We start from the raw sequence: 99,224 nt of genomic DNA, 5'->3' as shown, positions 1-99,224 counted from the left end.
GGGCGCCCCCCCCCGGGGCGGGGGTGTGGGGGGGGGGGGGGGCCCGCCGGCCGCCGCCCGGGCCCGCCCCCCCGACAGCGGAACAGCTGTCGTCGGACCACAGGGCGCCGACGACATGTCGATGACCCGCGAGTTGGAACGCGGCAGTGATGCGGAGCGCTTCGTCAGCCAGTCAGGCGGCGCCACCACCTCCCGAAGGCCGACGGGTCCGAGGCCGGGCCCGATTCCGGCAACGCCCGCCAGGCCCAAGCGCCCCCGCAGGCCCCCGGACCAGCAGGCTGCGTGACTGCTTCGCCCAGTGGGCTGAAGCTGTCACGCAACAGCCGGGACGGAGAGCGCACTGCAGCCGATGCCCCGTGGGCGCTGGAATGGCGCCCGCAACGGGGCGGGCCGAGGGCCGGGGGACGGCCGCGTCATACGGTCTGGAGCACTTCGCAGGCACAGTGCCGGAATTCCAGGCCGAGTTCGTGGTCCACGGCCGCGCTCGAACGAGTGGCCGCTTCGGTGACCTTCTCCCACGAGCCGTACTTGAGGTACAGCTGATCCGCCGTCGGGCCGAGCGGATTGCCGTACTTCTTCCAGTTGCGTGCCTCCAGTTCCGCCACCTGCTCCGGGGTCATGCCGGCGCGGACGACGTCCTTGGCATCGTTGCGCATCTGAACCAGCGTTCGGGCGATGTCCTCCTCCGAGCGCTGTTCGGCGCGCATGGTGCACTCTCTGCGCTCCATGTCCTCAAGGAGATGGTGGTAGCTCATCCGCTGATCACGGGCGGTCTCGCGCTCCCGCGGAGTCTCGGCCCGGATCAGGCACACCACCGGCTCCGGACTGGTGCAGGGGCCGTGGTCCGGAGCCGCCTGAGAGACAGGGGCAACGATGACCGAACCGCAGACAGCCGACGACCGGCAAGGTAGCGCCGCATGCTCGGCAGCAGAGGCGGACTGAAGCGGAAGAACAGCGAACTGGGCAACCAGCAGCGCGGGAACCACGCGCCCGGCCAGCCGGCACAGACTGGAAAGAGACATACGCCCATCGTTGGGGCACGCCACAGCCGGAACGGAACACGGCACGGCCGGGCTACCCCTTACGCGGGACCAACACCACCCCACAGAGTGAAACCGGACCGACACCCCGACCCGACCTGTTTGTCAGCGGTGGCAACGAGCCCTCAGCCCGGCCTGCGGGACGACCAGGCTCCGGCCCGGCTGTGCACGGTTCTCCGGCGGCCGATGTGCCTCGGTGCTCTCGGTCAACGGCAACCGGACGTGGACCGCCGCGCTCAGCCGGCCCTCGGGCGCGCACGCGGTGAGTTCGGCCGAGTCCTTAATGGCGCGTCCGGGCACTCTTTCAGCCACCCCGCACATTCTCCCCGCCGGGAACCTCGTCGGCGTTACGTGAGCGGCTACTGATCGCCGCGCAGGTACCGAGTAATCATGGCCACCAGTTCGTCCTCAAAAGCTTCGACGGGAATGGTCTGCGGATCGGCCATGATCTTGTGCGTGTTCATCTCCACTGTGGTCACGATCAGTTCGGCCGCGGTGCTGAGGTCGCGCACGCGGACATCCGGGTGCCGGGCGAGGAGATCTCGCACCTGGCCGACGCGATTGCGCCCGTGCCGGTCGATCGCGTCGAGCAGTTCCCTTGAGAGCGACGCCTCCTCCATCATGATCCGCAGCAGCTGCGGATCATCACGATGGTTGTCGATCGCATCCCGGACCAGCGCCCGCACTGTCACTTCGAGGCTTCCCGGGGTCAGCTCGAGCTGGTCGGCCTGTTCCCACGTGCCACGGTCGATGTGCCGCACCAGCAGCTCGGCCAGGATGGCGTCCTTGTTCGGGAAGTACTGGTAGAGCGAGCCGATGGAGATGCGGGCGCGTTCGGCGATTCGGTTGGTCGTGCCTGCGGCGTAGCCGTACTCGGCGAAAACATGAGCAGCGGCCGCGAGAATGCGCTCGCGGGTGAGCTCGGCCCGCACCTGGCGAGGCTTGCGACGTGGCTGAACGCGGCGATCGGCCGACGGCATCCGGAGGTCCTCCTCGAACGGTGAAAAGCGAGTAGCCAAAGACCTGAGCTATTGCTCACAATAGTGCCATGAACTGCGAAAACAAGGCCACACCCACGGTGGGCGGCAGCCCATGATGCCCAAGGTGCAACTACCCGGATCCCGAACGATGATCACGCTGGAGGTGCGCCGTCGTGAGTTCGTCACCCCGGGCTTCGCGAGCGTCACCCTCGGCGGCCCGGCCCTGCGGGACTTCACCGCCGTCGGCAACGACCAAGCGGTTCGCCTCTTCATCCCGCGCGAGGGACAGGGCGCGTTGCGGATGCCGACCGTCTCCAACGAAGCATGGATCGCCCAGCTGATGCTGGTGCCCAAGTCGGCCCGCCCCTGGGTCCGCAACCTGACGATCCGACGCGCGCGGCCCGTCGACGACGAGATCGACATCGAGTTCGCTCTGCACGCCGGCGCACCCATGTCGGACTGGGTGCACCGGACCGAGGTTGGTGACCCGGCCGGGATCTTCGACATCGGCACCACGTACCGGCTACCGGAGCACGCTCAGGAGCAGTTGCTGGTCGGCGACGAGTCCGCGCTGCCCGCCATCCTGTCGATCCTCGACACGACGCCGCCCACGCTGGCCACACACGTCTATGTGGAGGTCGCATCCGCGGCCGACATCCGGCCCGTCGAGACGCTCGCCGGTAGCCGCATCCACTGGTTGAGCCGCGACGGCCAGGACCTGAGGCCCGGCGCCATGGCGCTGGACGCCGTGCGCCGCGCACCGCTGCCGCCCGGCCGCTTCTACACGTGGGTCGCCGGCGAGTCCCGACTGGCCACGGCAGTGAGGCGGCATCTGGTCAACGACCGCGAGGTACCCAAGCGGGACATCTCGTTCGCCGGCTACTGGCGTCTGGGCCGTTCATCACCCGGCTGAAAGGAACTCTTGTGCGCCAGGCAAACCAATGGAGCACCGCTCACAGGCTGACGACGGCGGACGAGGTCGAGACGGTCGTCGGCCGGCCGATACCCATGATCATGCTCAAGACGGTCAACGCCCTCGACGAGGGCTGCCGGACCATCCTTGCCCAGTGCCCGATCGCGGCCTTCGGTTACCGGGACGCATACGGCACCAGCAGGACGACCTTCATCGGCGGCACACCGGGCTTCGCACGCGTGCACTCACCCACCAGGATCTCGTTCCCTCTGCCCGGCCCCGGCAAGCCTCACGGGCCGGTGTCGCTCTTCTTCCTCCTGCCGGGTGTCGGGGAAATCCTTCGGGTCAACGGTTCGGTGGCCGCACAGAGCCGCGCCGGAACCGCCATCGACGTCGAGGAGGCGTACGTGCACTGCGCCCAGGCCGTCCTCCGCTCCCTCCTGTGGCAGCCGCCCACTCCGCCCGGACCTTCAGCCGACTTCCCGGGCGACGGGCCGCTGTCCGGGCCCGGCATCGCCCAGTTCCTGGACGCGGCACGATTCCTCGCACTGTCCACGAGGGACACCTGCGGCGGGAGCGACACGAGCCCGCGAGGAGACCGGCAGGCGGTGGCCCGAATCCTGGACAGCCGCACACTCGTCATCCCGGACCGGAAAGGCAACAAACGCGCCGACACGCTCCACAACCTGCTGCAGGACGACGCGCTCTCCATCGCCGCCCTGGCCCCCGGGTGCAGCGGTGTGCTGCACGTCCGTGGCCGCGGAGCGATCACCGACGATCCCGCGTTGCTGGAGACCATGGCGCTACGCGGAAGGCCACCGCACCTGGCGCTGCTCATCGACGTCGAACACGCCGAGGTGACCGGCAACGACGCTGTGGAACACTCACGGCTGTGGACCGCCGCCGCGCACCTCGACCGCAGCACCACGCCGGACCTCATGGCCATCGCGGGAGAACACCTCGCCTCCACACCCTCCGGCACCGCAGGTACCCCACCTGCTCTCCTGCTGAAGGCCGTTGGGGCGATCCCGGGGATGAACCGGCTGCTGCGGCTGGTCATGAACAGTGCCTACCGCTCCGGGCTGCGGAAGGAGGGCTACGAGGACACCGAGCCCGATGCGAGCAGCTGACGTCGGGCCCTTCACTGCTGTCCCCCGCCGTGTCCGTGTATTCAACCAAGAGGGAGAACCGTATGGAGCCGGCAGAACTCCGCCGGGCAGTTGAGGCAGGCCGGGAGACCGTTTCGGAGCTGAGCCTTCGGGTCGACGATGTGATCGTCATTCACAACTCGGACCGCGTCGCGCTGCGCCTGGTCCCCTGCGACGTTCTGGCTCGGGTCGCACCCTCGGGGCATCGGGCTGAATCCGAGTTCGAGGTAGAGGTTGCCCGGTGTCTCGCCGAAGTCGGCGCTCCGGTGGCAGAGCTCGAGCCCCGAGTCGAGCCCCGAGTCCACGTGCGTGATGCCTTCGCCATCTCGCTGTGGACCTACTACGAACCCGTGGGACCGGAGATCGCGCCGGCCGACTACGCAGATGTGTTCCTGCGGCACCATGCCGCCCTGCGCCAGATCGATCTGGATGCACCGCATTTCACGGATCGAGTCGCCTCGGCCCTGAGAGAGGTGAACGACCGGGAGCACTCCCCCGAGCTGCCCGACTCCGACCGGGGACTGCTCAGCGACACACTCAGTGGACTGAGCGCCGCGGTCAGCCTCGAGAGGGCCGGCGACCAGCTGTTGCACGGCGAGCCGCATCCGGGCAACCTCCTGAACACGTGGCGAGGGCCGCTCTTCGTGGACCTCGCCACGTGCTGCCGTGGACCGGTCGAATTCGACCTCGCCCATGCGCCCGAAGAAGTGGCAAAGCACTATCCGGGGGCTGACCACGACCTGATTCACCGGTGCCGCGCCCTGAACTGGGCGATGTTCTCGGCCTGGCGCTGGCGCCGAGACGACCAGATGCCTGACCGGGGCCACTGGAGAGTGGAGGGGCTCAACCGGGTGCGTGCTGCACTCGATCGCATCGGACCTGGCTGAATTCGGAGCCCTTCGTCATCGGGGGCGTGTCCACCCGGCCCCGCCCCACCGTCCGCAGCGACCGCAGCGACCTCTTGATGATCAATTCCAGGGGATGTCTGCGGAGGGTGCGGGGTGGGCGGCGGCCGAAGCCACCGCGAGACGGTCAGGCGGCGGGGCTGCCGGCCCTGGTCGTCGGGGCGGCAGCGGGCGGTCAGGCGTCGGGGTCGACTTCGGGGTGCGTGAACCGCACGGGCCTGCCCAGCGACCGGGCGTAGGCGATTTCGGCTCGGGTGCTGTCGCCGATGTAGTCGCCGACTACGAGCACCTCATCAGCGAGCCGGATCTTCGCCCGGTGCAGATCGTCGAGTCGAACCTTCAGCGCCTCGGCCGCGACAGGATCGGACCAGAGTTCGTGCGGCGACTTCATGTCACAGCCCGGTTTGACGACAATCCTTCCGGCTTCGGTCTCCCGCAGATCGGCCTCGTTCATCTCGGTCATGAAGCGGGTGGAGCCGCAGATCACGACGATACGTGGGAGGCTCAACAGCTTCTTCGCGTCGGCGAGCCTCTCCTCGGGGGTGAGTCGTCGCGGGTATGACACCGGTTCCTCCTGATGGTGTGGCCCAAGGGGTGTCTGCGGAGACGAGAACAAGGGTGCCCAAGATCGTTTTGTGACGAACGGCGTGGCCACCCTCGCGACAACACTCTGTGCGACGACCGACGACATGCTGAAGGAGTCTCCCGAGCCGGCGCCGTGGCACCCGCCGGCGACATTTCGCGGCTCGCCTGTTCGCGTGCAGGGAGAATCTCCGTTACTGGGCTCTTTCCGCAACGACGACGTAAAGCGTGACTGTGGCGAGGAACGGCCCACTGGCCAGGTGTTGCAGCCACTCCTGCGCCGCCTGGGCAGGCAGGTAGCCGGCGGCCACGGCACGCTCGGTATTGCGCTGGAGTCCGAGAACCTGGTCGGCGGCCCGTACATCGCGGAAGACCGATGTCATCGGGGTGATCGTCGGCACTTCGAATCCCGCCTCCTGTGCGAGCCGGGGCAGTTGTCGTCCGATGACTCCGTTGCGGACGACCCTGTCCGTGATGTGCCGGGTGTAGCCGCGTGAAACTTCCAGGTCGCGGTGGTCGATGGCCAGTGAGTCCCAGTCGGGTTCGGCCATGACGAGCCTTCCCCCTGGACGCAGCACACGTCGGCACTCCGCCAGCGCGCCCGCGGGATCAGCGACGTGCTGGAGGACGCGGTCCCCCCACGCACGGTCGACGCTGTCGTCCTCCAGGGGAAGCGCGTGGACATCGCCGAGCCGTACATCGACCGCCGGGCGCTCCGCCGTGCGGCGGCGAGCCTGATCGACCATGTCCTGGCTGATATCGACGCCGATCACCGACCCGGTCCGTGTGACGGCGTCCGCCAGGGGGTCGAAGTCCGTGCCGGGCCCGCAGCCGAGGTCGAGCACCGTCTCGCCGGGACGGGCATCGAGTGCGTCGAGCATGACGCGCTTGGCGGTTCGGGCCACCTCGGTCATGGAGAGGCGGTCCAGGTAGACGATCTTGTCGGGGACCGCCGCTTCGAAGAGGTGGTCGGTCACCCGGACCATCGACTGCGCTTCCCGTTCGAGGGCCGTGCGCCCTTCGGCCGTGAGGCGCACCGGCTGCCGGCGCCCTGTCCCTTCGACGGCCTCCACGAGGCGCTTCGCCTTGAGGCGCGCCACCGCGCCGTAGAGGCTGCCGGGTCCGAGGCGTTGACCTGTCAGCTTCTCGATGGCCGTGTTGATCGCATATCCGTGCAGTGGTCCTTCGGCCAACGCGCACAGAACAAGGGTCTGGGCGTCGTTGGTGCCCGTGGTCATCTGCCGCTCCTCCTGTGGTCCTCACGCAATAATACGCGTTGCGTAGTACACGGCGCGTACCATGACCCTTCTTTCCGTCCACCGCCCCTGGAAGGTCGCACGATGCGAGTCACCGATCCCCTCTACGGCTTGTACGTCCGCCGGTTGCGCCGGCACGTCGCGTCAGGGCCCTTGCCCGAGCACATCGGTCTGGTCATGGACGGCAATCGGCGCTGGGCCCGTCAGATGGGCATGTCCAACCCGAGCCTGGGGCACAGGTACGGGGCCGAGCACGTGGAAGATGTACTTGCCTGGTGCGAGGCACTCGCCATCGAGCACGCCACGGTGTTCGTCTGCTCGACAGAGAACCTGAAGCGCCGCGGAGACGCCGAAGTCGCCTTCCTCATGGACGTGATCGAGAAGGTGGTGGCCGTCCATCTCGCACGCCCCGACGGCCGGTGGCGAGTGCGCGTCGCGGGGACGCTCGACGCGCTGCCCGACCGTACGGCCCACGCGCTCAAGGAGGCTGTGGAGGCGACCGGTGACCGCACGGGGCCGTTGCTGACGTTGGCTGTCGGGTACGGCGGCAGGCAGGAAGTCGTCGATGCCGTGCGCGATTGGATTCATGAACAGGCGGCGGCCGGGGCCGGCATCGAGGAGCTCGCAGAGCGCCTCACGACGGACGGCCTCGCCGGGCACCTGTACACGGCGGGCCAGCCCGACCCGGACCTGGTCATCCGGACCAGCGGTGAGCAGCGTCTGTCGAACTTCCTTCTCTGGCAGAGTGCCTACTCGGAGTTGTACTTCTGCGAGGCGTACTGGCCGGCGTTCCGTGAGGTCGACTTCCTGCGCGCGCTGCGCAGCTACGCGGTGCGGCAACGTCGTTACGGAGCCTGACGGTGGAAACCACCACCACGGCCACGAGCAGCCGAGCGGACGGGCGGGCTACCGCCGAACCCCTCGGCCTCAGTGCATGTTGCCCTGACCGTCCTGGTGGCCGTCTTCGTGCCGGGCCGTCTTCGCATCCTGCCGAAGTGTGCGCCGGTACTGGCCGGGCGTCTGTCCGACCAGCGCGGTGAAGGCGTCGATGAAGGCACTCGGATTCGCCCATCCGCAGGCGGTCGCCGTGTTGATCACCGAGACCCCGCCTGCGAGCAGCAGTAGTGCGTGGTGAACGCGGAGCTGTGTGCGCCATTGCGGGAAGCTCATTCCGGTCTCCTGCCGGAAGAGCCTGCTGAGTGTGCGCTCGCTGGCGCCGACCTGATGCCCGAGCGCGCTGAGCGTGAGAGGACTTGCCATCCCCTCCTCCACCAGGGCGACAACGGCGCGGAGCCGGTCGTCGTGGGGTTCGGGCAGATGGAGGGGCTGTTCGGGCGCGGTGGTGATGTCGTCGATGATGACGCGGCGCAGCCGTGCGCGCACGCCTGCGGAACGGGACTCGGGGCCGGTCAAGGCCAAGGCGGCCTCGCGCGCGAGCGGCGTCATGACGAGTACCGCGGGATGCGTCGGCAGCAGTACGGCCTGGCTCGGCGCCATGAAGACGATGCGCATGTCCGTCTGGCCGTGGGCGCGGTGCTGATGCTCGAAGCCCGCGGGAATCCATACGACCCGATTCGACGGCGCGATCCATGACCCCACCGACGTCACGAGCGAGAGCACGCCGGTAGCCGGGTACACCAGATGTCCACGAGCGTGCTTGTGCTCGGGAGTGCGCTCGTCGTGTCCGAGCAGAAGGACGTGCTCGCGGAGCACGCTTTCCAGCTGCATCGTCGCGTGGCGGGTTTTGGGCATCTTTCGTCAGGTTATCAGTTGTCCGCCTCCGCTGCCCTCGGATGAACTGTGGTCGCAGCCGGCCGCCACTTGTCCGGCGACGGCTTCGCTCCATGCCAAGGACCGCCCCGGCCGATCGGGGATCGAAAGGACAGCCGACGTGACCCATCTCCTGCAAGAACCGACGCCGCGCACACGGCCCCGCAGAAGTGCCCGCGGAAGGCTCGGCATCACCGTGCTGGCGGTCGGCCTCCTCACGGCTGCGTTCAACCTGCGGATCGGGGTCGCGTCGGTCGGCCCCGTGCTCGCGGACATCCAGGCGGACCTCGGTCTCCCGGAAGTCGTCGTCAGCCTCCTCACCACCATTCCTGTCGTCGCATTCGGCACGTTCGCGTTCGTCACCCCAGCACTGAGCCGCCGCCTGGGCCTGCACCGGCTTCTCGGAGCGACGATGATCGCGCTCGCCGCCGGCATCGCCCTGCGTCTCCAGCCGAGCCTCGGCAGCCTCTTCATCGGCACTGTGATCATCGGTGCGTCGATCGCGGTTGCCAACGTCGTCATGCCGGCCGCGATCAAGCGGGACTTCTCCCACCGTGTCGGCCTGATGATGGGGCTGTACTCGACCGCGCTGTCGGCCGGCGCCGCCCTCGCCTCGGGCGCCACGATTCCGTTGCTCTCATTGACCGGTGGCGGCTGGCGACCCACTCTGGCGCTGTGGGCGATTCCCGCGCTCATCGCCTTCCTCGTGCTCGTCCCGCAGTTGCGGCGCGCCCCCGTCCGCGATCGTGGTGTCGCCGATGCCTCGTCCGGTACCGGCGAGCCCTCCGTCCGTGCTCTCACCCGCGATCCGGTCGCCATCGCCGTGACCGCGCTCATGGGTCTCCAGAGCATGAGCTACTACTCGACCCTGACCTGGGTCCCCACCCTGTTCCAGGACGCGGGTATGGACGCGCATTCGGCCGGCTGGATGCTGTCGTACTCGGCCTTTCCCGCCATCGCCGCCTCGCTCGTGGCGCCCACCATCGCCAAGCGGACGCGTCCCACGTGGCTTCCCGTCGCAGTCGCTGTCGTATTGACCGGCGCGGGCTTCGTCGGTCTGGCCGCGGCCCCCACGTCGGCGGCGTATGTGTGGATGACCATGCTCGGGCTCGGCCAAGGCGCTTCCCTCAGTCTGTCGCTCACCTACATCGTCCAGCGTTCGCCCGACGCCAGGCACACCGGCCATGTCTCCATGATGGCCCAAGGATTCGGCTACCTCCTGGCCGGTCTCGGCCCCATCGGTCTCGGCGCACTCCATACCGCAACGCAGAGCTGGAGCATCCCGCTGATGGCGCTCATCGGCCTGCTCGTCCTGCAGATGTGGGCCGGCGCGCTCGCGAGCCGTGAGCGCCATGTCCTTGATCGACACGGCTGAGTACGGCAGCCGGCTCCGGTACCCACGACGCGCTGCACGTTCCCCCTAGTGGGTCACCAGAAGGCGCACCGGGCTCCGCGAAGTCGCCCCCACACGCCACTCGACGGAGTCCGGCACCTGCGCCAGGCGGAGCCCCGGGAAGCCGGCCGCCAGGCGGTGCAGCGCCAGTTGGAGTTCCAGCCGGGCCAGCCAGGCACCCAGGCAGTAGTGCGGTCCCGCGCCGAAGGACAGAGTGGGGGCCTCCAGGGGCGCGAAGAGGTCGTCCGCCGTGCTTGCCGGGAAGACGTCGGGGTCGCGGTTGGCCATCCCGCAGTCGGCCAGGACCACCGCACCGGGCGGGATGAGCACACCTCCCACCTCGACCGCCTCGTACGCGCGACGCGTGGTCCCGCGGTCGTCGCCCAGCGGGATCCGGTGGAGCAGACGGTCCGCCGCGACACCGGCCGCCTCCTCCCCCATCGCGAGACGCGGCCAGAACTCCCGACCCTCCGTAAGCAGGTAGAGGAGCGCGTTGCCGAGCATGGTCATTGTGCTGTCGTGTCCCCCGACCACCAGCCCGCAGACAAGGCTGACCAGTTGGGCCTCGGGGATGCCGCCCTCCTCGTCGGCGGCCCGGACCACGCCGCTCACGAGGTCGTCTCCCGGCTCGCGCCGCCGGGCGGCCAGGAGTTCGGCGCCGAAGGCTGAGAAGTCGGCCATCGCCGCACCCACCTCCTCGCCGTCGCGGGAGCCGTCGGTGAAGGCGTGCTCGCTCCAGTGCCGCATCCGCTCACGCGCGGATGCGTCGAGTCCCATCAGCCGGCTGATCACCGCCACCGGCAGGGGAAGCGTGAACTCCGCGACGATGTCCACCGGCTGCTCCCCCTGGGACACCGAGTCCAGCCGCTGCTCCACGATCGACGCGATCCAGGGCCGCCAACGGGCAACGGCTCTCGGCGTGAACGCACGGCGCATGGTGCGGCGCAGCCGCAGATGACCGGGGCCGTCCTGGTTGAACATAAGGTCCGGATCGTTGACGAGCCCCGGCGCCCGGGAAAGAGGTGGCCCGTCCGCCGCGTACAGCTCGGCTCGGCCGAACCGGCTGTCGCTGAGCACCTGCCTCACATCGGGATACCGGCTGACCAGCCAGGCCGGAGACCCGTCGGTGAGCTCGGTCGGCCGGGGCAGGCCCGGGGTGCCGAACTCCATGCGGTGGAGTGGGGCCAACAGCGGCTCCGGACCGGGGATGTTGCTGGCGCTGGCTGCGGCGGACACGGTGCCTCCTGGCTGTGCGTACACGTACGGCGGAGCCGGGCTGGGGGTGGAGGATGGAAGGGCGGGCAGGGGGCCGGCGCCGTTGGGCAGGCCCGCGCCGGTGTCCACGGCGGTGCACCGGTCCGCGTCGGCCCTCTCGACAGCGCTCACAGTTCGACCAGCACCTTGCCCAGGTTGGCGGCCCGGTCGTGGTAGAGGCTCCCGTAGGCCGTGGGGATGCTGTCGAAGCCCTGGTGCAGGGTGTGGTCGCAGACCACCTCGCCCCGCCGGATCCTGCCGCCCAACTCGGTGTGGAGGGCCTGCCAGTTCTCGTCGGTGAACCACTCCAGGGAGAAGATCCCGCGCACCGTGGCACGGGGGAACATGATGTACGGCAGCAGCCGCGGACCTGTGGCGTCCTGCCCGACCTGGGTCGCCCACTGCCAGCACACCGCCACCTGGCTGCCGACGTTCAGCAGCGAGAAGACCACGTCGGTCACGGCGCCGCCGAGGTTGTCGAAGTACCGGTCGACCCCGTCGGGCGCCGCCCGGGCGAGGGCGTCGCGCACGGAATCGGCGCTGTCGCCCTGCCGGTAGACGACGACCGCGTCGAAGCCCAGCCGCGCCAGGTACTGCGCCTTGCGCGGGCTGGATGTCGTCCCCACCACACGGGCGCCGGCGAGCCGGGCCAGTTGGCCCACCAGCGTGCCGACCGCGCCGGAGGCGCCGCTGACCACCAGGGTGTCCCCCGGCCCCGCGGCCAGGAACGTGGACAGGGTGCCCCAGGCGGTCATGCCAGGCCCGCCCATCGCGCTGAGCGCGGTCGGCAGCGGCAGTGCGTCGTCGTACCAGGACGGGTCCAGGCGACGGAAGGCGGGGAACACCATCGGGAAGGTTCCCGTCTGCCACAGCGACTGCTCGCCGGCGCTGACCAGATGGGACCGCCAGCCGCCGAATCCCTGCACCAGGTCACCCGGCCGGTGTGCGGCCCGCGGACCCGCCTCCAGCACTTCCATGATCGAGTCGGCGCCCATGTGGCGGCCCAGCGGGGTGTCCAGTGCGATTCCCTGGAGGTAGGGGTCGACCGACACGTACAGGGTCTTGAGCAGCATCTCGTCGGGCGCGAGGTCCACGTCGATGTCGTGGACGGTCTTCTCGTAGATCCGCTCGACGTCGGGAGTGCCCCCGATGTGCTCGCGGACGACCCACTCCTTGATCTTCACTTCTGCTCCTGTTCGACGCCGGCGGGGCCAAGGGGTGCGGCGGCGGAGTCGTGGGGCTGCGGCCCGACCGCGATGACGCGGTGGGTGGGCGGCGGTCCGGACTCGTCGACGCCGGCGGTGAACGTTCTGCCGTCGTCCCGGCAGACGAACTGCATGACGTGCCGGCCCGCCGCGGCGGCCCGGATCAGGCCGCCCGTCGTCGCCCAGACACCGGACAGGTAGAAGTTCTCCAGGCCCGGCAGGCCGGGACCGTGCTTCTTGACGAGCTCCTCGAGAGTCTCGCCGCTCTCCACGAACGGCTGCCATCCCAGTACCGTCCCGTCGTGGTTGCCGGTGTAGCGGACCTGGGTGAGCGGGCTGGACACGTCACGCACCACGATGGCGTCCTCGATGCCCGGATAGCGTTCCTCCAGGAACTGCACGAGTGCCGTGCGAGCCCGTCGTTTGGCCGTGTAGTAGCCGCGGCCGTGCCGCACCGGAAGGGTGTGGAGCTCCTGGCCGCCGCGCGTGCGGGTGACCTGTTCCGGGCCGTCGTCGAGGGCACGCCAGGGGGCGATGTCGCAGAAGTACGTGGCGTAGACGACCGTCGTCCCGCGCGGTGAGAGCTCCGGGTAGTGGCGGTTGCGGAACTGGACGTTGATGCTCGGGTGGCGGATCCCGGTCAGTTCGGCCGCCTGTCTCCCCGTCAGCAGGTAGGTCGTGCACGGGTCACCCTCGGGAAAGGGCCGTTCGAGCCCCAGGAAGAGGGTGAAGTAGCCGGGGAACACCATGCCCGGTTCGTTGATGGTGCTGGTGTAGAGCCGCCGGTAGGCCTCGTTCAGGTAGCGGCCCCGCAGGAGTTTCAGCATCGTGGTGGGCCCGTCGCAGGCGGACACGATGATGTCCGCGTGCAGTTCCCGCCCGTCGCTCAGTCGCACGCCGACTGCCCGGTCGTCCTCGACGAGGATCTCCTCGACCTTGGTGTTGTACGTGACCCGGCCGCCGAGTCTGCGGTAGCGGCGCTCGATCGACTCGGCGAGGCCCAGTGATCCGCCTTCGGGCACACCGGCGGACAGATTGGCGTGCGAAGCGAGCTGGAAGTGCGTCGGCAGGACGGGGAAGGCCGGATGTTTCTCGTACAGGACGAAGTTGAAGGCCTCTCGCAGCAGGGGGTCCTTGAACCTCGCCGAGTAGTCCGACATCAGTACGGAGATCGACTTGCGGACCGCGTTGAAGTACGGGACGAAGGACGCCAGCATCCGCCACCGCTCCAGCCGCCCCATCAGCCCGACGGGTTTGAGGAAGGGGTAGACGTCCAGCGCCTTGCGGAAGGAACGCAACTGCCGGCAGAACTCCCTGATCTGTTTCGCGTCGGCGGGCGAGAGCTCGGTGAGATGGTCCTGCAGCCGGTCGGGGTCGGAGTAGAAGTAGACCGCTCTGCCGTCCCGTCCGCGCACGATGTTGAACACGTCGAAGTGACGGACCTCCTTGCCCTGCAGCGCGCCGAGCTCCAGCCAGATCTGATGCATCTCGTTGCCAGGGCCGCTGCCGAGCAGCCAGCTCACGCAGGCGTCCAGGGTGAAGTCGCCGCGCTCCCACGCGGTACAGCAGCCCCCGGGGATCTCGTGCATCTCCAGCACCTGGGACCGGTAGCCGTTCATCTGCGCGTAGCAGCCCGTGGACAGGCCACCGAGCCCGGCACCAATGATGATCATGGTCTTTCTGTCGCTCGGCCGCTGTGCCATGAGGCTGTCCTTCCGCTTCCTCACGCGCCGGTTCCCTCTCCGGAGGACCACCGGTCGAGCTGCGGCAGCCGGCCCAGCTTCCCCGGGTGCCAGGGACCGATTCCGGTGCTCTCCCACGCCCTGAACGCAAGACCCAGCTCCTCGCACAGGTACTGGACGGCGAAACGCCCCGTCGACGCTGCACGGATGAGTCCTCCCATGCCGACCCACTGGCCGGCCATGGAGAACCCGCTCAGCCCGGGCAGCCGCATCCGGCCCTTGCCGACCAGGGCGGACGCCACGTCATCGGCGTCGGAGAACGCCTTCCACGCCAGGATCGAACCGTTGTGGTTGCCCGTGTAGCGCCGCGTCGTGGCCGGTGAGGCCACCTCCACCAGTTCGATCCGCCCGGCCGCGCCCGGCCAGCGGCCCTCCAGGAACCGGCGCACGAAGGCGGCCACCCTGCGCTTCTGTGCCCAGTACGCCTTGCGGTCCCTGTCGCGCAGCTCCTTCCAGTAGGTGTAGTCGCTGAAGTAGGTGCAGTGGACCACCGACTTCCCCGGCGGGGCGAAACCGTCCGAGTAGCGTGAGCGCAGCTGGACCACGAGGCTGCTCTGCAGCGCACCGGGCAGGGCGGCCGCTTCCTGGGGCGGGAGCAGATACGTGGTGCTGTGGGCGTCCTCGGCGGGCAGCGGACCGCGGATGCCCACGAACGCGGAGACCACCGCGGGGAACAGGGTGCCGGGGCGTTCCAGCAGCTCGGTGTAGAGCCGGTCGATCCTGGGACCGGTGTAACGGCCCCCGAGGAGCCCGTAGACCGTGGTGTGTCCGTCGCAGGCCGACACGGTGTGCTCGGCGTAGTACCGGCGGCCGTTGCGGAGCTCGATCCCGATCGCCCGCCCGTTGTCCACCAGTACCTTCTCGGCCCGCGCCCGGTAGGTCACCTCTCCGCCGAGCCCGGTGTACCGCTCCTCCATCGACCGGGCCAGGCCCAGTGATCCGCCCTGCGGGAAGCCGGCGTTGCCGTGATGGGCGCTGGCCATGTTGAACAGGTACGGGAGCAGCGGGAAGCCCTCCGGGTCCTGGAAGAAGATGTTCCGGAACGCTCTGCGCAGCAACGGGTCCTCGAACCGGTCCGCGAACCGGTGCATCGGGGTGGCCGCTGTGCGCCAGAACAGCCGGAACGCCGGCAGGACGGTGCGCAGGGTCGCCGCTCTCTCCCGTACGGTCCGCAGCCCGGGTGCGGTCAGGAACGGGTACAGCTCGATCTCCGTGAACCGGCGCAGGTCACGGCAGAAGGAACGGATCAGCCGTGCGTCGGCGGGCGAGACGCGCAGCAGGTGTTCCTGGAGGCGGGCGGGTTCGTTCCAGAAGGTCACCGACCGGCCGGCCTCGTCGACGACCTTGTTGAAGAGGTCGAAGTTCCTGACCGTCTTGCCGTCCAGTGCCCCCAGTTCACGCCAGACCTGGTGGGCGTCGTTGCCCGGTGCGGTGCCGATCAGCCACTCGATGCAGTAGTCGAAGAGGTAGCCCTCACGCGACCAGGCGGTGCAGCAGCCGCCGGGCAGCACGTGTTTCTCGAAGATGCGGGTCCGCATTCCGCTCATCTGCGCGTAGCAGCCGGTGGACAGGCCCGCCACACCCGCGCCGATGACGATGACACGGGGTGCGCTGCCGGGCTCCCGGTGCCGGGAGCCCCAGTCGGCCTCATCCCGCATGGTCGGCCTCTCCCGTGAGAAGGGCCCGCACCAGCGCCGCGTTGCGAGGGAGGTGTTTGGGATCGAGCATGTCGGCATGTGTCCCCGAGCCGCGCAGAACGTGTGTCTCTCCGGTGGAACTGCCGTGCCAGGCACCTGGGGCGCCGGCCACGTACAGGCCCGCCTTCTCCTGGTCGGTCACCACACCGACCGAGGCCGCCACGCTCCCGGTGTTGGGGGTTCTGCCGCAGAAACTCAGGTACTCCGCTGCGTGTTCGAGCACGGTCGCTGCGACGATCTCCGACCCCGTATGCCGGTAGAGATGGCGGCCGAGCTCCTCCTCGAACACCCTGATCCCCTCTTCGTCCGGCTCGTAGGCATCCATGATCCGGCGGGAGTCCAGCACCACGACGTGGGAGACCTCACGCCCGCGTGACTCGAGTTCCTTGGCCACCTCGAACGCGAGATTGCCGCCCAGTGAGTACCCCAGCAGACGGCACGGTCCCTGTTCCCCGAACGACTCCACCAGGTCCGCGTAGCGCGCCACCTTGTCCTCACCGGGCAGGTAGTTGAACGCCACGATCGGGTACTGGGGCAGTTGCGCCGCGAACCCGCGGTACACGAGTGCGTGACCGCCGGCCGGCGGGAAACAGAAGACCGGCCGGCCCGGGCCCGGGTTGAACGTCAGGTGGGCAAGCTCCTCGGACGGGGTGCTGTTCACGAGGTCCTCCACCGCCACGGCCATGCCGTGCAACGTCGTGGCCCGGTACAGCCGGCTGACGGGGACGCCGATGCCGAATTCCGTGCGCAGGTGATGAAGCAGCTCGATCAGCTTGATCGAACTCCCGCCGCACGCGAAGAAGTCGTCCCCCAGACCGGCCCGCTCCACTCCGAGCAGCGCCTCCCAGTGCCGGGCCATGCTCAGTTCGTAGAGCGTCACCGGTGCTTCGTAGGACTGCTCCCGGTCGCCGCCGGCCGGCGTCGGGAGCCCACTCATATCGACCTTTCCGTGCGCGGTCAGCGGCAGCCGGGGCAGTTCGACGATGTGGGAGGGCACCATGAAGGCCGGGACCGCTCCCGCGAGGTGGCGTCGCAGGGCCCGCCGGTCCAGTGTCTGCCCCGGTTCCATCACGCAGTACGCGCACAGGGCCGCCTCACCGCCCGCGTCGGGGCGGACGGCCACCACTGCCCGGGCCAGTCCCGGCCGGCCCGCCAGATGTGACTCGATCTCAGCGGTCTCGATGCGGTGACCGCGGAGCTTGACCTGGTGATCGCTGCGTCCCAGGAGATGCATCCGGCCGTGTGTGTCCCAGCGCGCCACATCACCCGTGCGGTACAGGCGCACCGGTGCGGCGCCCGGCGCGCGGCTCAGGACCCTGGTCACGAAGCGCTGCGCGGTCTGTTCCGGGTCCCCCGCGTACCCGATCGCGACACCGGCGCCGCCGATCCACAGATCGCCGGGTACACCGGGCGGAACCGGCTCGCCGTGCTCGTCCAGGATGTGCAGCGTGCTGTTCGCCAGCGGGCGGCCGATCGGCACCATCAGCCCCGGCTCGAGACCGTCCGGGGGTCCCTCGAACAGGGCGCTGTCGATGGTGGCCTCGGTGACGCCGTAGGAGTTGACCACCCTGGTGCCGGCCCCGCACAGTCCGCGCAGCCGGTCGTACTCGGCGACCTTCCACGCGTCCGAGCCGACCACCAGCAGGCGCATGAAGTCGAGCCGTTCGCCTTCGCGCTCGCAGTGGTCCATCAGGCCCCGTACGACGGCGGGGACGAACTCCGCGCAGTCCACCCGCTCCGTCCGCATGGTGCGGTACAGCCGGGCCGTGTCGAAGATCAGGTCGCGGTCGGCCAGGACGAGGCGGCCGCCCGAGCACAGGGCCCGCACCCAGTCGCCGGTGAACACGTCGAACGAGGGCTCAGCCATCTGCAGATGGACACGCGCCCCGTCCGCCAGCCGGTACTCCTGGAGCCATGCCCCGTACGCGGAGGCCAGGCTGCGGTGGCTGACCCGGACAGCCTTGGGGCGGCCGGTGGAGCCGGAGGTGTTGATGACATAGGCGGCCGAGTCCGGGTCTGCCGATTCCTGCGGGGCAGGCCCTTCAGTCTCCGTCGCCCGCAGCCCGGCCAGGGTCACCACGGTGGCCGGCAGTTCCTGGGCCCAGCCGGCCCGGCAGTCGTCGACGACGACGAGGGCGGCTTCCGCCGTACGCAGGACATGGGCGACCCGAGCGGCGGGCTGGTCGGGATGGACGGGCAGATAGGCGCCGCCCGCCCTCAGGACCGCGAGGAGGGTGATGATCAGCTCCGGCGACTTGTCCAGGCACAGCCCCACCACCGCCCCCGGCACCACCCCGAGTTCCCGCAGCCGCCGCGCCCTCGCGTTCGCCCTGCGCTCCAGCTCCCCGTACGTCAGTTGCGCCGTGCCACCCCGGAGGGACGGCACGGACACCGCGACGCTCTCCGGGTGTGCGGCGGCGATGTCACCGATGAGCTGATGGACCGGCCGGACCTCGTCCCTCCGGTCCCCGGCCACGGCCGGCAGCAGGGAGGCGCCGCTCCATTCGGTGACCAGTTGCTCCCGCTCCCGCGCCCCGAGCATCTCCAGCCTCGCAGTGGACAGTTCCGCGGGCGCCCGGGTCATGCTGTCGAGCAGCTGCACATAGTGGGCGGCCATGCGGCGCACGGTCCGGGCCAGGAAGAGATCGGTGTTGTACTTGAGGACGCAGTGGAAGCGTCCCTCGGCCTCGTCCTCGTACACCGAGAGCGTGATGTCGAACTGCCCTTCCTCCTCGGGTAGCTCGATGTACTCCAGCCGGTAGCCGTACTGCTCGGTGGCCACCTTGTGGGTGAGCAGGATGAACATGGCCTGGAATACCGCCGAGCGGCTGGGGTCGTGCTGCAGTCCCAGCTCCTCGACCAGCAGGACGAACGGGTACTCCTGGTTGTCCAGCCCGTTCAGGACCGTCCTGCGGACCTGTGCCAGCAGCTCCGCGACCGTGGGGCCGGCGGACAGGTCCGCGTGCAGGGGCAGCGGGTTGACGAAGTAGCCGTAGACCGAGGCGAACTCCTGCTGCGTGCGGCCCGTCACCGGACTGCCGACGATGACGTGGTCCTGGCCCGAATAGCGGTGCAGCAGCACGTAGTAGGCACTCAGCAGGACCATGAACGGCGTCACGCCGTGTTCCAGTGCGAGCGCGTGGACCCGGGCGCTGAGTGCGGTGTCCAGCACGAAGAACTCCGACGCACCGTTGTGCGTCTGCACCGCGGGGCGCGGCCGGTCCACCGGCAGGTCCAGGAGCGGCACCTCGGCGGGCAGATGGGAGCGCCAGTACTCAAGCATTTTCCCGGCCTCACGGCCCGCCAGGAACCGGTTCTGCTCGTTGAGGAAGTCCAGGTACCGGGCACCCACCGCCGGCAGCGACGGCTCCCGCCCGTGCTTCAGAGCCTCGTACACGGCGAGGAGCTCCTCGATGAACGTGAACGTCGACACCGCGTCCGAGACGATGTGGTGGACGGCCTTCATGATGATCCAGCGGCTCGGCCCGCGCTTGAACAGCCGGAACCGCACAAGCCGGTCGAGTTCCAGGTCGTACGGTTTGCGGTACTCGCGGATGATCGCCTGCTCGATGTGCTCCCATTCCTGCCCCTGCACATCGAACAGTCCCAGGTCGGGCTCCGTCTCCGGTGACGTGTGCTGCATGGGCACGCCGTCCACCAGCGAGAAATTGGCGCGCAGCGCCGGGTGCCGCGCGACCACTCTGCGCACCGCCTCGAACATCAGCTCCGGTTCGAGTTCGGCACGCACCTCCACCGCCCCGCCGATGTTGTACGCGTATCCACCGGGATTGAGCTGCTTGAGGAACCAGAGCGCCTTCTGGTTCTGTGTGAGCGGATGGCTGAGCTCATCGGTGAACACCTCGACAGCGGATGCGTCGCTCTCCGCGGCGCCGCCCGCCGCCAGCCGTTCGACCAGACCCTCGTACAACCGGCCGGCCAGCTCACCGACCGGCGTGCCACTGAGGAGTGCGACCACCGGCAGGGCAACCCCGAGGTCGGTCTGTGTCCTGGCGCGCAGCTCCATCGCGAGCAACGAGTCGAGCCCCAGCCCGCTCAGTCCGGCTCCGGGGTCGATCTCGTGCGCCGCCGTACGAAGGACGGTCGCGGTCAGTGCGGTGAACCGGTCGGCCACCAGGGAGCGACGCTCCGCCTCCCCTGCGTCGCGGAAGGAGTCGAGGAAGTCGTCGGCCTCGTCCACCTCATGTTTCTGAGCAGCCGCGGCCAGCTCGGTCACCATTGGCGGCGGGGTGTCGTACCAGGCCAGGAACGTCGGCCAGTCGACGACCGTGGCGACGAGCAGTTGCGCCCGGTCCTGCCCGATGACGCGTTCCAGGACGCTCATCCCGGCCTCCGGGGACAGCGAACTCATGCCCCGGCTGCGAAGGTAGTGGTCGGCCAGGCCCAATTCCTCGATCATTCCTGTCGCCCAGGGGCCCCAGTCCAGACTCAGCGCAGGCAGGCCCTGCGCCCGCCTGCGGTGAGCCAGAGCGTCCAGAAATGCGTTTCCCGCCGCGTAGTTGGTCTGGCCCGCCGTCGTCAACAGCGAGGCGATCGAGGCGAACAGCACGAAGTGCTCGAGCGGCTCGTCCCGGAGGTGCCGGTCCAGCAGGTACGCGCCCACGGTCTTCGGATCGAGCACCGAGTCGAACGTGGAACGGTCCATAGCGGCGACGAGCCTGTCCCGCACCTGGCCGGCCAGATGGAACACACCACGTACCGGCGGTGCGCCGCTCTGCCGGTACGCGTCCAGCCAGTCAGTCAGCGCGTTCTCGTCCGTCACGTCGACCTGCGCCAGGACCGTCTGTGCCCCGGCCGCCTCCAGCTCCCTGAGCAGGGCGACGGCCTTGCCCTGTGGCGTTGCGGGATCGGTCGTACGCCACTGCCCGCGCTCCGGTACAGGCGTGCGGCCCATCAGGATGATGCGGCGGGCACCACGCTTCACCAACGTCCGGCACAGCACCCGGCCGAGCGCCCCGAACGCACCGGTGACGAGATAGCTTCCGTCTGCCCGCATGCGAGGCGGCAACGGCTTCGTCAGCCCCTCGGCGGGCCGGAGACGGCTTGTCGCACGGCGCTCCCCGCGCAGCCCGATCTCTTCCTCGTCGTCACTGAGGAACTCCCGCAGCAGGGCCTCCGCGTCCGCACGGGCTCCGGGCGGGCCGGGCTCGCGTCCTGGGTCGAGGTCGACCAGTTTGCCGCGGTGGCCCACCAGTTCCTGGTGTCGCAGGACCCGGGTGACACCCCAGGCAGGCGCCCCGAGGGGTTCGCTTCCTTCCCCCGGTGACACCGGCTGCGCGCCACGGGTGACCACATGTAATCGCCCGCCGCCCGGCTGGGCGAGGAGAATCCTGGCGAGGGCGACGAGAGAGTACGCTCCGCTCTCCGCAGCCCGTGCCAGGTCCGCCCGCTCGCTGGCAGCGATACCGGGCAGGTCCAGGTTCCACAGATGCACGACCGTCCCGCGGAACGCGTCACCGTCGCGGTCCAGCCCGGCAAAGCGCTCTTCAAGCCGGGCGGCGCAGTCCCGCGTGGCGGGTAACTCCCCGCCGGCTGCCGCCCGGTCGCCGTTGTCGCCCGCGCGAAGCAGGCGGCAGCGGTCGCCACGCGCGGTGACCAGCTCCGCGAATGCGTCGCCGACTCCCCCGTTGTCCGCCAGGACCAGCCAGTCCTGTCCCCCCGCCGTGCCTTCCTCTGCGTCCTGCGGCCATGGGCAGTCGATCCAGACCGGCTCGGCGAGCCAGGAGTCGACGGTGGTCCGGGAGACGCCTCCGGCGGCGCGTTCCACGTCCGCGGCACGAAATCCGCGCATCCGGCCGAGCGCCGTTCCGTCCTCGGCGTACAGCGCGAGGTCTCCGACCAGCTCGTCCCCGTTGTGGCGGGACACTGTGCCGTGCACCCAGAGGGGTTGGTCGCCGACGGGGGAAAGGCTCATCTCGTCGAGCGACAGGGGCAACCGGATGCCGGTGCCCGGTGACGCCTTGTCCCGGGCCAGGATCTGCGGGGTCAGCAAGGTCTGGAAACAGGCGTCCAGCAGTACCGGGTGGATGTGGTGGTCTGCCGCGCCGGCCCCGATCTCCGCAGGCGGACGGATCCGTGCAAGGACCTCATCGGTGCCGATCCATACCTCCTCGATGGCCTGGAAGGCAGGACCGTACCGGTAGCCGAGCCCGGCCAGTGCGGCGTAGCACTCCTGGCTGCCGAGCCGGCGCCGGCTGCGTTCCCTGATCGGGCCGGAGTCGAGCGCCGGTCCGGCCGAGCGGCGCTGCACAGCGTGGACCGCGCCGCTCGCATGCACCGTCCGCTCCGCCTCCGTGCCTGCCCCTGCGGTTGCGATGACAAAGCTCCCGTCCTCCAAGGACACGGACAGGTGGACCGTGCGGACATCGTCCTCGGCGAGGAAGAGCGCCTTGCGCAGCTCGATGCCGGACAGTGCGACGTCCGTGCCCCCGGTCAGTTCCCGTACGGCCTGTGCCGCCATTTCCAGGTAGCCGGCCGCGGGAAACACCACGGAGTCCTGAATGCGGTGATCGGCGAGGTAGGGCAGCCTCTCGGTGTCGAGCCGCGCCTCCCACGCCGGTTCCGGGTGATCGGTGCGGCGGCCGAGCAGGGGGTGGTCGAGCAGGCCTAGACGGATCTGTGCGACGGCGCTCGGCTCCGTCCAGTGACGGTCCCGACGCCAGGGGTAGGCCGGCAGCGGGACCGTCTCGCCGGCAGGCTGGAGTACGTCCCACGCGATGGCGGCTCCGAGGGTGTGCAGGTTCGCCAGGGAGACGGCGAAGCGCTCGGTCTCGTCCTCCTGGCGGCGCACCGATGGCACCGAGACGGCAGTGTGCCCCTTGGCATCCAGGCATTCGCGGATCGCGTGCCCGAGGACCGGGTGGGGGCCGATCTCCAGGAACAGCCGGTGGCCGTCGTCTGCGAGCCGGTCCACGGCGGCCTGGAAACGCACCCGGTGGCGCACGTTCCTCCACCAGTAGTCCGCGTCCAGGACGACGTTCTCGGCTACACCCTCCTGGCCCGTGAGGTGCAACGGCACCCTCGCCGGACGCGGCTCGATGTCCGCCAGCGCGGTGAGCAGCTCATCCTTGATGTGCTCCATCGCGGGGCTGTGGTAGGGCACTTCCACCGCAAGGAATCTGGTGAAGACCTGTTCGGACCGCAGCTCGTCGGCCAGTGCGGTCAGCGCCGACCGGTCCCCGGCCAGGGTGACCGAGGTGGGGCTGTTGACGGCTGCCACGGATACCTGGTCCCGGTAGGGCGCTACCCGGTGGTCCGCATCGTCCTCGGGCAGGCCGACTGCGAGCATGGTGCCCGTTCCGGACAGGGTGTGCTGGAGACGGCTGCGGTGGACGGCGATCCCGACGGCATCCTCAAGCGAGTAGACGCCCGCCTCGTAGAAGGCGGCGATCTCTCCGGTGCTGTGCCCCACCACCGCGCCGGGGCGGACACCGTACGACCGCCACAGGGCCGCCAGACCGATCTGGACGGCGAAGTTGGCCGGCTGTGCGAGCCAGGTCTCCGCCATCCGCGACCGGTCCTCGTCGGCGGCCATCTCGTCCATGAGGGACCAGCCCGTGATCTTCCGGATCTCCCGGTCGCACGCGGTGACCGCGTCGCGGAACACGGGTTCGCTCTCCAGCAGCCCCCGCCCCATGCCCCACCACTGCGGTCCCATCCCGGTGAACACCCAGACCGGCCGGCGGTCCGGTGCGTCCAGCTGCCGCCCCTGAACCACTCGGGGATGGGGTTCACCCCGCAGATATGTCCCCAGTGCCTCATCCAGGGACTCCGGGGACGAGTAGACGACGGAGAGCCTCGATTCGAGGTGCTGGCGCCGGTGGGCGAGTGTGTGGCCGAGGTCGGCCAGAGCCACTCCGGAGCCGTGCTCTGCGGTCAGTTCGCGGCCGATTCCTTCCGCCAGCCGCGGGAGGGCGTCCGGATGACGGGAGGTCAGCGGAAGGATGCTCCAGCTCCGCTCCTTCGGCCGGGGCGGTGCCGGGCGCGCCGGAGGCTCCTCCAGGACGACATGGGCGTTGGTGCCGCCGAAACCGAAGGCGTTCACCCCCGCCCGCGCGGGCCCCTCGTGCTCGGGCCAGTCCGTCACCCGGGTGGGGATCTCGTACGGCGATGAGCTCTGATCGATGGCCGGGTTGACCGTGTCGAGGTTGATGTGGGGCGGGATCCGGCGGTGCTTGAGAGCCAGGGCGGTCTTGATGAGCCCCACTACGCCGGCAGCCGACTCCGTGTGGCCGATGTTCGCCTTCACCGAGCCGACATAGCAGCGGGCACCCGGGGCCCGCCCGATGGTGAGGGCACGGGACAGGGCGTTGGCCTCGATCGGGTCGCCCACGGGCGTCGAAGTGCCGTGCGCCTCCACGTACTGCAGATCCCCGGGGGTGATACCGGCCTCGGCGCAGACCCGCCGCACGAGTGAGACCTGTGCGTCGGCGCTGGGGACCGTCACCCCGTTGGTCCGCCCGTCCTGGTTGACCCCGCTGCCGAGGATCACCGCATGGATCGGGTCGCCGTCCCGTACGGCGTCCTCCAGTCGCTTGAGTGCGACCAGGGCGACGCCCTCGGCGCGTACATAGCCGTCGGCCGAGGCGTCGAATGTGCGGGAACGGCCCTCGGGCGACAGGAATCCGCCCTTCGTCTCCGCGACGGTGTACTGGGGTGCCATGTGCAGCAGCACCCCGCCGGCCAGCGCCAGGCCGCTCTCTCGCCTGTTCAGACTCTGGCATGCGAGGTGGACGGCCACCAGGGACGAGCTGCACGCGGTGTCGACCGACAGGCTGGGCCCACGGAAGTCGAAGGAGTGCGAGATCCTGTTCGACACCATCGTCATCATCGTGCCGGTCGCGGTGTGGGCGGCGAGCGTCCCGAAGCTCAGATCGGCGAACTGAAGGATCTTGTAGTCCAGCGTGAACGCCCCTACGTAGACGGCGGTGTCGCTGCCGGCGAGGTCGGCCGGCACCTGGCCACCGTCCTCCAGTGCCTCCCAGGCCACTTCCAGGAGCTTGCGCTGCTGCGGATCCATGTGATCGGCCTCGCGTCGGCTGATGCCGAAGAAGGCCGGTTCGAACTCGTCGAAACCGTCGATGTATCCGCCCCTGCCGCCCGCCAGCCGACCGGGCTTGTCACGGTGACGGCTCTTGAGGGTGGTGACGTCGTAGCGGTCCGCGGGCGTAGGGATGACGCAGTCCTTGCCGTCCAGCAGGTTCTGCCAGAAGGCCCGGTGGTCGGATGCGCCGCCGGGTAAGCGGCAGCCGATACCCACGATCGCCACTTTGCCCGTGGAAGCGTCGTTGATCGCGTCAGCCAAGTTCGCACACTCCTCAGGTGGTCGCGCTGCCGGGACGGCAGCGCCGAAATCCGTGGTGCAGGGCCAGGAACCCGGAGGTCAGATGCTTTTGCCGCCGCGCCGCTTCGTGCGGCGCCACGGATGGAGCAGGCTCCCGAGGATCTCGCCGGTTCCGGGGAACGAGCTGGGATCGCCGAGACCGACCGCGGCCGGCTCTCGGCCCGGCCGCCAGGTGAAGCTTCCGAAGAGGTGGTCCCAGCACGACAGGTCGGAGCCGTAGTGACCCGCCTCGGACAGATCCGTGCTGTGGTGCAGTCGGTGCTGTTCGGGGCTGGCCAGGACGTGGTTGAGCCGGCCGATGCGTACGTCGATGTTGGCGTGCACGAAGTAGCCCTGCGCGGCCACGAACAGCCCCGTGGCAAGCACCGACTCACGGGAGAAACCGGCCACCGCCAGGGTGAGTTGGACGGCACCCTGGGCGAGGACGATGTCCAGGACATGGTTGACACCGTTGTTCGCGACGTTGACCTTCTGCGGTACGTGGTGCACACCGTGCAACCGCCACAGCAGAGGGTTGGTGTGCCCGAGCCGGTGAACCAGGTAGCTGGCGAGCGAACCGCTCAGCAGGGCGGCCGGGATCTCGGCCCACAGAGGGAGCACCGGGTCGGTCGGTGCCAGCCGTCCGACCATGGCCGTCACCCCGACTTGTGCCAGCGCGCTGCCCGTCATGGTGAGGAGGAAGTAGACGCCGTACCAGCGCCATTCCGGCCCGCTGGGGTGCCAGTCGCGACGGTGCGGGATGAGTCCTTCCAGGGCGGCCAGGTAGAGCAGTGTGCCCACGAGGAAGAGTGGGCTGACGCGTCCGGGGTCCCAGTGCAGAATCAGCGAACCGGCAACCACGGATAGAGTGGCCGAAAGGAGCAGGGGGTAAGCCAAGGCGCGTAGAATTCTTCGGTACTGATACCTGGCCGATAATCGCCGCGAGGGGTGAATGTACCCGCCGGTGTGCCGTTCGTATTCGTACACCCGAAACACCTCCGTGGAATGGGTGACCGGCCGCGCCGCCTGCATCGCGGCAAGGGGGACCGGGGCTCACCGACCTCAAGGGGAAGCCGGAAAGCCCAGGGGCGTACGGAATTTGGACACGAAGCACCCACACACCCTTCAAGGTGGATGCGGGTACACGAGAATGGGCTGGTCCTGATGTGACGTGGCGAGCTCGCCTGCTACGTTCCGCACAAGCTCGATAGATGCATTTCCGCTTTCGGCGGATTCAATCCTCGACCGGCAACACGATAACTTTCCCCCGACCGTTGCAGCTGACCTCACCACCATTGAACCGGACGTCCGGGCGAGATGAAATAGAGGGAAGCCTCACTGTCGCCGGTGTGGGTTACTTAGTATTTTTTTCGCTTCATTCCCTCTTGGCGGTAAACCCTTCGAAACCGAACCTGTTCGCAGCGGGCGCGACTCCGGCCGGGCACCTTTGACGTGGCAGGGTGAGCCCCGTCGGGACCGTCCGTAACAGTCGATGCCCTTTCAGCGGACGATCGCTAAACTGCCGGCAGCCTTGAACCCGGTTTGGCCGAGGGGGACATGGGCGCGAGGGGCGGGGCGGCGATGCTTCGCCGACCGTGCGTGCCGTCAGTGGACGGCACGCCCTATGTGTGACCGGAGGCGGTTCGTCATGGTGTCCACGGAGCGCTTGCTGGCCTTTGCGGCCATGTCGTTCGCACTGATCGTGATCCCGGGCCCCAGTGTGCTGTTCGTGATCGGCCGGGCGCTTGCCCAGGGCCGTCGCGCCGCACTGACAACAGTCGTGGGGAACACGCTCGGCGCCTACATGCTGGTGGTGGCCGTCGCTCTGGGAGTCGGGGCCGTGGTGGAACGCTCCGCCCTCGTCTTCACCGCACTGAAGCTGTTGGGCGCCGCGTACCTCGTGTACCTCGGCGTGAAGGCTGTGCGGCAGCGCGCTTCGCTGCGCGCCGCGTTCGCCGGTGACGGCCCCGCCCACGGCGGTCTGCGCACGTTGTGGGAGGGGTTTGCAGTCGGCGTGGCCAATCCCAAGACCATCGTGTTCTTCGCTGCCGTACTGCCGCAGTTCGTCGACCAGCGGCAGGGGCACGTCACAGTGCAGATGCTGCTGCTCGGCCTTGTCTTCAATGTCATCGCGGTGGTTTCCGACAGCGTGTGGGGGCTGGTCGCGGCCACCACACGGAGTTGGTTCACCCGCTCTCCCAAGCGCCTCTCCCTGGTGGGCGGGGCCGGCGGACTCGCAATGATCGGTCTCGGCGTCACCGTCGCTGCCACCGGCCGCAAGGACTGAAGCACCCCTCACCGCGTCGGGGCGAAGACCTCCTGGTTGCCAATCCTAGGGCTCCTAGTTTACAACTAGAGGCCCTAGGGTCATTTTGGAGGACGCATGGCACGGGCCGGTCTGACAGTCGAGCGGGTGACGATCGCGGGCGCCGAGCTGGCGGACGAGGTGGGACTCGACCGGGTGACCATGTCTCAGGTGGCCCGTCGGCTCGGTGTGAAGGACGCGAGTCTCTACACGCACGTCCGTGGCCTTGAGGATCTGCGGGGGCGGATCGCGTTGCTGGCGGCGGACGAGAAGACGGTCCGGATCGCCGAGGCGACCGCCGGTCGCGCGGGCCGGGACGCGCTGGTCGCGTTCGCCAATGCCTGGCGGGAGTACGCCCAGGAGCATCCGGGGCGCTACATGGCGACGCAGACGCCGATGGAGATCGATCCCGAGCTGGTGGCGAAGGCGCCCGGGCCGCGGCGCGCGATCGAGTTGACCTACGGCATGCTGCGCGCCTACGGGCTGGCCGAGCCCGACCTGACCGACGCCGTCCGATTGTTGCGCAGCACGTTTCACGGCTTCGTTGCCCTGGAGGCGGCGGGTGGATTCGGGCACGAGCGTTCACCGCAACGCTCCTGGGGGCGCGCCCTCGAAGCCCTCCATACCCTCCTCGAGCACTGGCCCGCCTCCCGAGATGGAGCCCCAGCATGAGCGAACCGACCGTCGGCTGCCTTCGTGTGAACGGCGCGACCCTGCACTACGAGGTGCGCGGCCAGGGGCCGCTTCTGCTGTTGATCCCCGGAGGGACAGGGGGCGCGGCCTCCTTCGACGGCATCGCCGAGGATCTGGCCGAGGAATACACCGTCGCGACCTATGACCCGCGTGGCATGTCCCGGAGCCCGCTGGACGATCCGGAGGCCGAACAGCGAGTGGCGGAGCACGCCGACGACGCGTTCCGGATCCTGGAACTGCTCTCGCCCGGCGAGCCGGCCCGCGTATTCGGCGCCAGTTCGGGGGCGATCACCGCCGTGCATCTGCTCACCGCCCGTACCGGACGCATCACACGGGTCGTGGCGCACGAGCCGCCGATGGTGGAGGTCCTGCCGGACTCCCCCGAACACCGCGCGCTCATCGGGCGCGTGACCGCGACGTTCCGTGCGGAAGGGCTCATGCCCGCGATGGCGGTGTTCGCCGCAGGTCTGAAGAAGGACGGTGACACGGGCGAGCCGGAGGCCGGGGCCGATGCGGGACCGGGGGACGGGATCGACGCCGATGCGGGACCCGAGGCCGGGGCCGGCACCGAGGTCGAGGCCGGCATCGAGCTTCCGCCCCAGGCGGCGGCGCGAGCCCAGCAGACAATGGCCGATCTGCCGTACTTCGTCGGACGCATTGTGCCTGCCTTCATGTCCTACGTCCCGGACATCCGCCGGCTCGAGGCGCTCTCGGACCGTCTGGTGCTTGCCGTCGGCGAGGACTCACGCGGCGAACTGTCCTACCGTCCCGCTCCCTTCCTGGCCGAGCGTCTCGGCTCGGAACTCCTCCACTTCCCCGGCGGGCACACCGGCCTGACCACACACCCCGCCGAGTTCGGCGAACTCCTGCGAAAGGCCTTCAGCGCCTGAGCCAGGTGCGGCGGAGCGCTGTGGCCGGGCGGGCAGGTGCTACCCGGGGTGCGACCGCGCGGGCGAGAGGCCTCACCATAGGGGAGTGACCGCGACGAACCGCAGTGGGCCCGCCCCAGCTATCAGCCTTTCGAAAGTGCAAGAGCGTGCACCTGACCTGGTGAACCTGTACAAGGCGGCGGGAGACAGCCTCCGCAGGCAGGGACTGGAGGGGGTGAGGGCCGCGGTGTACCTGGTACTTGACCGTTCCGGGTCCATGCGGCCGTATTACCGGGACGGCACCATGCAGAACCTGGCCGAACAGGTGCTCTCGCTGTCGGCCCATCTCGATGACGACGGCATCGTGCCGGTGGTGTTCTTCTCCACGGACGTCGACGGCTCGACCGATCTGGCCCTCGGCCGGCACCGCACCCGTATCGAGAAGCTGCACCAGAATCTCGGCCACATGGGACGCACGAACTACCACTGGGCCATGGACGAGGTCATCGACCACTACGCGGCATCCGGCAGCCGCTCCCCCGCCCTGGTCGTGTTCCAGACCGACGGCGGCCCCACCAGCAGGTTCGCCGCTGAACGCTACCTGTGCAAGGCAGCCGCGCTGCCGTTGTTCTGGCAGTTCATAGGCTTCGGCGATCCCGACGACAACGAGTTCGCGTTCCTTCGCAAGCTGGACACTCTCGCTGTCCCGGACCGGCGGGTCGTGGACAACGCCGGCTTCTTCCACGCCGGCCGCTCGCCGCAGTCCACCACCGACCACCAGCTCTACGACCGGCTGCTGGGGGAATTCCCCGAGTGGCTGACCGCCGCCCGCACCGCCCGCATCGTGGAGTGACCGGCATCCGGCAGGGATCGCCGACCCGCGGGTATCCGCGATCGCTCCGCGGCCCCGGCCGGCACGCCGGCGAGCGCGCCGGCCGGGGCCGGTCGTGTACGGGTCGCGGACGCGGACTACTTTCTGGCGGACGCCCTACCGGCGCTGCCGTTGATGACGAACTGTGATCCTGGTTCGACCACGACATCGCCGTCGGCCGAACCGGTGACGGTCACATCGGTCAGGGTCGCGCTGCCCCGGGCGCCTCCCATGGCCAGGATTCCCGACCCGTTGACGGAGTTGTCGATACGGACGTTCGAGATCTTTGCCCCGGGCACGGATCCGCCGCCCGATTTGAACTGGATCCCGTCGTAGGTGGAGTCATGGATGTCGGTGTCCCGGATCGTGACGCCGGGGATGTCCTGACCGGACGCGAACAGCGTGATGGCACCGAACTCCTGGGCCTCGCCCCAGAACGCCCCGCCCGTGCGATACAGCTCGTTGTTGGCGATCAGTGTCTGTCCGGAGAAGGGCAGCGGGTCGTGGTCCGTCGCCAGCATGATGCCGGGGTAGTTCATCGTGTCGGAGATGATGTTGTTCTCGATCGTGTTGCCGTACCCCCCGTAGACCGCGATGCCGTTGGCCCGCCAGGGAAGCTGGATCGTGTTGTTGCGGAAATGGTTGTCGTGGCCGATGTCCACCGACGGGTTCTTCACGTACTTGCTCGACCACACGGCGAGCGAGTCGTCACCGGTGTTCCTGAAGGAGGAGTTGAACACCGTCGAGTTGCGGGTGCCGTTGGCGAAGTTGATGCCGTCCGCGTAGGTGTTGCGGATCCGCATTCCCGTGAACTCGACATCGTCGCCGGGTCCCCAGAGGTCCGGTATGTTGTCGTAGTCGCGGCCGACCCACACGCCCACGTTCGCGTGCTCCAGCCAGACGTTGGTGATCTTGGTGTCCTTGCCGAAGCGCCCGTTCAGGCCCACGCCGCCCTCGGCGTTGCCGTCACCTCCGCGGATGGTGCCGGAGCCGAAGATCGCGATGTCCGAGATCTTGGTGTTGTCGTCGATGTCGAAGCCGAAGTTGCCCTCGTGCGGGTGGTTGATCCCGCCGGCGTCCTGCGGCGGGGTGAGGGTGTACAGCTGGGAGTGCCACATACCCGCACCGCGGATCGTGACGTCGCTGATGCCGACCTGGTTGTACTGCCCGCGGTTCAGCGGGTCGTCGGTGAGGATCTTCTGCTCCTGCCGCCACTGCCCCGGCGGAATCCACACGCAGCCGATGTCACCGTTCTGATCGGCTGTCACGGCCCGCTGGATGGCGTCCGTGTCGTCGATCCCGTCGTTGGGGACAGCTCCGTAATTGGTGATCGAGGTGCAGCCGGCCGGCTGCGCCGCCGGCGGTGCCACCTGTTCCAGATCGACGAGGTCGATGATGTAGAAGGAAGCCGAATCGCCGGCGTCGCGCTGGAGACGGAACGTCGTACCGGCGGGGTAGGTCGCGCCGAGCAGGGCGTTGGACTCGTCGAACAGCCTGCGGGCGTCTCCTCCTGGACTGTTCGTCAGTCCCTCCGGGCTGTCCGTGTCGCCGTACAGCCAGCTGTGCTTGGAGGAGAGAGTCAGTTTGCGCTCGAAGGTGCCGTTGACGTACAGGCTGATCGTGGCCTGGGCCCCGCCGCCGCCCGAGGCGTCGGGGATGGAGTTGCGGACGACGATCGAGTTGGAGGGCACGGTCGAGGTGACCTCGACGTACTCGCCCGTCGAGTCGAGACGCACGGACTGGCGGCCCGAGGACTCGGTGGCGAAGTTGGTGTGCCCGAAGGTGCGCTTCTTGTCGGAGGTCAGCAAGGTGCCCTCGTAGTCGCCCTTCTCCGCCTCGTACTCGGTGTACGGGACAGCGGCTCCGCGGCCGACGACGATGGCACGCGAGAAGACGTTGTTGTTCTCGTTCGTCTCGGCGACGGTGTCGGTCGCGTCCGCGGTGGCCGTCAGATTGGCGCCACCGGTCTTCGCGGTCCAGCTCCCGCTGACGGGCACGGTGACGGTGCCACCGGCGGGGACCGCGCCGGTCGCTCCGTTCAGCGTGGTGCCCTCGACGAGGAGGCGGGTGACGGTCGAGGAACTCACCGCAGTGGTACCGCGATTGTGTACGGAAACGGTGAAGGTGACGGCGGAGCCCTCAGCCGGATTCGCCGGGCTGGAGGTGATTCCGAGCACCTCCAGGTCGGGGCCGGGGCTCTGCGCGACCACGAGCTCGGATGCCGCGGTGCGGCTGTTGTTACTGTTGTCCTGTTCGATGACCGTGTCGGCCGGATCGACGACCGCCGAGACGCTGTAGCTGCCCATCGGCCGCTTGCCGACGTCGACCTGCACGGTGGCCGAGGCGCCGGCGGCGAGACCGCTCACCGGTGCACTGCCTGAGACCACGCCCTCCAGGCTGACGTCGACGCTCGTCGCGGCGGAAGGCGCCGTACCCGCGTTGTGCACGGTGGCGCTCACGGTGACGTCGTCCTTCTCCGACGGCGAGGCGGGCGACCATGTCAGTTCGGAGACGGTCAGGTCGGGGTTGGGGGCGGCGGTCCCGACGACCTGGAGCTCGGCGACCTGGGCGCCGGGGGCTCCGGTGTTGGAGAAGAACTTGAGCTGGATGTCCGCGTACCGGCCGGTCACGGGAACCGTCACCGTGTTCTGGTTGCCGGTGGGGCTGAACGTGTAGTTGGCGCGGTCCTTCAGCGAGGTGAGGCCGGTGCCGGACTGGGCGCGGCCGAGAACCTGGAGACTCTGGGTGCGGGCAGCCCAGGCCTGGTCCGGGGAGAGCTTGAGGACCACTGCCTCGATATCGGCGTCGGCGCCGAGCTTCACCGTCAGCGTCGAGGGGTAGCCGTTCGACTCCCAGTACGTGTCGGCCTTGTCGTCATTGGCGTTGGCCGCCACGAAGTTCTGGGTGGCGGAGGAAGCCTCGATCGGCTTGTTCAGAGCCAGGTTGGAGCCGTCGGCGGCCGGCAAGCCGGGATGGTCCCCGGCATCCTGCCCGTAGACCTCCACCTGGGAGAGCTGTGCGGCGCTCCATCCGGTATTGGCTGTCATCTGCACACGGATGTACCGCGTCTGCTTCGCAGTGAAGCCGATGGTGACGGTGTTGGCATCCGTCGGGGTGAACGCGCGTGCGGCCGGCGCGGACAGGGCGCTGAAGCTGTCGCCGTCCGTGCTGCCTGTGATACCGAGTGTCTGGGTCCGCGCCTGCCACGTGTTGGGCAGTCTCAGCACCACCTGGTCGACGTCGAACCGGTTACCGAGGTCTATCTGGACCCATTGCGGAAACGTGCCGCCGGGCCCTTCCCAGTACGTCTGCTGGCTGCCGTCGGTGATGTTCGAGGCCGGGTAGGCGCCGTTCGACCCGCTGGTCGTCACGTGCTTCCCGAGGGCGAGATCGGGGACCGGTGCCGCTGCCGAGGCGGTTACGGGCAGGAGCCCGACCGTCATCAGGGCGGCTGTCACCGCCCCGATGAGGAACCGCCATACGAATTGCTTCCGTCTCATGCTGTCCTCTGTTCCGTGGGCCGCGGGACCGGGAGGACACGGCGGCACGTCGCCGGCCGCGCAACGCGTTCGGCGTCACGCGGCCGGTGAGGGCCGGGTGTGGGCTGCCGGTGCACCGATGGGGGCGATCAGGTACGCCGGCAGGAGGGAGAGCGCACTAACTGCCGGAAAACTCACGCTCATTGCCTGGAAATTTGAGTGATCTGGTCAATTTTTTGCGGCGTCGAGGTGACAGGTTTCTAGCAGGTCACCCTTTTGTCAACGGTCTTCACATCGGCACCGACCGGCGCACTCAGACAAAGTCATGCACCATCACGCTGTCGATGGGTTACACATCCGACCTCAGGGCGACGGATCACCCACACTCCGGACATGCCGACCCACCTTGACGGCATTGACGCACATTCAATGATTGCCAATGATTGAAGAGTTGGGATTTCAAGCATCTATTGACGTACGTCAATTCATGCACTGCACTGACAGCTCCTACCTTTGTCATGCTCACATCGAGTCACAGGAGTACCGGCGTCCTATGAAGAGAACCCAACGGTCCCGCAGGTGGAAGGCTGCTCTCACAGCCGTGGCCGCCACTGTGGTGCTGACAGGAACCGTCACTGCACCGCCGGCCGAGGCATCCCCGACGGCAACCAGCCCGAACGGCAACGCCCTCGCCCTCACACCGCCGATGGGATTCAACAACTGGGCGCGTTACGGCTGTGGCACCAACGTGCCGAACAGCGGTGACCAGGGCCCGTCCCAGCAGCTCATCCTCGACCAGGCCCAGGCACTGGTGGACACCGGTCTTGCCGCGAAGGGCTACGACACCGTCACCGTCGACGACTGCTGGACCACCACTGCACGCGACAGCGACGGCAGTCTCGTCGTCGACACCGCCAAGTTCCCGGGCGGCATGGCCTACCTCGGCACCAGACTGCACAAGATGGGGCTCAAGTTCGGAATCTACGGCGACATCGGCACATCGACGTGCGGTGGCTTCCCCGGCAGCTGGGGCCACTTCCAGCAGGACGCGAACCTCTTCGCCTCCTGGGGAGTGGACTACGTCAAGCTCGACGGTTGCAACATGCCGTCCTCCGCGAACAGCGCCACCGGCTACATCAACGCATACAACGACTTCGCGGCTGCGATGAAGGCCAATACGTCGAAGCGCGACATGGTGTTCTCCGAGTCCTCCCCCGCCTACTTCTACATCGGCGCCACCGATCTGTCCGACTGGTACGACGTGATCGACGCGGCCTCCCGGAGCGGGCAGCTCTGGCGCGAGGGCTACGACGTCAAGATGCACAATGCGGAAGGGTCCGCGTGGGACAAGGCCACCAACGGCGCCGGGATCATGGCGCAGTACGCGTACAACTCTCTGCTGTCGCGCTATGCGGCCCCCGGCAGCTGGAACGACCCCGACTTCCTCATCCCCGGTGACGCGCTCACCGAGGAGGAGTCCAGGACCCAGTTCGCACTCTGGTCGATGATGGCCTCACCGCTGATCCTCAGCACGGACGTCGCCTCGCTCAGTGCCAACTCCCTGGCCACCATCGGCAACACGGATGTCATCGCCATCGACCAGGACCCGCTCGGCCGGCAGGCCGGGGTCGTCTCGCGCAACGGCACCACTGACGTACTGGCCCGCCCCCTGGCCAACGGCGACCGCGCCGTGTCCCTCCTGAACCGCGGCTCCACGCCTGTCCGGGCGAGCACGACGCTGACCGATGTCGGATTCCTGGGCGGCCACGCATGTTCCGCCTCGGTCAAGGACCTCTGGACCGGAGCCGCCTCCACCACGGCCACCATCAGCGCCACAGTCCCCCCGCACGGCACCGCCATCTTCCGCGTCTCCCCCGGCGCGGGCTGCACCGGTCAGCAGCCGACCGGGCAGATCACCGGAATCGGCGGCACATGCGTCGACGACAGCGGCGCGGGCACGGCGAGGGGCAACCCGGTCGTCCTGTACACCTGCAACGCCGCGGCCAACCAACGCTGGACCCTGCCGGAGGACGGCACCGTCCGCGCCCTGGGCAAGTGCCTCGACGCGGTAAGCCGCAGCAACGACACCTACACCGGCTACTGGGCCGCGCTCAACCCCTGTGACGGCAGCGCCACTCAGAAGTGGATGTACCAGCGCAACGGCTTTCTGGAGAACTCCGGAGTGCCCGGGCACTGCCTGGATGCGTACGCCTCCCGGACCACGGACAGCAATCCCCTGCTCGTCGCTACCTGCGCCAACTCCCGCCCCAATCAGCAGAACCAGGTCTGGGCGTTGGCCGAGTAACGCAGGGGCCCGATGCGTCCGCGGCCGTTCGGACCTCGGCCGCGCACGCAGTTCCCCGTCGGCACGGTGTGGCCGTGGCCCGTGCCGATGGGGCAAGGGATCGACGATGGCTCCGTTCCACCCGGCGGTGCGATCACCAACGTTGCGGGAGTCCGGGCCGTCCACGAGAATGCCGCGTATGACGGGTGAACTCAGGCCGAATGACGACTCTTCCGGTCCCGGCGAAAGGCCCGACATGCGGGCGTCCGACCGGGAGCGGGACCAGGTCGTGGAGATCTTGCAGGTTGCCGCAGGAGACGGGCGACTGACCGCCGCCGAGCTGGACGAGCGTCTGGACGCGGCGTTGTCCGCCCGCACCGCTGGAGACCTGGCCGGGCTGACCGCCGACCTGCCCTCGGAGGGCATGCCCCCACAAGCCAAGGATCTGGTCCGGATCGACCAGCGTTTCGGCGATGTCTCACGCACCGGCCGCTGGCTGGTCCCGCGCCGCATGGAGATCCGCCTGATGTTCTGCGACGCGAAGCTCGACTTCACCGACGCGTTGATCACCCACAGCACCCTTCGGCTCGATGTCGATCTGCGCATCGGGGGAAACCTGATCCTGGTGACCCGGCCCGGGATCGTGGTCGACACCGACGGTCTGGAGCGCAGCAGTGGCGACGTCAAGGTGCGGCCGGCATCCGACACCGACGCCCCCACTGTCCTGCGCGTACTCCTGGCCGGGCAGTCCCGTGGAGGCGACATCATCGCCCGGCCTCCGCGGCGGAAGCTCTCGGAGCGGCTGCGTCGGACACCGAAGCAGCTCGGCAGTTGAGCACCGACAGGCGGCGCGCAGGCCGATGCGATCGGTGGCCGTTCGGCTTCCGTGACGCCGCGGCACGGAGAAGTCGGCGGTAGGTGCCGCAGCCGTGCGAGGCCGGCGAACCCCGATCCCATTCGGGAAAGGATCGTCAATTACACGTTGACGACGCCTGGCCGTCAACTTAAAATTGACGCATGAGTCCACTCGACATCAGCCTCGCTGACCTGATCGCCCGTCTCGACGAGGAACTCACCGGCGCCGACGAACTCGCCCGCATCAGCGAGGCACGACTGCGCGCCCAGACCCTGTCCGACCTCGGTGACCAGCTCATCGACCACTACGTCAGTCAGGCCAAGCAGACCGGCGCGTCGTGGACCGAGATCGGCGATGCCATCGGGGTGTCCAAGCAGGCCGCCCAGCAACGCCACGCACCCGGCCCCTTCGAGCGGTACACCAACTTGAACCGCCACATCATCGTGCTGGCACAGGAGGCCGCCCGAACGCACAAGCACGGCTTCATCGGCACCGAACACATCCTGCTCGGCCTGCTCGGCGAACCGCAGGGCCTCGCGTACGAGGTACTGACCGCGAAAGCCGGTTCGGAGCAACGCATCCGCGACGCCGTCGAGGAAGCGATGCCGCCCGCCGGCGAGAAGGCGCTGCGGGGGCACATCGCGTTCCGGCCGGAGAGCAAAGAGGCTATCGAGCAGGCGCGTCGTGCGTCGAATGACCTCGGCCACGACTGGGTCGGCACGGAACACACACTCCTGGGCCTGATCCGTGCCGAGGAGAGCCCCGCCGCCCAGATCCTGCGCACTCTCGGCTTCACCCCGGACGAACTGCGCGAGACGGTCAGGACCGAGATCACCAAACGGTCGACCGCGCCCGGGAAGCCGTAGCAGAGCGGTCAGCAGCGTCCGAAAGTGTCAGTCACCGGGGCACGGCAACCCTCTTCTCGAACCAGTGGTCGGCGTACAGCTCGTCGTTGAAGGCGGGGACCTCCTCGAAGCCGGCGGAGTGATAGAGGCTGATCGCGGCGGTGAGCGTTCTGTTGGTGTCCAGACGCAGCACGTCGCGGCCGTGTTCGCGGGCCCGCGCCTCCAGCTCGGTCAGGAACCGGCGGCCCAGGCCGAGCCCCCGGGCCCGGGGCGCGACCCACATACGTTTGATCTCGGCCGGAGCGCCGGGCGGAAGCTTCAGCCCCGCACAGCCGATGGGCTCGCCGTGGAGCCGGGCGACCAGGAAAAGCCCGTGGGGCAGGCGTAGTTCCCCCGCGTCGGGCAGCAGGCTCCGTGCCGGGTCGAAGCCGGTGTCGAAGCGTTCCGCCAGTTCGCCGGCATAGGACCGCAGACAGTGCCGGGCATCAGGGTGGTCCGGGTCAACGGCGTCCAGCATGACGGTCGCGGCGGTCAGCAGACGGTCGACCTCCGCCATGGCGGCCACGATCCGGACACGCTGGGCGGAGTTGAGCGGGGCCAGCAGGGAGCCGGCCAGTTCGTCACTGCGTCCGTCGAGCACCGCGCGCTCCGCGCGGCCCGCCGCGGTGAGCCGGACCTGGCGTACGCGTCTGTCCTCGGGGTGTGGTTCCACTGTCACCAGGCCGTCGGTCTCCAGCGAGCGCAGCAGCCGGCTGATGTATCCCGAGTCGAGGCCCAGTCGCTCGCGAAGCCGCCGTACGTCCTGCCCCTGCTCACCGGTCTCCCACAGGAGCCGGGCCTCGCCGATGGGCCGGTCGCGGGCCAGGTAGCGGTCCTGGAGCACGCCCACGCACGCGGTGACGGTGCGGTTGAACCGCCGCACCTGGTCGATCTGCCCTGCGTTCATTCTCTGACCATAGTCAGAGAATGAACGCAGGGCCAGAGTGCGCCCGGCTGCTCATGGTGCCGCGGCGACGCCACTCCCGTAGGCGACTCGATTGAAACCGTTCAATCGCGTAACTCCTGTGCAGTGAAGTGCACTTCGAGGGCACTGCGCAAATGCAACACCCGAGCAAGAATCTCCCTGCACACTCATTGACCCCCACCTCGCCCGACCATACGTTCAGCTACGTTCATTCTATGAATCGATTCATCACCTTCTATGTGAGGGGCCGTAGTGATCAGCAGGAGGAACATCCTGACGAGCGCGGCTGCCACGGTGGGCGCCGTGGCAGCCGGAGTCGCACCAGCCGTGGCCGCACCGGCTTCGGCACCCTCCCGGGGGTACACGCGGCGCGGCGGGCCACGCGTCGCCGCGCCGACCGTCGAGTACGTCCAGCACCCCCTGGGCCTCGACGCGCAACACCCCCGGCTGAGCTGGCCGATCACCTCGGACGAGCCGGATGTACAGCAGAGCGCCTACCGGATCCGGGTCGCCTCCAGCGAATCCCGTCTGTCGGACCCGGACGTCTGGGACAGCGGGAAGGTCACGGCCGGCGAGTCCGTCCTCGTCCCCTACGCGGGCCCCCGGCTCAAGCCGCGGACACGCTACTTCTGGTCCGTGCGGGTGTGGGACACGAACGGCGGCGAGTCCGGCTGGAGCGCTCCTTCGTGGTGGGAGACCGGCCTCATGGACCCCGCGCAGTGGTCAGCCACCTGGGTCTCCGCTCCCCCGGCCCTCACGGACGCGCCTTCGCTCGAGGACAGTGCCTGGATCTGGTTCCCCGAGGGCGAACCGGCCAGCAGCGCCCCGGCCGGGACCCGTTGGTTCCGCCGCACCATCGATGTCGCGGACGGGGTGACCGCCGCAACCCTCTCCATCAGCGCGGACAACGTGTACGCCGTCTCCGTGAACGGCGCCGAGGTCGCCCGCACCGACCTGGCGACCGACAACGAGGGCTGGCGCCACCCGGCGGTCGTCGACGTTCTGGAGCACCTGACTCCCGGCAGGAACATCCTCGCCGTGTCGGCGGACAACGCGAGCGAAGGAGCTGCCGGCCTGATCGCCGCGCTCACCCTGCGCGCCCCGTCCGGCGATCAGAACGTCGTCACCGACGCCTCCTGGAAGTCGGCGGACACGGAACCCTCAGGCGACTGGCGCGGACCCGGCTTCGACGACAGCGGCTGGCCGGCCGCGAAGGAGGCGGCCGCCTGGGGAGCCGCCCCCTGGGGCAAGGTCGTGCCGGGGGTATTCGCAGCCAGCCAGCTGCGGCGCGAGTTCCGACTCCCGCGCAAGAAGGTCGCACGGGCGCGCCTGTACGCCACCGCCCTGGGCCTGTACGAGGCCCACCTCAACGGCCGCCGTGTGGGCCGCGATCAGCTGGCTCCCGGCTGGACGGACTACCGCGAACGCGTCCAGTACCAGACGTACGACGTCACCACGCTGCTGAAGCCCGGCGCGAATGCCATCGGCGCGTACCTGGCACCGGGCTGGTACGCGGGCAACGTCGGTATGTTCGGGCCTCATCAGTACGGCGAACGTCCGGCGCTTCTTGCCCAGTTGGAGGTCGAGTACACGGACGGTACGAGCCTGCGCATCACCTCGGACACGGACTGGCGGGCCGCCTCCGGGCCGATCGTCTCCGCCGATCTGCTCAGCGGCGAATCGTACGACGCGCGCAAGGAGACAGCCGGCTGGACCTCAGCAGGCTTCGACGACCGGACCTGGTCCGAGATCCGCGCCGCCGACGATGCCGCTCCCGGACTGATCGTCGCCCAGGTGGACGGTCCGGTCAGGGTGGCCAAGGAGCTGCCCACCAGAAAGGTGACCGAGCCCATGCCGGGCGTCTTCGTCTTCGATCTTGGCCAGAACATGGTCGGCTCGGTGCGGTTGCACGTCTCGGGCGAGGCGGGCACGACCGTGCGTCTGCGCCATGCCGAGGTCCTCAATCCGGACGGCACCATCTACACGGCGAATCTGCGCACCGCCGCTGCCACCGACACCTATGTCCTCAAGGGTGGCGGTGGCGAGACGTACGAACCTCGCTTCACCTTCCACGGTTTCCGCTACGTCGAGGTGACCGGCCTCCCCTCCGCTCCCCCGGCCAGTGCGCTGACCGGTCGTGTCATGCACACCTCGGCCCCGTTCACCTTCGAGTTCGAGACCGACGTCCCGATGCTCAACAAGCTCCACAGCAACATCACATGGGGTCAGCGCGGCAACTTCCTCTCGGTCCCGACGGACACGCCCGCGCGGGACGAGCGGCTGGGATGGACCGGCGACATCAACGTCTTCGCACCGACTGCCGCGTACACGATGGAGTCGGCCCGCTTCCTCACCAAGTGGCTCGTGGACCTGCGGGACGCCCAGACCGCCGAGGGCGCCTTCACGGACGTGGCACCCATCGTCGGCAACGTGGGCAACGGCGCCGCAGGCTGGGGAGACGCGGGCGTCACGGTCCCCTGGTCGCTGTACCAGGCGTACGGGGACCAGCAGGTCCTCAAGGACGCCTGGCCGTCCATCCGGGCCTGGCTGAAGTTCCTGGAGAAGAACAGCGACGGCCTGCTGCGGCCGGACGGCGGATACGGGGACTGGCTGAACGTCTCCGACGAGACACCGAAGGACGTCATCGCCACCGCGTACTTCGCGCACAGTGCCGATCTCGCGGCCCGGACGGCCACGGAACTGGGCGAGGACCCTGCCCCCTACCGTGACCTGTTCATCCGCATAACCGAGGCGTTCAGGACCGCGTACGTCAGCGCCGAGGGACGGGTGAAGGGCGACACGCAGACGGCGTATGTCCTGTCCCTGTCGATGGACCTGCTGCCGGAGACGTTGCGAGAGGCGGCGGCCGACCGGCTTGTCGCTCTCATCGAGGCGAAGGACTGGCATCTGTCGACGGGCTTCCTCGGGACACCCCGGCTGCTGCCCGTGCTCACCGCGACCGGCCACACCGATATCGCCTACCGCCTGCTCCAGCAGCACTCCTTCCCCAGCTGGGGCTACCAGATCGACAAGGGCTCCACCACCATGTGGGAGCGCTGGGACTCCATCCGGCCGGACGGCAGCTTCCAGGATGCCGGGATGAACTCGTTCAACCACTACGCCTACGGGTCGGTCGGTGAGTGGATGTACACGAACATCGCCGGCATCTCGGCGGGCCGGCCCGGGTTCCGCGAGATCGTCATCCGTCCGCGTCCGGGCGGCGACGTCACCTCGGCCCGTGCCACGTTCGCCTCGGTCTACGGCCCCGTCACCACCCAGTGGAAGCTGCGGTCCGGCGGAATCGATCTGAAGTGCACCGTGCCCCCGAACACGACCGCCGAGGTGTGGGTCCCCGCGAAGACCCCGGACACGGTCACTCACACGCATGCCACGTTCCTGCGCGAGGAGGAGGGCTGCGCGGTGTTCCGGGCCGGTTCCGGAAGCCACCGCTTCACCGCGTAGGACACCCCCTCACCTCTGCCTCACCGTAAGGTAGTTGCCCCGTACACCGCACGTACACCGCACAGAGGGAGTCAGACGTATGCCGATCCCACTCGGTCTTGGCCTTCCGCAGATGAAGCAGTACGACCTCGGCCGCGACGTGGTCGAGGTGGCACGGGCTGCGGAAGCAGTCGGGTACGAGAGTCTGTGGGTGTTCGAGCGGGTGCTCTTTCCAGAGCCCGCCACCCAGGGCCTGTACGGGATCCCGGGGCTGGCCTGGCCCGATCAGTACCGCAGCGTCGCCGATCCGCTGGTCACGCTGACACTGGCCGCGGCGGCCACCGACCGTGCCCGGCTCGGGACCAGTGTGCTGGTCGCGCCGCTGCATGTCCCCTTCCAGCTGGCCCGTTCGCTCGCCTCGCTGGACGCGGCCAGCGGTGGCCGGGTCATCGCGGGGCTGGGAACGGGCTGGTCCCTGGACGAGTACGCGGCTGCCTCCGTCGCCCCCTTCGAGAAGCGCGGCGCGGTTCTCGACGAGCTCCTCGACGTGTGTGCGGCCGTCTGGGGGCCGGACCCCGTCTCGTACAAGGGCGATCTGACCACGATCGCCCCGTCCGAGGTGGGGCCGAAGCCGGCCCGTCCCATCCCGGTCTACCTGCCGGCCAACAGTCCACGGGCCACCCGCCGTCTGGTCGACCGGGCCGACGGCTGGATGCCCGTCGCCATGGGCGCGTCGCAGCTGTCCGAGCAGTGGCAGCGGGTGCAGGACGCCGCCGCCGAGCGCGGGCGAGAGCGGCCGGTCGGAGTCTGTGCCCGCGCCAACGCGCGGTACAGCGCCGAACCGGTGAAGGGTCAGGACCGGCAGCCGTTCCACGGCAGCGCCGCGCAGATCGTCGAGGACCTGGTGGCCCACGCGGCCACGGGCGTCCCCGAGTTCATGCTGGATCTCCAGGGCACCACCCGTGACGCCACGGAGCTCATCGATGTGGCGGCCGAGGTATACGAGGCGGCGCGAGCTGCCGGCGTCTGAGCCGGGCTGTCCCCGGGGCGGGCCGTCCCGGGGACAGCCCCGCAGTGCGGCAGGTGCGCGGCACCGGACTATGCGGAGCCGTGCCGGTCCGCGGTCACACCAGTAGGTTTCCGGGTGTCACCTTCGTGACACCTGCCTACGGAGGACTGTGACCCATGGACGACCCCACATCGCTGACCGAACGGTTCGAGCACGACAGAGGCCACCTGAAGGCTGTGGCCTACCGGATGCTGGGTTCGGCGAGTGAGGCCGATGACGCCCTTCAGGAATCCTGGCTGCGGGCTTCGAGGGCCGACATCAGCGAGGTGGAGAACCTCACCGGGTGGCTGACCACCGTGGTGGGCCGGGTCTGTCTCAACATGCTCCGCGCGCGTCACACCCGGCGTGAGGACCCGCTCGACACGTACGACCGGGCCGGCGGCGCCGAGGAGGGCGAAGATCCCGAGCAGGAGGAGTTGCTCGCCGACTCGGTGGGGCTGGCGCTGCTGGTGGTCCTCGACACCCTCTCGCCGGCTGAGCGTCTCTCCTTCGTACTGCACGACATGTTCGCTGTGCCGTTCGACGAGATCGGCCCACTGCTCGACCGTTCGCCGGCCGCGGCGCGGCAACTCGCCAGCCGGGCCCGCCGCCGGGTCCAGGGGCGCACAGCGTTGCCCGATGCTGACCTGGCACGACGTCGGCAGATCGTCGAGGCCTTCCTGGCCGCGTCCCGCGCCGGGGACTTCGACGCCCTGGTGACGCTGCTCCATCCGGATGTGGTGCTGCACGCCGACCGTTCGGTGGTGCCCACCCCCGAACCCGTCGTGGTCCGTGGTGACGTCACCGTGGCGAAGGGTGCGATGGCCGCCACCGGACGGGCGCGGTTCACCGGGGTGGCGCTGGTCGGCGGTGCTGTCGCGCTCGTGATGGCCCCCCTGGGCCGTCTGCGGCTGGTCCTCGGTTTCGCGATCGTCGACGGACTGATCACCGGGATCGACGTGGTGGCGGACCCGGACCGGCTCCGCGGGCTCGAAGTCGCTGTCCTCGAAAGCTGATGCCGGCGCCCGTGAGACCCCTGGCGAGTGCATCGTCCACTGCGGGCACGTCGTTGTCGTACCCCTGTGGCAGGGTTTTACGAGGGCGCCGGACCGGGTGCCTCATCCCACCCGCGACGCAGCCCCACGGCCGCCCAAGGAGCCCTCGCCATGTCCGGTACAGACGAAGCCCGTACGTCCCTGGCCGCTCTGGCGGCGTTGCTCGCGCCCGCCCACGAGGCCGTCGCCGCGCGGGTGTTGCACGCCCACGACGACCCCGCGGGGTATGTGCGCGACCATGCCGCGCAGTTGGCGGAGCGCGGCATCGCAGGACCCCGGCCCGATCTCGCCTGGACAGCGCTCGTCGATGCTCTCGCCGACCACCGGCTGCTGGCCGAGCTGGACTGGAAGGAGGATGCCGAGGAGATACGGGCCCAGCTTCGAGCGCTTGCGTCGCGACCGTCCGTGGATCCCTGGGTCCTGGTCGACGCGCAGGACATGCTCCTGCCGACCCATGAGTTCCTGCAGGCGTGCGGCAGGCACTATCGCGACGTCGGCGCGGCGCTTGCCGTCCTCGACATCGACTCGGACTGCTACCCGGTGGTGTCCCTGCGCGCCGCACGCGTGGAGGAACTGACCGCGCTCGCGGCCAGGGCGGGGTTCACTGCACGAGGTCTCGGCGCTTGATCCGAGGTCCGGCAGATTGCTGGAGAAGGAGGGCTCGACGGCGCCGGGAATGGTGTCACGGCACCCTGTCGGCGGCTTTCGAGGGGTCGTTCACCCCGGGCGCGGGGCGGGTTCCCACTGCCCCGCCGCGGCCCCCTGAAACACCCGCGGCGCGACACCAGGCACCCGCCCTGACCTGGTTTTTCGTGCCGGCCAAGCCTATCCTCGCCGATATCAGGAAGGGGGCCGGATGGACCGGAACATTCGAGGTGTGGACGACGTTCTGAGGCTGCTCGACGGCTTGTTCGCGCCGGAGGCCGACCGCTGGACGTCGGGTGGCGCGTCGTGGTGGGACGGCTTCTACGCCGACCGTTCGAAGCCGGTTCCGTTCTTCGTGCCGAAGCCCGACGAGAACCTGGACTCGCTGCTCGACCGGGGGCTGATCGGGCCTGGCCGGGCACTCGATCTGGGCTGCGGTCCCGGTCGCAACGCCATCCATCTGGCGTCCAGAGGATTCGAGGTGGACGCCGTAGACCTGTCACCGGCCGCGATCGACTGGGCCGAGAGCCGGGCGGCAGAGGCGGGTGTCACGGTCCGCTTCCGCTGCGGGGACGCCTTCGATCTGCTCTCCGCACATGACCGCCGGTACGACCTGATCTACGATTCCGGCTGCTTCCACCATCTCCCGCCGCACCGACGCATCAGCTACCGTGCTCTGCTGGAGCGCGTGCTGGCGCCGGGCGGGTATCTCGCCCTCACCTGCTTCGCAGCCGGTGCCATGGGCTCGGAGCTGAGCGACGCTGACTTCTACACCCGGTCCGGCCTGCAGGGCGGGCTCGCCTACACGCCGGAGTCGTTGCGCTGGATCTTCTCCGACCTCACCGAGATCGAGCTGCGCCGCATGCGGGACGAAGCGCCCGATTCGCCGCTCTTCGGTGAACCCTTCCTTTGGACCGCGCTCTTCCGGCGGAAGGCCACCGAGCCCTCGACTGTGTCCGTCACGCCATGACCCCGGCTCGTTCGGGCGGCCTGGCGGACCGGCCCGGCTCACGTTCGAGGGTGACTCAGGGCGCTGCCGGGTGAGGATGTGCGGTTCGGATGCGTCACGTGATGTGGCGCTCTGCGGTGGGCGCAGAGCGCCGGCCGTCAGTCCTGGAGTGCGGCGAGTTCGCGGACCGTCGCCATGTCGCTGAACAGGATCAGCTGTTCGCCGACGATCTGGTACGGCTCGCTGCCCTTGCCCGCCACCAGCACGATGTCATCCGGTCCGGCGGCTTCCAGGGCGGAGGCGATGGCCGAGCGCCTGTCCGCGTGGCGTTCGAACCTGGTTCCGGTGCCTTCCAGACCCGGGGCGATCTGGTCCATGATCGCTTCGGGGTCCTCGTTCCTGGGGTTGTCCGACGTCAGTACGCACAGGTCGGAGTGGTTTCCGGCGATCTCACCCATTTGGGCACGCTTGGTGACGTCCCGGTCTCCCCCGCAGCCGAAGACGGTGATGACCCGGCCCTGTGAGAAGTCCCGGACGGCGCTGAGGACCTTGTCCAGGGAATCCGGGGAGTGGGCGTAGTCCACGATCACCGCGGTACCGCGGGGCGTCTCGAAGCGTTCGAGCCGGCCGGGGACCGGAGGCATCCGGTCGAGTGCGGCAACAAGTCCGGCGAGGTCGTGGCCCAGGAGGTGACAGGCCGCGACGGAGGCCAGCGCGTTGGACACGGAGAACCGCCCCGGCACCGGAATGGCCGCGGGGTACTTGCTGCCCTCGTGGTGGAGGGTGAAGCGGGTACCGAAGGCGTTCATGCTCAGGTCCGTGGCCCGGTAGTCGGCCTCGGCGTCGATGCCGTAGGTGGTGACCATGCCCGGCATGGCCGGGGCGATGGCGGCTCCCACGGGGTCGTCCGCGTTGACCACGGCGCTCCGGCACAGCCCCTGGAAGAGGCGGAGCTTGGCGTCGCGGTAGTTCTCCATGGTGCCGTGGTCGTCCAGGTGGTCCTGGGTGAGGTTGGTGAAGATGCCCACGTCGAGGAAGGCGCGGTCCACCCGGTGGTGCAGCAGTCCCATCGAGGTCGCTTCCAGGACGACTGTGCCGACCTCGTGGTCCCGCATGTGCCCGAGGAGGTACTGGAAGTCCGGTGACTCCGGTGTCGTCAGGACGGAGCGTGGCATCGGGATGAGTTCGTCACCGATGCGGCTGCCGGCGGTACCGATCACTCCGACGCGCGCGCCCTCGGCGATCCTGAGTACCGATTCGACCATGTACGAGACCGAGGTCTTCCCGTTGGTGCCGGTGACGGCCACCATGTCCATGCTCCGGCCGGGTTCCCCGTGATATCGGGAGGTGACGACCGCGGCTGCCGTGCGGGTGTCCGCCACCCGCACCACGCACGCGCCGGCGGGCGATGCCCGCACCGCCGCCAGGACGTCCGGTGCATCCCTGTCCACCAGCACGGCCACGGCGCCCCGTGCCAGCGCCGGGCCGACGGCCCCGGGGCCGCCCTCGCGATGGCCGGGTACGGCGATGTACAGCGAACCCGGTGTCACGCGGTGGGCGTCGAAGCATGCTCCGGCGGTGATCGGGGTCTCCGGATCGCCGAGGAGGACCTCGTGATCGTGCCCGGCCAGCAACTCCCTCAGTTTCATGCAGGGTCCTCTCGAAGATGCGGCTCGTCCCCGTCGGCCGCCGTGGGGTTGCCGACGGCGCGCCGCGGGAGCTGCGCATGGTGGGGTGCCGCGGTGTGCGCAGCGAAGGCGGTGGAAGAACTCCGACGGTGGCGGAGTGGGGAGCACGGCCACAAGCGGAATGACGTCGCGGTGGGGCCGGCTGGGGTGGGTCCTGGTCAGCCGTGACCGTGCAGGGCGCGGCAGCGCGCCTGAGGGGCGGCGGGGCCCAGCAGTTGAGGCGCCTGTCGCAGGCACTCCCTCACTGCTTCTGTGTGACCCATAAGTGGAGTGTACGTCCCGGGGAGCTCACTGGGTCCCCCGTCGTCGTTCCTGCGGGGATCACGGTGGGGGCGCGGCAGATGCGCGACGGGTCCCTGCCCACGGTGGGGCGACCGGTGGCACGCGAAGGCCCGTCACGCGGAAGCGGTGTGCTCCTCCGCGCGACGGGCCCTCGGGACCGGTCGGGGGTGGTCAGGCCGTGTGGAGCGTCAGCCCGTAGCGGTTCAGAATCTCGTTGATCGGCTGGTGCCAGGTCTCGCCGCCCGAGCTGCAGTCGCCCCAGCCGCCGGAGGTGACGCCCTGCGCCTGATCGCCGCTGATGAACGAGCCGCCCGAGTCGCCCGGCTCCGCGCACACGCTGGTTTTGGTCATCTGGTAAACCGCGCCCTGGCTGTAGTTCACCGTGTCATTGGTGGCCAGTACGTTGCCGCAGTGCCAGTGCGAGGTGGAACCGGAGCGGCATATCGAGGCACCGACGGGGGCCTCGGCGGAGCCGCGTACGAGCTGGTCCGAGACTGTGCCCCAGCCGAGCACGACGGGGACGGTCCACCAGCCGTTGCCCACACTGACCCAGGCGTAGTCGTCGCCCGGGAAGGACGAGCCCTGGAAGTTGCCGATGGCGGAGCCGTCCCACCCGCTGACGGCCGCACCCGCCTGTCCGCAGTGTCCGGCGGTGACGAAGCCGCCATTGACGGAGAAGCCGATGGAGCACCGTACGTTCCCCGTGTAGTAGGGGTCCCCGCCCACGGTGCCCGCGGCGAAGGTCTGCGGTGCCTTGGCGGTGTGCTCGACGACGACCGGCCCGGCCTCGCGGGCCCGCTTGACGAACTTCTGGACATCGTTGTCAGACCCCGCGGAGGAGACGACGTTCACGACGACCGTGTTGGCCTCGGGGTCGACATGCCAGCTGCTGACCCCGGCGGGTGCGTCGAATGTGTCGATCCGCGCCTTGACTGCGTCGAGCTTGCGCGCGGTGTGGTTGACCAGCCGGACGGCTGCACCGGTCGCCTGGACAGCCGCTTCCTGCTTCCGGCTGGTGACAGCAACGGTGAGGTCGCCGGTTGCCGGGTCGAACCAGGAGCCGCCGTACGCCGCTCCTGCGGCGTGCTTCGCCTTTCCCTGTATCGCGGTCGCCGTCTTCTCCGCGGACAGCCTCGCCCTGGCCTGACTCTCCGTCAGGCCGAAGTCCTTCTGCATGGCGGACAGCAGTCCGGCGGACGCCGGGGGCGTGTCGGAGACGGCGCGGGATCCGGTGGCGGGGGTGTCTGCGGCGGAGGCGGAGGGGAATCCGGCGCCCGCCCAGGCTCCGACGAGGAGCACGGCGGACAGAGCGGTCCGTAGAGCTGTAGTGCGTCTCAAGGCATTGGCCCTTCTGTTGTTCCGGCGAAGTGGGGGAGGAACAGCAGGCGTCCGGGAGGGGTCTCATCTGAGAGCGCTCTCAGAGTGTGCCGTTCCGGACTGTAGCCCAGAGTTGTTTGCAGGTCCATGCCAATGCACGACCGGCCCGGGCTCTCCCGATTGCGTAGCCGTACCCATCCCGTGGATCCGAACTCGCCCTACGGTCACCTGGGTTGAACAGCGGGGCGGCGCGGGAGAGCACCGCTCGCCGGGGTCGGGCGAGGAGAGCGGACATGAATGCCGGCTGCGTCATGCTGCGGCCGCCTCGGGGCCCGCGGCTTCGGGGGTTGTCGGCGCCGTGAGCTCGGGGTGTGCTTCCTCAGGGTCGCAGAGGCTGGTACCGGAAGCTCCGCCACAGCGCGCGGACCGCCCCGCTGTCCGACCAGTGGCCGGGGGCAGGCGCCCTGGTGGTGTCCGTGGTCTCCCAGGTCCGGACCGGGCCGCCGGAGACGGCGAGCGGTTCCCACCCCGGTTCGCCGGTGGCCGCGAATCCGGCCCAGGCGGCGGTCATCCGGTCCGAGAGGTGATGGTCCGATGCTGTCGGCGCGCCGCCGATCAGGAAACGGACGCTCTCCTCCGCCAGGTTCCCGAAGGCGAACGGAACATCCGCGCAGTGCCAGGCGTACGCCACAGAATGCGGTTCGCCCCGTTGCCGGTCGAAGCGTGACAGGAAGGTGCGGCCCCCGGACCGCGCATGGGTTTCGGCGAGCCGGCTGCTGTACTCGCCGTACGCCAGGTCCCCGTACAGGGCGAGATGGACGTCTCCGACGGGGGCATCGGGCATGAGCGTTCGGTAGCCCTCGGGCAATGAGCCCGGGAGTTCGAAGTCTCCTGCGAAGCGGGCGAGTTGTTCCTCGGTGGTGACCTTCGCGGCGCTGCTGACGGCATCCAGCAGCCAGTACTCCTGAGTGGCGTGGCAGACGAGCAGGTCGATTTCCGCGGCCGCCCCGCCGGCCAGGGCGGCGAGCGGGTCGGCGCGCAGCTGCACTCCGTCGGCGACCGGGCCGTAGATGACCGGGTCCCAGTGAAGATGCCCGGACTCGGGGCTGTGCCGGTATCCGTCCACGACGGCGTCGGACGCCCGCACGAGGGCGTGCGGCGAGGCGGCTGCCAGTCCGGCGCGCGTGGCGGGGACAGCCGCCTCGGCGGCCACCTTCTCCATGAGGTGGCCGGCGAGTTCGGGTGAGTAGCAGGGGCCGACCGGGCTGTGTGTGATCGCGCGCCCGAACAGTCCACGCGCTCCGTCCATCGTCATCAGGCAGGCCGCCGAGGTGGCTCCGGCGGACTGCCCGGCCAGAGTGACGTTCCCCGGATCCCCGCCGAAGGCGGCGATGTTCTCGCGCACCCACTTCAGGGCGGCGATCTGGTCGAGCAGCCCGCGGTTGGGCGGACAGGGGCCGTCCTCACCGCCGGCCGGGACGTGTCCGAAGCCCTCGAATCCGAGCCGGTAATTGAAGGTGACCATGACCAGTCCGGCCAGGGCGAGAGCGGTGCCGTCGAAGTCGGGCTGGGCGCCCGACCCGAAGGTGTAGGCGCCGCCGTGGATCCAGACGAGCACGGGCAGCGGCCCGGCGGGGATGCCCCCGGCGGCGACCGGGGTCCAGACGTTGAGGCTCAGGACATCCTCGTCGCCGGGCGACCAGCTCGGTGCGCCCGGCAGCTCTGCCGACTGCGGCGCCACCGGACCGAAGCCGGCGCAGTCCCGGATGCCCGCCCAGGGTCTGCGTGGGCGCGGCGCCCTGAAGCGGTTCGATCCGAACGGCGGCTCGGCATACGGGATTCCGAGAACGGCGACGACACCCCGCTCCGGGGCGCGGCCCCGTACCCGCCCGCATGTCGTGTCGAAGACACTCGTCACCATATGCCTGCCGTCCTTCGCTCACTGCCCCGGCCGGGCGGCGGTGGTCAGGATGGCAGAGCACACGGCAACGGCGCGAGTGCATTGTTCACTGCCCCGGGACGGCCGGACGGTGCCGGTCATGCCTGGTCACGAGCCCACCTTGCGTTTGTTGTAGACGTCGAAGCCGACGGCGGCGAGCAGCACCAACCCCTTGATGACCTGCTGGTAGTCGGTGCCGATACCCACCAGCGACATGCCGTTGTTCAGGACGCCGAGCACGAGGCCGCCGATGACTGCGCCGAAGACCGTGCCGACACCGCCGCTCATGGAGGCTCCGCCGATGAACGCGGCTGCGATGGCCTCCAGTTCGAAGTTGGTGCCGGCCTGAGGAACGCCGGCCCCGAGGCGGGCCGCGTAGACGGCGCCGGCGAGCGCGGCGAGTACGCCCATGTTCACAAACACGAAGAACGTGACGCGCTGGTCCTTCACACCGGACAGTTTCGCCGCGGCGCGGTTGCCGCCGAGCGCGTACACATGACGGCCGATCACCGCGTTGCGCATCACGTATCCGAACCCGATCAGGAGCACGGCGAGCAGCAGGAGCACGACGGGGACGCCGCGGTAGCTGGCCAGGGTCATGGTGAACGCGAGTACGGCCGCGGCCATCGCGGCGCACTTGACGAGGAAGAGGTTCCGGGGCAGGACGTCCAGTTCGTAGCGCTGCTGCCGGCGTCGGTCACGGACCTCCTGGAGCAGGGCGAACGCCAGCAGTGCGAGCCCCAGAAGCAGGGTCAGGTTGTGGTAGTTGGTGCTCGGTCCGATCTCCGGGAGGTATCCGGTGGAGATCTTCTGGAAGCCGTCGGGGATCGGGCCGAGGGAGCGGCTGCCCAGAAGGATGTCCGTGCCACCGCGGAACAGGAGCATTCCGGCCAGCGTCACGATGAACGAGGGGATTCCGACGTACGCGATCCAGAAGCCCTGCCAGGCGCCCGCGACCGCTCCGAGAAGGAGGCCCAGCACGAGAGCGAGCACCCAGGGCACGTCGTGCTCAACCATCATGACGGCGCAGGCCGCGGAGACGAAGGCCGCCAGCGAACCGACCGAAAGGTCGATGTGCCCGGCGATGATCACGATCATCATGCCGATGGCGAGGACCAGGATGTAGCTGTTCTGGAGGACCAGGTTGGTCACGTTGTTCGGCTTGAGCAGTACGCCGTCGGTCCATATCCCGAAGAGGACGACGATCAGCCCGAGCGCCATGAGCATTCCGTACTGGCGCATGTTGCGGCGGACCGCGTTCAGGAGGAGGGCACCGGTCGCCGAGGGTTCGGCGGGGGCCGCCTTGCCGATGCGCGGCGGGGTGTCGGTGGGGGCCTGGGGCATTTCCTGCTACCTCTTGTCGCTGGTCATGTGGCGCATAAGGACCTCCTGGGTGGCCTGCGCGCGCGGGACTTCGCCGGTGAGACGGCCGGCCGCCATGGTGTAGATGCGGTCGCACATGCCGAGGAGCTCGGGGAGTTCGGAGGAGATGAGCACGACGGCCTTCCCCTCGGCGGCGAGCCGGTCGATGACGGTGTAGATCTCGTACTTCGCGCCGACGTCGATCCCGCGGGTGGGTTCGTCGAGGATGAGGACGTCCGGACCTGCGAAGATCCATTTGCTGAGGACGACCTTCTGCTGGTTGCCGCCGGAGAGCCGGCCCGCCTGCTCGAAGACTGTGGGGGTCTTGATGTTCATGGAGGTGCGGTACGACTCGGCGACACGGGTCTCCTCGTGCTCGTCGACGATCCCGCGCCGCGAGACCTTGCCCAGGGCACCGAGGCTGATGTTGCGGCCGATGGTGTCGATGAGGTTCAGGCCGTACTGCTTGCGGTCCTCGGTGACGTAGGCGATCTTGTGGCGGACCGCCTCGGAAACGCTGCGAGTGCGGATCTCCTTGCCGTCCTTGAGGACCGTGCCGCTGATGTTGCGCCCGTAGCTGCGGCCGAAGACGCTCATGGCGAGCTCGGTGCGGCCTGCACCCATCAGCCCGGCGATGCCGACGACCTCGCCGCGCCCGGCCCGGACGGAGACGCGGTCGACCACCTTGCGGTGCTGGTCGATCGGGTGATGCACGGTCCAGTCGCGGATCTCCAGTGCTGGATGGGCTTCCGGATCCCCCTCGTACGGAGTGCGCACGGGGAAGCGGCGGTCCAGCTCGCGGCCGACCATGCCCCGGATGATGCGGGCCTCGGTGGTTGACTCGTCGTGCACGTCGAGGGTTTCGACAGTCCGGCCATCGCGCAGGACGGTGACGGAGTCGGCGACCGCGGCGATCTCGCCGAGCTTGTGCGAGATGATGATCGACGAGATGCCCTGACCCTTGAGTTCCTTGATGAGGGTGATGAGCTGGGCACTGTCCTCGTCGTTCAAGGCGGCGGTCGGCTCGTCGAGGATCAGGAGCTCGACCTTCTTGGACAGTGCCTTGGCGATTTCGACGAGCTGCTGCTTCCCGACACCGATGTCCGCGACCCTGGTCTGCGGCTTCTCGTGCAGGCCTACCCGGTCGAGGAGGGCCGCGGTGTGGCGCAAGGTCTCGTTCCAGCTGATGAAGCCGCGTGGGGCGTGCTCGTTGCCGAGGAAGATGTTCTCCGCGATGGAGAGGTACGGCACCAGGGCGAGTTCCTGGTGGATGATCACGATGCCGCGCGCCTCGCTCGCCCGGATGTCCTTGAACGCGCAGCCCTCACCCCGGAACCGGATCTCGCCCTCGTAGCTGCCATGCGGATGCACTCCGCTGAGGACCTTCATCAGGGTCGACTTCCCGGCGCCGTTCTCCCCACAGATCGCGTGCACCTCGCCCTCGGTAACGGTCAGGGAAACGTCGGAGAGCGCCTTGACACCGGGGAACGTCTTGACGATGGACCGCATTTCCAGGACCGGCGCGGGGGCCGGGCCCGCCGTCGGCACCGTCATCGGAGGTCGCTCTCCTTGACGAAGCCGGAATCGACCAGCTCGGCACGGTAGTTGGACTTGTCGACGCTCACCGGGTCGAGCAGGAAGGAGGGCACGACCTTCTTCTCGTTGTCGTACGTCGTGGTGTCGTTGACCTCGGGCTTCTTGTCGTTCAGTACGGCATCCGCCATCTGGACCGCTTGCTTGGCCAGGGCGCGGAAGTCCTTGTAGACGGTCTGCGTCTGCTGCCCCGCGATGATCGATTTCACCGAGGCGACCTCGGCGTCCTGGCCGGTGACGACGGGGTACGGCTTGGAAGCGGTGCCGTAACCGTCCGACTTCAGCGCCGAGATGACGCCGATCGAGATGCCGTCGTACGGGGAGAGCACGGCATCGACTTCGGTGGAGGAGTAGGCGCTGGTCAGCAGGTTGTCCATGCGCTTCTGGGCCGTTCCGCCGTCCCAGCGGAGCGTGGTGATCTGGTTGAGCTTCGTCTGCTTGCTGCGGACGACCAACTGCTTCTTGTCCATGTACGGCTTGAGGACCTTCAAGGCGCCCTGGAAGAAGTAGCGCGTGTTGTTGTCGTCCGAGGATCCGGCGAACAGCTCGATGTTGAACGGACCCTTCTTGCTGCCCGACTTCAGACCGAGCTTGTCGACGATGTAGCCGGCCTGGAGTTCACCGACCTTCTCGTTGTCGAAGGAGGCGTAGTAGTCGACGTCCGGTGTGCCGAGTAGGAGCCGGTCGTACGAGATGACCTTGATGCCCTGCTCCCCCGCCTGGTGCAGTACGTCGCTCAGCGCGCGGCCGTCGATGGCGGCGACGACGAGGACGTCCACCCCCTTGGTGATCATGTTCTCGATCTGGGACACCTGCTGGTCGACGTCGTCCTCGCCGTACTGCAGATTCGTCTTGTAGCCGAGCTTCTTGAATTCGGCGGCCATGTTCTTGCCGTCGGCTATCCAGCGTTCGGACGACTTGGTCGGCATGGCGATTCCGATGGTGGAGCCCTTGCCGCCCGCCTTCTTCTCCTTGCTGCCGCCGTCGCCGCTCTGGCCGCAGGCGGCGAGGGTGGCGGAAAGGGCGAGGGCGGTGAGGACCGTGACGGTCCGTGCGGCGCGCGGGAAACTCGCGGTGGGTGAGGTGCGCATGTCGATCCTCCGGGTGCGAGGGGAACGGCTGGGCGGGCCGAGTGCCCCTCATCGGGCGTTCGGTATATCGGACACGGTTCGGATAGCTGGGCAACGGAAAGCACTCACGAGGCAGCCGCCTCCGGCCATTCCCTGTGGCCGCCAAGGTGGCTGCGCGCAGGGTGTCAGCCAATGCGCTGTTCGAAATTTCGTCGTTCGTTCGAAATGCTGGCGTGACGGTAGTGAGAGGTCGGGACGGGTGTCAATGGTTCGCACAGGCACGGACGGTGCGAACCCGGGAGGGGGACGACTTTCGGCCGCCCGGGCCGACGGCCCAACCGACGCAAAGAACAGGCCGGTTCACCCTCGCGCCACCGGGTTGCCGGCCTGGGTGAACCGAGGCGTCGCGGCGCCTTGGCGCCGGGTCAGCGGGCCTGGCTGATCGCAGTGCGAAGCATCGCCACCGTGGTCGCCGCCGCCGCACGTTCGGCGTCGTCGTTGGTGGCACGCACCCGCTCCTCCAGCAGCACCACAGCCGCCTGGAGCACGCCGACGCGCACCGGAACGCTCTGCATCGCGGTCAGGACCGCCGCTGCCTGTTCGGCCGGCGTCGCAGTCGCGGCCTGCGGAATGAGGGTGGAGATACCGCGCCCGAGCGCACGGTCACGAGGCGGCTGAGCCGCGGCTGTGGTCACCGCAGAAGTCTGCCGCACGGGACGGGCCGAATCGGTCAGCGACCTGGCCGCCGCGGCGCGTTGTCGTCCTGGACATGGTCGTACACACGCCGCAACAGGCCTGCCAGCTGTGTGCGTTCCGCGCCGGTCAGGGGTGCGAGCAGATCGTTCTGGACGGTGAACGCCTCGGCATGGAGCCGGTCGAGGAGCGCGCGTCCGGCCGGACCGACGGTGACTGTGACGCGGCGCCGGTCGGCGGTGTCGCGTGCCCGCTCGACGAGTCCGGCCACGGCCAGATCGTCCACGATCTTCACGATGTCGCTCCGGTCGACGGCCAGCCGGTCCGCGAGCTCCCGTTGCACATGAGGGCCGAAGTCGACCAATGCCGCCAGCACGGCCATGTGCCAGAGACGCAGTCCGCGCGCGGTCAGCCGCTCGGCCAGCCGGCCGCGGGCCACTTTGCCGGTCCTGGACATCAGATAGGTCGTGAGCCCCAGGAGGCTGGGCGGGGTCTCGTTCATGTTCATCACGTATATTGTAGGGCTTCACCAATGATAGGTACGCACCTACTGATGGAGCCGTCATGGACGCCCTGCACCCCCGCCTGCTGGTCGGCGGGTTCGCGGAATGCTTCCGCTTCTACGACGCCGTGCTGCCCGGCCTGATCGGAGCCGTGCGGGCGAGCGGGAGCGAGTCCGGCCCGTACGCGCACTGGGACGTGGACGGCCAGGGCGCGCTGGTGCTGTTCGACCGCAACGCGATGGCGGCGGTCGCGGGCACCTCCGAGCTCTCCGCCGGGGCGCCGCCTTCGCAGGACCGGTCGATGTTCGTCTGCCGGGTCGCGGACGTCGATGCCGGGCTGGCCCATTGTCTGGCTCACGGAGCGGCTCCCGTTGCGGGGGCGTGCGACCGGCCCGAGTGGGGCCCCGGGCTCCGCACCGCCCATGTACGGGATCCCGAGGGCCACCTCATCGAGTTGCAGTCCTACTGACCGGGCGCGCGGCGGAGCACGCGGCTCGGCGATCATGCCGGAGCGCCGCCGAGGTCGAAGACGAGGCGCCCCGACACCTTCCCCTCGAGGACTTCGTCGATCGCGGTGTTGATGTCCGCCAGGTCCCGGCTCTCGCGGACCACGCGAGTGCGGCCGAGCCGGTGCAGTCCGGAAGACCTCGGCCAGGTCCTCGCGGGTCCCGACGATCGAGCCGGCGACCTTCGTGCCGTTCAGCACCGTGTCGAAGACCGGGAGTTCCGGTTTCCCCTCCGCAGGGATTGCCACCAGAACGAGGGTGCCGCCCCGGCGCAGCGCACCGTGGGCCGCGCCGAACGACTCGTTGCTCACCGCGAGCGAGATCGCCGCGTCGGCGCCGCCGAGGCGGTGGGTCTCCTCGGCGCGACGTCCTGGATCCGGGCGTCGATGACGTGGTCGACGCCCAGCTCCCTGGCGAGAGCCCGCTTCTCGTCGGTGACGTCGACGGCGACGGTCCCGGCGCCGAAGATCCGCGCGTACTGGAGGGCGAGGTGCCGCGGCCCGCCGATGCCGGAGACAAGAGCGCGGGTACCCGGACGCGCGCCGGAGAGTCTCACCGCCTTGTATGTGGTGACGCCGGCGCAGGTCAGGGGCGCCGCGTCCAGCGGGTCGATGCCGTCGGGCACGCGAACCACGTAGGTGCCGTGGGCGAGTGCGTACTCCGCATGACTGCCGTCCACCGAGTAGCCGCTGTTCTGCTGCCCCATGCAGTGCGTCTCCCAGCCGGAGACGCAGTGTCCGCAGGCCTCACCGAGCCAGGGGATGGCGTCTCGGCCGGGCACACACGCCTCGAAACAGAATATTTCCGGTGGCTGGTTCTCGCCCCCTCTCAGCCTCGGCCCCGTTGCTATCCCCTCGCCCAGGTGTGCATCGCCGACCGCGAGGAGAAGTCCGCCACGTCCTTGTCCAGGGGGTGGTCGGTGTGCTGGTGGATGCGCCAGGACGCCTTGATGCGGGGCTTGCCCGCGGTGACGTAGTCGGCGATCCACAGACCGTCCCCGGCGTACGACGTGGTGTCGTGATTCAGCCAGAAGTAGCGGTTGCAGTACAGCAGAACGCGGTGGTGCGGCCGCAGTCGTTTGACCTCGCGGATGAACTGGTCCTTCTCGGCATTGCTCGCCCTGGTGCCCTCGCCGTTCTGCTCCCAGTCGACGGCGAGCAGCTCCCCCGCCTTCTCCGGCGCCTTGCTCAGGAAGTACGCCGCCTGCGCCTTGATGTTCCCGGGCCACAGGAAGTGGTAGAAGCCGACCACGCATTCCGCGTCCCGTGCGCGCTTCGTCTGGTCGGACAGATGCGGATTGACGTACGAACGCCCTTCGGTGGCCTTGATGAGGACGAAGTCCAGTCCGTCCGTGTCGAAGGACGACTGGTAGGAACTGACATCGACACCATGGAGCATGGGCACCGCCTTCAAATGGTCTGCACGATTCCGCTTTCTCCCCGTTAAGTGCCCCCGACTCGCGGGTCCCATCCGCCGAAGTGGCAGAGGAATCGTTTCACCCTCACCCGGAATAGGTCCGGGCAGGAGCGAGTTGGTGAACCGGCAGGGCCCACTCACGCAATTCAGGCACCTTCGGAAGGTCGGATCCATGAAGATCGGCATCATCGGGGCAGGCAACATCGGCGGCAACCTCACCCGACGCCTGGCCGCACTGGGACACGAGGTGTCCGTCGCCAACTCCCGCGGTCCCGAGACACTCGCCGCGCTGGCCGAGGAGACCGGCGCCACCGCGGTCACGGCGGCGGAGGCCGCCCGGGACGCCCGCGTCGTGATCGTCACCATTCCGCTGAAGGCTGTTCCCGCACTCCCCGCCGGCTTCCTCGACGCCGCTGCGCAGGATGCCGCGGTCATCGACACCGGCAACTACTACCCACAGCGTGACGGCCGCATCGCCGCCATCGAGGAGGGCCTTCCGGAGAGCCGCTGGACGGAGCAGCAGATCGGCCACCCCGTCATCAAGGCGTTCAACGGGACGTATGCGCAGGACATCATCACCCACGGCCGCCCCAGCGGCACCGCGGACCGGCAGGCCCTTCCGGTGGCCGGTGACGACGCGGCCGCCAAGCGGACGGTCCTGGAGCTGATCGACGAGCTGGGATTCGACACCGTGGACGCGGGCGGCCTCGACACATCCTGGCGCCAGCAGCCGGGGACGCCGGTGTACGGCAACCGGGGTGACACGGCTGCCATCGAGAAGGCCCTGGACTCTGCGTCTCCCGAGCGGACCGCCGAGTGGCGGGCCTGAGGCCCGAGGCCTGACGCCCCGGCCCGGAGCCCGGGCCGGGGCGTGTGGTGGCGGGGCGGGGCCGGCGACTCAGTCGTCGAAAGCGGTGCTCCGGCTGAGCTTCTCCCAGGTCAGCACCTCGACGCGGGAGGCGTCGAGGCTGGTGAGGACCGCGTCCGTGGCATCGTCACCCAGCGGCAGCCGCAGCGGGGTGTCTTCAGCGGCCAGTGCGGTCAGGATCGCTGCCGCCGCCTTGTCCGGGTCGCCCTCCTGCTTGCCGTCCGAGCCGGGCAGATCGGCGCGCACGGGGCCGACGGTCTTCTCGTAGGCGACGAGCGGAGCGGCCTGGTGCAGGGCGCCTCCCCCGGCGAAGCCGGTCCGGAACGAACCGGGCTCGACGATCAGCACCTTGATCCCGTGCGGGGCGACCTCGGCGGCGAGCGCCTCGGACAGGCCCTCCAGGGCGAACTTCGTCGCCGAGTAGGCGCCGACGCCGGGGAAGGTGAAGCGGCCGCCCATGCTGCTCATCTGGACCACGGCGCCGGAGCCATTGCGGCGCATGTGCGGCAGTACGGCGCGCACGAGGGCGGCCGGCCCGAAGAAGTGCAGGTCCATCAGATCGCGCAGCTCGCGGTCGCTGGTCTCCTCGACGGCGCCGACCATCCCCATACCGGCGTTGTTGACCACGACGTCGATCCGCCCGTGCCAGAGCACGGTGTCCGCGACGACATCCGCGATGCGCGCCGAGTCGGTGACGTCCAGCTGGACCGCGACGGCGCGGTCGGGGTGGGCGGCGACGAGGTCGTCGAGCGTCTCCGGCCTGCGGGCCGTGGCCACGACGGTGTCGCCGGCGGCCAGCGCGGCGGAGGCGATGGCCCGGCCGAATCCGGAGGAGGCCCCGGTGATCAGCCAGACGCGGCCGGCTGCTTCACCGCCGGCAGGTGCGCTGTGTCCGGCGTTCGTGCTGTGCTCGGCGTTCATGCCTGACTCCATGTGTCCAGCGGGCTGTTGTGGTGACTCCGTTATGCCATCGGGCTCCGCGGGCGGTCCAGGACAGAGATTTTTTCGATCGATAAAGCCGCCTTATGATCGCTGGATGGAGCTGCGTCAGCTGCACTACCTCACTGTGATTGCCGAGGAGGAGAACCTCGGGCGGGCCGCCCGTCGGCTGTTCGTCAGCCAGCCCGCCCTCTCCTACGCCCTCAAGAGCCTGGAGTCGGAGCTGGGGGTGCGGCTATTCGACCGGCATGCCGGTGGTGTCTCGGCCACCGCTGCGGGGCGTGATGTGATCGCGGAGGCGCTGCTCACCGTGCGTCAGTCCGAGCGTGTTTCGGCGGCGGCGGAGCGGCACACCCGAGGCGAGGCCGGTGTCCTTCGGGTGGGTTTCGAGGCGAGCGGTGCGGGCGAACTCACCACGCTCGCCCGCGCGGAGTTCGCCCGGCGCCACCCGGGGGTGCGGGTGGCGCCCAAGCGCTATGACTGGGGACAGGAGGCCGACGCGCTGCGCGAGGGCCTCGCCGATGTCGCCTTCGTCTGGCTGCCCAACGATCTGAGCGGGCTGCGCAGCGAGCTCGTGCACAGCGAGCCGCGTGTCGTGGGGCTGCCCTGCGGGCATCCGCTGGCGGGCCGTTCGGGCATCTCGGTGCTCGAAGTGGGCGACGAGCCGCTGATGTGGACGCAGCGCGCGCCGCGGGGGTGGGTGGACTGGTGGGCGGTCAACCCCAGGCCGGACGGTTCGAGTCCGAACTGGGGCCCGACCAACGACAACGTCGAGGAGATGCTGGAGCAGGTGGCGGAGGGCTCCTCCGTCTGCTTCGCTCCCCTGAGCATGGCCCGCTACTACGCGCGGCCGGACCTCTCCTGGGTCCCGTTGACCGATGTGGAACCGCTCCGGGTGGTGCTCGCCTGGGTGGAGGGCAAGGACACCGCGCTGGTGCGGGGCTTCGCCGAGGTGGTACGGGAACTCGCCACGGCGGCGGATCCGCCGGCCGGCTGACCGGCCGCTACCCCGCGTCGTCGGAACGGGCCGGCAGGCTGTCCATGAAGGAGCTGACGGAGAACACCGCGCGCCCCGGCCCCGGCGGACCGTAGCCGGGAGGCTCGCTGAGCCCGTACTCCTCCATCGTCGAGCGATAGGCGTCCAGCAGCCGGATGTGGTACTCCAGCGGCGCTCCGTCCGGGTTGGTCTTGCCCAGCGGGGTGGTGGGCTCGGGGCACCAGGTGGTGAAGCGGGGCGTGATGCCGTGCGACATGAAGAACCGCAGGCCCTCGGTGGTGGATTCGATGGCTTCCTTCACCGTGGTGAAGCCGAAGGGCTCGGCCATCTCCACGCCCGCGACGAAGTTGGGAATGACGTTGCGGGCTCCGAAGACCTCGGCGGAGTCCAGGATGCGGCGGTGCCATTCGTCGCGCCCGACGTAACGCTCCTTGCCGGGGCAGTACAGCTCGAACAGCCGGGGGTCCCACACCTCGTAGTTGGGGTGGTAGATCTGCACGCCGTAGTCGTGGAACCGCTGCACGTCGGCCTTGGGAAGGGCCTGGGCGACGACCTTGCCGATCCAGCGGCCGGGGAAGCGCTCCTCGATGGCCTTGGCGTAATGGCCGTAGAAGTCCGCCTCGTCCCGTCCGCCGATGTGCGAGGTGATGGCACCGCCGGTGAGGGTGTAGGCCGTGGACGTCTTCGCGGTGTCGTACCGGTCGATGATGGCGAGTGCCTCAAGGACCTCCTCGACCGGCTTCACTCCGGTGTACGGGCGTCCCGCGGCCTTGTGCTGGCGCCAGTTGTGGTTGATGTCGCAGTACTGGCACTCCTCCTTCGCACCGAAGTACTGGCAGACGCGAAAGACCGTCAGATACACGAGGTAGCCCCACTGGATGGTGGGCGCCACCTCCATCACGGACTTGCCGTTCTCCAGCGTGTGCCGGTAGTAGTCCGGCATCGGGGGAAGCCCGACGTCGGAGATCCGCCTGCCGTCGAGGTACAGCCCGAGCACGCCGTCGGCGTCGGCCGCGACCCGGTAGGGGGACGCCGGGTTCACCCGCACGGAGACGACGGTGCGCCTCAGCTCGTACGGTCCTCCGGTGAGAACGATCTCCTCCGGCGGCCGGCGCAGGGCGGCCGCCCCCAGCTCGGGCAGGGTGCCGTGGTCGAAGGAGAAGATGAAGTACGACTTCGGCTTGACGTCACCGCCCTCGTTGTCGCTGAGCGCGGACTCGTCGAAGGCAAGCCCGCCGCGCAGCAGGTCCTCCTTGATGACGGCTTCCCGCGGCACATGCGGGAACTGCTCCATGAGCCGTTCGATCAGGCGGGTGCGGCTCGCGTCGGCACGGGCGGGCTCGGTGCGGCTGGGGTCTGTGCGGCTGGGCATGTGCGGGGCTCCTCGGTCCGGTTGTCGTAGGTGTTCCGGATGCCAACTGTGCAACGAACCACGGACGCGAAGCGTTCTCGATCCCGCGCACCGGCTGCCGGACGGGCGCGGCGGGCGCCCGCCGCCGCAGCCTAAGTGACCGGTGAGTAGGGTGTGGGGCCCGGGGAGCCCGTCGGCCGTGCGGTCGGCCCGACGCCCGGTGCCTGCCGGAGCCGGCCGCGGATCGGAGTGCTCATGCCCCGCACCATGTCCGTGTCGGACAGCACCGTGGTTTCCGCAGCGCCGTCGGCCGTGTACGCACAGGTCAGCGACCCTACGGCGATGGGCCGGTGGAGTCCGGAGAACCGGGGGGCGAAGGTGCTCGGGGAACGCCGGGACGCGTACGTCGGCATGGTCTTCGAGGGGCGCAACAAGCGCGGGAGGATGCGCTGGACGACCCGCTGCACGGTGATCGCGGCCGATCCGGGCGAGCGGTTCGCCTTCCGGGTCCACGCGATCGGTGCCCGGCGGCCGCGGCTGCCCGGCGCCATCGCCACCTGGGAGTACCGGTTCGAGGCCGCGGACACCGGTACGAAGGTGACCGAGACCTGGACCGACGACCGCCGTGCCTGGCCCGACTTCCTGGCCAACGCCTTCGACCGGGTGGCCACCCGGGGGCACACCTTCGCCGACTTCCAGCGCGGCAACATCCGCACCACCCTCCAGCGGCTCAAGGCGGCACTGGAGGCTCCGTCGGCCGGGGACGCGCCCGGGGCGTGACCGCTCGGGCGGCCTCAACGCTCCCAGTGCGTGGGGCGGCTGAGCGCCCCGGGGAGCCGGGTGGCTCCGTTTCCCCGGGCGGCATTGAGCTGTGACTGTGTCAGGAAGAGCGCTCCGGTCAGATCGGCGCCGGACAGGTCCGCGTCCCGGAAGTCGGCGCCGATGAGGTCGGCGAGCCGGAGATCGGCGCCGCTGAGGTCCGCCGCGATGAGGTAGGCGCCGCGCAGATCGGCCCCGCGCAGATCCGCTTCCCCGAGGCGGGCGCCGATGAGGTCGGCACCGCGATGGTTTCGCTTCTTCCTGCGGGGCGCGGTGGCGCGTACGAGTTCGCTGATGCGCGACAGCAGGGCGGCGACCTCTTCCCGGTGTGCCGCGACGTCCAGGTCCGCGAAGGCGTCCGCGTCGAGGCGGGTGAGGCGTTCGGTCGCGTCGAGGGTGCGGCCGATCTCACCGTGGAGGGGCCGGGCCGGCGCCAGGGCGGCCGCCTCCGTCAGATACCAGAGCAGCTCGTGGAGCTGGCGCATGACCGGGAAGACCTCGAACATCTGCTGAGCGCTCTCGGGGGCTCTGCGCCAGTCCTGCCCGCCGAAGGTCTCCCGCGAGACCTTCTGGCCGGCGCCGAAGCAGTCGTAGACGGTGCAGCCCGGAAAGCCCTCGGTACGCAGTTCGGTGTGGATACCGCACCGGAAGTCGTCCTGAAGGTTGCGGCAGGGTTTACCGGCGTCCTTGTTGATGGCGAAGTCCGCGGACCGGGTCAGGGTCAGTGCGACACAGCACAGCCCGAAGCAGTTCCCGCAGTCGGCGCGCAGGGCGGCACGGCCGGTCCCGTCCGCATGGTCGGTGCCGGGGGCTCGGTCGTTGTCGGGCACGGTGCCTGGGTCCTTTGATGTGCGGGGTCCATGAAGGGTCGAGCCTACCGAGCTTCACGACGGCCCCTGTCCGCGCGGCCCAGCTCCACGGCTCGCCCGAGGGCCGGAACCGGCGAACGGGCCCCCTCCCCCTCGGGACGTCTGGTCCGCGCGCGACAATGGTGGGTAATACATCTTTATGGGAGGTGGCCACCATCGTGGCGAACGCACCAGTCGACAGCATCCCGGCCGGCCGGGTACTGACGGATCCGGCGGGCCTGGCCCGGTACCAGCACGACGAGGCCGAGTGGGCCCCGTACGGGATGCCGCTCGCGGTGGTGCGCCCGCAGAGCACCGACGAGGTGCGGGAGGTGGTGCGGCACTGTCTCGCCCACCGCATTCCGCTGGTGCCGCGCGGCGCGGGCACCGGTCTGTCCGGTGGCGCGAACGCCGTCGACGGGGCGATCATCCTGTCGTTCGAGGACATGAACCGGATCGTCGGCATCGACGCCGCCGAACGGCTGGCCGTGGTCCAGCCCGGTGTCGTCAACGACGACCTCCGGGCGGCCTGTGCGGAGCACGGGCTGTGGTACCCGCCTGACCCGGCCAGCTCCCCGTGGTCCACCATCGGCGGAAACGTCGCGACGAACGCCGGCGGCATGTGCTGCGTCAAGTACGGCGTGACACGCGACTACGTACTGGGCCTCGAAGTGGTCAACGGGCTCGGCGAAGTCGTCTCCCTGGGCCGCCGGACCGCGAAGGGTGTGGCCGGCTACGACCTGGCCGGGCTGATGGTGGGCTCCGAGGGCACGCTCGGGGTGATCACGGAGATCACCGTGCGGCTGCGCCCGGCACGGCTCCAGGAGCGCACGGTGGCGGGCTACTTCTCGTCGGTGGTCTCCGCCGGTGAGGCGGTGAGCGCCGTGACCGCGTCCGGCGTCATCCCGTCCGCGCTGGAACTGGTCGACCGCCACTGCCTCGCCGCCGTCGACGCCTGGAAGAAGATGGGGCTGTCCGCTGACGCGGACGTGGTGCTGCTGGGCCGGGTCGACACCCCGGGGGCCGAGGGCGACGCCGAGGCCGAACTCATCCGGGAGTGCTTCGAGCGGGCCGGCGCGACCTGGGCCGCGGTCTCCACCGACCAGCAGGAGGCCGATGCCCTGTTCCAGGCCAGGCGACTGGCCTATCCGGCACTGGAGCGGCTCGGCCCGGTCCTGACGGAGGACGTCTGCGTACCTCGGACCGCGGTCCCGGAGATGCTCGCCCGGATCGAACAGACGGCGGCCCGGCACGACATCCTGGTCGCCAACATCGCCCATGCCGGGGACGGCAACCTGCACCCCCTGATCATCACGCCGCCCGGGGACGAGGCGGCTCGGACGCGCGCCCAGTCCGCCTTCGAGGACATCCTGGACGACGCCATCGCGCTCGGCGGAACCGTCACGGGCGAACACGGGGTCGGTCTGCTGAAGATGCGCGGCATGGACAAGGAGCTGGGATCCGCTGTGCTCGGCATGCACCACGCGGTGAAGGCGGCGCTCGATCCGCACGGCATCCTGAACCCGGGCAAGGTGCTCGCAGGCGGCGCCTGACCCGACCGCCCGCCACGGGGCCTGATTGTCAGTGCGGCGGCGCACACTGGCAGCCGAGGCGCACGGGCGAGAGGGGAACACCGATGGGCGGCGAGCAGGAGACCGGCTTCGAACCGGCCACCGGGGAGGGGCCGCCGCCCCCGGGGCCGGCGGAGAACCGTGCCGCGGCAGTACGGACCGCGTTCACCGGGATGCTGCAGATACGGCGGCTGACCAACTCCGGACCCGCCGCCCCGGAGGCCGTACCGGCCGCGTGGGAACTGCACAGGCCGGTACGGGCCGTCGCGCTCGCACTGGAGGCGGCGGGACTGGCCGCGTCCGCCGTTGACGCGTCGGGGCGGCGGACGGCGACGGGGTACCGGGTGGAGCCCGCCGCACCGCCGGGCAGCGTCCGGGTCGAGTGGCTGGGCCCTCCGGGCAGCGGTGCGGCACACGAGGAGGACGGTGAGCTGGCCCGGTGCGCGGCGGCGCTGAGCGAGCTGGGCTGGATCGCGCTGCTCTACCGCGGGCCGCGCCGGCGCAGGTTCCTGGAGGTCGAGCCGCCGGCCGGTCCGCGTCGGCCGGACGGCCCACAGTGACCGCGTCGGGGGCCGTCGCCGAAGGATGTTGTCAGACCCATGGGGGATGCTGGTGGATCCGACACCTCTGACCTGGAGATGCTGAGATGCGCAATGACGAACTCGCCGCGGCGCAGGCGTACGTCCGTTTACTGGAGGCCACCCGGGCCGCCCTCTCCGACCCCGACGACACCCCTCTCTACATGCCGTTGCTCGCCGCACCGATCGAGGAGGCCGACGGCGCGCTGCGGCAGGCCGGGCTCTCGGGCAACGAGTCCCGGTTCTTCGACCTGGTCCGCTCCCTCCAGCCGAGCCTGTCGGGCAGCGGGCACTGACCCGATCCGCGCAGCAGGCGCGGACGCGGCTCGGCACATCTCCGGTCCGGGGCCGCCGGGTGCGGCTCCGGACCCGCCCGTCTCCGGGTCTTGACGGGATCCGCCGATGCCGGGGACCATGTCCGAGGCGTGGCCTACGCCTCACCTCCCCCGGCCGTCCCCAGCTCGGCCTGTCACGGAGGCAAAGGGACTTCCTGTCTCAGGTCGCTGTCGTGGTCCGATCGTCTCGGGTGTGGTCGCTGGGGGCTCGCGCCCGTGGCGTGGAAGGCCAGATGACAGCCCACAGGAATCTCAAGCGCCGGGTGCGCGCCCGCGCAGCCAAGACCGGCCAGTCCTATACGACTGCCCTCCGGCATTTCCGTTCGGCTCCCAGAGGAGACGTCATGCCGGAAGAGAACTGCGTACGTTTGGCCGTGGCCCAGACCACTGTCCGTGAGAACCCTCGCTGCAGCACCGAGCTGAGAGACAGCTGCGCCGAGGTACGGAGCCTGATGCGCGAAGCCCGGGCGGCCGGGGCGAGGGTGGTGCAGTTCCCCGAGGGGGCCACCTGCTCCCCGGACAAGCGGCTGCTGTCCGCCGACGGTCCCGACGAGGCCGGCCCAGCCGACTGGAGCAGGTTCCGGTGGGACGTACTCGGGGAGGAGCTGTCCCTGACGGCCCGTCTGGCGCGGGAGCTGGGACTGTGGACCGTGCTCGGTTCGGTGCACCGGCTCACCGCACCCAACCGCCCGCACAACAGCCTGTACGTCATCTCGGACCGTGGCGCCGTGGCGACCCGCTACGACGAACGCATGCTGTCGCACACGAAGGTCTCGTACATGTATGCACCCGGGTCGGTTCCGGTCACCTTCGAGGTCGACGGGGTCCGGTTCGGCTGCGCGCTCGGCATGGAAGCTCACTTCCCTGAGCTCTTCGGCGCATACGAACGGCTCGACGTCGACTGCGTGTTGTTCTCGACCACGGGCGGAGCCACGGGAGGCGGAACGGGCTTCGCCACCGAGACGCGGGCACACGCGGCGACGAACCGGTACTGGACCGGTTTCGCCGTACCTGCCCAGCTCGGCGGTGAGGCGCCGGCGGGGGTCATCGGCCCGGACGGCGAATGGGCAGCCCGCTGCCCGGGAGACGGGAGGCCTTCGCTGGCCGTCGCCGACCTGGGCCCGCAGGACCCCGCCAGCGCTCTGGCCAGGCCCTGGCGGCGCAAGGCGCGGGCCGGCCTTTACGACGGGCACCTGGTCGAAGACGCCCGCAGCGACGACCGCACCGCCTTCTAGAAGCGGCCTTTCCGGCCGCATGACCCCGCCTGGCCTGGCCGGGGATGCCCGGCCAGGCCAGGTCCGTCTTCGGCCGGGTCGCCCCGATCCGTGGTGAATTGATTCAAACCAAAGAAGAAGACAGACGAGCTGCTTGACTAGTCGTCGCCGCCAAACCTAGCGTACGTTCCAGCTGAAACGATTCACATCGTCCTGACGGCTGCGGTCGCCGGATGACTCTGCTTACGAGGTGTTCATGTCTGATGTGTCGGCCGTCAAGGCAGCTCTGAAGTCTCAGGTGATCGAGACTCCTTCGTGGGGTTACGGCAACTCCGGGACGCGTTTCAAGGTGTTCGCGCAGCCGGGGGTGCCGCGCGACCCGTTCGAGAAGATGGAGGACGCGGCGCAGGTCCATGGCTTCACCGGGGTCGCGCCGAAGGTGTCGTTGCACATTCCCTGGGACAAGGTGACCGACTACGCGGCACTGACCCGGCACGCCGAGGGCCTCGGGCTGCAGATCGGCGCGATCAACTCCAACGTCTTCCAGGACGACGACTTCAAGCTGGGATCGGTCACCCACCCGGAGCCGTCGGTCCGTCGCAAGGCGACGGACCATCTGCTGGAGTGCGTCGACGTGATGGACGAGACCGGCTCGCCCGATCTCAAGCTGTGGTTCTCCGACGGCACGAACTACCCCGGCCAGGACGACATCGTCGCCCGCCAGGACCGGCTGGCCGAGGCGCTGGCCGAGGTGTACGAGCGGCTGGGCGACGACCAGCGGATGCTGCTCGAGTACAAGCTCTTCGAGCCGGCCTTCTACACCACGGACGTGCCGGACTGGGGCACGGCGTACGCGCACTGCCTGAAGCTCGGCCCGAAGGCCCAGGTCGTCGTGGACACCGGTCATCACGCCCCGGGCACGAACATCGAGTTCATCGTGGCGCTCCTGCTCCGGGAGAAGAAGCTCGGTGCGTTCGACTTCAACTCCCGCTTCTACGCGGACGACGACCTGATGGCCGGCGCCGCCGACCCCTTCCAGCTGTTCCGGATCATGCACGAAGTGGTCAAGAACGGTGGTCTCAGGTCCGAGACGAACGTCAACTTCATGCTCGACCAGTGCCACAACATCGAGGCCAAGATCCCCGCGGTCATCCGGTCGGTCGCCAATGTGCAGGAGGCGACAGCCAAGGCACTCCTGGTGGATGCCGACGCGCTCGGCGCCGCCCAGAAGTCCGGCGATGTGCTCGCCTCGAACGCCGTCCTGATGGATGCGTACAACACCGACGTGCGGCCGCTGCTCGCCGAGGTGCGTGAGGAGCAGGGGCTGGCCCGTGACCCGTTCGCGGCGTACCTGGCCTCCGGCAACCAGGAACGCATCGCAGCCGCCCGGGTGGGCGGCACACAAGCGGGCTGGGGCGCCTGACCCGCTGTCCGCCCCCGTCGTCCACGCACCTCTCACCCCGAAGGAACCCTTATGACGTCCGCGACGCACGCCGAGGTCGCAGCGCTCCTGGAGCGCGCGCACCGGCTCGGCTCCGACCCCCGCAACACCAATTACGCCGGCGGCAACACCTCGGTGAAGGCCGTCGGTGCCGATCCGGTGACCGGCGGCGGGACCGAGCTGCTCTGGGTCAAGGGTTCCGGGGGTGACCTCGGCACGCTGACGGAGACGGGGCTCGCGGTGCTCCGCCTGGACCGGGTGCGCGCCCTCAAGGAGGTGTACCCGGGCGTCGAACGCGAGGACGAGATGGTGGCAGCCTTCGACTTCTGCCTGCACGGCAAGGGCGGGGCCGCTCCCTCCATCGACACCGCCATGCACGCCCTGGTGGAGGCGGCGCACGTGGACCACCTGCATCCGGATTCGGGGATCGCCCTCGCGTGCGCGGCCGACGGCGAGAAGCTGACTGCCGAGTGCTTCGGCGACAAGGTCGCGTGGGTGGGCTGGCGCCGGCCGGGGTTCCAGCTCGGTCTGGACATCGCGGCCGTGAAGGAGGCCAACCCGCAGGCGGTGGGCGTGGTTCTGGGCGGTCACGGGATCACCGCCTGGGGCGAGACGTCCGACGCGTGCGAAGAGAACGCCCTGTGGATGATCCGTACCGCCGAGACCTTCCTCCAGGAACACGGCAGGACCGAGCCCTTCGGTCCCGTCCTGCAGGACCGGGCGGCCCTGCCCGCGGAGCTGCGCCGGGAACGGGCCGCCGCGCTCGCCCCGTTGATCCGCGGTCTTGCCTCCACCGACCGCCCGCAGGTGGGGCACTTCACTGACGCCGAACCGGTGCTCGACTTCCTGTCCCGCGCCGAGCACCCGCGCCTCGCCGCGCTGGGCACCTCGTGCCCTGACCACTTCCTCCGTACGAAGGTCAGCCCGCTCGTCCTCGACCTTCCCTCCGATACGCCGGTGGCCGAGGCAGAGGCCCGGCTGAAGGAGCTGCACGAGGAGTACCGCGAGGCCTACCGCGCCTACTACGAGCGGCACGCCGCTCCCGGCTCCCCCGCCATGCGCGGTGCGGATCCGGCGATCGTGCTGGTACCCGGAGTGGGCATGTTCTCCTTCGGGAAGGACAAGCAGACCGCCCGCGTCGCCGGGGAGTTCTACCTCAACGCCATCAACGTGATGCGCGGTGCGGAGGCCGTCTCGTCCTACGCACCGATCGAGGAGTCCGAGAAGTTCCGGATCGAGTACTGGGATCTCGAGGAGGCCAAGCTGCGCCGGATGCCGAAGGCGAAGCCGCTGGCCACCCGGGTCGCGCTGGTCACCGGTGCGGGCTCGGGCATCGGGAAGGCCATCGCGCACCGGCTGGCCGCCGAGGGCGCGTGTGTGGTCGTCGCGGACCTGAACGCGGAGAACGCCGCGGCGGTCGCCGAGGACCTCGGCGGGGCCGACCGGGCCGTCGCGGTGACGGTCGACGTGACCAGTGAGGAGCAGATCGCCGAGGCGTTCCGGGCCGCCGTGCTCGCCTTCGGCGGTGTGGACCTCGTCGTGAACAACGCGGGGATCTCCATCTCCAAGCCCCTGCTGGAGACCACGGCGCGCGACTGGGACCTGCAGCACGACATCATGGCGCGCGGCTCCTTCCTCGTGTCGCGAGAGGCGGCCCGGGTGATGCAGGCCCAGGGCCTCGGTGGCGACCTCGTCTACATCGCCTCCAAGAACGCCGTGTTCGCGGGTCCGAACAACATCGCGTACTCGGCAACCAAGGCCGACCAGGCCCACCAGGTGCGACTGCTGGCGGCGGAGCTCGGCGAGCACGGGATCCGGGTCAACGGCATCAACCCGGACGGTGTGGTGCGGGGTTCGGGTATCTTCGCCGCGGGCTGGGGTGCCCAGCGGGCGGCGACGTACGGCATCGAGGAGGAGAAGCTCGGCGAGTTCTACGCCCAGCGGACGCTGCTCAAGCGCGAGGTGCTGCCCGAACACGTCGCCAACGCGGTGTTCGCGCTGACCGGTGGCGACCTCACGCACACCACCGGTCTGCACATCCCTGTCGACGCCGGTGTGGCGGCGGCCTTCCTGCGATGACCCGGACACGTACCCCATGGCTGTGAACTCATTGGACAACCCGGCGCGCGATGCCGTCTTCGCCGCCGTGGACCTCGGTGCGACCAGCGGCCGGGTGATGACGGGGAGGGTCGGTCCGGGCACGCTGGTGCTGACCGAGGCGCATCGGTTCGCGAACACTCCGGTGCGGCTGCCGGACGGTCTCCACTGGGACGTACTGGCCCTGTACCAGGGAATCCTGGACGGGCTGCGGGCGGCCGGGCGCAGTGGCCCGCCGGCCTCCATCGGCATCGACACCTGGGCGGTGGACTACGGACTGCTGGATGCCGACGGGGCGCTGCTCGGCGTGCCGTTCCACTACCGGGACGGGCGCAACAACGGGATGTCGGAGCGGCTGCCGGACGGCTGCGGTGCGGCCGAACTGTATGCGGTCACCGGGTTGCAGCATCTGCCGTTCAACACGGTGTTCCAGTTGCTGGCGCACCGTGCCACGGTGCAGTGGGAGTCGGCTCGGACACTGCTGCTGATGCCCGATCTGCTGGTGCACTGGCTGACGGGGTCGGTGGGCGCGGAGATCACGAACGCGTCGACGACCGGGCTGTTCGACGCGCGCAGCGGTGGCTGGTCGGACGAGCTGATCGGGCGGCTGGGGCTGGCGCGTTCGCTGTTCCCGCCGTTGCGTGAGCCGGGCGATCCGGCGGGAAAGCTGCTGGCGCATGTCGCCGATGCCACCGGTCTTCCGGCCGGGACGCCGGTGACGACCGTCGCCTCGCACGACACGGCGTCGGCGGTCGCGGCGGTTCCGGCGACGCAGCCGGACTTCGCGTACATCTCGTGCGGGACATGGTCGCTGGCCGGTCTGGAACTGGACGCTCCGGTGCTGTCCGAGGAGTCCCGGGCGGCGAACTTCACCAACGAGCGCGGGGTCGACGGCACCGTCCGGTATCTCCGCAACATCATGGGCATGTGGCTGCTGGAGGAGTGCCGCCGGGTGTGGGACCGCGAGGGGCCGGCCCTGGGTCTGGCCGGGCTGCTGGCCGACGCGGCCGCGGCAGGGCCGTTCGCCGCGGTCATCGACCCCGATGACGAGGCGTTCCTCGCACCGGGTGACATGCCGTCCCGGATCGACGCGTACCTGCGGCGGACGGGACAGACTCCGCCGGGCACTCGCGGCGGGTACGTGCGATGTGTGCTGGAGAGCCTCGCGCTGGCCCATCGCAGGACGCTGCGGCGGGCCGCCGAGCTGGCGGGCCGAGAGCCGACCCGGATCCATCTGGTCGGCGGCGGCTCCCGCAACGAGCTGCTGTGCCAGTGGACCGCCGATGCGAGCGGGCTACCGGTGACGGCGGGGCCGGCCGAGGCCACGGCGCTCGGCAACATCCTGCTGCAGGCCCGCACCCACGGCCTGGTGGGCGACCTCGCCGGCCTGCGCCGGCTCGTCGCCAGTACCCAGGAGTTGCGGCACTACGAACCGCGGGGCGACGGGCGGGACTGGGACCGGGCGGAGGCCCGGATCGGCGCGGGTCCCGTCCCCGCGGATGTCTGACCGGGACCGGGCCGTGCGGACACAGACGCGGGCCGGATTCCCCGGCCCGGTCCTGCCCCCCTTGCCGGCCGGCACCCGGAAATTGCTTACGAGGAAAGGAAATCCTGATGTCTGACGACCGCGCGGCCGAACCCGGCAGCCCCCTTGTGCGGACGCCCCGCCGCCGGACCCGGGTGGGTCTGGTCTCGGGCGGGCTCGGTGCGTACTGGCCGCAGTTCCCCGGACTTCTCGAACAGTTGCAGGAGTCCGCCCGGTTCGTGACCGCACGGTTCGAGGACATGGGCTGCGAGGTGGTCGACGCGGGGTTCGTCTCCGACCCGCAGGAGTCGGCCCGGGCCGCGGAGCAGCTGCGCCGGGCCGACTGCGATCTGGTGGTGACATTCCTGACGACGTATCTCACCGCCTCGATGGTGCTGCCGGTCGCCCAGCGCACCCACACACCCGTGCTGGTGATCGACCTCCAGCCGACCGAGGCCATGGACCACGCGAACACCGGCACGGGTGAGTGGCTGGCGTACTGCGGTCAGTGTCCGCTGCCGGAGGTCGCGAACGTGTTCCGGCGCAGCGGCATCCCGTTCCGCTCGGTCTCGGGCCATCTGCGCGACGAGAACGCCTGGGGCAGGATCCGGCGCTGGATCTCGGCCGCCGGGGTGCGTGGCGCCCTGCGTCACGGGCGCCACGGGCTGATGGGGCATCTGTACCCGGGCATGCTCGACGTCTCCACCGACATGACGCTGGTCTCCACCCAGCTGGGCGGCCATGTCGAGGTCCTGGAGTTCGACGATCTGCGGGTCAGGGTCGCGGCCGTGACGGACGGGGAGACCGCCGAACGGGTCGCGCTGGCTCGTGAGGTCTTCACTCTGGACGGTTCCGTGGACGAGGACGACCTCGCCTGGGCGGCCCGTGTATCGGTCGGTCTCGACCGGCTTGTGGAGGATTTCTCCCTGGACAGCCTGGCCTACTACCACCGGGGGCTGGAGGGCGAGATCCACGAGCGGCTGGGTGCGGGCATGATCCTCGGCGCCTCGCTCCTGACCGCCCGTGGGGTGCCGATGGCCGGTGAGTACGAGCTGCGCACCAGCCTGGCGATGCTGATCGCCGACACCATGGGCGCCGGGGGTTCGTTCACCGAACTGCAGGCGCTCAACTTCCGCGACCGGGTCGTGGAGATGGGTCACGACGGCCCCGCGCATCTGGCCATCAGCGCGAAGGACCCCCTGCTGCGCGGCCTGGGTGTATACCACGGCAAGCGCGGCTGGGGGGTCAGCGTCGAGTTCGACGTCACCCACGGGCCGGTCACCACCTTCGGTGTGGGGCAGGAGGCCGACGGCTCCTTCGTTCTGATCGCGTCCGAGGGCGAGGTCGTGCCCGGTCCCCTGCTGGAGATCGGCAACACCACCTCCCGGGTCGACTTCGGCTTCGATCCCGGTGAATGGGTCGATGCCTGGTCCGCCACGGGAATCGGGCACCACTGGACGCTGTGCACCGGTCACCGTGCCAAGGACTTCCGGGCCGCGGCGGACCTTCTGGGTCTCCCGTTCCGTACGGTGACCGGGCCCAACGCCCTCTGACGCAGGCGGTGTCCCTCAGGAGGCCGGCGGGGCACCCAGGCCGAGTTCGCCGTCGCCGAGCGGGGCGAAGAACCGCTCCACGTCGGCGTCGGTGACCTCGGCGAGCCCGGCGGGGTTCCACCGCGGGTTGCGGTCCTTGTCCACGATCTGGGCGCGTACACCCTCCACGAGGTCGGGCCGGGTGAAGGCGGCGGACGAGACTCGGTACTCCTGGTTGAGCACTGCTTCCAGGTCGTCGAGGCGGCGTGCCCTGCGGACGGATTCGAGCGTCACCTTGAGCGCGGTGGGTGACTTCGCCAGGATCGTGGCGGCGGCCTCCTTCGCGGCGGGCACACCGCAGTCGCCGAGGCGCTCGACGATCTCCTCGACGGTGGCGGCGCTGTAGCAGGCGTCGATCCAGTCGCGACGGGCGGCCAGCTCACCGCCGGGGGCCGCTTCGGCGTACCGCTCCGCCGTGGCGACGACCTCCGCGGGCGTGGTGCAGACGTCCAGGGCTCCGATCAGGCCGGGCAGTTCCCGGAACGGCACGAAGTGGTCGGCGAGCCCGCACAGCAGCGCGTCGGCCGCGCCGGCGGCTTCCCCGGTGAGCGCCAGGTGCGTGCCGAGCTCGCCCGGCGCCCTGCCCAGCAGGTAGGTGCCGCCCACGTCCGGGACGAATCCGATACCCGTCTCGGGCATCGCGACCCGCGAACGCTCCGTGACGATCCGGATCGAGCCGTGGGCGGAGACACCGACGCCGCCGCCCATCACGATGCCGTCCATGATCGCGACGTAGGGCTTGGGGAACCGGGCGATACCGGCGTTGAGCCGGTACTCGTCACGCCAGAAGTCCAGCGCGGCCGGGCTGCCGGACAGGGCGTCGTCCCGTATGGCGCGGATGTCGCCGCCCGCGCACAGTCCACGCTCCCCCGCTCCGGTGAGCAGCACGGCTGTGACGGAGTCGTCCCGTTCCGCGGCGTCGAGCACCTCCTGGACGCGCAGCACCATGGTGTGGTTCAGCGCGTTCAGGGCCCGGGGCCGGTTGAGCGTGATGTGACGGATGCGTCCCTCGGTGTGCAGCAGGACGGGATCCTCGTGGTTCATACGTGTGCTCCGGTCAGCCCCTGTGCCGTGCCGTCCGCCGGTCACGGACGGCCTTCCGGTGCCATTGTGCGCGGCGGTGACCGCGGCGTCGGCAGGGAGGGGTGTCACGGTGCCTTGCGGGGGTCATGGCGCCGTCCTGAACGGATTCCGCTGTGGCAGCCGGACCGAACCGGCCAGACAATTGGGTCACACACCACGGCAGCCCCGCCGGACGATCTTCGGAGCAGGAATGACCGATCACGACCGGCCACCGATCATCCCCGTCCGACCCCGCCTGTTGGTCGAGAAGCCGCACACCGGCGAGACCGGGACGGCGGAGCGGCTTGCCATGAACCGTACCGGCAGCTTCGAGTGGGATCTCGATGCCGGGACGCTGGACATCGACGAGGCAGGTCTGCTGGTCTTCGGCCTGGATCCGGCCCATTTCGACTCACGGCCGGAGTCGCTGGTGGAGCGGCTGGAGCCCTCGGAACGGATCCGTCTCGATGTGGCGATCGACGAGGCCGTCAAGGGCGGACGCAGCTCGTACAGCGTCCATTTCCGGGTACCTCTCGACGAGGGCGGCGACCAGTGGACGCACATCCAGGCACGCATCCTGCGCAGCGCGGACGGGCGGGCGCACCGGGTGATCGGGGTGGTGCGGGACGCGACGGCGGAAGTCACCCATTCGGCCTTCGTGCTGGAACTGGAAAAGCGCCGCCAACGCCAGACCGACATAGTTGAACGCACAACAAGTGCGTTGTCACGGGCGGTGACCGTGGACGATGTGACGGCCGCACTGACCGGACCGGGAGGGCTGGCACGGCTCGGCGCCGACGGGCTCGCGCTCGGACTCCTGGACAATTCCACACTCAATGTCATCGCCCTGAGCGGCGAGTCCTTGGAAGTCATCGACGAACTGGGGCAGGGCCGGCTCGACCGGAAGTTTCCGCTGGCCGACACCGTGCTCAGCGGCCGGCCACGTTTCGTGAGCTCGCTGGGTGCACTCACCCGGCGCTATCCGGTGCTGGAACCGTATGTGGGTCAGCTGAAGTTCCAGGCCGCCGCCTATCTGCCGCTCGTGGCCCAGGCGCGGTCGCTGGGCGGGCTGGCGCTCTTCTACCGTGAGCGCACCGCCTTCAACCCCGACGAACGCAATCTGTGCCTGGGGCTGGCTGCCATCGTCGCCCAGTCCCTCCAGCGGGCCACGCTCTTCGACGAGGAGCGGGAATTCGCCACCGGGCTGCAGTCCACCATGCTGCCCCGACGGATCCATGACATCGAGGGCGGCGAAATCGCCGTCCGTTACCACGCAGCCTGGAGCGGCCGTCAGGTCGGCGGCGACTGGTACGACGTGATCGCGCTGCCGAAGGACCGATTCGGCATCGTGGTGGGCGATGTCCAGGGGCATGACACGCATGCAGCGGCGATCATGGGACAGCTGCGGATCGCACTTCGTGCGTACGCCGGTGAGGGGCACCCGCCGTCGACGGTACTGGCCCGGGCGTCCCGGTTCCTCGCCGAGCTCGACACGGACAGGTTCGCCACCTGCACGTACGCTCAGGTCGACCTCGGTACCGGAACCGTGCGGGTGGTGCGGGCCGGCCACTTCGGGCCGTTGATCCGTCACATGGACGGCCGGGTCGGCAGCCCGCGGGTACGCGGAGGCATGCCGCTGGGCATCTCCACCGACTTCGGGGACGAGGAGTTCCCCGAGACCCGTCTCGACCTCGTCCCGGGCGAAACGCTGGTCCTGTACACCGACGGGCTGGTCGAGGAACCGGGCGCCGACATCGACGCCGGCGTGAGCACGCTCATCCATGAGGTGAGCGCGGGCCCGGCCGGGGCCGAGGCGCTCGCCGACCATCTGTCGGACCGGCTGTGGGAGCGCTGGGGCTCGGGCGACGACGTCGCACTGCTGGTACTGCGCCGCAGCCCTGACCCGGGTTCGCCGCGCGCGCCCCGGCTGCATCAGTACATCCACCAGGCCGACCCGGAAGGGCTCTCCGAGGCACGCACGATCGTCCGCCAGGCCCTGACCGACTGGGACATGGCCGAACTCGCGGACGACGCCGAGCTGGTGACCGGCGAACTGCTGGTGAACGTGCTGCTGCACACGGAGGGCGGAGCGGTGCTCACGCTGGAGGTGCTGCCCGAACCGGTGCGGCGGGTGCGGCTGTCGGTGCAGGACCGGTCCAGCGCATGGCCCAGACGCCGCTCACCGGGTGAGACGGCCACCTCGGGACGGGGCCTGCTGCTGCTGGACGCGGTCGCCACCCGGTGGGGCATCGAGCCTCGCGGCGAAGGGAAGGCCGTCTGGTGCGAGATCGGCCCGGCCACGCCGCCCACGTCCGCTCCGGTGCACAGGGATACCTCGGAGCCGGCCGGTCCCGCGGACAGGACCGGCGGAGCAGACAGCACCGGCGGGCCGGGCAGGGCCCCCGGACAGCGTTGAGGGGCGTACCGCCTCGCCGTACGCGATGCGGCACGCCCCTCGGCCGGACTCCTGGCGCTCAATGCGCCCGGACCGCCGGACTACGTCAGTGCTGGGCGGTGCGACGCTTGCGCACGGACCACATGATGCCGCCACCGGCCAGGAGCACGGCAACAGCCGCACCACCGATGATGGGAGTGGAGGACGACGAACCGGTCTCGGCCAGATCCGGCGAGCTGGGGCTCGGCGTGGCTGCGGCGGGCGCAGACGACGAAGCGGTCTCGCTCGGCGTGTTGGTCGGGGCCGGCTTCGCCGTGGTCGGCGTCTCCGACGGCTTCGTCTCGGACGGCGTGGGGGTGGGCGTGGGCGTGTTGCCCTTGCACACCGGAGCCTGCTTGGTGTCGTCCTTCGAGTACTGGTCGCCGTCGCCGGCCTTGACGATCAGATGCACCGTCAGCGGCTTGTCGTGCTCGGGCAGGTCGAGCTTCTTGTCCAGCCCCGTGCCGAAGTTCTGTGCCGGCAGCAGGTCCTTCCCGTCAACGGTGACAGTCACCTGGTTGGTGACCTTGCCGTTGTACGCGGACAGGTGCAGGCTCACTTCGGTACAGGTCACGTCCCAGGTGGGGGTGTGAGCTGCCGCCGGGCCGGCGGTCAGGACCGCGCCGGTCAGGCCGACAACCGCAGCGGCAGCGAGGGTTCCCGCGGCGCGCAGCGATCTCCTGGGTATGGTCATGGATTGTTCCTCCGCAAAATGTTTCATCGCCCGAATGGCGGTGGGGCGCACAGTACTGCCCCCGTCCCCCGTATGTGCACCCGCCCCACAACCCATTCGACGTCACAACTGGCAGCACATCATCGCTGGTTGGGACATGACGGACACCAACGGGCGGTAAAGGCCGGCCCTGCCGTGGCGCGAAGTGAGCGTATGGCACCGGACCGTGTCGATCGGATCGTACTGACGGCCCGCCCTGCCTGCCGGTGTCGTCAGAGCGGCCGGTACATGATGTGCAGCCCCACGAACCCGTGCTTCGGATGGTTGAAGCCCTCGGGCAGCGTTCCCAGGACCTCGAAGCCGAGCGAGCGGTACAGCCCGACGGCTGCGGCGTTCGTCTCCACGACGGCGTTGAACTGCATGGCCCGGAACCCGGCCGCGCGGGCCCAGTCGATCGTGTACTCGCACAGGGCCCGTCCCGCACCGCGTCCGGAGTGCCGGGGATCGACCATGTAGCTGGCGCTCGCGATGTGAGAGCCGTTGCCCATGTGGTTGTTGTTCATCTTCGCCGTGCCCACAATCGTCCCGTCGTCGGCGACTGCGACGACCGTGCGATTCGGCGCCTCGAGAAGCCACCAGTCCCTGGCATCGGCCTCTCCCAGGTGGAGGGGGTAGGTGAAGGTCTCGCCTGCGGCGACGATTTCGTGGAAGAAGGGCCAGATGGCCGGCCAGTCCCCGGTGGTTGCTTCCCTGATCAACATGGCGCAAAGACTGCCCGTACCGGCGTGGGATCGCGAGCCTTTATGCCCTGCCGATGCCCCGCCCCCGAGGGCGGCGGCTCCCGCCGCGCCCCCTGCGCAGCCGAAGCCGGGTCAGCAGACCGAGGGCGCCTTCCTGCGCGGCCGGTTCAGCGCTCCCGGCCGGCTCCGCCGGTGCGGACGCCTCGGCCGACTCGGCCCACGCCGCGGGATCGGCCGGATCCGCCCTTCCGGCCAATTCAGCCGGCTCCATCAGCTCGGTCTGCCTGGTCGGCCCGGTCAGCTCGGTCAGCTCGGTCCGTTCATGCCGTTCTGTCCGTCCGGTCAGTTCGGCCCGTCCGCGATGCCCGGTCCGTCCGGTCCGCTCCGTCAATTCGGCCGGCACCGGTGACCGGCCGGGGTTCTCGACGTCCGGCCACCATTCGTCACCGGGGCGCGGGGCCTGGCGATGCGTACGGGCGACGTCCAGCTCCATGACGAGATTGACCCGCCGCCAGAGGATCTCGTCCGGGTCGTCGGCGAGCATCAGGCGCCCCATCTCCTCCCGCGCGGCCGACGACCCCCGTTGCCCGAAGACCGGTTCGGGCCGGACCTTCGCGAAGTAGGCGCGCTCGTACGGGTCGTCGACCACCTCAGCCAGCTGCGCCGGGTCCAGCGCCTCAGCCGCGATGGCCACCCGTGCCCACGGATCCCCGGTGAGGCTCAGCAGCCTTTCGATCCGGCGTGAGCGCCAGTTGCGCGGTCGGCAGTCCGTGCCGGAATCCAGCCTGCCGCGCATCCAGGCCGGGCTCCTGCCCACCAGCAGTTCGGGCGAGCGGGCGGCAAGCCCGCACAGCTCCTGGGCGAGATAGAGCCACACCACCGCCCGGTAGCGATTGAGATAGAACGCCACCGGCGTGACACATCCCGCCCGCGCCAGCCGGGTGAAACGGACCGGGCTGATTCCGAGCAGCCGCGCACCCTCCGCCGTCCCCACCGTGCGCACCCGCTCCCGCAGGGTTTCCGGGAAGCCGTCCTCCGACCTGAGCCGATCGATCTCCTCCTGGCGGACCCTGGGCCGCCCGCCGCCGCTCTGCGCCTCCACCCGGACAATCCCCAGGTGTACGGCCAGCTCGAACTCCCCTCGCTTCAAGACAAGTTCCGCAGCTGCCCGGCTCACCGCGACCGTGTGGGCCCCGTCCGTACGTACCGCATCCGTCACCGGCATGACGATTCTCCCCCGTGAGACTCGAATACTCTCTGTGACCACAGTAGCCCGGGGAGACCGACTGCCGCCCGGCCTGTGGATAACTCCCGGGCCGGGGGCGGCAGTGCTGAACGAGGTGCTTCTCAGATCCGGTTGATTCCGTCGCTTCCGTCCTGCCGCGCCGCCACGCCGAGATGTTCGCCGACCTTGTTGACCAGCAGCGTCATCTCGTATGCCACCTGGCCCACGTCGGCCTCGGCCGCGCTCAGCACACACAGGCAGCTGCCGTCCCCGGCGGCCGTCACGAAGAGCAGCGCCTCGTCGAACTCCACCATGGTCTGGCGGGCCCTTCCGGCGCGGAAGTGCCGCCCCGACCCACGGGCGAGGCTGTGCAGCCCGGACGACACCGCCGCCAGGTGTTCCGCGTCCTCGCGCGCCAGCCCCGTGCTCGCTCCGGTCACCAGACCGTCGTTCGACAGCACCAGGGCGTGTCGTATGTGCTCCACCCGGCTGGTGAGATCGTCAAGCAGCCAGTCGAGTCCCCTGTCCAGCGCCATCCTGTTCCTCCCCGCTCATGCGTTCCCCGTGCCCCACTTACGCGTAAGCCTTGCGCACCGGTCACGTACGGGCAAGCACCCCTCCACGGTTCGGACAGGGCGGAATCAGGACATGCCTGTCAGCTCACCGAGTCGAGGAGCCGGGCCGTGTGCATCCGGCCGGCGTGCTCGACCATGCGGATCAGGACCTCCTTGCCGGACTCCCGGTCGCGGGCGTCGCACAGCACCACGGGAGTTCCCGGGTCGAGGTCGAGGGCGCGTGAGACCTCCTGTTCGCCGTACGAACGCGCCCCCGCGAAGCAGTTGACCGCCACGACGAAGGGGATCCGCCGGTGCTCGAAGTAGTCGACGGCCGGGAAGCAGTCCTCCAGGCGCCGGGTGTCGGCCAGGACGACTGCCCCGAGGGCGCCTTGGGACAGCTCGTCCCAGAGGAACCAGAACCGGTCCTGTCCCGGCGTTCCGAACAGGTACAGCGAGAGTCCCGACCTGATGGTGATACGCCCGAAGTCCATGGCGACGGTCGTCGTCGTCTTCCGCGCGACACCGTCGGTGTTGTCGACGGACTGTCCGGCCTCGCTGAGGAGTTCCTCCGTCCGCAGCGGACGGATCTCGCTCACCGCGCCGACCAGCGTGGTCTTGCCCACCCCGAACCCGCCGGCGACCAGGATCTTGAGGGCCATGACGTCGGCCTGCGGGTCCGCCCCGGCGCCCTCCGTGGCCTCCGTGATCTCCTCGTTGGTGCTGTCAGCGTGCTCGGAAGGCATCGGTAGCTTCTCTCACCAGTGAGTCCCAAGATGTCGAATGCCCAGGTCGGAGCGATCTTGTGGAGTCTCGGATTCAGTGAAACATCGGCAGGCGTACGGCGACAGCATGGCAAACAGGGACTCCGCCCGTGTGCCGGGATCACTATCGTGGAGATGTGACTGTTTCAAGCCGCCCATTGACCGGAACAGCCCACAATCCGGTGCGATTGTCAGCTCTACGATGGATCCTGGCCGGCGACGGCTCGGCCCCGGAAGCTCTGCGTCCGGCGCCTACACTGGTCCCCTCGGGTGCGAGGAGTCGGCCCACGCGGACGGGAGTACAAGAGTGTCGACAGGTGCCGGCGGCGGTTTCCAGGATCCGCCAGCGGAGGTACTGGCCCAGGCGGCTGCGGCCTTCGGTCTGCTGGCTACGCCCGCCCGGCTGCACATCGTGTGGGCGCTGGCCCAGGGCGAGAGCGATGTGACGGGCCTCGCGGAGCGGGTGGGCGGCACGCTGCCGTCGGTGAGCCAGCATCTGACGAAGCTGAAACTGGCCGGTCTCGTCCGCTCCCGGCGCGAGGGCCGCCGCCAGGTGTACCTGGTCGACGATCCCGATGTGGTGACGGTCGTGCGGCTCATGGTCGGCCAGCTCTCGGAGCGGGCCGGGTACCCGGCCGCTCAACCCGTACGGCTTCATGAGCTCGGTGCCTGAGAACGCTGCCGCGGCAGGGAACGGCGACCGACCGGCCGTTGTCGTGCCGCTGCCCGGAACCACGGCCGGCCCCGGAACCACCGCGCAGCCGCCCGCCGCGCCGACCTCGCTGCAGGTCCTGCGTTCACTGGACAGCGGGCCGAGGGGGCTGCTGGAGACGGAGGCGGAGGAGCGGCTCACCCGGTTCGGGGAGAACATCCTGCCCGCCTGGCGTCCGGTCCCCTGGCCGCTGCGCTTCCTGCGCACCCTGCGGGATCCCTTCACCTCCGTACTGCTCTGCCTCGGGCTGGTCTCCGCCGCGGTGAACGCGTGGGGCACGGCGTCCGTGACGCTGGTGCTCGTGGTCGTCAGCTGTGTGCTGCGGTCCGCGGAGGAGCACCGGGCCGACCGGGCGACGGCCGCGCTGCGCGAGCTGGTGGCGACGACCGCGACGGTGCTGCGCCGAATCGGCCCCGCCGCCGTCCCGGAGGCCCGCGACGTCCCGGTCGACGAGCTGGTGCCCGGTGACGTGATCAGGATCGGTCCGGGCGACCTCGTACCCGCCGACGTGCAGCTGCTGCGTGCGAGTGGCCTCACCGTGCACCAGTCCGCCCTCACCGGGGAGTCCGCGCCCGTCGGAAAGCATCCTGTCGACGCCGGACCGCCGCCGGGCGGCACGGCCCGCCTGCGCAGCGTGTCCGACGGCGGGGCGGGGTTGTTCGCCCAGCGCCAGCTGTGTTTCCAGGGCAGCAGTGTGGCGTCCGGCAGCGGCACGGCGGTGGTGGTCGCGACCGGCGGGGACACCCGGTTCGCCGCCGCGTACGACCGGTCGGCGCACCGACGGGGTGCGAGCGCGTTCGACCGGTCGGTGCAGGGGATTTCCTGGACCCTGATCCGGTTCATGCTGCTCACGCCGCCGCTGGTCCTGATGGCCAACGCCGCGCTGCGCGGGCGGGGACTGGAGACCCTGCCGTTCGCCGTCGCGGTGGCGGTGGGGCTGACGCCCGAGATGCTGCCGGTCATCGTCACCACGGCGCTGGCCCGGGGCGCGTCCCAGCTCGCGCGTACCAGCGGGGTGATCGTCAAACGGCTGCCCGCACTGCACGACCTGGGCGCGATCGATGTGCTCTGCCTCGACAAGACGGGCACCCTCACCCAGGACCGGCCGGTCGTGGACCGCTCGCTCGACGCGGCCGGGAATCCCGATCCACAGGTGCTGCACTGGGCGGCCGTGAATGCGCTGTGGACGCTTCAGCTCGCCGACCTGCCCGCGCCCGACGCCCTGGACGAGGCGGTGCTGGGCGGCTGGGAGGGGCAGGAGATCCCGCTGCCCGGCGCCGGCAGCGGGACAGCTCGGACCGCTGTCGGGGCGTACGACGCGGTGGCGGCGCTGCCTTTCGACCCTGTACGGCGCCTCTCCACTGCCGTTGTCCGGCTTCCCGGCGGGTTCGGCACCCATGTGCTGGTCACCAAGGGGGCGGTGGAGGCCGTTCTGGAGCGGTGCGTGCTGGCCCCGGAGGAGCGGGAGCGGCTGGAGGGCGTGGCGGAGCGCGAGGCCGCCGGAGGGCTGCGACTGCTCGCCGTGGCCCGTACCGAGCGGCCGGCCCGGCTCGGTACGTACGCGCCGGCGGACGAACACGGTCTGGCCTTTCTCGGCTTCGTGGCCCTGCGTGACGCGTTGACGCCGAGCGCCGCCGACGCGCTGGACGTACTGGCACGCCGGGGTGTCGCCGTGAAGGTCCTCACCGGGGACCACCCGGGCACGGCGGCCCGCGCCTGCCGGGACCTCGGGCTGGATCCGGGGCAGGTCGTCACCGCCGATGAGGTCGACGCGCTGCCCGAGGCTGAGCTGGCCCGCGTGGCCGACCGGGCCACGGTGTTCGCACGCTGCACTCCCGGGCACAAGGCCCGGATCGTCGCCGCGCTTCGCGCCTCCGGGCACACCACCGGGTTCCTCGGCGACGGTGTCAACGACCTGCCGGCCCTGCACGCCGCGGATGTGGGCATCTGCCCGCGCAACGCGGTCGACGTGGCGCGGGAGACCGCGGACGTCGTCCTCGCCGAGAAGGATCTCGGTGCCATCGACCACGCGATCACCGCGGGCCGGCGCAGCAGCGGCAACATCGCCACGTATCTGCGCATCACGCTGTCGTCGAATCTCGGAAACGTGATCGCGATGCTGGCCGCGGGTCTCCTGCTGCCGTTCCTGCCGATGCTTCCGGCACAGGTCCTGGTCCAGAACCTCTGTTTCGACGCGGTGCAGCTCGCGTTCGCCTTCGACCGTCCCGCGTCCTCGGTACTGATAAGGCCGACGGTGCTGCGCCCGCGGGACTTCCTGCGCTTCATCACCGGATTCGGGCTGCTGAACGCCGCAGCCGACCTGGCGACCTTCGCCGTGCTCGCCCTTGCGCTGCACGATTCCCGGGCGGACGGCCAGGCGGCCTTCCACTCCGGGTGGTTCACCGAGAACCTCCTCACCCAGGCCCTGGTGATGCTGCTTCTGCGTACCGGCCGGCGGACCGCGGAGGGCCGTACTGGAGGACCTCTGCGGGCGGCGGCGGCCGGACTGGCGGTCGTCGGGGTGCTGCTGCCGCTCACCCCGCTGGGCCCGCCGCTGGGGATGAGCGCGCTGCCGCCGCTCTACTACCTGTTGCTCGCCAGCGTCCTCGCGCTGTACGCCTGCGGCCTCGCAGCGGCGCGCAACCGCTACGACCGGAAACGGGGACTCTCATGAACACGGCGAGCACCGACCACGAGGAGGCGGCTCGGAGCGGGCCGGTGCGGGTGCGCCGGGCCACCCTCGACGACGTTCCGGCGCTGGTGCGGTTGCGTGCGCTGATGCTGTCCGCCATGGGGATGGACACCGGTGACGAGCACGCCCCATGGCGGGCCGCCTCGGCGCAGTGGTTCACCGAGCGGATGCCGCGGGCCGACGAGTTCGCCGCGTTCCTGGTCGAGGACCCCTGCCTTGGCGTGGTGGCGTGCGCGGTCGGGGCCTGCGACGCGCATGCGCCGAGTCCGGCCAACCCGAGCGGGCTCCACGGGCACGTGTCCAACGTGAGCGCCGATCCGAGGCGGCGCCGCCTCGGACATGCCCGCGCCTGCCTCGACGCGCTGCTGACCTGGTTCGAGCTGGAGACACGCGTGACGGTGGTCAATCTCAACGCCACAGGGGACGGGGCCGGTCTCTACGAGTCGTTCGGGTTCGCCCCACCCGCCAATCCCTCGTTGCAGCTGCGGACGGCCGGGGCGCCGGCCTGAACTCTCCGTTGCCGGCTCAGCCGTACGAGAGGTCGCTGCACGGGTCGTCGTCGGCCGAGCGGGCCTCGTCGGCAACGTCGGAGGGTACGGCGTCGGGCGTCGGTTCCGCCGGAGCGGCCGAGGGGTTGTCGGCGTAGTCACTGCCGACGATCACCTGGATTCCGGCCTCGGCCGACTCCGTGGACCGTGCTCCCGGGAAGAGCCGGGCCGTGGTCGCCGCCTTGTCGCGCAGGCCCGGCCCGTAGGTGACGAGGGTCCCCTTCTGGTCCTGGGAGTTCGCGGTGGCCGTGCCGGTGACGGTGAAGCCGTGTGAGCGCAGGGTCCGTGCCGCGTCCGCGGCGAGTCCCGTCACCGTGGTGCCGTTGTAGACGGCCACGTCGATGCCCGCGCCGGAGACCGCAGCGGTGGGAGAGGCCGACACCCTGCCCTTGGGCGCGGCCGATCCGTTGCTGTCCGCCTTGCCTGCGGCGTTCTGGCCGTCGAGTGTGCGGTCGGCCTTCAGGGACGCCCACAGCGCGTCGGCGTCCGGCTCCACGATCGCGACCCGGGCGCCCTCGTAGCGCCAGGGCACGGTGATGAACTTCGTGTTGTGCAGGTCGATGTTCTTCATCGACATGGCGAACGACAGCAGCCGGTCGGCCGATCCGAGACCCGGGTCCACGGTCATCGCGTCGGTCGCGGCGTTGGCGAGCGGAAGCAGCGTGGTGGGGTTCAGACCGCGGGACTTGACCTTCTTCACGAGGGAGCCGACGAAGGCCTGCTGGCGTTTGATGCGTCCTATGTCGGAGCCGTCGCCGATGCCGTGCCGGATCCGTACGTAGTCGAGGGCCCGCTGTCCCGAGACCGACTGCGGCCCCTTGGCGAAGACCCGGGATCCCTTGGTGGCCCGCTTGGGGTTGAGATCGCGCTGGTAGATGTCCTGCGGCAGGCAGACGGGCACGCCGCCGACGGCCGAGGTCAGCGCGGAGAAGCCGGCGAAGTCGACCACGATGGTGTGGTCGACACGCAGACCGGTGAGGTGCTCGACCGTGTTCTGGGTGCAGGCGGGATTGCCCTCGGCCGTCTCCCCCACCGAGAACGCCCCGTTGAAGATGACGTTGTGCTGCGGGGCTGTCCAGTTGCCGTCGGGCTCCTTGCAGGCCGGGATGTCGACCAGTGTGTCGCGGGGGACGGACACGGCGACGGCGTGCTTGTGGTCGGCGTAGACGTGGAGCAGGAACGCGGTGTCGGAGCGCCCGACCTCGCCCGTGCCACCGCCGAGCCCGCTGTTGGCGCCCGATCGTGAGTCCGAACCGATGACGAGGACGTTCTGCCCTTCGGACGTGTCGGGCGGCCGGTCCCCGGACACACCGTCGGCACTGAACGTGTCGATGCTGCCGGTCAGTTTGAGGTACCCCCAGCCGACTCCGGCGACCAGCAGCACGAGGAAGGAGAGCCCGAAAAGGGCCGTCCGTCGCAGACGGCTCCTCCGCCCTCCTGCCGCTGCCCCCTTGTGACTGCCTGTCATTGGCCACCCCGTTCGTCCGGCTTCCATGGAGGCGGAACCGCACCGCACCCGCATGGTTGTACAGTTGCGCAATGTAGCAAGTGTTGGTGTCCGGATGGATCACCGGGCCCGTCCATCGTCGGTCCGATCCACTGTCCACAAACGCCTGCCGGAAACATTGACCGGAAGACACCCGAAGAAAGGGCGTGAAGCGCATGCTGCGCAACGGCCTCGAACCCTGGCACCTGCTGATCGTCGCGATCGTCGTGCTGGTGCTGTTCGGCTCGAAGAAATTGCCGGACACCGCCCGCGCCCTGGGCAAATCCATGCGGATCCTGAAGAGTGAGACGAAGGCCATGAAGGAAGAGACTCTCCCTCAGGAGGCTCCCCCCAAGTGAGAGTGGGGGGACACGGCGGAAGGTTCCTGCCGTCTCGCCACTTCACGGCTTGCGCAATCAGGGAACCGCAGGGGAAGGGCCGTCGTTCTACACGGTGACGGCCGAAGAAGTGCTGATCAACGGATCACTGGATCATTGGAGGAAGTACATGGGTGTGACCCTGGCCAAGGGCGGCAACGTCTCCTTGTCGAAGGAGGCACCCGGCCTGACCGCGGTGACGGTCGGCCTGGGCTGGGACGTACGGACGACGACGGGCGCCGATCACGACCTCGACGCCAGCGCGCTGCTGTGCTCGGAGAGCGGCAAGGTCGTCTCCGACCTCCACTTCGTCTTCTACAACAACCTGAACAGCCCGGACGGTTCCGTCCAGCACACCGGAGACAATCTGACCGGCGAGGGCGAGGGCGACGACGAGTCCATCAACGTGGACCTGTCGGGCGTCCCGGCGGATGTCGCGAAGATCGTCTTCCCGGTCTCCATCCATGACGCGCAGAGCCGGGGGCAGAGTTTCGGCCAGGTGCGCAACGCGTTCATCCGCGTCGTGAACCGGGCCAACGGGGTTGAGCTCGCCCGCTACGACCTGAGCGAGGACGCGTCGACCGAAACGGCCATGGTGTTCGGCGAGCTCTACCGGCACGGCGCGGAGTGGAAGTTCCGCGCGGTCGGCCAGGGGTACGCCTCCGGCCTGGCGGGCATCGCGTCCGACTACGGCGTCAACGTCTGACCGCTCGGTTCGGTGAACCGGGCACGCGCGGGTCCCGGTCCGCACCCCGTCGTACGGGTGCGGACCGGGGCCCGTCCCGTTTCACCGGCCCCCGGCCGCTTCCGGCACCTTCGCGCCCTCACGGCTGATCGCACCCGGCCACCAGGCCTTCGGCCCGATGTCCACCACCAGTGCGGGAGCAAGCAGTGAACGCACCACCAGAGTGTCCAGGAGCACTCCGAAGGCCACGATGAAGGCGATCTGCGCGAGGAAGGCCAGGGGAATGACGATCAGCGCGGCGAACGTGGCGGCCAGCACCACCCCGGCCGAGGTGATCACTCCACCCGTGCTGACCAGACCCCGCAGTACGCCCTGCCGGGCCCCGTGCACCAGGGCCTCCTCCCGGACACGTGACATCAGGAAGATGTTGTAGTCGACCCCCAGGGCCACCAGGAAGACGAATCCGTACAGCGGAACCGAGGCATCCGTACCGCTGAACCCGAAGGCGTGCTTGAACACCAGCGCCGAGATGCCCAGGGTCGCGAGGAAGTTGAGGCCCACGGTCGCCACCAGCAGGACCGGGATCAGCACGGACCGCAGCAGGCCCATCAGGATCACCAGGATGATCACGAGCACCACCGGCACGATGATGCCCCGGTCCCGTTCGGCCGTCTGCTGGGTGTCGTACTGCTGCGCCGTGTAACCGCCGACCAGCGCGTCGGCACCCGGAACCGCGTGCACGGCGGCGCGCAGGCGCTGGACCGTGGCCTTGGCGGCATCGCTGTCGGCGGCGTCCTTCAGCGTCGCGTCGATGCGCACACGGCCGTCCACCACGACGGGTGCGCCGCCGCCCGGCCGTCCGGAAGCCGTGACGGGTGCCGCGGATGCCACACCCCGCGTCCCCTCGGCCGCGGCGGTCACCTCGCCGGCACGGGCGGCGTCCGCGACGACGACGGCGGGGTTGCCCGAACCACCCGGGAAGTGCCTGCCCAAAGTGGACTGCGCGGAGACGGACGGTGCGTCGTTCACGAAGATCTCGTCCAGCGGTACGCCCCGCGATGTGAGGGTGGGTGCGAACGCGGCGCAGGCGATGAGGACGAGGAGGGTGCACATCCAGACCCTGCGCGGGGTGCGGTCCACGCGCGCCGCGACCCGGCGCCAGATGCCGTGGCCACCCGAAGCCTCGTCGGCCGGACGCGGCTTCGCCGGCCAGTAGGCGGCCCGGCCGCACAGGACCAGCACCGCCGGCAGGAAGGTCAGCGTGCTCAGCACCGCGCAGACGATGCCGATGGCCCCCACCGGGCCGAGCGCCCGGTTGTTCGTCAGATCGCTCAGCAGCAGAGCCAGCAGAGCGAGGGCGACGGTCGCGGCGCTCGCGGTGATGGCGCCGAAGGAGCGGCGCAGCGCGGCGGTCGCCGCGGCGGTGCGGTCGCCGTGCCGGGCGAGCTCCTCGCGGAAGCGTGCGGTGAGCAGCAGCGCGTAGTCGGTGGCCGCGCCGATCACCAGGATGGACAGGATGCCCTGGACCTGCCCGTCGACGCGCACGACGTCGTGGTCCGCGAGGACGTAGACGATCGCGCAGGCAAGGGCGAGCGCGAGGACGGAGCTGATGATGATCAGGAACGGCAGCAGCAGACTTCGGTAGACGAGCAGCAGGATCACGAGCACGGCGGCGAGTGCGACGCCCAGCAGCAGCCCGTCGATCCCCGCGAAGGCGTCCTTCAGGTCGGCCTGACTGGCCGCCGGCCCGGCGATCCCGGCCGTGGTGCCCGGCACCGAATCGGCTGCCGCCCGTACACGATCGAGCGTGCCCGGCAGTGCGTCCCCCAGGTCGGAGCGCAGTTGCACGACGCCGGAAAGCGCCTTGCCGTCCTCGGAGGGGAGGGCGGGCGACGGTTTTCCGACAACTCCCGGCTCGCCGGCGAGGGAAGCGAGTGCCCGGGCGGACGCAGCCCGCGCGGCGGGCGGGAGCGCGCCGTGCTTGCTGGTCCAGACGACGATCGCGGGTACCGTCCCGGACCGCTGGAACGCCTTCTGGGCTTCGGACACCTTCGTCGACTCGGCGCTGCGCGGCAGGAACGCGGACTGGTCGTTCGTGGACACCTCGCCGAGCTTTCCGGCGTACGGGCCCAGCGTCCCGCCGATGCCCAGCCAGACGACGAGCAGTGCTACGGGCAACAGCCAGCGGACGATGCGGTGCCGCGGTGCGGGCTTCATTGCTTCCTCGGAGGTCGACGCACGAACATTTTCTCTCAATCATTCATTATCTCAATGACTGAGAGATATTACTCTGGGGACATGCGCACCGCAGACAGAGACCCGGACAGAGGCATGGACGACGGCCCCACCGGGCTCCGGTCCTTCGCTGTACTGCTGCGCCGTATGAACAGCGAGTTCAATCGCATCACCCATGAGTTCGCACAGTCCCAGGGCCTGCACCCCACGGATGTGCAGGCGCTCATCGCGATCCTCGACGCCGAGCGCACCGGAACGGGCGCGGCCATGACGCCGGGCAGACTGCGGGAACAGCTGGACCTCACCTCCGGGGCGGTGACGGCGTGTCTGGACCGGCTGGAGCGCGCGGGGCACATCCGGCGGGTCCGGGACAACAGTGACCGCCGGGTGGTGCATCTGCACTACGCCGCCCCGGCGAAAGCGGTGGCCCGAGAATTCTTCATGCCGCTGGCGGACAGCACCGAGACGGCTCGGAGCCAGTTCGACGAGGCCGAACTGGCCGTTGTCGTCCGCTTCCTGGACGCCATGAACGACGAGCTGGCCCAATTGCGCAGGAGCGGACGGCAGGCCTGAGCGAGGGGCGCGCCAGGTGCCCGGCGCTCAGAGTGCACGGAGGCCGGTGATCACCTCGCGGATGACACGTTCGTCGGGCAGCTCCGCAGGCGGCACGGGCCGGCTGACCCGCACGTAGCCGGATTCGAGCAGGTCGCCGAGGAGCACCCGTACGACACCGACCGGCAGATCGGCGTCGGCGGAGAGCTCCGCGACCGACTGGGTCCCGTTCCGGCAGAGAGTCAGCAGGATCCGGTGTTCGGGTCCGAGCAGCGCGTCCTGCGAGCCGCCCGACGCGGTGTCGTCAGGAGTGACGAGCGCGATCAGGTCGAAGTGCGCGCCACCTGAGCCCGGTTCCGTCCGGCCGCCGGTCATGGCGTACGGGCGGACGAGCGGGCCCGCGTCGGTGTCGTACCACTGGCTGCCGGACAGTTCGTACAGGCCGGGGGCACCCTGGACGTACTCCCGGCCCTCGTCGGTGGCGGACACGGTGTCCCAGCCCCCTCAGCCGGCTGTCGACGGGTGTCCGGCGAACCGGGCAGGGGTGCGCAGGTGCTCACCCACCCGGTTGACGAGCCGGGCCATCTCGTAGGCGACCAGGCCGATATCGGCCGACGACGTGCTGAACACGGCGAGGCAGGACCCCTCCCCCGCGGCCGCGACAAACAGGAACCCCTCGTCCATCTCGACCATCGTCCGGCGTACGTCTCCGGCCCGGAAGTGCCGTCCGGCGCCCTTCGCGAGGCTGTGGAATCCGGACGCGACCGCGGCCAGGTGTTCGGCGTCCTCGCGGCTCAGCGTGCTGGACGCCCCCACCGCGAGCCCGTCGCCGGACAGCACGACCGCGTGCCGCACTTCGCCGGCGCGCGCCACCAGATCGTCCAGCAGCCAGTCCAGTTCGCCGGAACGGCCACGCACCCCGGTCCTCTCGTGAGCGGTCATGCGGGATCTCCTTCGGTTGGCGGGCAGGGGTCGGTGTCCTGGCGGGGCGCCGATGTGTCCGGCACGGTGCGGGAGGAGCCGCTGCCGCGCACCCAGCCGGCCCGGTAGGCGGTCATCCGGTCCCGGACCTGTTCGGGCGTGCGGCCCGCGGATATATCTTCGGCCCGGCCTGCCGTTGCGGGCGGCCCCGGCCTCGGTACCTCCCGTAGCTGCGGAACGAGACTGGCCTGCCGCACCCGGCGCGGCAGGGCCTCGTCGTCGCCCCGCACGTCTGCCTTACGGGGGCGCTGCCGCAACTCGGTCACCCCGGCCTCGGGGCCGGCGGACGATTCCAGGGCGGGGACGGTGACGGGCACCGGAAAGGCCGTGGTCCCGGCCCGTGCCGGACGGGGCCCGGAGGCGGCGCCGAAAGGGGTTCCTTCCTGCGCGTCCCGGCGGTCGGCCGAGGCGCTTCGCGGTGCCCCCTGCGCACCGGCCGTCGGCAGCGCATCCTGCAGCACAGCCGTCGGCAGCAGGACGACGGCTGTCGTCCCGCCGTACGGCGAGGTGCGCAACCGCACCTTGATCCGGTGGCGCGCGGCGAGCCGGCCGACGACGAACAGGCCGAGCCGGTCGCTGTCGAAGAGGTCGAGCGCCTCGGCCTGCTCCATGCGCCGGTTGGCCTCGCCGAGGAGCTCGGGGCCCATACCCAGTCCGCGGTCCTCGATCTCCAGCGCGTAGCCGTTGCCGACGGGTTCGCCGGTGATGTGCACCTTGGTGTGCGGCGGGGAGAACTGCGCGGCGTTCTCCACCAGTTCGGCGAGCAGATGGGTGAGGTCGGCGACTGCCGTGCCCTTCACAGCACCGTCCGGCAGCCGGCGGACCTCCACCCTCGTGTAGTCCTCGACCTCGGAGACCGCGGCCCGTACGACGTCGGTCAGGGACACCGGCATGCGCCAGGCCCGTCCGGGGGCGGCGCCCGACAGAATGATCAGGCTCTCGGCGTGCCTGCGCATCCGGGTGGTGAGGTGGTCGAGCCGGAAGAGGTCACTGAGCTCGTCCGGGTCGTCGGCCCTGCGCTCCATGCTGTCCAGGAGGTTGAGCTGACGGTGGACCAGCACCTGGCTGCGGCGGGCGAGGTTGACGAAGACACCGGAGATCCCGTCCGCGAGTTCGGCCCGTTCGACGGCGGCTTCCAGGGCTGCCCGGTGGACGGTGCCGAGAGCCTCGCCGACCTGACCGATCTCGTCGTGCCAGACGGGGCCCGGCGGGGCCTCGGCGCCGATGTCGAGCTCCTCGCCCGCGCGCAGCCGCTGCATCGCCAGGGGCAGTTTGCGCCGGGCGATCTCCAGCGCACCGTTGCGAAGGCTGACGAGTTCGGTGACGAGCCCGCGCCCGATCCGTACGGAGATCACGAGGGAGGCGGCGACGGCCGCACAGCCGAAGATCACGGCGGCCCCGGACGGGCTGAGCAGCCCACGGGCGAGCGGGTCGGCGCGGTCGGCGGCGCGTTCTCCGGCTCCGGCGCCGATGCTGCCCAGCTCGCTCCGCACACCGGCCGCGGCCCGCTGCCAGTCACCGGCGGGGACGGCCCGGGCCGCCGCCTGGCCGGGTGCGGCGGCGAGCACCCTGTCCTCGGCTGCCTGGACCGAGCGGTAGGCGGGCCGGGCGGTGAAGTCGCTCCAGGCGGCACGTTCGGCGGCGGGCAGATCGGCGCCCGCGGTCTCGGTGAGGCTGCGCCGGGTGGCTACCGCTCCGGTGAACAGCTGCAGCGGCCGGCCCTTCAGGGTGCCGGTGCGTCCGGCCGCGGTCAGCAGGGCGTCCTCGCGGGCCAGCATCTCGTCGGCACGGGCGAGTTCGAACAGGACGCGGGCGTCGGAGCCGAGAGAGCCGTCCTGGATGCCGGTGAGGGCACCTGAGACCGCGAACGCGGCGGTGAGAGTCTCCGTGTACCGCTCGTACACGGCTGCTCCGTTGCTTCCGCCGTCCTTCTCCGCTCCGGCGCGAAGGTGCTCGGCGAGGCCCAGGAAACGGTCTAGGCGCCCGGCCACGCCGCCCGGCAGGCTGCCCGTGTCGGCAAGGGTGTGGCCGCCGTCGAGCCGCAGGGCCGCGAGTGTCCTGTCAGTGCGCCCGACCTGCTTCTCCAGGGCGCCGGTGTGCGCCCTGCTCGGGTCCGCCGCTCGCAGCACGGCTGCTCCGCGTTCGTTCTGGAGAGCGGCGATCGCGGCCGCCACCGGGGCCCTGACCTCCTCGTCGACCCGCTGCAACTGGCGCAGTCCTGCCACGTCCTGGGCCGTCGACACGGTGGCGAATCCCCACAGGGCGAGCAGTGAGACGACCGGCACCGTGAGGAGCGAGATGATCTTCGCGCGGACCGTCCTGGGGCGCAGCGTCCGGCGTCCGTGCGGCACGGACGTACCGGCGGCCGACGGCGGCCCGTCGTGGCCGATGCTCTCGTCGGCCGGCGGTCCGGCGTGCGCGCGGCGCCCTCGGGCGGGCGACGGCGGGGTGCCGGGCCGGGCGTCGGTCGTGCGGGGTGGGCGCATGGCCTCCTCGTTCCGGATATGAGCTGGGTGTGACGCTGTCTTCGGCGGGCCGGACCGTGGGTCAGGGAGTGCCTGCGGGTGTGGTGTCCGGGCTGCGGACGGCCCGACGTGCACGGATGTCCGGGCCCCGCCGGGCGGGTGCGGCTGCGGGCTCCGCAGTTCTCGCACGCTCGGCGAAGACGTAGGCGGCGCGTTCCCTGGCCGTCGGCGAGAGGGCGACGAAGGCCGAGGTCAGAAAGAGGTACGAGCCGAGGCCGACGGCGAGCGGGAAGATGAACTGCATGGCGGTGGCCCCGTGGAGCGCGCTTCCCGAGGGCGTCACCCGTACTGTCACGGCGAGCATCCCGGTGTAGTGCATGCTGCTGACCGCCGCGCCCATCACGAGCGAGGCAAGTGCCACGGCCCGTGGGGACTTGATGTTGAGCGCCGCCCACAGAGCCGCCGTCGCGGCGATCACCGCGATGACGACGGAGAGGACGACCCGCAGCGGGTCGTAGTGGATGGTTCCGTGCAGCCGGAGAGCCGACATGCCGAGGTAGTGCATGCTGGCGACGCCGAGCCCCGTGGCCAGACCGCCGACCAGCAGCGCTCCGGTCCGGTCGGGGCTGTGGCCGACGGCGAAGACGCCTCCGCCGACCACCACCATGGCGCCGAGCAGGCTGAGGAAGGTCAGCGGTGCGTCGTAGCGGATGTCGGTCCCGTACACGCCGAAGCCGAGCATCGCGACGAAATGCATGGTCCAGATGCCCGAGCCGATGGCTGATGCGGCCGTGATCAGCCAGTTGCGGCGCGAGCGCCCGGTCGTCTCCAGCGCACGCACGGTGCAGCTCAGGCCGAGTGCGGAGCCGATGCAGGCCATCGCGTACGACAGCAGAGGTGTCAGCCAGCCGAAGGTGGCGTGGTCCAGGTGTCCCATGACTCGGGGACGCTAGTCGCGGTGAGGACGCATCCCGGGCACGCTTCGAAAGCTGCTGGAATATGACAGAGAGACGTTCCCGAACGATCGCGCCGTGGTCGAACATGCACCCTGCTCCATGTCGTTTCGTTCGAGGCGTCCTTGCGCGATCATGTCCGCATGGCCGATGACCACACACATGTCCAGGAGTTCTTCACCGCCCGTGCCGCGGACTGGGACACCCGCTTTCCCGACGACGGTCCGGCCTTCGACGCGGCCGTCTCCGCCCTCGGACTGCACGCGGGCGACTGCGTGCTCGACGCGGGATGCGGTACGGGACGGGCGCTGCCCGCCCTGCGGGCGGCGGTCGGTCCCGGCGGCACGGTGCTGGGCGCCGATCTCACCGCTGCCATGCTGGATTCGGCGGTACGCGCGGGCCGTGACCGCAGTGGGCTGCTGATCCAGGCGGACGCGGCCCGGCTGCCGCTGCGGGCGCGGGCTGTCGACGCGGTGTTCGCGGCCGGGCTGATCTCGCATCTCTCACAGCCGGGTCCTGACCTGGCGGAACTGGCCCGGGTGGTGCGGCCCGGCGGACGGCTTGCGCTCTTCCATCCCATCGGCAGGGCGGCACTGGCCGCGCGGCACGGCCGCACGCTCACCGGCGACGATCTGCGGGCGGAGGCCAACCTCCGCCCGCTGCTGGACCGTTCGGGCTGGCGGCTGGACAGGTACATCGACGAGGCGGCCCGCTTCCTCACCCTCGCCGAACGGACGGACTGATACCTCGCGCCGCCTCGCGCACCGGGCCTCGCGGCCCTCTCACTCGGCAGGAGCGTCCGGGAGCCCGAGGTGGCGGACCGGGCAGCCGCTCGTGCCGGGTGTGGGGCAGGTGCCGAGTGCCGCCACCTCGTAGCCACCCGGGTACCCCTTGATCTCGGGATTCTGGCGGGCGTAGTGCGGGGTACGGCGGGGCGGCAGCAGACGCACCGCGCGAGCCCTCAGCCGCAGGGCACCCCGGGTGAGGCCCCGCGCCACGGAACCGGGACGCTCGTAACGGAAGGCCCGCAGGAGCGAGTCATCGAGGAGCGCGAGACTCGCGCCGCGTGCGACCCGTGCAAGGGGGCGCGGGTACCACGAGGCCATCAGCGCCAGCGTGGCGTCCGATACCGCGCGCGCTCCTTCGTCCCAGCCGAAATGCTCGTTCTCGTAGTCGTCGAGGGTCCGTTCGAACTCCTCGTACGTCCGCGGCAGGTCCTTGATGCCCATGTGGGCGCCCAGGGTCCGGTAGTAGGCGGCACAGGCGCGCAGCTCGTGCCCGGACAGCCGGCGCCAGCCGTAGGAGTCGAGCCACCGCTTCGGGGTGACGACGAAGGTGCACAGCACATAGCGCATGTCGTCGTTGCTGATCTCGTAGCTGCGGTGCATCGCGTTGATCCGGCGGATCGCCGTGCGCCCCGGGTCACTGTCGAAGCCGTGCTCGACCACGGCGTCCAGCAGCAGTGCCGTGTCGTCATACCTCTTCTGCGAACGCTCCGTCAGCTCGGCTGTTTCGGCCAGGAGCCGGCCGATACTCGGCACGGCGTAGGTCCGGTACAGGGCGAGTTCGAGGGCGCGGGTCATGTCCCAGGGGAATTCGTACGTGGCGGTGCGGCGGTAGATCTCCAGGAAGTCGCGCTCCGGATCGAGGCGTTGGATTTCCTTCAGCCGGTCGAAACGCTTCACCGCACCGCCCCCTCTTGTACAGGTCGAGTGTCCAACCCTATGTCCGCGGGCAGGACCGTGAGTACGCATGCCCGACAGGGACAGCAACGTACCCTCACGTGCTCACGACGTCCGTGCCGCACGCACACATTGAAGGAAGGGCGGTCCCCATGACCGACATGTTCGGCATACTCCGCAGAGCCGTGACCCCCGGCCGCAAGGGCGTCCGGCCCGGGTCTCCCACGACGGCCCCGGAGCGGCGGCAGCACAACCTGTTCGACGCGGCGGCCACGTTCGTCGCGGCATCGGTGGAGGACGACCAGGACCGGATGGACGAGGCGAGCGGATGGGTGTCTCCGGAGGCGCTCTCCTTCGGCGTCGGAGAACTGGCCCAGCGGGCGGTCCTCGCCCTCGCCCGTGAGCGCGGCGAATCACCTGAAGGGGTGGCCCGCACACTGCTCGGCCTGGCCGACGAGTGAACGAAAGGTCCACGGCGCACCGGATCCTGGTGTTCTGCCTCGTCAGGGCCTCGACGAGCGGGTTACCCACTGGTTAAGGTGCGCCGACGGAAAACCATGACGGATGATGAGGAGGGTGCAGTGACCGGGACGGACAACACAGTCGCCGACGACGACGCACTGTATGTGCTGACTGCGGTCCTGCTGACCCCTGCGCAGTTCCCGAGCGTTCTCGGCGACGACTACCCGGCGGCGTGTACGGCGCTCGGCCTCGAACCGTACGCCGACGGCTACGGTCTGGTGATGGGCCAGGACGGCGACGGGGCCAGGTGGACCGTCGTCGTCGATGACGTGTCTCTGGTGGCCGTGGCCATCGCGTCCTGGGACTGCGGCATGGAGTACGACCTGTCGCCCGACGACCGCACGGTGGTCTGTGCACTGCCCGGCTGGCCGCTCGCCGTGGCAGTCAGCGCCCCAGGAGTGGCGGCCCCGCACGACCCGGCGCCGGACCCAGGGGCGGACGGCGAGGAACTGGTGGCGCTGGCGCCGCCCGGCACCGATGTGTGGGGTCCGGCCCAGCGCCGCCTCGGCGCCGACGCAATCGCCTTGCAGTGGGCGGTATGGCGCGAACAGATCGACGACGAGACCGCCTTCGCACCGGCGGACGGTGGGAACGGTACCGACGCGGGCGGGGCCGGTGCGGAGGGTGGTGCCGGTGCGGACGTTGCTTCCGGTGCCGGCACCGGCACCGAGGAGGCTCCCGAGTCGGAGCAGGCCAAGAAGGACGAGGACAGCGCGGCGGGCGACGGTGCCGCCGCGGACGACGCCCCCTCCGGTACGCACCCCGGTGTCCGGCGGGCTCTCACCGAGGCGCACGCCTATGTCGAGAATCCGCCACCGCCCGGGCGGGTCCGTTCCTCCTTCGCCTCCGGGGACGCCAGGATGATCCGTGCCGACGGACCCGGCTGGTCCATGGTGGCCAGGACCGACGACATCGCCTTCCTGCTGCTGGACGAGATACCGGGGGAGATACTGACGGTGGGACGCGGCACGGAACTGCCCGGTCTGCTGGAAGCCCTGGACGCGCTGGCGGTTCGGCCCTCCTGAGCCCGGCGCACTCCGGTCGTTGGCCAGGCCGTCTCGTCAGTGACCGCAGGGCCCGGATGACACAGGGCGACGTGGTGCTGATCTGGGGGCGGCGGGCGGTCTGGGCGCTTACGCGACACAGTTCGTCCGCAACGGCGGAGGGATCGCCGTGGGAGTGGTCAGCAGCGAGGAGAAGGCGCGGCAGGCGACGGCGCTGGGCTGTCACGCGGTCATCGACCGGTCGGAGATCGGGCCTGACCGGCAGCGAGCCACCCGCGGATCCCGCGGTGGTGGGCAAGAGGCTGGGGCGGCTGATCCGGGCCGCGGTGGGCGAGGACCCGCACAGCGTCTTCGAGCATGTCGGCCGGGCAACGTTCGGATTGTCGGTGTTCGTGGTCAGACGCGGCGGGACCGTGGTCACCTGTGGTTCGAGCACCGGCTACCGGCACGAGTTCGACAACCGGTATCTGTGGATGCGACTGAAGCGGGTGGTCGGCAGTCACGGGGCCAATCTGCAGGAGCAGGCGGCGGTGGGCCGGCTGCTGGGTCTGGGCCACATCCGGCCGGCACTGTCCGCGACGTACACACCCGACGAGGCCCCGGAGGCCGCGCGGCTGGTGCAGCGCCACCGGCACAGCGCAAAGCTCGGGGTGCTGTCACTGGCACCCAAGCCGGGGCTCGGCGTCACCGGTCCGGAGCGCCGGGCCCTGATCGGGGAGGACCGCAGCACCCCGCTGCTGCGGCCGGGCCGCTGACGCCGGCCCGGCACCGGAAAGGCCGGCGGGGCCCGGGCCCGGATGGGACC

Annotated in this window: 78 protein-coding genes and 1 pseudogene; 40 read left to right on the top strand and 39 right to left on the bottom strand. The window is 69.8% G+C overall.

Features of this window, described 5'->3' with window-relative positions; all coding sequences use genetic code 11:
• Positions 1 to 413: 413 nt before the first annotated feature.
• A complete protein-coding gene (locus tag ACFVW8_RS05910; RefSeq protein WP_389686443.1) occupies positions 414 to 1,022 on the bottom strand; it encodes a hypothetical protein in 609 nt (202 codons plus the stop codon).
• 377 nt (positions 1,023 to 1,399) lie between these two features.
• Positions 1,400 to 2,020, bottom strand: a complete 621-nt coding sequence (locus ACFVW8_RS05905; RefSeq protein ID WP_389686441.1) for a TetR/AcrR family transcriptional regulator — start codon at positions 2,018 to 2,020, stop codon at positions 1,400 to 1,402.
• A 112-nt stretch (positions 2,021 to 2,132) separates the two neighbouring features.
• Between ACFVW8_RS05905 and ACFVW8_RS05900 the strand changes: the two genes are divergently transcribed.
• From ACFVW8_RS05900 to ACFVW8_RS05890, 3 genes are all read left to right on the top strand, one after another.
• Positions 2,133 to 2,933, top strand: coding sequence for a siderophore-interacting protein (locus tag ACFVW8_RS05900; RefSeq protein WP_389686439.1), 801 nt, complete (start codon positions 2,133 to 2,135; stop codon positions 2,931 to 2,933).
• A gap of 11 nt (positions 2,934 to 2,944) precedes the next feature.
• Complete coding sequence (locus ACFVW8_RS05895; protein ID WP_389686437.1) at positions 2,945 to 4,063, top strand: pyridoxamine 5'-phosphate oxidase family protein; 1,119 nt, start codon at positions 2,945 to 2,947, stop codon at positions 4,061 to 4,063.
• Between the two features lie 62 nt (positions 4,064 to 4,125).
• Complete coding sequence (locus ACFVW8_RS05890) at positions 4,126 to 4,968, top strand: phosphotransferase (RefSeq protein ID WP_389686435.1); 843 nt, start codon at positions 4,126 to 4,128, stop codon at positions 4,966 to 4,968.
• A 193-nt stretch (positions 4,969 to 5,161) separates the two neighbouring features.
• Here the strand turns inward: ACFVW8_RS05890 and ACFVW8_RS05885 are convergent, their stop codons facing one another.
• Together ACFVW8_RS05885 and ACFVW8_RS05880 are read right to left on the bottom strand one after the other, a co-directional pair.
• Positions 5,162 to 5,551 carry a hypothetical protein gene (locus ACFVW8_RS05885; RefSeq protein ID WP_389686434.1) on the bottom strand — a complete coding sequence of 130 codons (390 nt, stop codon included), beginning with the start codon at positions 5,549 to 5,551 and terminating at the stop codon, positions 5,162 to 5,164.
• 211 nt (positions 5,552 to 5,762) lie between these two features.
• Entirely contained in the window at positions 5,763 to 6,806 is a 1,044-nt protein-coding gene (locus tag ACFVW8_RS05880; RefSeq protein ID WP_389686432.1) for a methyltransferase domain-containing protein, read from the bottom strand.
• Between the two features lie 102 nt (positions 6,807 to 6,908).
• Here ACFVW8_RS05880 and uppS point away from each other — a divergent pair, with 102 nt between their 5' ends.
• Positions 6,909 to 7,682, top strand: a complete 774-nt coding sequence (gene uppS / locus ACFVW8_RS05875) for a polyprenyl diphosphate synthase (RefSeq protein ID WP_389686430.1) — start codon at positions 6,909 to 6,911, stop codon at positions 7,680 to 7,682.
• Positions 7,683 to 7,751: 69 nt separating this feature from the next.
• On the opposite strand, the gene ACFVW8_RS05870 is transcribed toward uppS, so the two are convergent.
• Positions 7,752 to 8,552 (bottom strand): AraC family transcriptional regulator, encoded by an 801-nt coding sequence (locus ACFVW8_RS05870; RefSeq protein WP_389686455.1) that lies wholly within the window; start codon positions 8,550 to 8,552, stop codon positions 7,752 to 7,754.
• Positions 8,553 to 8,715: 163 nt separating this feature from the next.
• Here ACFVW8_RS05870 and ACFVW8_RS05865 point away from each other — a divergent pair, with 163 nt between their 5' ends.
• A complete protein-coding gene (locus ACFVW8_RS05865; protein ID WP_389686428.1) occupies positions 8,716 to 9,969 on the top strand; it encodes a CynX/NimT family MFS transporter in 1,254 nt (417 codons plus the stop codon).
• Positions 9,970 to 10,014: 45 nt separating this feature from the next.
• On the opposite strand, the gene ACFVW8_RS05860 is transcribed toward ACFVW8_RS05865, so the two are convergent.
• From ACFVW8_RS05860 to ACFVW8_RS05835, 6 genes are all read right to left on the bottom strand, one after another.
• Positions 10,015 to 11,157: a cytochrome P450 gene (locus ACFVW8_RS05860; protein WP_389686453.1), complete on the bottom strand. Its 1,143-nt coding sequence runs from the start codon at positions 11,155 to 11,157 to the stop codon at positions 10,015 to 10,017.
• 212 nt (positions 11,158 to 11,369) lie between these two features.
• Positions 11,370 to 12,425, bottom strand: coding sequence for an MDR family NADP-dependent oxidoreductase (locus tag ACFVW8_RS05855; protein ID WP_389686426.1), 1,056 nt, complete (start codon positions 12,423 to 12,425; stop codon positions 11,370 to 11,372).
• Positions 12,422 to 14,119 carry a phytoene desaturase family protein gene (locus tag ACFVW8_RS05850; protein WP_389686451.1) on the bottom strand — a complete coding sequence of 566 codons (1,698 nt, stop codon included), beginning with the start codon at positions 14,117 to 14,119 and terminating at the stop codon, positions 12,422 to 12,424. Before ACFVW8_RS05850 ends, ACFVW8_RS05855 begins: the two co-directional genes overlap by 4 nt.
• A 50-nt stretch (positions 14,120 to 14,169) precedes the next feature.
• Entirely contained in the window at positions 14,170 to 15,846 is a 1,677-nt protein-coding gene (locus tag ACFVW8_RS05845; RefSeq protein WP_389686424.1) for a phytoene desaturase family protein, read from the bottom strand.
• Complete coding sequence (locus ACFVW8_RS05840; RefSeq protein ID WP_389686422.1) at positions 15,836 to 25,207, bottom strand: amino acid adenylation domain-containing protein; 9,372 nt, start codon at positions 25,205 to 25,207, stop codon at positions 15,836 to 15,838. Before ACFVW8_RS05840 ends, ACFVW8_RS05845 begins: the two co-directional genes overlap by 11 nt.
• Positions 25,208 to 25,285: 78 nt before the next feature.
• The gene (locus ACFVW8_RS05835; protein ID WP_389686420.1) at positions 25,286 to 26,257 is read right to left on the bottom strand and encodes a sterol desaturase family protein; all 972 of its coding nucleotides are present in this window, start codon (positions 26,255 to 26,257) and stop codon (positions 25,286 to 25,288) included.
• Positions 26,258 to 26,873: 616 nt separating this feature from the next.
• On the opposite strand from ACFVW8_RS05835, the gene ACFVW8_RS05830 reads away from it, so the two are divergent.
• From ACFVW8_RS05830 to ACFVW8_RS05815, 4 genes are all read left to right on the top strand, one after another.
• A complete protein-coding gene (locus ACFVW8_RS05830) occupies positions 26,874 to 27,512 on the top strand; it encodes a LysE family translocator (protein ID WP_389686418.1) in 639 nt (212 codons plus the stop codon).
• Positions 27,513 to 27,608: 96 nt separating this feature from the next.
• Positions 27,609 to 28,202, top strand: a complete 594-nt coding sequence (locus ACFVW8_RS05825) for a TetR/AcrR family transcriptional regulator (RefSeq protein ID WP_389686416.1) — start codon at positions 27,609 to 27,611, stop codon at positions 28,200 to 28,202.
• Entirely contained in the window at positions 28,199 to 29,113 is a 915-nt protein-coding gene (locus tag ACFVW8_RS05820) for an alpha/beta fold hydrolase (RefSeq protein WP_389686414.1), read from the top strand. The genes ACFVW8_RS05825 and ACFVW8_RS05820 overlap by 4 nt, the downstream gene beginning before the upstream one ends.
• 85 nt (positions 29,114 to 29,198) lie before the next feature.
• Positions 29,199 to 29,945 carry a vWA domain-containing protein gene (locus tag ACFVW8_RS05815; RefSeq protein WP_389686412.1) on the top strand — a complete coding sequence of 249 codons (747 nt, stop codon included), beginning with the start codon at positions 29,199 to 29,201 and terminating at the stop codon, positions 29,943 to 29,945.
• Between the two features lie 116 nt (positions 29,946 to 30,061).
• Here the strand turns inward: ACFVW8_RS05815 and ACFVW8_RS05810 are convergent, their stop codons facing one another.
• A complete protein-coding gene (locus ACFVW8_RS05810; RefSeq protein ID WP_389686410.1) occupies positions 30,062 to 33,463 on the bottom strand; it encodes a CARDB domain-containing protein in 3,402 nt (1,133 codons plus the stop codon).
• Between the two features lie 580 nt (positions 33,464 to 34,043).
• Between ACFVW8_RS05810 and ACFVW8_RS05805 the strand changes: the two genes are divergently transcribed.
• The 3 genes from ACFVW8_RS05805 (at position 34,044) to ACFVW8_RS05795 (ending at position 37,448) form a co-directional block, all read left to right on the top strand.
• Complete coding sequence (locus tag ACFVW8_RS05805; RefSeq protein WP_389686408.1) at positions 34,044 to 35,747, top strand: ricin-type beta-trefoil lectin domain protein; 1,704 nt, start codon at positions 34,044 to 34,046, stop codon at positions 35,745 to 35,747.
• A gap of 169 nt (positions 35,748 to 35,916) precedes the next feature.
• Entirely contained in the window at positions 35,917 to 36,561 is a 645-nt protein-coding gene (locus ACFVW8_RS05800) for a DUF1707 domain-containing protein (protein ID WP_389686406.1), read from the top strand.
• Positions 36,562 to 36,743: 182 nt separating this feature from the next.
• Positions 36,744 to 37,448, top strand: a complete 705-nt coding sequence (locus ACFVW8_RS05795) for a Clp protease N-terminal domain-containing protein (protein ID WP_389686404.1) — start codon at positions 36,744 to 36,746, stop codon at positions 37,446 to 37,448.
• Between the two features lie 31 nt (positions 37,449 to 37,479).
• Here the strand turns inward: ACFVW8_RS05795 and ACFVW8_RS05790 are convergent, their stop codons facing one another.
• Positions 37,480 to 38,373, bottom strand: a complete 894-nt coding sequence (locus ACFVW8_RS05790) for a GNAT family N-acetyltransferase (protein WP_389686402.1) — start codon at positions 38,371 to 38,373, stop codon at positions 37,480 to 37,482.
• Positions 38,374 to 38,643: 270 nt separating this feature from the next.
• On the opposite strand from ACFVW8_RS05790, the gene ACFVW8_RS05785 reads away from it, so the two are divergent.
• The 5 genes from ACFVW8_RS05785 to ACFVW8_RS05765 all read left to right on the top strand — a co-directional run bounded on the left by ACFVW8_RS05785 (position 38,644) and on the right by ACFVW8_RS05765 (position 45,550).
• Positions 38,644 to 41,853: an alpha-L-rhamnosidase gene (locus tag ACFVW8_RS05785; protein WP_389686400.1), complete on the top strand. Its 3,210-nt coding sequence runs from the start codon at positions 38,644 to 38,646 to the stop codon at positions 41,851 to 41,853.
• A gap of 79 nt (positions 41,854 to 41,932) precedes the next feature.
• Positions 41,933 to 42,862 (top strand): LLM class F420-dependent oxidoreductase, encoded by a 930-nt coding sequence (locus ACFVW8_RS05780; RefSeq protein WP_389686398.1) that lies wholly within the window; start codon positions 41,933 to 41,935, stop codon positions 42,860 to 42,862.
• Between the two features lie 155 nt (positions 42,863 to 43,017).
• Positions 43,018 to 43,896 (top strand): sigma-70 family RNA polymerase sigma factor, encoded by an 879-nt coding sequence (locus tag ACFVW8_RS05775; RefSeq protein ID WP_389686397.1) that lies wholly within the window; start codon positions 43,018 to 43,020, stop codon positions 43,894 to 43,896.
• Between the two features lie 150 nt (positions 43,897 to 44,046).
• Entirely contained in the window at positions 44,047 to 44,562 is a 516-nt protein-coding gene (locus ACFVW8_RS05770; RefSeq protein ID WP_389686395.1) for a DUF6630 family protein, read from the top strand.
• Positions 44,563 to 44,791: 229 nt separating this feature from the next.
• Positions 44,792 to 45,550: a class I SAM-dependent methyltransferase gene (locus tag ACFVW8_RS05765; protein ID WP_389686393.1), complete on the top strand. Its 759-nt coding sequence runs from the start codon at positions 44,792 to 44,794 to the stop codon at positions 45,548 to 45,550.
• Positions 45,551 to 45,687: 137 nt separating this feature from the next.
• Here ACFVW8_RS05765 and ACFVW8_RS05760 read toward each other — a convergent pair whose 3' ends face one another.
• The 8 genes from ACFVW8_RS05760 to ACFVW8_RS05725 form a co-directional block, all read right to left on the bottom strand.
• The gene (locus tag ACFVW8_RS05760) at positions 45,688 to 47,178 is read right to left on the bottom strand and encodes a UDP-N-acetylmuramoyl-L-alanyl-D-glutamate--2,6-diaminopimelate ligase (protein ID WP_389686391.1); all 1,491 of its coding nucleotides are present in this window, start codon (positions 47,176 to 47,178) and stop codon (positions 45,688 to 45,690) included.
• A 492-nt stretch (positions 47,179 to 47,670) separates the two neighbouring features.
• Entirely contained in the window at positions 47,671 to 48,837 is a 1,167-nt protein-coding gene (locus ACFVW8_RS05755) for a S1 family peptidase (RefSeq protein ID WP_389686389.1), read from the bottom strand.
• A 358-nt stretch (positions 48,838 to 49,195) separates the two neighbouring features.
• Positions 49,196 to 50,737: a carboxylesterase/lipase family protein gene (locus tag ACFVW8_RS05750; RefSeq protein ID WP_389686387.1), complete on the bottom strand. Its 1,542-nt coding sequence runs from the start codon at positions 50,735 to 50,737 to the stop codon at positions 49,196 to 49,198.
• Positions 50,738 to 50,863: 126 nt separating this feature from the next.
• A complete protein-coding gene (gene mmsB / locus ACFVW8_RS05745; protein ID WP_389686385.1) occupies positions 50,864 to 52,099 on the bottom strand; it encodes a multiple monosaccharide ABC transporter permease in 1,236 nt (411 codons plus the stop codon).
• A gap of 6 nt (positions 52,100 to 52,105) precedes the next feature.
• The gene (gene mmsA / locus ACFVW8_RS05740) at positions 52,106 to 53,671 is read right to left on the bottom strand and encodes a multiple monosaccharide ABC transporter ATP-binding protein (protein WP_389686383.1); all 1,566 of its coding nucleotides are present in this window, start codon (positions 53,669 to 53,671) and stop codon (positions 52,106 to 52,108) included.
• Positions 53,668 to 54,801 carry a multiple monosaccharide ABC transporter substrate-binding protein gene (gene chvE / locus ACFVW8_RS05735; RefSeq protein ID WP_389686381.1) on the bottom strand — a complete coding sequence of 378 codons (1,134 nt, stop codon included), beginning with the start codon at positions 54,799 to 54,801 and terminating at the stop codon, positions 53,668 to 53,670. The genes mmsA and chvE overlap by 4 nt, the downstream gene beginning before the upstream one ends.
• A gap of 404 nt (positions 54,802 to 55,205) precedes the next feature.
• Positions 55,206 to 55,475, bottom strand: a complete 270-nt coding sequence (locus ACFVW8_RS05730) for a hypothetical protein (RefSeq protein WP_024489358.1) — start codon at positions 55,473 to 55,475, stop codon at positions 55,206 to 55,208.
• Between the two features lie 35 nt (positions 55,476 to 55,510).
• Positions 55,511 to 55,981 (bottom strand): MarR family winged helix-turn-helix transcriptional regulator, encoded by a 471-nt coding sequence (locus ACFVW8_RS05725; protein WP_389686379.1) that lies wholly within the window; start codon positions 55,979 to 55,981, stop codon positions 55,511 to 55,513.
• A 56-nt stretch (positions 55,982 to 56,037) separates the two neighbouring features.
• On the opposite strand from ACFVW8_RS05725, the gene ACFVW8_RS05720 reads away from it, so the two are divergent.
• Positions 56,038 to 56,445 carry a VOC family protein gene (locus ACFVW8_RS05720; RefSeq protein WP_389686377.1) on the top strand — a complete coding sequence of 136 codons (408 nt, stop codon included), beginning with the start codon at positions 56,038 to 56,040 and terminating at the stop codon, positions 56,443 to 56,445.
• A 32-nt stretch (positions 56,446 to 56,477) separates the two neighbouring features.
• Here ACFVW8_RS05720 and ACFVW8_RS05715 read toward each other — a convergent pair.
• Positions 56,478 to 57,422: pseudogene (locus ACFVW8_RS05715) on the bottom strand (zinc-binding dehydrogenase).
• Positions 57,329 to 57,880: a GH25 family lysozyme gene (locus tag ACFVW8_RS05710; RefSeq protein WP_389686375.1), complete on the bottom strand. Its 552-nt coding sequence runs from the start codon at positions 57,878 to 57,880 to the stop codon at positions 57,329 to 57,331. The pseudogene ACFVW8_RS05715 and the gene ACFVW8_RS05710 overlap by 94 nt, the downstream one beginning before the upstream one ends.
• Between ACFVW8_RS05710 and ACFVW8_RS05705 the strand changes: the two genes are divergently transcribed.
• Positions 57,879 to 58,727 carry an NADPH-dependent F420 reductase gene (locus tag ACFVW8_RS05705; protein WP_389686373.1) on the top strand — a complete coding sequence of 283 codons (849 nt, stop codon included), beginning with the start codon at positions 57,879 to 57,881 and terminating at the stop codon, positions 58,725 to 58,727. The genes ACFVW8_RS05710 and ACFVW8_RS05705 overlap by 2 nt on opposite strands.
• 69 nt (positions 58,728 to 58,796) lie before the next feature.
• Here the strand turns inward: ACFVW8_RS05705 and ACFVW8_RS05700 are convergent, their stop codons facing one another.
• Positions 58,797 to 59,687, bottom strand: a complete 891-nt coding sequence (locus ACFVW8_RS05700; protein WP_389686371.1) for an oxidoreductase — start codon at positions 59,685 to 59,687, stop codon at positions 58,797 to 58,799.
• 115 nt (positions 59,688 to 59,802) lie between these two features.
• Here ACFVW8_RS05700 and ACFVW8_RS05695 point away from each other — a divergent pair, with 115 nt between their 5' ends.
• On the top strand, positions 59,803 to 60,702 hold the full coding sequence (locus tag ACFVW8_RS05695; protein ID WP_389686369.1) for a LysR family transcriptional regulator: 900 nt from the start codon (positions 59,803 to 59,805) through the stop codon (positions 60,700 to 60,702).
• A gap of 7 nt (positions 60,703 to 60,709) precedes the next feature.
• On the opposite strand, the gene ACFVW8_RS05690 is transcribed toward ACFVW8_RS05695, so the two are convergent.
• A complete protein-coding gene (locus ACFVW8_RS05690) occupies positions 60,710 to 62,074 on the bottom strand; it encodes a radical SAM protein (RefSeq protein WP_389686367.1) in 1,365 nt (454 codons plus the stop codon).
• Positions 62,075 to 62,308: 234 nt separating this feature from the next.
• On the opposite strand from ACFVW8_RS05690, the gene ACFVW8_RS05685 reads away from it, so the two are divergent.
• Complete coding sequence (locus ACFVW8_RS05685; protein ID WP_389686365.1) at positions 62,309 to 62,833, top strand: SRPBCC family protein; 525 nt, start codon at positions 62,309 to 62,311, stop codon at positions 62,831 to 62,833.
• Between the two features lie 14 nt (positions 62,834 to 62,847).
• Here ACFVW8_RS05685 and ACFVW8_RS05680 read toward each other — a convergent pair whose 3' ends face one another.
• Positions 62,848 to 63,702, bottom strand: a complete 855-nt coding sequence (locus ACFVW8_RS05680) for a pentapeptide repeat-containing protein (RefSeq protein WP_389686363.1) — start codon at positions 63,700 to 63,702, stop codon at positions 62,848 to 62,850.
• Positions 63,703 to 63,899: 197 nt separating this feature from the next.
• On the opposite strand from ACFVW8_RS05680, the gene ACFVW8_RS05675 reads away from it, so the two are divergent.
• From ACFVW8_RS05675 to ACFVW8_RS05640, 8 genes are all read left to right on the top strand, one after another.
• Positions 63,900 to 65,273, top strand: a complete 1,374-nt coding sequence (locus ACFVW8_RS05675) for an FAD-binding oxidoreductase (protein WP_389686361.1) — start codon at positions 63,900 to 63,902, stop codon at positions 65,271 to 65,273.
• Positions 65,274 to 65,356: 83 nt separating this feature from the next.
• A complete protein-coding gene (locus tag ACFVW8_RS05670; RefSeq protein WP_389686359.1) occupies positions 65,357 to 65,851 on the top strand; it encodes a hypothetical protein in 495 nt (164 codons plus the stop codon).
• A gap of 86 nt (positions 65,852 to 65,937) precedes the next feature.
• Positions 65,938 to 66,165 (top strand): hypothetical protein, encoded by a 228-nt coding sequence (locus tag ACFVW8_RS05665; protein ID WP_389686357.1) that lies wholly within the window; start codon positions 65,938 to 65,940, stop codon positions 66,163 to 66,165.
• A gap of 383 nt (positions 66,166 to 66,548) precedes the next feature.
• Complete coding sequence (locus ACFVW8_RS05660) at positions 66,549 to 67,439, top strand: carbon-nitrogen hydrolase family protein (RefSeq protein WP_389686355.1); 891 nt, start codon at positions 66,549 to 66,551, stop codon at positions 67,437 to 67,439.
• Between the two features lie 235 nt (positions 67,440 to 67,674).
• Positions 67,675 to 68,841 carry an L-rhamnose isomerase gene (rhaI, locus tag ACFVW8_RS05655; RefSeq protein WP_389686353.1) on the top strand — a complete coding sequence of 389 codons (1,167 nt, stop codon included), beginning with the start codon at positions 67,675 to 67,677 and terminating at the stop codon, positions 68,839 to 68,841.
• 51 nt (positions 68,842 to 68,892) lie between these two features.
• Positions 68,893 to 70,938: a bifunctional aldolase/short-chain dehydrogenase gene (locus tag ACFVW8_RS05650; protein WP_389686351.1), complete on the top strand. Its 2,046-nt coding sequence runs from the start codon at positions 68,893 to 68,895 to the stop codon at positions 70,936 to 70,938.
• Positions 70,939 to 70,960: 22 nt separating this feature from the next.
• Entirely contained in the window at positions 70,961 to 72,463 is a 1,503-nt protein-coding gene (locus tag ACFVW8_RS05645) for a rhamnulokinase family protein (protein WP_389686349.1), read from the top strand.
• Positions 72,464 to 72,570: 107 nt separating this feature from the next.
• Positions 72,571 to 74,034, top strand: coding sequence for an arabinose isomerase (locus ACFVW8_RS05640; protein ID WP_389686347.1), 1,464 nt, complete (start codon positions 72,571 to 72,573; stop codon positions 74,032 to 74,034).
• Positions 74,035 to 74,049: 15 nt separating this feature from the next.
• On the opposite strand, the gene ACFVW8_RS05635 is transcribed toward ACFVW8_RS05640, so the two are convergent.
• Positions 74,050 to 75,117 (bottom strand): enoyl-CoA hydratase/isomerase family protein, encoded by a 1,068-nt coding sequence (locus tag ACFVW8_RS05635; protein WP_389686345.1) that lies wholly within the window; start codon positions 75,115 to 75,117, stop codon positions 74,050 to 74,052.
• A gap of 229 nt (positions 75,118 to 75,346) precedes the next feature.
• On the opposite strand from ACFVW8_RS05635, the gene ACFVW8_RS05630 reads away from it, so the two are divergent.
• Complete coding sequence (locus tag ACFVW8_RS05630) at positions 75,347 to 77,551, top strand: SpoIIE family protein phosphatase (protein ID WP_389686343.1); 2,205 nt, start codon at positions 75,347 to 75,349, stop codon at positions 77,549 to 77,551.
• An 85-nt stretch (positions 77,552 to 77,636) separates the two neighbouring features.
• Here ACFVW8_RS05630 and ACFVW8_RS05625 read toward each other — a convergent pair whose 3' ends face one another.
• The 5 genes from ACFVW8_RS05625 to ACFVW8_RS05605 all read right to left on the bottom strand — a co-directional run bounded on the left by ACFVW8_RS05625 (position 77,637) and on the right by ACFVW8_RS05605 (position 81,507).
• On the bottom strand, positions 77,637 to 78,263 hold the full coding sequence (locus ACFVW8_RS05625; protein ID WP_389686341.1) for an LAETG motif-containing sortase-dependent surface protein: 627 nt from the start codon (positions 78,261 to 78,263) through the stop codon (positions 77,637 to 77,639).
• 251 nt (positions 78,264 to 78,514) lie between these two features.
• Positions 78,515 to 79,003: a GNAT family N-acetyltransferase gene (locus ACFVW8_RS05620; RefSeq protein WP_389686339.1), complete on the bottom strand. Its 489-nt coding sequence runs from the start codon at positions 79,001 to 79,003 to the stop codon at positions 78,515 to 78,517.
• 40 nt (positions 79,004 to 79,043) lie between these two features.
• Positions 79,044 to 80,207, bottom strand: a complete 1,164-nt coding sequence (locus ACFVW8_RS05615; RefSeq protein WP_389686337.1) for a DUF6397 family protein — start codon at positions 80,205 to 80,207, stop codon at positions 79,044 to 79,046.
• A 122-nt stretch (positions 80,208 to 80,329) separates the two neighbouring features.
• The gene (locus ACFVW8_RS05610; protein ID WP_389686335.1) at positions 80,330 to 80,743 is read right to left on the bottom strand and encodes a roadblock/LC7 domain-containing protein; all 414 of its coding nucleotides are present in this window, start codon (positions 80,741 to 80,743) and stop codon (positions 80,330 to 80,332) included.
• A gap of 119 nt (positions 80,744 to 80,862) precedes the next feature.
• A complete protein-coding gene (locus ACFVW8_RS05605; RefSeq protein WP_389686333.1) occupies positions 80,863 to 81,507 on the bottom strand; it encodes an ATP/GTP-binding protein in 645 nt (214 codons plus the stop codon).
• Positions 81,508 to 81,832: 325 nt separating this feature from the next.
• On the opposite strand from ACFVW8_RS05605, the gene ACFVW8_RS05600 reads away from it, so the two are divergent.
• From ACFVW8_RS05600 to ACFVW8_RS05590, 3 genes are read left to right on the top strand one after another with little or no spacing between them, the layout of a single operon-like run.
• Positions 81,833 to 82,198, top strand: a complete 366-nt coding sequence (locus ACFVW8_RS05600) for an ArsR/SmtB family transcription factor (RefSeq protein ID WP_389686331.1) — start codon at positions 81,833 to 81,835, stop codon at positions 82,196 to 82,198.
• The gene (gene mgtA, locus ACFVW8_RS05595; RefSeq protein ID WP_389686329.1) at positions 82,182 to 84,911 is read left to right on the top strand and encodes a magnesium-translocating P-type ATPase; all 2,730 of its coding nucleotides are present in this window, start codon (positions 82,182 to 82,184) and stop codon (positions 84,909 to 84,911) included. The genes ACFVW8_RS05600 and mgtA overlap by 17 nt, the downstream gene beginning before the upstream one ends.
• Entirely contained in the window at positions 84,908 to 85,438 is a 531-nt protein-coding gene (locus ACFVW8_RS05590; RefSeq protein WP_389686327.1) for a GNAT family N-acetyltransferase, read from the top strand. Before mgtA ends, ACFVW8_RS05590 begins: the two co-directional genes overlap by 4 nt.
• A gap of 16 nt (positions 85,439 to 85,454) precedes the next feature.
• Here ACFVW8_RS05590 and ACFVW8_RS05585 read toward each other — a convergent pair whose 3' ends face one another.
• Complete coding sequence (locus ACFVW8_RS05585; protein ID WP_389686325.1) at positions 85,455 to 86,945, bottom strand: LCP family protein; 1,491 nt, start codon at positions 86,943 to 86,945, stop codon at positions 85,455 to 85,457.
• A 194-nt stretch (positions 86,946 to 87,139) separates the two neighbouring features.
• Between ACFVW8_RS05585 and tatA the strand changes: the two genes are divergently transcribed.
• A complete protein-coding gene (gene tatA / locus ACFVW8_RS05580) occupies positions 87,140 to 87,322 on the top strand; it encodes a Sec-independent protein translocase subunit TatA (RefSeq protein WP_389686449.1) in 183 nt (60 codons plus the stop codon).
• 148 nt (positions 87,323 to 87,470) lie between these two features.
• Complete coding sequence (locus ACFVW8_RS05575) at positions 87,471 to 88,046, top strand: TerD family protein (RefSeq protein ID WP_389686447.1); 576 nt, start codon at positions 87,471 to 87,473, stop codon at positions 88,044 to 88,046.
• Between the two features lie 81 nt (positions 88,047 to 88,127).
• On the opposite strand, the gene ACFVW8_RS05570 is transcribed toward ACFVW8_RS05575, so the two are convergent.
• The gene (locus ACFVW8_RS05570) at positions 88,128 to 90,242 is read right to left on the bottom strand and encodes an MMPL family transporter (RefSeq protein ID WP_389686323.1); all 2,115 of its coding nucleotides are present in this window, start codon (positions 90,240 to 90,242) and stop codon (positions 88,128 to 88,130) included.
• A gap of 81 nt (positions 90,243 to 90,323) precedes the next feature.
• Between ACFVW8_RS05570 and ACFVW8_RS05565 the strand changes: the two genes are divergently transcribed.
• A complete protein-coding gene (locus ACFVW8_RS05565; RefSeq protein ID WP_389686321.1) occupies positions 90,324 to 90,833 on the top strand; it encodes a MarR family winged helix-turn-helix transcriptional regulator in 510 nt (169 codons plus the stop codon).
• 27 nt (positions 90,834 to 90,860) lie between these two features.
• Here the strand turns inward: ACFVW8_RS05565 and ACFVW8_RS05560 are convergent, their stop codons facing one another.
• The 4 genes from ACFVW8_RS05560 to ACFVW8_RS05545 all read right to left on the bottom strand — a co-directional run bounded on the left by ACFVW8_RS05560 (position 90,861) and on the right by ACFVW8_RS05545 (position 95,195).
• Positions 90,861 to 91,253, bottom strand: a complete 393-nt coding sequence (locus ACFVW8_RS05560; RefSeq protein WP_389686445.1) for a DUF742 domain-containing protein — start codon at positions 91,251 to 91,253, stop codon at positions 90,861 to 90,863.
• Positions 91,254 to 91,316: 63 nt separating this feature from the next.
• Entirely contained in the window at positions 91,317 to 91,754 is a 438-nt protein-coding gene (locus ACFVW8_RS05555; RefSeq protein WP_389686319.1) for a roadblock/LC7 domain-containing protein, read from the bottom strand.
• Complete coding sequence (locus ACFVW8_RS05550) at positions 91,751 to 94,279, bottom strand: nitrate- and nitrite sensing domain-containing protein (RefSeq protein WP_389686317.1); 2,529 nt, start codon at positions 94,277 to 94,279, stop codon at positions 91,751 to 91,753. The genes ACFVW8_RS05555 and ACFVW8_RS05550 overlap by 4 nt, the downstream gene beginning before the upstream one ends.
• A gap of 61 nt (positions 94,280 to 94,340) precedes the next feature.
• Entirely contained in the window at positions 94,341 to 95,195 is an 855-nt protein-coding gene (locus tag ACFVW8_RS05545; protein ID WP_389686315.1) for an MHYT domain-containing protein, read from the bottom strand.
• Positions 95,196 to 95,354: 159 nt separating this feature from the next.
• On the opposite strand from ACFVW8_RS05545, the gene ACFVW8_RS05540 reads away from it, so the two are divergent.
• Positions 95,355 to 95,954: a class I SAM-dependent methyltransferase gene (locus tag ACFVW8_RS05540; RefSeq protein ID WP_389686313.1), complete on the top strand. Its 600-nt coding sequence runs from the start codon at positions 95,355 to 95,357 to the stop codon at positions 95,952 to 95,954.
• Positions 95,955 to 95,993: 39 nt separating this feature from the next.
• Here ACFVW8_RS05540 and ACFVW8_RS05535 read toward each other — a convergent pair whose 3' ends face one another.
• Positions 95,994 to 96,896: an oxygenase MpaB family protein gene (locus ACFVW8_RS05535; RefSeq protein ID WP_389686311.1), complete on the bottom strand. Its 903-nt coding sequence runs from the start codon at positions 96,894 to 96,896 to the stop codon at positions 95,994 to 95,996.
• A gap of 149 nt (positions 96,897 to 97,045) precedes the next feature.
• On the opposite strand from ACFVW8_RS05535, the gene ACFVW8_RS05530 reads away from it, so the two are divergent.
• The 3 genes from ACFVW8_RS05530 to ACFVW8_RS05520 all read left to right on the top strand — a co-directional run bounded on the left by ACFVW8_RS05530 (position 97,046) and on the right by ACFVW8_RS05520 (position 99,174).
• Positions 97,046 to 97,354: a hypothetical protein gene (locus tag ACFVW8_RS05530; protein WP_389686309.1), complete on the top strand. Its 309-nt coding sequence runs from the start codon at positions 97,046 to 97,048 to the stop codon at positions 97,352 to 97,354.
• Between the two features lie 120 nt (positions 97,355 to 97,474).
• Positions 97,475 to 98,440 (top strand): hypothetical protein, encoded by a 966-nt coding sequence (locus tag ACFVW8_RS05525; protein ID WP_389686307.1) that lies wholly within the window; start codon positions 97,475 to 97,477, stop codon positions 98,438 to 98,440.
• Positions 98,441 to 98,706: 266 nt separating this feature from the next.
• Positions 98,707 to 99,174: a zinc-binding dehydrogenase gene (locus tag ACFVW8_RS05520; RefSeq protein ID WP_389686305.1), complete on the top strand. Its 468-nt coding sequence runs from the start codon at positions 98,707 to 98,709 to the stop codon at positions 99,172 to 99,174.
• The last annotated feature ends 50 nt before the right edge of the window (positions 99,175 to 99,224 follow it).

Origin of the sequence: Streptomyces sp. NPDC058221, from assembly GCF_042882365.1 — a bacterium.
Taxonomy (GTDB): Bacteria; Actinomycetota; Actinomycetes; order Streptomycetales; family Streptomycetaceae; genus Streptomyces.
This window is presented reverse-complemented; position numbering and strand designations above follow the sequence as displayed.

Excerpts from the sequence above, each read along its gene's own strand:
- ACFVW8_RS05900 (WP_389686439.1), top strand. The coding sequence starts at position 2,133 with ATGATGCCCAAGGTGCAACTACCCGGATCCCGAACGATGATCACGCTG.
- ACFVW8_RS05550 (WP_389686317.1), bottom strand. The coding sequence starts at position 94,279 with ATGCGCCCACCCCGCACGACCGACGCCCGGCCCGGCACCCCGCCGTCG.
- ACFVW8_RS05635 (WP_389686345.1), bottom strand. The coding sequence starts at position 75,117 with ATGAACCACGAGGATCCCGTCCTGCTGCACACCGAGGGACGCATCCGT.
- ACFVW8_RS05695 (WP_389686369.1), top strand. The coding sequence starts at position 59,803 with ATGGAGCTGCGTCAGCTGCACTACCTCACTGTGATTGCCGAGGAGGAG.
- ACFVW8_RS05870 (WP_389686455.1), bottom strand. The coding sequence starts at position 8,552 with ATGCAGCTGGAAAGCGTGCTCCGCGAGCACGTCCTTCTGCTCGGACAC.
- ACFVW8_RS05890 (WP_389686435.1), top strand. The coding sequence starts at position 4,126 with ATGGAGCCGGCAGAACTCCGCCGGGCAGTTGAGGCAGGCCGGGAGACC.
- ACFVW8_RS05620 (WP_389686339.1), bottom strand. The coding sequence starts at position 79,003 with ATGTTGATCAGGGAAGCAACCACCGGGGACTGGCCGGCCATCTGGCCC.
- ACFVW8_RS05700 (WP_389686371.1), bottom strand. The coding sequence starts at position 59,687 with ATGAACGCCGAGCACAGCACGAACGCCGGACACAGCGCACCTGCCGGC.
- ACFVW8_RS05605 (WP_389686333.1), bottom strand. The coding sequence starts at position 81,507 with ATGCCTTCCGAGCACGCTGACAGCACCAACGAGGAGATCACGGAGGCC.
- ACFVW8_RS05760 (WP_389686391.1), bottom strand. The coding sequence starts at position 47,178 with ATGAAACTGAGGGAGTTGCTGGCCGGGCACGATCACGAGGTCCTCCTC.
- ACFVW8_RS05810 (WP_389686410.1), bottom strand. The coding sequence starts at position 33,463 with ATGAGACGGAAGCAATTCGTATGGCGGTTCCTCATCGGGGCGGTGACA.
- ACFVW8_RS05825 (WP_389686416.1), top strand. The coding sequence starts at position 27,609 with ATGGCACGGGCCGGTCTGACAGTCGAGCGGGTGACGATCGCGGGCGCC.
- ACFVW8_RS05640 (WP_389686347.1), top strand. The coding sequence starts at position 72,571 with ATGTCTGACGACCGCGCGGCCGAACCCGGCAGCCCCCTTGTGCGGACG.
- ACFVW8_RS05800 (WP_389686406.1), top strand. The coding sequence starts at position 35,917 with ATGCCGCGTATGACGGGTGAACTCAGGCCGAATGACGACTCTTCCGGT.
- ACFVW8_RS05590 (WP_389686327.1), top strand. The coding sequence starts at position 84,908 with ATGAACACGGCGAGCACCGACCACGAGGAGGCGGCTCGGAGCGGGCCG.
- rhaI (WP_389686353.1), top strand. The coding sequence starts at position 67,675 with ATGTCTGATGTGTCGGCCGTCAAGGCAGCTCTGAAGTCTCAGGTGATC.
- mmsB (WP_389686385.1), bottom strand. The coding sequence starts at position 52,099 with ATGCCCCAGGCCCCCACCGACACCCCGCCGCGCATCGGCAAGGCGGCC.
- ACFVW8_RS05850 (WP_389686451.1), bottom strand. The coding sequence starts at position 14,119 with ATGATCATCATTGGTGCCGGGCTCGGTGGCCTGTCCACGGGCTGCTAC.
- ACFVW8_RS05835 (WP_389686420.1), bottom strand. The coding sequence starts at position 26,257 with ATGCAGGCGGCGCGGCCGGTCACCCATTCCACGGAGGTGTTTCGGGTG.
- ACFVW8_RS05575 (WP_389686447.1), top strand. The coding sequence starts at position 87,471 with ATGGGTGTGACCCTGGCCAAGGGCGGCAACGTCTCCTTGTCGAAGGAG.
- ACFVW8_RS05820 (WP_389686414.1), top strand. The coding sequence starts at position 28,199 with ATGAGCGAACCGACCGTCGGCTGCCTTCGTGTGAACGGCGCGACCCTG.
- ACFVW8_RS05830 (WP_389686418.1), top strand. The coding sequence starts at position 26,874 with ATGGTGTCCACGGAGCGCTTGCTGGCCTTTGCGGCCATGTCGTTCGCA.
- ACFVW8_RS05725 (WP_389686379.1), bottom strand. The coding sequence starts at position 55,981 with ATGAACATGAACGAGACCCCGCCCAGCCTCCTGGGGCTCACGACCTAT.
- ACFVW8_RS05795 (WP_389686404.1), top strand. The coding sequence starts at position 36,744 with ATGAGTCCACTCGACATCAGCCTCGCTGACCTGATCGCCCGTCTCGAC.
- ACFVW8_RS05880 (WP_389686432.1), bottom strand. The coding sequence starts at position 6,806 with ATGACCACGGGCACCAACGACGCCCAGACCCTTGTTCTGTGCGCGTTG.
- ACFVW8_RS05860 (WP_389686453.1), bottom strand. The coding sequence starts at position 11,157 with ATGGAGTTCGGCACCCCGGGCCTGCCCCGGCCGACCGAGCTCACCGAC.
- uppS (WP_389686430.1), top strand. The coding sequence starts at position 6,909 with ATGCGAGTCACCGATCCCCTCTACGGCTTGTACGTCCGCCGGTTGCGC.
- ACFVW8_RS05790 (WP_389686402.1), bottom strand. The coding sequence starts at position 38,373 with ATGAACGCAGGGCAGATCGACCAGGTGCGGCGGTTCAACCGCACCGTC.
- ACFVW8_RS05610 (WP_389686335.1), bottom strand. The coding sequence starts at position 80,743 with ATGGCGCTGGACAGGGGACTCGACTGGCTGCTTGACGATCTCACCAGC.
- ACFVW8_RS05545 (WP_389686315.1), bottom strand. The coding sequence starts at position 95,195 with ATGGGACACCTGGACCACGCCACCTTCGGCTGGCTGACACCTCTGCTG.
- ACFVW8_RS05570 (WP_389686323.1), bottom strand. The coding sequence starts at position 90,242 with ATGAAGCCCGCACCGCGGCACCGCATCGTCCGCTGGCTGTTGCCCGTA.
- ACFVW8_RS05530 (WP_389686309.1), top strand. The coding sequence starts at position 97,046 with ATGACCGACATGTTCGGCATACTCCGCAGAGCCGTGACCCCCGGCCGC.
- tatA (WP_389686449.1), top strand. The coding sequence starts at position 87,140 with ATGCTGCGCAACGGCCTCGAACCCTGGCACCTGCTGATCGTCGCGATC.
- ACFVW8_RS05565 (WP_389686321.1), top strand. The coding sequence starts at position 90,324 with ATGCGCACCGCAGACAGAGACCCGGACAGAGGCATGGACGACGGCCCC.
- ACFVW8_RS05555 (WP_389686319.1), bottom strand. The coding sequence starts at position 91,754 with ATGACCGCTCACGAGAGGACCGGGGTGCGTGGCCGTTCCGGCGAACTG.
- ACFVW8_RS05845 (WP_389686424.1), bottom strand. The coding sequence starts at position 15,846 with ATGCGGGATGAGGCCGACTGGGGCTCCCGGCACCGGGAGCCCGGCAGC.
- ACFVW8_RS05765 (WP_389686393.1), top strand. The coding sequence starts at position 44,792 with ATGGACCGGAACATTCGAGGTGTGGACGACGTTCTGAGGCTGCTCGAC.
- ACFVW8_RS05540 (WP_389686313.1), top strand. The coding sequence starts at position 95,355 with ATGGCCGATGACCACACACATGTCCAGGAGTTCTTCACCGCCCGTGCC.
- ACFVW8_RS05910 (WP_389686443.1), bottom strand. The coding sequence starts at position 1,022 with ATGTCTCTTTCCAGTCTGTGCCGGCTGGCCGGGCGCGTGGTTCCCGCG.
- ACFVW8_RS05780 (WP_389686398.1), top strand. The coding sequence starts at position 41,933 with ATGCCGATCCCACTCGGTCTTGGCCTTCCGCAGATGAAGCAGTACGAC.
- ACFVW8_RS05665 (WP_389686357.1), top strand. The coding sequence starts at position 65,938 with ATGCGCAATGACGAACTCGCCGCGGCGCAGGCGTACGTCCGTTTACTG.
- ACFVW8_RS05690 (WP_389686367.1), bottom strand. The coding sequence starts at position 62,074 with ATGCCCAGCCGCACAGACCCCAGCCGCACCGAGCCCGCCCGTGCCGAC.
- ACFVW8_RS05615 (WP_389686337.1), bottom strand. The coding sequence starts at position 80,207 with ATGCCGGTGACGGATGCGGTACGTACGGACGGGGCCCACACGGTCGCG.
- ACFVW8_RS05710 (WP_389686375.1), bottom strand. The coding sequence starts at position 57,880 with ATGCTCCATGGTGTCGATGTCAGTTCCTACCAGTCGTCCTTCGACACG.
- ACFVW8_RS05720 (WP_389686377.1), top strand. The coding sequence starts at position 56,038 with ATGGACGCCCTGCACCCCCGCCTGCTGGTCGGCGGGTTCGCGGAATGC.
- ACFVW8_RS05775 (WP_389686397.1), top strand. The coding sequence starts at position 43,018 with ATGGACGACCCCACATCGCTGACCGAACGGTTCGAGCACGACAGAGGC.
- chvE (WP_389686381.1), bottom strand. The coding sequence starts at position 54,801 with ATGCGCACCTCACCCACCGCGAGTTTCCCGCGCGCCGCACGGACCGTC.
- ACFVW8_RS05660 (WP_389686355.1), top strand. The coding sequence starts at position 66,549 with ATGCCGGAAGAGAACTGCGTACGTTTGGCCGTGGCCCAGACCACTGTC.
- ACFVW8_RS05650 (WP_389686351.1), top strand. The coding sequence starts at position 68,893 with ATGACGTCCGCGACGCACGCCGAGGTCGCAGCGCTCCTGGAGCGCGCG.
- ACFVW8_RS05705 (WP_389686373.1), top strand. The coding sequence starts at position 57,879 with ATGGGCACCGCCTTCAAATGGTCTGCACGATTCCGCTTTCTCCCCGTT.
- ACFVW8_RS05750 (WP_389686387.1), bottom strand. The coding sequence starts at position 50,737 with ATGGTGACGAGTGTCTTCGACACGACATGCGGGCGGGTACGGGGCCGC.
- mmsA (WP_389686383.1), bottom strand. The coding sequence starts at position 53,671 with ATGACGGTGCCGACGGCGGGCCCGGCCCCCGCGCCGGTCCTGGAAATG.
- ACFVW8_RS05625 (WP_389686341.1), bottom strand. The coding sequence starts at position 78,263 with ATGACCATACCCAGGAGATCGCTGCGCGCCGCGGGAACCCTCGCTGCC.
- ACFVW8_RS05630 (WP_389686343.1), top strand. The coding sequence starts at position 75,347 with ATGACCGATCACGACCGGCCACCGATCATCCCCGTCCGACCCCGCCTG.
- mgtA (WP_389686329.1), top strand. The coding sequence starts at position 82,182 with ATGAGCTCGGTGCCTGAGAACGCTGCCGCGGCAGGGAACGGCGACCGA.
- ACFVW8_RS05770 (WP_389686395.1), top strand. The coding sequence starts at position 44,047 with ATGTCCGGTACAGACGAAGCCCGTACGTCCCTGGCCGCTCTGGCGGCG.
- ACFVW8_RS05585 (WP_389686325.1), bottom strand. The coding sequence starts at position 86,945 with ATGACAGGCAGTCACAAGGGGGCAGCGGCAGGAGGGCGGAGGAGCCGT.
- ACFVW8_RS05685 (WP_389686365.1), top strand. The coding sequence starts at position 62,309 with ATGCCCCGCACCATGTCCGTGTCGGACAGCACCGTGGTTTCCGCAGCG.
- ACFVW8_RS05905 (WP_389686441.1), bottom strand. The coding sequence starts at position 2,020 with ATGCCGTCGGCCGATCGCCGCGTTCAGCCACGTCGCAAGCCTCGCCAG.
- ACFVW8_RS05670 (WP_389686359.1), top strand. The coding sequence starts at position 65,357 with ATGGGCGGCGAGCAGGAGACCGGCTTCGAACCGGCCACCGGGGAGGGG.